General features: G+C 71.2%; 97 protein-coding genes, 4 tRNA genes and 3 pseudogenes (2 of these 104 only partly in view). 62 read left to right on the forward strand and 42 right to left on the reverse strand.

The window, feature by feature from the left end:
* The 3 genes in view from ACIPSA_RS05255 to ACIPSA_RS05265 are tightly spaced (at most 29 nt apart) and all read right to left on the reverse strand, a layout consistent with a single transcriptional unit that may run on beyond the window.
* On the reverse strand, nt 1-221 hold the beginning of the coding sequence (locus ACIPSA_RS05255) for a sugar phosphate isomerase/epimerase family protein (protein WP_402628836.1). The gene continues 580 nt to the left of window position 1, outside the view; 221 of the gene's 801 nt are visible here — the first part of the coding sequence; it begins with the start codon at nt 219-221; its stop codon lies beyond the left edge, outside the window.
* 29 nt (nt 222-250) lie between these two features.
* Complete coding sequence (locus ACIPSA_RS05260; protein WP_402628838.1) at nt 251-1402, reverse strand: dihydrodipicolinate synthase family protein; 1152 nt, start codon at nt 1400-1402, stop codon at nt 251-253.
* A complete protein-coding gene (locus tag ACIPSA_RS05265; protein ID WP_402628840.1) occupies nt 1399-2550 on the reverse strand; it encodes a Gfo/Idh/MocA family protein in 1152 nt (383 codons plus the stop codon). The genes ACIPSA_RS05260 and ACIPSA_RS05265 overlap by 4 nt, the downstream gene beginning before the upstream one ends.
* Nucleotides 2551-2857: 307 nt before the next feature.
* Here ACIPSA_RS05265 and ACIPSA_RS05270 point away from each other — a divergent pair, with 307 nt between their 5' ends.
* From ACIPSA_RS05270 to ACIPSA_RS05285, 4 genes are all read left to right on the forward strand, one after another.
* Nucleotides 2858-3904, forward strand: a complete 1047-nt coding sequence (locus ACIPSA_RS05270; protein WP_402628842.1) for a LacI family DNA-binding transcriptional regulator — start codon at nt 2858-2860, stop codon at nt 3902-3904.
* A gap of 334 nt (nt 3905-4238) precedes the next feature.
* Nucleotides 4239-5171, forward strand: a complete 933-nt coding sequence (locus ACIPSA_RS05275; protein WP_402628844.1) for a GNAT family N-acetyltransferase — start codon at nt 4239-4241, stop codon at nt 5169-5171.
* A gap of 18 nt (nt 5172-5189) precedes the next feature.
* On the forward strand, nt 5190-5990 hold the full coding sequence (locus ACIPSA_RS05280) for a sugar phosphate isomerase/epimerase family protein (RefSeq protein WP_402628846.1): 801 nt from the start codon (nt 5190-5192) through the stop codon (nt 5988-5990).
* Nucleotides 5991-6215: 225 nt separating this feature from the next.
* Entirely contained in the window at nt 6216-7457 is a 1242-nt protein-coding gene (locus ACIPSA_RS05285; protein WP_402628847.1) for an MFS transporter, read from the forward strand.
* Here the strand turns inward: ACIPSA_RS05285 and ACIPSA_RS05290 are convergent.
* Complete coding sequence (locus tag ACIPSA_RS05290; protein ID WP_402628849.1) at nt 7432-8025, reverse strand: RBBP9/YdeN family alpha/beta hydrolase; 594 nt, start codon at nt 8023-8025, stop codon at nt 7432-7434. The genes ACIPSA_RS05285 and ACIPSA_RS05290 overlap by 26 nt on opposite strands.
* Before the next feature lie 30 nt (nt 8026-8055).
* A complete protein-coding gene (locus ACIPSA_RS05295; RefSeq protein ID WP_402628851.1) occupies nt 8056-8688 on the reverse strand; it encodes a GNAT family N-acetyltransferase in 633 nt (210 codons plus the stop codon).
* A gap of 108 nt (nt 8689-8796) precedes the next feature.
* On the opposite strand from ACIPSA_RS05295, the gene ACIPSA_RS05300 reads away from it, so the two are divergent.
* From ACIPSA_RS05300 to ACIPSA_RS05310, 3 genes and pseudogenes are all read left to right on the forward strand, one after another.
* A complete protein-coding gene (locus ACIPSA_RS05300) occupies nt 8797-9270 on the forward strand; it encodes a hypothetical protein (protein WP_402628853.1) in 474 nt (157 codons plus the stop codon).
* Nucleotides 9271-9280: 10 nt separating this feature from the next.
* Nucleotides 9281-9988, forward strand: a pseudogene (locus ACIPSA_RS05305) (caspase domain-containing protein); the annotation flags it as partial.
* A gap of 177 nt (nt 9989-10165) precedes the next feature.
* A pseudogene (locus ACIPSA_RS05310) lies at nt 10166-10804 on the forward strand (DnaJ C-terminal domain-containing protein); the annotation flags it as partial.
* Nucleotides 10805-10817: 13 nt separating this feature from the next.
* Here ACIPSA_RS05310 and ACIPSA_RS05315 read toward each other — a convergent pair.
* A pseudogene (locus ACIPSA_RS05315) lies at nt 10818-11159 on the reverse strand (3-phosphoshikimate 1-carboxyvinyltransferase); the annotation flags it as partial.
* Nucleotides 11160-11168: 9 nt separating this feature from the next.
* A complete protein-coding gene (locus ACIPSA_RS05320; protein WP_402628855.1) occupies nt 11169-12083 on the reverse strand; it encodes an EamA family transporter in 915 nt (304 codons plus the stop codon).
* 108 nt (nt 12084-12191) lie between these two features.
* Here ACIPSA_RS05320 and ACIPSA_RS05325 point away from each other — a divergent pair, with 108 nt between their 5' ends.
* From ACIPSA_RS05325 to ACIPSA_RS05335, 3 genes are all read left to right on the forward strand, one after another.
* Nucleotides 12192-13196, forward strand: coding sequence for a LysR family transcriptional regulator (locus ACIPSA_RS05325; RefSeq protein ID WP_402628857.1), 1005 nt, complete (start codon nt 12192-12194; stop codon nt 13194-13196).
* 231 nt (nt 13197-13427) lie between these two features.
* Nucleotides 13428-15245 (forward strand): glycoside hydrolase family 3 protein, encoded by a 1818-nt coding sequence (locus tag ACIPSA_RS05330; RefSeq protein ID WP_402628859.1) that lies wholly within the window; start codon nt 13428-13430, stop codon nt 15243-15245.
* Nucleotides 15246-15334: 89 nt separating this feature from the next.
* A complete protein-coding gene (locus ACIPSA_RS05335; protein WP_402629509.1) occupies nt 15335-15967 on the forward strand; it encodes a hypothetical protein in 633 nt (210 codons plus the stop codon).
* A 157-nt stretch (nt 15968-16124) separates the two neighbouring features.
* On the opposite strand, the gene ACIPSA_RS05340 is transcribed toward ACIPSA_RS05335, so the two are convergent.
* The 4 genes from ACIPSA_RS05340 to ACIPSA_RS05355 form a co-directional block, all read right to left on the reverse strand.
* Nucleotides 16125-17564 carry a S28 family serine protease gene (locus ACIPSA_RS05340; protein WP_402628861.1) on the reverse strand — a complete coding sequence of 480 codons (1440 nt, stop codon included), beginning with the start codon at nt 17562-17564 and terminating at the stop codon, nt 16125-16127.
* Nucleotides 17565-17648: 84 nt separating this feature from the next.
* Nucleotides 17649-18038 carry a hypothetical protein gene (locus ACIPSA_RS05345; RefSeq protein WP_402628863.1) on the reverse strand — a complete coding sequence of 130 codons (390 nt, stop codon included), beginning with the start codon at nt 18036-18038 and terminating at the stop codon, nt 17649-17651.
* A 135-nt stretch (nt 18039-18173) separates the two neighbouring features.
* Entirely contained in the window at nt 18174-21914 is a 3741-nt protein-coding gene (locus ACIPSA_RS05350) for an ABC transporter ATP-binding protein (RefSeq protein WP_402628865.1), read from the reverse strand.
* 362 nt (nt 21915-22276) lie between these two features.
* On the reverse strand, nt 22277-23206 hold the full coding sequence (locus ACIPSA_RS05355; protein ID WP_402628867.1) for a serine hydrolase: 930 nt from the start codon (nt 23204-23206) through the stop codon (nt 22277-22279).
* Nucleotides 23207-23363: 157 nt separating this feature from the next.
* Here ACIPSA_RS05355 and ACIPSA_RS05360 point away from each other — a divergent pair, with 157 nt between their 5' ends.
* The 3 genes from ACIPSA_RS05360 (at nt 23364) to ACIPSA_RS05370 (ending at nt 27154) form a co-directional block, all read left to right on the forward strand.
* Nucleotides 23364-25646, forward strand: coding sequence for an ArnT family glycosyltransferase (locus tag ACIPSA_RS05360; protein WP_402628868.1), 2283 nt, complete (start codon nt 23364-23366; stop codon nt 25644-25646).
* 203 nt (nt 25647-25849) lie between these two features.
* A complete protein-coding gene (locus ACIPSA_RS05365; protein WP_402629512.1) occupies nt 25850-26653 on the forward strand; it encodes an endonuclease I family protein in 804 nt (267 codons plus the stop codon).
* Between the two features lie 144 nt (nt 26654-26797).
* Nucleotides 26798-27154: a peptidase inhibitor family I36 protein gene (locus ACIPSA_RS05370; protein WP_402628870.1), complete on the forward strand. Its 357-nt coding sequence runs from the start codon at nt 26798-26800 to the stop codon at nt 27152-27154.
* Nucleotides 27155-27166: 12 nt separating this feature from the next.
* Here the strand turns inward: ACIPSA_RS05370 and ACIPSA_RS05375 are convergent, their stop codons facing one another.
* On the reverse strand, nt 27167-28858 hold the full coding sequence (locus ACIPSA_RS05375; RefSeq protein ID WP_402628872.1) for a thiamine pyrophosphate-binding protein: 1692 nt from the start codon (nt 28856-28858) through the stop codon (nt 27167-27169).
* 22 nt (nt 28859-28880) lie between these two features.
* Entirely contained in the window at nt 28881-29849 is a 969-nt protein-coding gene (speB, locus tag ACIPSA_RS05380) for an agmatinase (protein WP_402628874.1), read from the reverse strand.
* A 158-nt stretch (nt 29850-30007) separates the two neighbouring features.
* On the opposite strand from speB, the gene ACIPSA_RS05385 reads away from it, so the two are divergent.
* The 3 genes from ACIPSA_RS05385 (at nt 30008) to ACIPSA_RS05395 (ending at nt 32986) form a co-directional block, all read left to right on the forward strand.
* The gene (locus ACIPSA_RS05385; protein ID WP_402628876.1) at nt 30008-31489 is read left to right on the forward strand and encodes a PucR family transcriptional regulator ligand-binding domain-containing protein; all 1482 of its coding nucleotides are present in this window, start codon (nt 30008-30010) and stop codon (nt 31487-31489) included.
* Between the two features lie 66 nt (nt 31490-31555).
* Nucleotides 31556-32353 (forward strand): phosphatase, encoded by a 798-nt coding sequence (locus ACIPSA_RS05390; protein WP_402628878.1) that lies wholly within the window; start codon nt 31556-31558, stop codon nt 32351-32353.
* A gap of 108 nt (nt 32354-32461) precedes the next feature.
* Nucleotides 32462-32986: a hypothetical protein gene (locus ACIPSA_RS05395; protein ID WP_402628880.1), complete on the forward strand. Its 525-nt coding sequence runs from the start codon at nt 32462-32464 to the stop codon at nt 32984-32986.
* Nucleotides 32987-33247: 261 nt separating this feature from the next.
* On the opposite strand, the gene tesB is transcribed toward ACIPSA_RS05395, so the two are convergent.
* The 3 genes from tesB to ACIPSA_RS05410 all read right to left on the reverse strand — a co-directional run bounded on the left by tesB (nt 33248) and on the right by ACIPSA_RS05410 (nt 36026).
* On the reverse strand, nt 33248-34120 hold the full coding sequence (gene tesB / locus ACIPSA_RS05400) for an acyl-CoA thioesterase II (RefSeq protein ID WP_402628882.1): 873 nt from the start codon (nt 34118-34120) through the stop codon (nt 33248-33250).
* A 36-nt stretch (nt 34121-34156) separates the two neighbouring features.
* Entirely contained in the window at nt 34157-35314 is a 1158-nt protein-coding gene (locus ACIPSA_RS05405) for an acyl-CoA dehydrogenase family protein (RefSeq protein ID WP_402629515.1), read from the reverse strand.
* 106 nt (nt 35315-35420) lie between these two features.
* The gene (locus ACIPSA_RS05410) at nt 35421-36026 is read right to left on the reverse strand and encodes a TetR/AcrR family transcriptional regulator (protein ID WP_402628884.1); all 606 of its coding nucleotides are present in this window, start codon (nt 36024-36026) and stop codon (nt 35421-35423) included.
* Nucleotides 36027-36121: 95 nt separating this feature from the next.
* Between ACIPSA_RS05410 and ACIPSA_RS05415 the strand changes: the two genes are divergently transcribed.
* From ACIPSA_RS05415 to ACIPSA_RS05460, 10 genes are all read left to right on the forward strand, one after another.
* Complete coding sequence (locus ACIPSA_RS05415) at nt 36122-37738, forward strand: carboxyl transferase domain-containing protein (protein ID WP_402628885.1); 1617 nt, start codon at nt 36122-36124, stop codon at nt 37736-37738.
* An 11-nt stretch (nt 37739-37749) separates the two neighbouring features.
* A complete protein-coding gene (locus ACIPSA_RS05420) occupies nt 37750-39717 on the forward strand; it encodes an acetyl/propionyl/methylcrotonyl-CoA carboxylase subunit alpha (RefSeq protein WP_402628887.1) in 1968 nt (655 codons plus the stop codon).
* Complete coding sequence (locus tag ACIPSA_RS05425) at nt 39714-40658, forward strand: hydroxymethylglutaryl-CoA lyase (RefSeq protein ID WP_402628889.1); 945 nt, start codon at nt 39714-39716, stop codon at nt 40656-40658. Before ACIPSA_RS05420 ends, ACIPSA_RS05425 begins: the two co-directional genes overlap by 4 nt.
* 5 nt (nt 40659-40663) lie before the next feature.
* Complete coding sequence (locus ACIPSA_RS05430; protein WP_402628891.1) at nt 40664-41824, forward strand: acyl-CoA dehydrogenase family protein; 1161 nt, start codon at nt 40664-40666, stop codon at nt 41822-41824.
* A gap of 138 nt (nt 41825-41962) precedes the next feature.
* Nucleotides 41963-43009: an ABC transporter substrate-binding protein gene (locus ACIPSA_RS05435; RefSeq protein WP_402628893.1), complete on the forward strand. Its 1047-nt coding sequence runs from the start codon at nt 41963-41965 to the stop codon at nt 43007-43009.
* Between the two features lie 75 nt (nt 43010-43084).
* Entirely contained in the window at nt 43085-43924 is an 840-nt protein-coding gene (locus ACIPSA_RS05440) for a siderophore-interacting protein (RefSeq protein ID WP_402628895.1), read from the forward strand.
* 136 nt (nt 43925-44060) lie between these two features.
* Nucleotides 44061-45503 carry a lysine decarboxylase DesA gene (gene desA, locus ACIPSA_RS05445; protein ID WP_402628897.1) on the forward strand — a complete coding sequence of 481 codons (1443 nt, stop codon included), beginning with the start codon at nt 44061-44063 and terminating at the stop codon, nt 45501-45503.
* The gene (locus tag ACIPSA_RS05450) at nt 45487-46773 is read left to right on the forward strand and encodes a lysine N(6)-hydroxylase/L-ornithine N(5)-oxygenase family protein (protein ID WP_402628898.1); all 1287 of its coding nucleotides are present in this window, start codon (nt 45487-45489) and stop codon (nt 46771-46773) included. The genes desA and ACIPSA_RS05450 overlap by 17 nt, the downstream gene beginning before the upstream one ends.
* The gene (locus ACIPSA_RS05455; protein ID WP_402628900.1) at nt 46770-47312 is read left to right on the forward strand and encodes a GNAT family N-acetyltransferase; all 543 of its coding nucleotides are present in this window, start codon (nt 46770-46772) and stop codon (nt 47310-47312) included. The genes ACIPSA_RS05450 and ACIPSA_RS05455 overlap by 4 nt, the downstream gene beginning before the upstream one ends.
* Nucleotides 47309-49078 carry an IucA/IucC family protein gene (locus ACIPSA_RS05460; RefSeq protein ID WP_402628902.1) on the forward strand — a complete coding sequence of 590 codons (1770 nt, stop codon included), beginning with the start codon at nt 47309-47311 and terminating at the stop codon, nt 49076-49078. The genes ACIPSA_RS05455 and ACIPSA_RS05460 overlap by 4 nt, the downstream gene beginning before the upstream one ends.
* A 56-nt stretch (nt 49079-49134) precedes the next feature.
* On the opposite strand, the gene ACIPSA_RS05465 is transcribed toward ACIPSA_RS05460, so the two are convergent.
* Nucleotides 49135-50748: a beta-N-acetylhexosaminidase gene (locus ACIPSA_RS05465; protein WP_402628904.1), complete on the reverse strand. Its 1614-nt coding sequence runs from the start codon at nt 50746-50748 to the stop codon at nt 49135-49137.
* A gap of 148 nt (nt 50749-50896) precedes the next feature.
* Entirely contained in the window at nt 50897-52462 is a 1566-nt protein-coding gene (locus tag ACIPSA_RS05470) for a fibronectin type III domain-containing protein (RefSeq protein WP_402628906.1), read from the reverse strand.
* 187 nt (nt 52463-52649) lie between these two features.
* On the opposite strand from ACIPSA_RS05470, the gene ACIPSA_RS05475 reads away from it, so the two are divergent.
* Together ACIPSA_RS05475 and glmS are read left to right on the forward strand one after the other, a co-directional pair.
* Nucleotides 52650-52907, forward strand: coding sequence for a hypothetical protein (locus ACIPSA_RS05475; protein WP_402628908.1), 258 nt, complete (start codon nt 52650-52652; stop codon nt 52905-52907).
* 59 nt (nt 52908-52966) lie between these two features.
* Nucleotides 52967-54784, forward strand: a complete 1818-nt coding sequence (gene glmS, locus ACIPSA_RS05480; RefSeq protein ID WP_402628909.1) for a glutamine--fructose-6-phosphate transaminase (isomerizing) — start codon at nt 52967-52969, stop codon at nt 54782-54784.
* Nucleotides 54785-54959: 175 nt separating this feature from the next.
* Here the strand turns inward: glmS and ACIPSA_RS05485 are convergent, their stop codons facing one another.
* Together ACIPSA_RS05485 and ACIPSA_RS05490 are read right to left on the reverse strand one after the other, a co-directional pair.
* Entirely contained in the window at nt 54960-55526 is a 567-nt protein-coding gene (locus ACIPSA_RS05485; RefSeq protein WP_402628911.1) for a GPR1/FUN34/YaaH family transporter, read from the reverse strand.
* A 127-nt stretch (nt 55527-55653) separates the two neighbouring features.
* Complete coding sequence (locus tag ACIPSA_RS05490; RefSeq protein ID WP_402628913.1) at nt 55654-56181, reverse strand: universal stress protein; 528 nt, start codon at nt 56179-56181, stop codon at nt 55654-55656.
* Nucleotides 56182-56532: 351 nt separating this feature from the next.
* On the opposite strand from ACIPSA_RS05490, the gene ACIPSA_RS05495 reads away from it, so the two are divergent.
* The 4 genes from ACIPSA_RS05495 to ACIPSA_RS05510 all read left to right on the forward strand — a co-directional run bounded on the left by ACIPSA_RS05495 (nt 56533) and on the right by ACIPSA_RS05510 (nt 59363).
* Nucleotides 56533-56790 carry a hypothetical protein gene (locus tag ACIPSA_RS05495; protein WP_402628914.1) on the forward strand — a complete coding sequence of 86 codons (258 nt, stop codon included), beginning with the start codon at nt 56533-56535 and terminating at the stop codon, nt 56788-56790.
* Nucleotides 56791-57169: 379 nt separating this feature from the next.
* Entirely contained in the window at nt 57170-58408 is a 1239-nt protein-coding gene (locus tag ACIPSA_RS05500; protein ID WP_402628915.1) for a helix-turn-helix domain-containing protein, read from the forward strand.
* 165 nt (nt 58409-58573) lie between these two features.
* Nucleotides 58574-59182: an oligoribonuclease gene (orn, locus tag ACIPSA_RS05505; protein ID WP_402628917.1), complete on the forward strand. Its 609-nt coding sequence runs from the start codon at nt 58574-58576 to the stop codon at nt 59180-59182.
* A 108-nt stretch (nt 59183-59290) separates the two neighbouring features.
* Nucleotides 59291-59363, forward strand: a tRNA-His gene (locus ACIPSA_RS05510).
* Nucleotides 59364-59461: 98 nt separating this feature from the next.
* Here ACIPSA_RS05510 and ACIPSA_RS05515 read toward each other — a convergent pair.
* Nucleotides 59462-60517 carry a LacI family DNA-binding transcriptional regulator gene (locus tag ACIPSA_RS05515; RefSeq protein ID WP_402628920.1) on the reverse strand — a complete coding sequence of 352 codons (1056 nt, stop codon included), beginning with the start codon at nt 60515-60517 and terminating at the stop codon, nt 59462-59464.
* Nucleotides 60518-60830: 313 nt separating this feature from the next.
* Here ACIPSA_RS05515 and ACIPSA_RS05520 point away from each other — a divergent pair, with 313 nt between their 5' ends.
* The 4 genes from ACIPSA_RS05520 to ACIPSA_RS05535 all read left to right on the forward strand — a co-directional run bounded on the left by ACIPSA_RS05520 (nt 60831) and on the right by ACIPSA_RS05535 (nt 65618).
* Complete coding sequence (locus tag ACIPSA_RS05520) at nt 60831-62159, forward strand: ABC transporter substrate-binding protein (RefSeq protein WP_402628921.1); 1329 nt, start codon at nt 60831-60833, stop codon at nt 62157-62159.
* Complete coding sequence (locus ACIPSA_RS05525) at nt 62156-63181, forward strand: carbohydrate ABC transporter permease (protein ID WP_402628923.1); 1026 nt, start codon at nt 62156-62158, stop codon at nt 63179-63181. Before ACIPSA_RS05520 ends, ACIPSA_RS05525 begins: the two co-directional genes overlap by 4 nt.
* Entirely contained in the window at nt 63178-64071 is an 894-nt protein-coding gene (locus ACIPSA_RS05530) for a carbohydrate ABC transporter permease (RefSeq protein ID WP_402628925.1), read from the forward strand. Before ACIPSA_RS05525 ends, ACIPSA_RS05530 begins: the two co-directional genes overlap by 4 nt.
* Nucleotides 64072-64190: 119 nt before the next feature.
* Nucleotides 64191-65618: a GH1 family beta-glucosidase gene (locus tag ACIPSA_RS05535; RefSeq protein ID WP_402628927.1), complete on the forward strand. Its 1428-nt coding sequence runs from the start codon at nt 64191-64193 to the stop codon at nt 65616-65618.
* A gap of 105 nt (nt 65619-65723) precedes the next feature.
* Here ACIPSA_RS05535 and ACIPSA_RS05540 read toward each other — a convergent pair whose 3' ends face one another.
* The 3 genes from ACIPSA_RS05540 to ACIPSA_RS05550 form a co-directional block, all read right to left on the reverse strand.
* Nucleotides 65724-67202: a cellulose binding domain-containing protein gene (locus ACIPSA_RS05540; protein WP_402628929.1), complete on the reverse strand. Its 1479-nt coding sequence runs from the start codon at nt 67200-67202 to the stop codon at nt 65724-65726.
* Nucleotides 67203-67311: 109 nt separating this feature from the next.
* Entirely contained in the window at nt 67312-68715 is a 1404-nt protein-coding gene (locus ACIPSA_RS05545; RefSeq protein WP_402628931.1) for a sensor histidine kinase, read from the reverse strand.
* Complete coding sequence (locus ACIPSA_RS05550) at nt 68712-69419, reverse strand: response regulator transcription factor (protein ID WP_402628932.1); 708 nt, start codon at nt 69417-69419, stop codon at nt 68712-68714. Before ACIPSA_RS05550 ends, ACIPSA_RS05545 begins: the two co-directional genes overlap by 4 nt.
* Nucleotides 69420-69518: 99 nt before the next feature.
* On the opposite strand from ACIPSA_RS05550, the gene ACIPSA_RS05555 reads away from it, so the two are divergent.
* The 3 genes from ACIPSA_RS05555 to ACIPSA_RS05565 all read left to right on the forward strand — a co-directional run bounded on the left by ACIPSA_RS05555 (nt 69519) and on the right by ACIPSA_RS05565 (nt 72311).
* On the forward strand, nt 69519-70031 hold the full coding sequence (locus ACIPSA_RS05555; protein WP_402628933.1) for a hypothetical protein: 513 nt from the start codon (nt 69519-69521) through the stop codon (nt 70029-70031).
* Nucleotides 70032-70146: 115 nt separating this feature from the next.
* Complete coding sequence (locus ACIPSA_RS05560) at nt 70147-71706, forward strand: MFS transporter (protein ID WP_402628935.1); 1560 nt, start codon at nt 70147-70149, stop codon at nt 71704-71706.
* On the forward strand, nt 71703-72311 hold the full coding sequence (locus ACIPSA_RS05565) for a TetR family transcriptional regulator (protein ID WP_402628936.1): 609 nt from the start codon (nt 71703-71705) through the stop codon (nt 72309-72311). The genes ACIPSA_RS05560 and ACIPSA_RS05565 overlap by 4 nt, the downstream gene beginning before the upstream one ends.
* Nucleotides 72312-72318: 7 nt before the next feature.
* Here ACIPSA_RS05565 and ACIPSA_RS05570 read toward each other — a convergent pair whose 3' ends face one another.
* Nucleotides 72319-73188 carry a spermidine synthase gene (locus ACIPSA_RS05570; RefSeq protein ID WP_402628938.1) on the reverse strand — a complete coding sequence of 290 codons (870 nt, stop codon included), beginning with the start codon at nt 73186-73188 and terminating at the stop codon, nt 72319-72321.
* Nucleotides 73189-73232: 44 nt separating this feature from the next.
* Complete coding sequence (locus ACIPSA_RS05575; RefSeq protein ID WP_402628940.1) at nt 73233-73652, reverse strand: hypothetical protein; 420 nt, start codon at nt 73650-73652, stop codon at nt 73233-73235.
* A 252-nt stretch (nt 73653-73904) separates the two neighbouring features.
* Between ACIPSA_RS05575 and ACIPSA_RS05580 the strand changes: the two genes are divergently transcribed.
* A complete protein-coding gene (locus ACIPSA_RS05580) occupies nt 73905-75344 on the forward strand; it encodes a hypothetical protein (RefSeq protein WP_402628942.1) in 1440 nt (479 codons plus the stop codon).
* A 517-nt stretch (nt 75345-75861) separates the two neighbouring features.
* Here the strand turns inward: ACIPSA_RS05580 and ACIPSA_RS05585 are convergent.
* Nucleotides 75862-76458 (reverse strand): histidine phosphatase family protein, encoded by a 597-nt coding sequence (locus tag ACIPSA_RS05585; RefSeq protein WP_402628944.1) that lies wholly within the window; start codon nt 76456-76458, stop codon nt 75862-75864.
* A 218-nt stretch (nt 76459-76676) separates the two neighbouring features.
* Here ACIPSA_RS05585 and ACIPSA_RS05590 point away from each other — a divergent pair, with 218 nt between their 5' ends.
* The 8 genes from ACIPSA_RS05590 (at nt 76677) to ACIPSA_RS05625 (ending at nt 83128) form a co-directional block, all read left to right on the forward strand.
* Complete coding sequence (locus ACIPSA_RS05590) at nt 76677-77630, forward strand: phosphatase PAP2 family protein (protein WP_402628946.1); 954 nt, start codon at nt 76677-76679, stop codon at nt 77628-77630.
* Between the two features lies 1 nt (nt 77631).
* Nucleotides 77632-78762 (forward strand): hypothetical protein, encoded by a 1131-nt coding sequence (locus ACIPSA_RS05595; RefSeq protein WP_402629517.1) that lies wholly within the window; start codon nt 77632-77634, stop codon nt 78760-78762.
* The gene (locus ACIPSA_RS05600) at nt 78753-80342 is read left to right on the forward strand and encodes a hypothetical protein (RefSeq protein ID WP_402628948.1); all 1590 of its coding nucleotides are present in this window, start codon (nt 78753-78755) and stop codon (nt 80340-80342) included. The genes ACIPSA_RS05595 and ACIPSA_RS05600 overlap by 10 nt, the downstream gene beginning before the upstream one ends.
* Nucleotides 80339-81676 carry an AAA domain-containing protein gene (locus tag ACIPSA_RS05605; protein WP_402628949.1) on the forward strand — a complete coding sequence of 446 codons (1338 nt, stop codon included), beginning with the start codon at nt 80339-80341 and terminating at the stop codon, nt 81674-81676. The genes ACIPSA_RS05600 and ACIPSA_RS05605 overlap by 4 nt, the downstream gene beginning before the upstream one ends.
* Nucleotides 81673-81819 carry a hypothetical protein gene (locus tag ACIPSA_RS05610; protein WP_402628951.1) on the forward strand — a complete coding sequence of 49 codons (147 nt, stop codon included), beginning with the start codon at nt 81673-81675 and terminating at the stop codon, nt 81817-81819. Before ACIPSA_RS05605 ends, ACIPSA_RS05610 begins: the two co-directional genes overlap by 4 nt.
* Before the next feature lie 182 nt (nt 81820-82001).
* Nucleotides 82002-82373 carry a hypothetical protein gene (locus ACIPSA_RS05615; protein ID WP_402628953.1) on the forward strand — a complete coding sequence of 124 codons (372 nt, stop codon included), beginning with the start codon at nt 82002-82004 and terminating at the stop codon, nt 82371-82373.
* 109 nt (nt 82374-82482) lie between these two features.
* Nucleotides 82483-83064 carry a bifunctional DNA primase/polymerase gene (locus ACIPSA_RS05620; RefSeq protein ID WP_402628955.1) on the forward strand — a complete coding sequence of 194 codons (582 nt, stop codon included), beginning with the start codon at nt 82483-82485 and terminating at the stop codon, nt 83062-83064.
* Nucleotides 83055-83128, forward strand: a tRNA-Lys gene (locus ACIPSA_RS05625). Before ACIPSA_RS05620 ends, ACIPSA_RS05625 begins: the two co-directional genes overlap by 10 nt.
* 150 nt (nt 83129-83278) lie before the next feature.
* On the opposite strand, the gene ACIPSA_RS05630 is transcribed toward ACIPSA_RS05625, so the two are convergent.
* Nucleotides 83279-84493 (reverse strand): M6 family metalloprotease domain-containing protein, encoded by a 1215-nt coding sequence (locus tag ACIPSA_RS05630; RefSeq protein WP_402629520.1) that lies wholly within the window; start codon nt 84491-84493, stop codon nt 83279-83281.
* Between the two features lie 361 nt (nt 84494-84854).
* Here ACIPSA_RS05630 and ACIPSA_RS05635 point away from each other — a divergent pair, with 361 nt between their 5' ends.
* Nucleotides 84855-86696, forward strand: a complete 1842-nt coding sequence (locus ACIPSA_RS05635) for a putative bifunctional diguanylate cyclase/phosphodiesterase (protein ID WP_402628956.1) — start codon at nt 84855-84857, stop codon at nt 86694-86696.
* On the opposite strand, the gene ACIPSA_RS05640 is transcribed toward ACIPSA_RS05635, so the two are convergent.
* Together ACIPSA_RS05640 and ACIPSA_RS05645 are read right to left on the reverse strand one after the other, a co-directional pair.
* Entirely contained in the window at nt 86675-87781 is a 1107-nt protein-coding gene (locus ACIPSA_RS05640) for an LLM class flavin-dependent oxidoreductase (RefSeq protein ID WP_402628958.1), read from the reverse strand. The genes ACIPSA_RS05635 and ACIPSA_RS05640 overlap by 22 nt on opposite strands.
* 477 nt (nt 87782-88258) lie before the next feature.
* Nucleotides 88259-88990, reverse strand: coding sequence for a decarboxylase (locus tag ACIPSA_RS05645; RefSeq protein ID WP_402628959.1), 732 nt, complete (start codon nt 88988-88990; stop codon nt 88259-88261).
* A 211-nt stretch (nt 88991-89201) separates the two neighbouring features.
* Here ACIPSA_RS05645 and ACIPSA_RS05650 point away from each other — a divergent pair, with 211 nt between their 5' ends.
* The 7 genes from ACIPSA_RS05650 (at nt 89202) to ACIPSA_RS05680 (ending at nt 94435) form a co-directional block, all read left to right on the forward strand.
* Nucleotides 89202-90149, forward strand: coding sequence for a D-2-hydroxyacid dehydrogenase (locus ACIPSA_RS05650; RefSeq protein WP_402628961.1), 948 nt, complete (start codon nt 89202-89204; stop codon nt 90147-90149).
* A gap of 102 nt (nt 90150-90251) precedes the next feature.
* Entirely contained in the window at nt 90252-91175 is a 924-nt protein-coding gene (ehuB, locus tag ACIPSA_RS05655; RefSeq protein ID WP_402628963.1) for an ectoine/hydroxyectoine ABC transporter substrate-binding protein EhuB, read from the forward strand.
* Complete coding sequence (ehuC, locus tag ACIPSA_RS05660; protein ID WP_402628965.1) at nt 91172-91900, forward strand: ectoine/hydroxyectoine ABC transporter permease subunit EhuC; 729 nt, start codon at nt 91172-91174, stop codon at nt 91898-91900. Before ehuB ends, ehuC begins: the two co-directional genes overlap by 4 nt.
* A complete protein-coding gene (gene ehuD / locus ACIPSA_RS05665) occupies nt 91897-92547 on the forward strand; it encodes an ectoine/hydroxyectoine ABC transporter permease subunit EhuD (protein ID WP_402628967.1) in 651 nt (216 codons plus the stop codon). The genes ehuC and ehuD overlap by 4 nt, the downstream gene beginning before the upstream one ends.
* Nucleotides 92537-93319: an ectoine/hydroxyectoine ABC transporter ATP-binding protein EhuA gene (gene ehuA / locus ACIPSA_RS05670; protein WP_402628968.1), complete on the forward strand. Its 783-nt coding sequence runs from the start codon at nt 92537-92539 to the stop codon at nt 93317-93319. The genes ehuD and ehuA overlap by 11 nt, the downstream gene beginning before the upstream one ends.
* 196 nt (nt 93320-93515) lie before the next feature.
* Nucleotides 93516-94274 carry an IclR family transcriptional regulator gene (locus ACIPSA_RS05675; protein WP_402628970.1) on the forward strand — a complete coding sequence of 253 codons (759 nt, stop codon included), beginning with the start codon at nt 93516-93518 and terminating at the stop codon, nt 94272-94274.
* Nucleotides 94275-94361: 87 nt separating this feature from the next.
* A tRNA-Lys gene (locus tag ACIPSA_RS05680) sits at nt 94362-94435 on the forward strand.
* A 42-nt stretch (nt 94436-94477) separates the two neighbouring features.
* On the opposite strand, the gene ACIPSA_RS05685 is transcribed toward ACIPSA_RS05680, so the two are convergent.
* The 6 genes from ACIPSA_RS05685 to ACIPSA_RS05710 form a co-directional block, all read right to left on the reverse strand.
* Nucleotides 94478-96118, reverse strand: a complete 1641-nt coding sequence (locus ACIPSA_RS05685; protein WP_402628972.1) for an AMP-binding protein — start codon at nt 96116-96118, stop codon at nt 94478-94480.
* 26 nt (nt 96119-96144) lie between these two features.
* Nucleotides 96145-96594: a DUF3592 domain-containing protein gene (locus tag ACIPSA_RS05690; protein ID WP_402628973.1), complete on the reverse strand. Its 450-nt coding sequence runs from the start codon at nt 96592-96594 to the stop codon at nt 96145-96147.
* Between the two features lie 118 nt (nt 96595-96712).
* A complete protein-coding gene (locus ACIPSA_RS05695; RefSeq protein WP_402629523.1) occupies nt 96713-97177 on the reverse strand; it encodes a DUF3592 domain-containing protein in 465 nt (154 codons plus the stop codon).
* Nucleotides 97178-97315: 138 nt separating this feature from the next.
* A complete protein-coding gene (locus tag ACIPSA_RS05700; RefSeq protein WP_402628974.1) occupies nt 97316-97921 on the reverse strand; it encodes a lytic polysaccharide monooxygenase in 606 nt (201 codons plus the stop codon).
* 139 nt (nt 97922-98060) lie between these two features.
* The gene (locus ACIPSA_RS05705; RefSeq protein ID WP_402628976.1) at nt 98061-99182 is read right to left on the reverse strand and encodes an SPFH domain-containing protein; all 1122 of its coding nucleotides are present in this window, start codon (nt 99180-99182) and stop codon (nt 98061-98063) included.
* Between the two features lie 51 nt (nt 99183-99233).
* Complete coding sequence (locus ACIPSA_RS05710; RefSeq protein ID WP_402628978.1) at nt 99234-100706, reverse strand: peptidoglycan-binding protein; 1473 nt, start codon at nt 100704-100706, stop codon at nt 99234-99236.
* A gap of 185 nt (nt 100707-100891) precedes the next feature.
* Between ACIPSA_RS05710 and ACIPSA_RS05715 the strand changes: the two genes are divergently transcribed.
* The 4 genes from ACIPSA_RS05715 (at nt 100892) to ACIPSA_RS05730 (ending at nt 106011) form a co-directional block, all read left to right on the forward strand.
* A tRNA-Lys gene (locus ACIPSA_RS05715) sits at nt 100892-100965 on the forward strand.
* Nucleotides 100966-101055: 90 nt separating this feature from the next.
* Nucleotides 101056-101778 (forward strand): FadR/GntR family transcriptional regulator, encoded by a 723-nt coding sequence (locus tag ACIPSA_RS05720; protein ID WP_402628980.1) that lies wholly within the window; start codon nt 101056-101058, stop codon nt 101776-101778.
* A 316-nt stretch (nt 101779-102094) separates the two neighbouring features.
* Nucleotides 102095-104077 carry a glycosyltransferase family 2 protein gene (locus ACIPSA_RS05725; protein ID WP_402628982.1) on the forward strand — a complete coding sequence of 661 codons (1983 nt, stop codon included), beginning with the start codon at nt 102095-102097 and terminating at the stop codon, nt 104075-104077.
* A complete protein-coding gene (locus ACIPSA_RS05730; protein ID WP_402628984.1) occupies nt 104074-106011 on the forward strand; it encodes a galactose oxidase-like domain-containing protein in 1938 nt (645 codons plus the stop codon). The genes ACIPSA_RS05725 and ACIPSA_RS05730 overlap by 4 nt, the downstream gene beginning before the upstream one ends.
* Nucleotides 106012-106059: 48 nt before the next feature.
* Here ACIPSA_RS05730 and ACIPSA_RS05735 read toward each other — a convergent pair whose 3' ends face one another.
* Nucleotides 106060-107067: a glycoside hydrolase family 6 protein gene (locus tag ACIPSA_RS05735; protein ID WP_402628985.1), complete on the reverse strand. Its 1008-nt coding sequence runs from the start codon at nt 107065-107067 to the stop codon at nt 106060-106062.
* A 176-nt stretch (nt 107068-107243) separates the two neighbouring features.
* On the opposite strand from ACIPSA_RS05735, the gene ACIPSA_RS05740 reads away from it, so the two are divergent.
* The gene (locus ACIPSA_RS05740; RefSeq protein WP_402628987.1) at nt 107244-108008 is read left to right on the forward strand and encodes a GAF domain-containing protein; all 765 of its coding nucleotides are present in this window, start codon (nt 107244-107246) and stop codon (nt 108006-108008) included.
* 325 nt (nt 108009-108333) lie between these two features.
* Here the strand turns inward: ACIPSA_RS05740 and ACIPSA_RS05745 are convergent, their stop codons facing one another.
* The 5 genes from ACIPSA_RS05745 to ACIPSA_RS05765 all read right to left on the reverse strand — a co-directional run bounded on the left by ACIPSA_RS05745 (nt 108334) and on the right by ACIPSA_RS05765 (nt 113289).
* Nucleotides 108334-108999, reverse strand: a complete 666-nt coding sequence (locus tag ACIPSA_RS05745) for a class F sortase (protein ID WP_402628989.1) — start codon at nt 108997-108999, stop codon at nt 108334-108336.
* 12 nt (nt 109000-109011) lie between these two features.
* Complete coding sequence (locus ACIPSA_RS05750; RefSeq protein WP_402628991.1) at nt 109012-109602, reverse strand: hypothetical protein; 591 nt, start codon at nt 109600-109602, stop codon at nt 109012-109014.
* A 108-nt stretch (nt 109603-109710) separates the two neighbouring features.
* On the reverse strand, nt 109711-110490 hold the full coding sequence (locus tag ACIPSA_RS05755; protein ID WP_402628992.1) for an HAD-IIA family hydrolase: 780 nt from the start codon (nt 110488-110490) through the stop codon (nt 109711-109713).
* Nucleotides 110491-110627: 137 nt separating this feature from the next.
* Nucleotides 110628-111608, reverse strand: a complete 981-nt coding sequence (locus ACIPSA_RS05760) for a hypothetical protein (protein WP_402629525.1) — start codon at nt 111606-111608, stop codon at nt 110628-110630.
* 496 nt (nt 111609-112104) lie between these two features.
* On the reverse strand, nt 112105-113289 hold the full coding sequence (locus ACIPSA_RS05765; RefSeq protein ID WP_402628994.1) for an ROK family protein: 1185 nt from the start codon (nt 113287-113289) through the stop codon (nt 112105-112107).
* 48 nt (nt 113290-113337) lie between these two features.
* Here ACIPSA_RS05765 and ACIPSA_RS05770 point away from each other — a divergent pair, with 48 nt between their 5' ends.
* A protein-coding gene (locus tag ACIPSA_RS05770) for a Gfo/Idh/MocA family oxidoreductase (protein WP_402628996.1) crosses the window boundary here: on the forward strand, nt 113338-113495 show its 5' end (the start). The gene runs 913 nt beyond the window's last position; 158 of the gene's 1071 nt are visible here — the first part of the coding sequence; it begins with the start codon at nt 113338-113340; its stop codon lies beyond the right edge, outside the window.

A 113495-nucleotide genomic window follows, 5' to 3' on the forward strand; every position in this document is an offset into this window, starting at 1 on the left:
CGGTTGTCGGCCAGCGCGACGGCACGCGCGTCCGGGTCGATCGCCGTGAAGAAGCCGCCCCGGCAGAGGGTGGTCACCGTCAGGCCCGCGTCACGGACCAGCTTCGCGGTCTCCTCCAGGCCGTACGTCTGTACCGGCTCGCGCCAGAGGCCGACGTTGCCGATGCCCAGCTCGCGGCAGGCGTCGACCAGTTCGGGCATCGACAGCTGCTTCACTGTCATCTGGTTGATGCTGAAACGCTCAAGACCGGTCACTGGGTCACTCCGTACAGGGCGAGCAGGTTCTTCATCCGCTCCTGGGCCAGCTTCGGGTCGGGGAACAGACCGAGGCCGTCGGCGAGTTCGTAGGCGCGGGCGAAGTGCGGCAGGGAGCGGGCCGACTGGAGGCCGCCGACCATCGTGAAGTGCGCCTGGTGGCCCGCGAGCCAGGCGAGGAAGACCACACCCGTCTTGTAGAAGCGGGTCGGGGTCTGGAAGAGGTGGCGGGACAACTCGACGGTCGGGTCGAGGAGTTCACGGAAGCCGTCCGTGTCACCCGTGTCGAGGACGCGGACCGCCTCCGCCGCCAGCGGCCCCAGCGGGTCGAAGATGCCGAGGAGCGCGTGGCTGAACCCCTTCTCGTCGCCCGCGATCAGCTCGGGGTAGTTGAAGTCGTCACCCGTGTAGCAGCGCACGCCCTGCGGGAGACGGCGGCGCAGGTCGATCTCGCGCTGGGCGTCCAGAAGGGAGATCTTCACGCCGTCGACCTTGTCGGGGTGCGCGGCGACGACCTCCAGGAAGGTGTCGGTGGCCGCGTCGAGGTCGGACGAGCCCCAGTAGCCCTCCAGCGCCGGGTCGAACATCGGGCCGAGCCAGTGCAGGATCACGGGCTCGGCGGCCTGGCGGATGAGGTGGCCGTAGACGTTCAGGTAGTCGTCGGGGTTCCGGGCGCCGGCCGCGAGGGCCCTGGACGCCATCAGGATGGCCTGCGCGCCCGACTCCTCCACGAGCGCCAGCTGCTCCTCGTAGGCCGCGCGGATCCCGTCGAGCGAGCCGCCGGTGATCTGGTCGGTGCCGACGCCGCACGCGATCCGGCCGCCGACCGCCCTCGCCTCGGCCGCGGACCGGCGGATCAGCTCGGCCGCGCCGGTCCAGTCCAGGCCCATCCCGCGCTGCGCGGTGTCCATGGCCTCGGCCACACCCAGCCCGTGCGACCACAGGTGGCGACGGAAGGCGAGCGTCGCGTCCCAGTCGACGGCGGCGGGCGAGTCCGGGGAGACGTCCGCGTACGGGTCGGCGACGACGTGCGCCGCCGAGAAGACCGTACGGGAGGTGAACGGGGTGCCGGGGGTGACGGCGAGGGGCTCGGTACGCGGCTCGTACGTCCGCAGGCCCCCGCCGCCGTCCGGGAGTCGGATGGTCACAGGGAGACCTCCGGTACGTCGAGACGGCGGCCCTCGGCCGAGGACTTCAGGCCCAGTTCGGCGAGCTGGACGCCGCGGGCGCCCGCGAGCAGGTCCCAGTGGTACGGCGCGTCGGCGTACACGTGCTTCAGGAACAGCTCCCACTGCGCCTTGAAGCCGTTGTCGAACTCGGTGTTGTCCGGCACCTCCTGCCACTGGTCGCGGAAGACCTCGGTGGCGGGGATGTCCGGGTTCCACACGGGCTTGGGGGTGGCGGAGCGGTGCTGGACGCGGCACTTGCGCAGCCCGGCGACGGCCGACCCCTCCGTCCCGTCGACCTGGAACTCGACGAGCTCGTCCCGGTTGACCCGGACCGCCCAGGAGGAGTTGATCTGGGCGATGGCGCCGCCCTCCAGTTCGAAGATGCCGTAGGCGGCGTCGTCGGCGGTGGCGTCGTAGGGCTTGCCGTTCTCGTCCCAGCGCTGCGGGATGTGGGTGGCGGTGAGGGCCTGGACGGACTTCACGCGGCCGAAGAGCTCGTGCAGCACGTACTCCCAGTGCGGGAACATGTCGACGACGATGCCGCCGCCGTCCTCGGAGCGGTAGTTCCAGGAGGGGCGCTGGGCGGGCTGCCAGTCGCCTTCGAAGACCCAGTAGCCGAACTCGCCGCGGATGGACAGGATCCGCCCGAAGAAGCCGCCGTCGATGAGCCGCTTCAGCTTCAGGAGCCCCGGCAGGAAGATCTTGTCCTGGACGACGCCGTGCCGGACGCCGGCGGCGTGCGCGAGCCGGGCGAGCTCCAGGGCGCCGTCGAGGCCGGTGGCGGTGGGCTTCTCCGTATAGATGTGCTTGCCGGCGGCGATGGCCTGCTTGATGGCCTCCTCGCGGGCGGAGGTCACCTGGGCGTCGAAGTAGATGTCGACGGTCGGATCGGCGAGGACCGCGTCCAGGTCCGTCGACCAGTGTTCCAGCCCGTGCCGTTCGGCGATCTCCCGCAGGGCGTGCTCGCGCCGGCCGACCAGGACCGGCTCCGGCCACAGCACGGTGCCGTCACCGAGGTCGAGGCCACCCTGGTCACGCAGGGCGAGGAGGGACCGGACGAGGTGCTGGCGGTAGCCCATGCGCCCGGTCACGCCGTTCATGGCGATACGCACCGTCTTGCGTGTCACGTCATTTCCCTTCGTAGGCGTCGAGCGCCTGTTTACCGGTCTTCCCTTGCCTTCCCGGTACTACTGGCAGACCGCACAGCAAGCGCTTTCTACCACAGGGAGAAGCTAGCCTCTGTGCCGTGGTCCGGACAAGGCTGTGTCCACATCGAGTTGTTCGAGGGGGCGAACAAGAGGGGTCCTGGGCCGTAAGGTCTGCTCGAACTGCACGAAACAGCGGCCGTGGAACCGAGACCTGTGCACGGCCTGTGTATGACGACGTACGCCGCAAAAGGACGTACGACGAGAAGCACGACCGGAGGACTACGAGATGACGGTGACCCTGGCGGACGTGGCGGCCCGCGCCCAGGTCTCGCCCGCGACGGTGTCGCGCGTGTTGAACGGCAACTACCCCGTGGCCGCCTCCACGCGCGAGCGGGTGCTGCGGGCGGTGGACGAGCTGGACTACGTCCTCAACGGGCCGGCGAGCGCGCTGGCCGCGGCGACGTCGGACCTGGTGGGAATCCTCGTCCACGACATCGCCGACCCCTTCTTCGGCATCATGGCGAGCGCGATCCAGGGCGAGATCGGCGGCCCCGGCGGCCGCGCGGGCGGGGAGAGGCTCGCCGTCGTCTGCAACACGGGGGGCTCGCCGGAGCGCGAGCTGACGTATCTGACTCTGCTGCAACGGCAGCGGGCCGCGGCGGTGGTCCTGACGGGCGGCGCCGTGGAGGAGGAACCGCACGCGGCCGCGGTGTCGGCCAAGCTCCGGAAGCTGGCGGAGGCGGGAACGCGGGTGGTGCTGTGCGGACGCCCGCCGGCCGCCGACACCCAGGCGATCGCCCTCACCTTCGACAACCGCGGCGGAGCCCAGCAGTTGACGGAGCATCTGATCGGGCTCGGCCACCGCCGCCTCGGCTACATCGCGGGCCCGGAGGAGCGGACCACGACCCGGCACCGGCTGGAGGGCCACCGGGCGGCGCTGGAGGCGGCGGGCATGGAAGAGGACCCTCGCTGGACGGTGCACGGCCGCTACGACCGGCGGTCGGGCTACGAGGCGACCCTCGAACTGCTGCGCAGGGACCCGTCCCTGACCGCGGTGGTGGCCGCGAACGACTCCGTCGCGCTGGGCGCGTGCGCGGCACTGCGGGATTCCGGCCTGCGCATCCCCGAGGACGTCTCGGTGGCCGGTTTCGACGACCTGCCCTTCAGCATCGACGCGGTGCCCTCCCTCACGACGGTGCGGCTGCCGCTGTCCGAGGCCGGGGCGCGGGCCGGACGCATCGCGATGGGCCGGGAGGAACCGCCGCCCGGGGGGATCGCGACGGTGCGCGGGGAGCTGATGGTGCGGAGATCCTCCGGGGTGCCGCGGGGGTGATCGCGCCGGTGCCCGTCTCCCCCGGGGTGTCGGTATGGGCGTCCACCGGGGTGTCGGTGTGAGCGTCCACCGGGGTGTCGGTGTGGGCGACCACCAGGGTGTCGGTGTGAGCGTCCACCGGGGTGTCGGTGTGGGCGACCACCGGGGGCTTCCGCCCCCGGACCCCCGCTTCGGCCTGAACGGCCGCGGCGGGGGCGCAAGGACACGGCCGCGGCGAGGGCGCAAGGGCACGGCCGCGGCGAGGGCGCAAGGGCATGGACGGACCGGGATCGGTGGCCTAGCCTCGGAGTGACGGTATCTCTGACTGAGTCAACCATCCGGGGGCCGACCGACCATGACCGTCCAGGACATCCGCGCTTTCAACCGCTTCTACACGAACGTCATCGGCGCCCTCGACTACGGCCGCCACCTCTACGCCCCCTACACCCTCACCGAGTCCCGCGTCCTGTACGAGCTGGCGCACTCCCCTCGTACGGACGCGGCGGACCTCCGCGCCCGGCTCTCGCTGGACGCCGGCTATCTCAGCCGGATCCTGAACAAGTTCGAGCAGGACGGCCTGGTCGAGCGGTCGGCTTCGGAGAAGGACCCGCGTCGGCGGCGCATCTCGCTCACCGCGCGTGGGCGGGACGCCGCCGAGCTGCTCGACGAGCGGGCGCGGGAGACCGTCGGCTCGCTGCTCGGGAGCGTGCGTCCCGGCGACCGGTCACGCCTCGCGGAGGCGATGCGGACCATCCGCGCCATCCTGGGGGACGAGCACGCCCCGGGTCCCGGGGACGTCGTGCTGCGCGAGCCGGGCCCCGGCGACCTCGGCTGGATCGTGCAGCGCAACGCCGCGCTGTACGCCGCCGAGTACGGCTGGAACGCCGACTACGAGGGGCTGGTCGCAAAAATCGTCGCCGACTTCGCGCAGGACCACGACCCGCATCTGGAGCGGGTCTGGATCGCCGAGTCGGGAGGGCGGCCGGTGGGGTGCGTGATGTGCGTACGGGACGAGGCCCCCGCCACCGCCCGGCTGCGGCTCCTGCTCGTCGAGCCCGACGCGCGCGGGCTCGGCATCGGCGACCGGCTGGTCGAGGCGGTCATCGACTTCGCCCGTGGCGTCGGCTACCGCGAGCTGGTCCTGTGGACCAACGACATCCTCGCCTCGGCCCGCCGCATCTACCGGCGCCATGGCTTCGTGCTCGTCACCGAGGAGCCCCACCGCTCCTTCGGCAAGGATCTGGTGGGCCAGGACTGGCGTCTCGATCTGCACGAAACGGGCGAGTGACGAGTAGGGTCCGTAGACATGAAGCTCGCCTTCTCCACCCTCGGTGTACCCGGCCTGCCCGTACCGGAGGTACTGGCGCTCGCGGCCGCACACGGCTATCACGGCGTCGAGCTGCGCACCCACCCGGAGGAGCCGGTGCACCCCGGCCTCGGACCGGCCGAGCGGGAGGACGTCGCCGCCGAGTTCAAGGCGGCGGGGATCGAGATCGTGGGGCTCGCCGGGTACACGCGCGTCGCGGCGCCGGGTGACGACGGCCCGGTGCTCGACGAGCTCCGCGGGCTCCTCGACCTGGCGCACGATGTCGGCGCCCCCTTCGTACGGGTCTTCCCCGGAGCCGACCCCGGCCGGCCCCGGGACGAGGCCGACGCCACGGCCGCCCGCCGGCTCGGCACCGCCGCCGAGCACGCCTCCGCGCTCGGTGTCCGCATCCTCCTCGAAACCCACGACTCGCACCGCACCGGCGCCGACGCGATCCGGGTCCTGGGCCGGGTCGGCCACCGCCAGGTCGGTGCGCTGTGGGACGTGATGCACACCTGGCTGGGCGGCGAGCAGCCCTCGGAGACCTACGCGGCGCTCTCCCCGTATCTCGGATACGTCCAGGTCAAGGACATCGCCTCGGCCGAGGACACCACCCCGCTGCCGCTCGGTTCCGGCGTGCTGCCGCTCACCGAGTGCGTGGACGTGCTCTGCCGGCACGGCTGGGAGGGCTGGCTGTGCTGGGAGTACGAGAAGCGGTGGTACGAGGCGGCGCCCCCGCTTCCGGAGCTGCTGGGCACGGGCCGCGAGCATCTCGGACGGCTGCTCAGCGATGCCGCTTGAGAGCGGCGCCTTTGTTGTCGAGTGGCCCGTTGTCGAGTGGCCCGTTGTCGAGTGGCCCGTTGTTGAGTCCCTCGTTGTCGAACGCCCCGTTGTCGAGTGGCCCTCGTTATGTCGAATGCCCCGTTGTCGAGTGGCCCGCGTTATTGAGTGGCCCAGGTGGCGGAGCCCTGGTTAGCCTCCCCCGGTGATTCACCCACCCGCCCCACCGCACCCCGTCATACCCTCATGAGCCTGACGCGATCCCTCATCGACGTCGGGCCGCTGCGCACCTCCCCCGCATTCCGGCGGTTGCTGATCGGGCGGACGGTGTCCACGCTCGGCAGCTCCATGACCCTGGTCACCGTCATGTACCAGGTCTGGGACATGACCCACAGCGCGGCCTGGAGCGGCGCGGTGGGTCTGGCGCAGGCGCTGCCGCTGGTGGCGTTCGGGCTGTTCGCCGGGGCGTGGGTGGACCGGGCCGACCGGCGCCGGATCTTCCTGACGGCGACCGTCGGCCAGGCGGCCTGCTCCGCTCTCCTCGCCGTGCAGGGCTTCACCGGACACGTCCCGGTGACCGCCGTCCTCGCCCTGGTCGCCGTGCAGTCGTTCTTCGGCGCGCTCGGCGCACCGGCGCAGGGCGTCTTCCTCCCCCGCCTGCTGCCCAAGGACCAGGTGGCCGCCGGACTGGCCCTCAACCAGATCACCGGCCAGTCGATGCTGCTGCTCGGCCCGGCGCTGGCCGGCGTCCTGCTGGGCTGGCTGGGCATCGGCGCGTGCTACCTCCTGGACGCCCTGAGCTTCGCCCTCGCCTTCTACGGCGCCTTCGGCCTGCCCGCGCTGCAGCCCGAGGGCGAGCCGTCCCGGTCGGGCCTGCACGGTGTGCTGGACGGCCTGCGGTTCCTGGCCGGGCACCGGGTGGTGCGGGGCGCTCTGCTGACCGACCTGGCCGCAACCATCCTGTCCTTCCCGGTCAGCCTCTTCCCCCTGGTCAACGCGGAGCGCTTTGGTGACAACCCGCGCACGCTGGGCCTCTTCCTGTCCGCGTTGGCGATCGGCGGCATAGGGGCGACGGCCCTGTCCGGCTGGGTCACCCGGTTCGGGCGGCCGGGCCGGGTGATGCTGTGCGGGGCCGGGACCTGGGGCGCCGCGCTCGTCCTCTTCGGCATGTCCACCGACCCGTGGACCGGCCTCGGCCTGCTGGTCGTGGCCGGAGCGGCCGACGCCCTGTCCGTCGTCTCGCGCTCCACGATCGTGCAGACTCGCACTCCCGACGCCCTCCTGGGCCGGGTCACGGCGGCGGAGATGATCGTCGGCCACGCGGGCCCCAGCCTCGGCAACGTGCGCGGCGGCCTGGTCGCCGGCTGGACCTCCGGCGCCACCGCCCTGATCAGCGGCGGCCTGCTGTGCCTGCTGGCGGTCGCGGCGGTGGGCGCTTCGACACCGGAGCTGCGCGAGGGGGCTACCCCGCCGCCGGACGAGCGGTGAGCGGCGCGGAGGCGTCCAGGCACCACTCCAGTACGGCGGGCCAGGAGCCGTAACCCGCGACGAGGTCGAGGTGGCCGACGCCCGGGATGATCTCCGTGGGAATGCCGAGGGGGTCGCCGAAGACGGCCCGCGCGCCCTCGGGGCAGTACGGGTCGTCGTCGCCGGCGACGAGCCGGGTGGGCCCGGGGAGGGTGAAGTCCAGGGCGGGCGGGGCGAACTCCGCGATCTCCGGATGCCGTACGAGCACGGAGGCCGAGGGCGGTGCGACGAGCAGCACCCGGTCCATGTCCCGCTGCTCCTTCATCCCCCGGGCGGCCGCGTGCAGCCACAGCACTGCGGAGGCACTGTGGGCGAGGACGACCCGCTCCCCGGCCGGGTCGAGTCCGCCGAGGTGGCGGGCGAGTTCGCCGAGCCAGACGTCGAGGCCGGGGTCGTCGGGGTCGGGCAGCTGCGGATAGGTGACCCGGTGTCCCAGCTCGGTGAGCCGGTCGGCCAGCCAGTGCTGCCAGTGGTCCTCGGGGCGGTGGTTCTGCCAGCCGTGGAGAATGAGGAAGGAGCGCGTGGTCATGGAACGAATGATCTCCGACCGGGGCAGGTCTCAGACCGCCCGGGTCAGGAACCCCGCCACCCGTTCCTCCAGCCGCCCCCGGCACTCCGGCCACTCCTCCGCCGTGATCGAGAACATCGCGCTGTCGCGCAACCGTCCCTCCTCACCCGGCGCCCAGGAGCGGGACCAGTTCCGCAGCACGCCCTCGAAGCGCGCGCCCGCGCGTTCCATCGCCGCGCGGGAGCGGCTGTTGCGGGCGTCCGTCTTCAGGTCCACACGGGACACGCCCCACTTCTCGAAGGCGTGCCCGAACAGCAGAAGCTTGGCCTCGGCGTTCACACCCGTGCCCTGCGCGGACGCGCCGAGCCAGGTGAAGCCCACCTCGACGGCATCGAGCTGGTCATCCGTCCGCCAGCACCGCGGGTCCCAGTACGACGTGGCCCCCACCGCACGCCCCGTCGCCACCGACACCTGCGCGTACGGCGCCAGCTGTCCCGTCGCCGCGCGGGCGAGCTGCGCGTCGATGTAGCTGCCGACCTCGTCGCCCCTCGGCACCCAGGTGAACCCGTAGGTCCCCCGGTCCTCCTCCGCCGCCACCGCCAGCTCAGCCGCGTGCCGATGCCCCAGCGGCTCCAGGCGCACCAGCGCCCCCTCCAGAACCGGCCCTGCCAAAGCGAACGTCATGCCCGGAGTCTTGCGCACCGGCCCGACGCCGTCGAACGAAATAGCAGGCGTCATCAGCCCCGGACGGGAACAACTCACCTTTCCGGCATGGGCCTTCCCCCTAGACTGATGGCTGCTCAGCTACAGGGGGACGAGATGGCCGCAGGCAGCGGTATGCGTCTGGTCGTGTCGGGTGGGGCCGACGTCGATCAGGAGGAACTCGACGAGCTCACCGCGCAGTTGAGACGGCGGCTACTCGAACTGGACGTGGACGACGTACGGGTCGGGCGGTCCGACGGGCCGGTGCCCGAGGGTGCCAAGCCGGGTGAGCTCATCGCGGTCGGCGCGCTCGCCGTGAGCCTCGCGCCCGCTGTGCTCCGGCCGGCTCTGCGCCTGGTGGAGACCTGGATGCGGAACCGCCCCGTGCGCACGGTCAAGGTCGACGTCGACGGCCGCACCCTGGAGCTCAACCACGCCACCGCGGAGCAGCAACAGCGCCTGGTGGAGGCCTTCCTGGCAAGCACGGCGAGTACGGACAGTCACAGTGACGATGACGATGGCGGTCACGGTGCCGGAGAACCGGCCGCCGCCACCCAGGAGTAGGCCGGAAAAGATGACCGACTTCCCCCTCGGCCAGGGCCGCAGGGACGCTCTCCTCATCGCGACCGGGACGTACGACGACGGGACGCTGAGCGCCCTGCGCTCCCCCGGACAGGACTGCGCGGGCCTCGCCCAGGTGCTCACCGACCCCCGCATCGGCGGTTTCCACGCCGAGCAGGTGCGGGACGCCCCCGCGCATCAGGTGATGCGCTCGGTGGAACGCTTCTTCATGAACCGCAGCAGGGACGACCTGCTCCTGCTGCACGTGTCCTGTCACGGCATCAAGGACGACGACGGCCACCTGCACTTCGCCGCGCGCGACACGGACCGCGAGCTGCCCGCCTCCACCGCGGTCCCGGCGGCCTTTCTGCGCGACCGCATGGAACGCTGCCGGGCCCGCACCATCGTCGTGTTCCTCGACTGCTGCTACAGCGGTGCCTTCCTGCACGGCGCCAAGGGCGACGACCAGATCCACCTACGCGACGAACTCGGCGGCCACGGCCGCGTCGTCCTGACCGCGACCAGCCGCACCGAGTACGCCTGGGAGGGCGAGCGCGTCGAGTCCAAGGTGCCGCAGCCCTCACGTTTCACCGGCGCGCTGATCGAGGGGCTGGTCACCGGTGCGGCGGATCTGAACCGCGACGGGCGGATCACGGTCACGGAACTGTACGACTACGTGTACGAGTCCCTGCACCGCGCGGGGGTGAAGCAGCGCCCGCGGATGTGGGCGGATCTGGAGTACCAGGTCACGATCGCGCGAGCGGTGGGCGTGCGGGAACACGCGGGGAGCCCCGGCATGCCGTCCGCGCGGACCGCCCACGTTCCGCCGCGCCCCCAGACCCCGCCCGCGCAGCCGGAGCGGCCACCGTCCCTGCCGAGCACCCGGCGGGGTGCTTGGCGGGGTCTGGACGCCTTGATCCGCGTCGAACTCACCTTGGAGGAGACCGCGTTCGGCACGACCAAGGACCTCACCGTCGACACGGCGATCCTGTGCCCGGCTTGCACCGGCTCAGGCGCGACGACCGCAACCGTTCCCATGACCTGCGATTCCTGTGGCGGGAACGGCACGGAGGCCACGATGTGGGGGCGGCCCGGCAAGGACTGCCCCAAGTGCGACGGCACCGGCGTACGCCTGCTCCATCCCTGCGTCGAATGCGGCGGCGACGGCCGGATCCGCTCCCGCCGCACGCTGACGGTCAAGATTCCGGCGGGTGTCGACAACGGCACCAGGATCCAGCTCGCCGGTGAGGGGGAGGTCGGCCGCGGTGGCGGCCCCTCGGGCGACCTCTACGTCGAGATCGTGGAACTGCCGCACTCCGTGTTCGAGCGCAGGGGCGACGACCTGCACTGCACCGTGACCATCCCCCAGATCGCGGAGAGAGCAGGGGACGTCATCACCCTGCAGTCCCTGGACGGCCCGAAGACCATCCGCATTCCCGCGGGCGTCCGCGACGGCCAGACCCTGCGGCTCGCCGGTCTGGGCGTGACCCACCTGAGGGACGGCGGCCGGGGCGACGCCTTCGCCCATATCGAGATTCGCGGCTGATCGCTCAGCCCGGCAGCCCCGTCCGCAACCGCGCGAACGCCTCGTGGAACCCGGGAAACGTCTTCCGCACGCACCCCGGGTCGTCGAACGACACACCCGGCACCCGCAGCCCGGTCACCGCGAAGGACATCACGATGCGGTGGTCGCCGTACGTCTTGATCTCCGCGCCGCCACGCGACGCGGGCACCCCTGGCTGAATCCCGATCCAGTCCGGGCCTGTCGTCACCTCCACCCCGAGCCGCCGCAGGTTCTCCGCGCACGCCTCCAGGCGGTCGCACTCCTTCACCCGCGTGTTCGCCACGTCCTCGATCCGGACCGGTCCGGAGGCGAAGGGGGCGATCGCCGCGGCATGACGTCATGATCGCCCGAGCGCCGGCTCCGGCGCCGGCCCGTCCACCGGATGGACCGCGGCACGGCGGGCGGGAGCCAGTGACGTCAGCGCCACCCCGCCCACCAGCAGCGCCGCCGCGCACCAGCGCAGCGGGCTCACCGACTCGCCCAGGAACAGCGCCGCCGACGACATCCCGAACACCGGGACGAGGAGGGAGAAGGGGGCGACGGTGGAGGCGGGGTGGCGGCGCAGCAGCCAGCCCCAGGCGCCGAAACCGAACACCGTCGTGACCCAGGCGACGTACACGACCGTGCCCGCGCCCTGCCAGTCCAGGCCGCGCAGCGCCTCGTTGTCCGCGGCAGGCCCCTCCAGCAGCAACGACAGACCGAGCAGCGGCAGCACCGGGACCGTGCTCACCCACACCATGAAGTTCAGGGCGTCCGGGGGCGCCGCCTTGCGAGTGAGGACGTTCGACGCGCCCCAGCAGGCGGCCGCAGCGACGACCAGGGCGAAGGCGCCCAGCGGACCCGAGGTCCCCTCGTCCACCGCGGCCACACCGATCCCGGCCAGGGCCACCAGCATGCCCGAGAGCCGTACGGGAGAGGGGCGTTCGCCCAGTACGACAGCGGCGATGGCCGCTGTGAACACCGCCTGGATCTGCAGGACCAGCGACGACAGACCCGCCGGCATCCCCGCGTCCATCGCGACGAAGAGCAGTCCGAACTTGGCCACCCCCAGCACCAGCCCCACCCCGACGATCCACTTCCACGCCACCTTCGGACGGCCCACGAGGAAGACCGCGGGGACCGCCGCCGCCAGGAAGCGCAGGGCCGAGAAGAGCAGGGGCGGGAAGTGGTCGAGGCCGATCTCGATGACGGTGAAGTTGACGCCCCAGACGGCGGTGACGAGCACGGCGAGGGCGAGGTGGGAGGGTCGCATGCGTCGAGCATCACTTCCCTGACCGTGAAGCACCAGCGATGATCGCTGCATTGTTGGATTAAGCAGTGCTAATGAGATGCTGACCGGACGCTCATCACGGGAGGGGTCATGCTCGATCTCCAGCGCCTCCGCGCCCTGCACGCCGTCTCCGTCCACGGCACCGTCGGCGCCGCGGCCGCCGCGCTCGGGTACACCCCGTCGGCCGTGTCGCAGCAGATCGCCAAGCTGGAGCGGGAGACCAGGACCGTGCTGCTCGAACGCGAGGGGCGGGGGGTGCGGCTGACCCCCGAGGCCCACCGGCTCGCCGCCACCGCACAGCAGTTGCTGGCGATCGTGGAGCGGGCCGAGACCGAGTTGGAGGAGCGGCGCGGGGTGCCCGCCGGGCGGCTGACCGTCGCCGCGTTCCCGTCGGCCGCGCGCGGGCTGATGCCCTCCGTACTGGCCGACCTGGCGCAGAGGCACCCCGCCCTCGACGCCCGGCTCAGCGAGGTCGACCCGCATCTCTCCGTCGACCTGGTCGCCAAGGGCGCCGTCGACCTCGCCGTCGCGCACGACTGGGACATCGCGCCGCTGCCCGCTCCGGCCGGCGTGGAGCAGGCGGTCGTCGGGGACGACCTGTGCGATCTGCTCGTGCCCGAGGGGCATCCCTTCGCCGGGCGTACGGCTGTGAAGCGGGAGGAGCTGGGCGGTGAGCGGTGGATCTGCCAGCCGCCCGGGCGGGTCTGCCACGACTGGCTGGTGCGCACGCTGCGCGCGGCCGGACATGAGCCGGACCTCGTCCACCAGGCCGAGGAGAACCCGACCCTGGTCGCGCTGGTCGGCGCCGGCCTGGGCATCGCCCTCATCCCGCGGCTCGGCCGCGGCCCGCTGCCCGAGGGGGTCGTGGAGGTGCCCCTCGACCCCATGCCCGTACGACGGCTGTACGCGCTGTGGCGCACGGGGGCCGCGCGGCGGCCGGCGATCGCGGAGACCGTGCGCACGCTGCAGGAACACTGGCCACGGGTGTCGGCCCACGCGCCCCGCAGGCCACCCCTTCACCGACTTCCGGGAATCGCCCGCGACCGGGGAACCCGGCCCCTCTCCCCTTCGTCCAACCCGCAGGCTGCCGGATGAGTCACCGCGGTGCGGTGTCGGCCCTCGCTGCTGGCTGCGATTGCTGACCACCCTCTCCGCCGTACCGCGGCCGGCAGCACACCGTCATCGGCGCGCCCCCCTCCAACAGCGCCGATGACGGTCCCTCACCGGGCTGACCCCGTGCGCGTTCCCTTGACTGGCAGAAACCTTCCGGATATTGCTGACACCACGGAAGTTTCCTTCAGTGGATCACCCCCGGAAGGAGCGCACGTGCCCTCCAGACGTACCGTCCTCGCCGCCACCGCGGGCGTCACCGCGGCCCTGGCGATCGGGACCGACGCCCATGCAGGCACCCCGGGCGACAAGAAGCTCCGCGCCATCGTCTCCCGCATGACACTCCAGGAAAAGGTCGGCCAGCTCTTCGTCATGCGGGTCTACGGCCACTCCGCCACCGCCCCCGACCAGGCCGACATCGACACCAACCTCAAGGAGATCGGGGTCCGCACGGCCGCCGAGCTCATCGCCAGGTACCGCGTCGGCGGCATCATCTACTTCACCTGGGCCCACAACACCCGGGATCCGCACCAGATCGCGGCCCTGTCCAACGGGATCCAGCACGCCTCGCTGGAGCAGCCGCGCGGCCTGCCCGTCCTCATCGCCACCGACCAGGAGCACGGCATCGTCTGCCGGGTCGGCAAGCCCGCCACCCTCTTCCCGGGCGCCATGGCCATCGGGGCGGGCGGCTCCCACGCCGACGCCCGCACCCTCGGCCGCGTCTCCGGGGCCGAGCTGCGCGCGCTCGGCATCCTGCAGGACTACTCCCCCGACGCCGATGTGAACGTGAACCCGGCCAACCCGGTCATCGGCGTGCGGTCCTTCGGCGCCGACCCGGGCGCGGTCGCCGGTCTCGTGGCGGCCGAGGTGAGTGGGTATCAGTCCGCCGGGGTAGCGGCCACCGCCAAGCACTTCCCCGGGCACGGCGACACCGCCGTCGACAGCCACACCGGCTTCCCGGTCATCACGCACAGCCGGGAGCTGTGGGAGCGGCTGGACGCGGTGCCCTTCCGGGCGGCGATCGCGGCCGGCATCGACTCGATCATGTCCGCTCACATCCAGTTCCCGGCCCTCGACGGCTCCGGCGACCCGGCCACCCTCTCCCGTCCCGTCCTCACCGGCATCCTCCGCGAGGAACTGGGCTACGACGGGGTCGTGGTGACCGACTCCCTCGGCATGGAGGGCGTACGGACGAAGTACGGGGACGACCGGGTGCCGGTGCTCGCCCTGAAGGCGGGCGTCGACCAGCTCCTCAACCCGCCGAAGCTGGACGTGGCCTGGAACGCCGTCCTGAAGGCCGTACAGGACGGCGAACTCACCGAGGCACGGCTCGACGAGTCGATCCTGCGGATCCTGCGGCTGAAGGCGCGGCTGGGCCTGCTCGACCGCCCGTACGTCGACGAGGCGGGCATCGACCGCGTGGTGGGCACGGCCGCGCACCTGAGGGCGGCCGACCGCATCGCCGAGCGGACGACGACCCTCCTGGTCAACGCGGGCGGAGTCCTTCCGCTGTCCCGTCGTACGCACGCCAGGATCCTGGTCGTGGGCGCCGATCCCGCCTCCCCGTCCGGCACCACGGGCCCGCCCACCACGGTCCTGGCCGGCGCCCTGACCGAGCTGGGCTTCACGGCCACCGCCCTGCCGACCGGCACGGCGCCCTCCGCGGCGACCATCGACAAGGCCGTCACGGCGGCGCGGGACGCGGACGCGGTGGTCGTGGGGACGTACAACGTCACGGCGGCCGACAGCCAGAAGACGCTGGTGGAGCGGCTGGTGGGGACGGGCAGGCCGGTGGTGGCGGTCGCCGTCCGCAATCCGTACGACGTGGCGCACCTGCCCTCCGTGCCGGGCTGCCTGGCCACCTACTCCTGGACCGACGTCGAGCTGCGCGCCGCCGCGCGGGTCATCGCCGGGCGGGTGAATCCGCGCGGGAGGCTGCCGGTGCCGGTGCAGCGGGCGGACGATCCGGCACAGGTGCTGTACCCCATCGGCCACGGCCTGTCGTACCAGACGTACGCCCCAGACCGGGCGTAACGCCCCCAACAGGCGGAAAGCATCCCACACCTCTGGCGTGTGCCCGCTGTCGCGGGCCACGCTGGGCCGAGGTGTCTGGGGGGATGGCGATGCGCGGGAGAGGGTCCGTGGGGGTGGTGTGCGCAGTGCCGGTGCTGGTCGTCGCCCTGCTGACGGCGGGCTGCGGGCGATCGCCGGGCACCGAAGGGACCGGCGCGAAACCGACGGCCGGCCAGGCCTCCGGGTACGGCGTCCAGTTCCTCGCGGTGGACGAGTGCAGCTCCTTCGGCACGACGAGCTTCACCGAGGTGCCGTGCACCGGTGAACGGGCGGCCGCCCGGGTCGTCGCCCGCTACGACGGCAGGATGAGCGACGGTCCCCTCTGCCCGGCGACGACCGACTTCGTGCTCCACATCAGCGAACAGCGCCCGTCGAGCGACGAGGACGGCGACGGGACGATCCCCCAGGGCTACGCCTGCATGCGCAACCTCGAGCCCCCGCACCCGGGCGACCCCGGCGGAGGGGGCGGCCCCCGCACGATCGTCGGCGACTGTGTCTACGGCTCGGGCGGCGGCCAGGTCCGCGAGACGGCCTGCGACGGCTCGGGACGACGCAAGCCCCAGTACCGGGTCACGAAGGCGGTGACCGGCCGCACCGAGTGCCCGGCCTCGACCGCGCTGTACGTGCAACTGGGGGGCGACGAACCGGTGGGGTGCGCGCGGCGGGTGACACGGCCCGGGTGAACAGGGTGGCGTTCGGCCCCGACGGCCGCGCCCTTGCCACCACCACCGCCACCGCCACCGCCGGCACCGGCACCGGCCGGCCACACCGCACGGCCCATGAGCACGACGGCGGAGTCCGGCCGTGCCGGCCCCGCCGTCGCAGCTGTCGTACCCGGCGTCACGGCCGCAGCGCGGGCTCCCTCTCCACGTCCCGTACGTCCAGCCTGGAGTCATGGCGGGCCAGCGGCTTCGCCGCGGACGGGTCCGCCCGCACCGCGGACGACGCGACCCCCGCCCACTCCAGGATCCGGGCCGTGGCGAGGGCCTTCTCGTCGGGTACCAGGCCGGCCACGTTCGCGCCGTGGTTCAGGCCTGGTGCCGTGAAGACGTACGAGTCGCGCGCGCCGGCGCCGGGCCGGAAACGCTCCGAGCCCCAGGGGTCGTTCTGGCCGTAGACGAAGAGCATGTGCCGGGCGTGGTGGCGGACCCAGGTGTCCACGTCACGCATGACGCCCGGCTGCCAGCGCATCGGGATCGAGCTCGGTACGAAGTTCCGCGGCGGCTGGTAGCCGTAGCGGATCAGGTTCTTCTCGATGCCGGGGAAGTGGATCGTCGGCGCTCCCAGCTGCGTGCCTGCCTGGTAGTAGTACGGGGTGTACGGCTCCAGGCCCTGGTCGGCGTAGGCGGAGAAGCCGGAGATCGTGTCGACCGAGTTCCAGATCTCGTCGTCCGTCGCGGTCGCCGCGTTCGCGGGGATCGTGTCGCAGTCCTTCAGCAGGCTGTACTGCCAGAAGCCCCAGACGTAGTCGAGGACCACCGCCTCGTATGCCTTGTCGAGGCTGCCGATGGTGGTGAAGGTGTAGCCATTGTCGGCGGCGTACTGCGCGTACTTCTTCTCCAGCGGCTCACGGCGCACCAGCGCCTCCCGCTGGACCGCGTTCAGCCGGTCCCGGCACTCCTTGGTGCCGACGTTGGCGAAGAAGCGGTCGTAGGCCGAGTCCTCGTCGTTCACGACGTCGTTCGGGGCGACGTACGCGACCACGCCGTTCATGTCGTGGGGGTAGAAGCGCTCGTAGTAGGTGGCGGTCATGCCGCCCTTCGAGCCGCCCGTCGCCAGCCAGTTGCCGGTGTAGACCGACTTCAGGGCCTTGAAGATGCGGTGCTGGTCGCTCGCCGCCTGCCAGATGTCGAGCTTGGTCCAGTCGGCCGGGTCGGGGCGGGACGGAGTGAAGAAGCGGTACTCCATGGAGACCTGGTTGCCGTCCACGATCTGGGTCGGCTCACGGCGGCTGGGGGTCGTGGAGACGTTGTAGCCGCTGGTGTAGAAGACCGTGGGGCGGCTGACGTCCTTGTGCAGCACGGTGATCCGCTGCTGGAACGTGCCCTTGGACGGGTGCCGGTGGTCGATGGGCTGGGTGTAGTTCAGGACGAAGTAGCGGTAGCCGGTGAAGGGCTTCTCCTGGATCAGGGTCATGCCCGGTATCGCCAGGAGACGGTCCTTTATGTCGGCTGTGTTGGCCTCCGGCCGGGCGGCGGTGGCCGCCCCCGCCGTGGCCGCCGTGCTCAGCGTGCCGATGAGCACCGTGAGCGCGAGCAGCCATCTGAGCGCCTTGCGCATGCACACTCCCCTGTGAGACAGATGTGCGCCGGAAGCTATCGGAGCAACACCTGCCGCACCAGGGGGTGTTGAGACGTCAGCGGGTCAGCACAGGATCCAGCCCGAGCTCACCGAGCCGCCGCCGACCGAACCCTTCACCCACACGCAGCGGTGACCGGCGTGGACCGTCACCGGGCCCGCGCGGAACGTGTACCGGCCCTTGTCGACGACCGGCCGGTTGCCGCGGGCCTGCACGCTCACCGACATGGTGCGCCTGGCGCCGGGGTTCTCCGGGACGGTGACCGCGCAGACGTAGCCGTTGCTTCTGAAGACCTGCACGGTACCGGTGGCGAAGGGCAGGGACTTCACCTTGCGTCCGGCGCAGGAGCCGTCCGCCGCCTGGGCGCTGCCCGGTGCCACGAGCGCCAGCGCCCCGGAAGCGGCCAGCACGGCCATACCGAGCGCCAGACGCCGGCGTATCGCACCACTGTCCACTGTCGTCCCTCCCGTACCGCAGCCATGCACGACCTATGTACGTACTGATGTACGGACGCACGACGTACGTCGGATGGTTGCACGACCGTCAGAAGGACAGTCCCCCGGGCGTCAGCGGGCCACGCCGACCGGCCGTCAGCGGGCCACGCCGACCGGCTCCTCCGGCTCGGCCCCACCGACGAAGGTCCGCCACAGTTCGGCGTACCGGCCGCCCCGCGCGAGCAGTTCCTCGTGGGTGCCGTCCTCGGCGACCCGTCCGTGATCCATGACCACGACCCGGTCCGCGCGGGCGGCGGTGGTGAGGCGGTGGGCGACCACGAGCGTGGTACGGCGGCCTGTCAGGCGGTCCGTCGCCTGGTTGACCTGTGCCTCCGTCGCCAGGTCCAGGGCCGCCGTCGCCTCGTCGAGGAGCAGTACGTCGGGGTCGACCAGCTCGGCGCGGGCGAGGGCGATCAGCTGGCGCTGGCCCGCCGAGAGGTTGCGGCCGCGCTCGGCGACCTCGTGGAGGTAGCCGCCGTCGAGCGTGGCGATCATGTCGTGGGCGCCGACCGCGCGGGCCGCCGCCTCCACCTGGGCGTCGGTGGCGTCGGGACGGCCGTAGGCGATGGCGTCGCGGACGGTGCCCTGGAAGAGGTACGCCTCCTGCGGGACGACGCCGAGACGGTGGCGGTACGACGTGAGGTCGAGCGCCCTCAGGTCCGTGCCGTCGATCGTCACCCGGCCGCCCGTCGGGTCGTAGAACCGCGCCACCAGCTTGACCAGGGTCGACTTGCCGGCCCCCGTCTCGCCGACGAAGGCGACGGTCTGTCCGGCCGGGATCGTCAGGTCGATGCCGGTGAGTGCCGCTTCGGCCCCGTCGCCGGCGCCGTACGCGAAGCGCACGTCCTCGAACGCGATGTCGCCCCTGAGCGAGAGGACGTCGAGCGGCTCCTCGGCGGACTTCGTGGACGTCGGCTCCCGGAGCAGCTCCTGGATGCGGCCGAGGGAGACGGTCGCCTGCTGGTAGCCGTCGAAGACCTGGGAGAGCTGCTGGACGGGGGCGAAGAACAGGTCGATGTAGAGGAGGTAGGCGACCAGCGCGCCCGTGGTGAGCGTCGCCGCCTCGATCCGGCTCGCGCCCGCGATCAGGACCGCGGCCGCCGCGACCGAGGAGAGCAGCTGGACGAAGGGGAAGTAGACGGATATCAGCCACTGGCCGCGGATACGGGCGCGCCGGTAGCTTTCGCTGCGCTCCGCGAACCGCCGTCCGCCGTCCTGCTCGCGCCGGAAGGCCTGCACGATCCGCAGCCCGGAGACGGACTCCTGGAGGTCCGCGTTGACCACCGACACGCGCTCACGGGCGAGCTCGTACGCCTTCACGCTCGCCCGGCGGAAGAAGTAGGTGGCCACGATCAGCGGGGGGAGCGTGGCGAAGACGACGAGCGCCAGCTGTACGTCGAGCACCAGCAGGACGCCCATGATGCCGAAGAAGGTGACGACCGAGACGAACGCCGTGACCAGTCCGGTCTGCAGGAACGTCGACAGCGCGTCGACGTCCGTCGTCATCCGGGTCATGATCCGGCCGGTCAGCTCGCGCTCGTAGTAGTCGAGGCCCAGGCGCTGGAGCTGGGCGAAGATCTTGAGGCGCAGGGAGTACAGGACGCGTTCGCCGGTGCGTCCGGTCATCCGCGTCTCGCCCGTCTGGGCCGCCCACTGGACGAGCACGGCGAGCAGGGCGAGCAGGGACGCCGCCCAGACGGCCCCGAGAGCCGACCTGGTGACGCCCTGGTCGATGCCGTGCCGGATCATGATCGGCAGGAGCAGGCCCATGCCCGCGTCCACGGCGACCAGCAGCAGGCTGGCGAGGAGGGGCAGGCCGAAGCCGCGCAGCAGGTGCCTGAGGCCGTAGGAGTCCTCCGGCCGGACCGCCCGCGCCTCGTCGATGTCGGGGGTGTCGGTCGCCGGCGGGAGCGCCTCGACCAGGGCGAGGAGTTCGGGGGTGGCCGGGGTGCCGGACAACGCCTGGTCCTTGGGCTCCCGGTCGCCGGTCCACAGGCGGGGGGTCACCCCGCGTTCGGCGTCGAACTCGGCGTCCAGCTCCTCGCGGACGGTGGTGTCCTCGCGGGGCAGGGCGGGCTCGGCGTGCCCCGGGGAGACGCCGCCCAGCTCGTCGGGGTCGGTGAGCAGACGGCGGTAGAGGGCGGAGCGCTCCTGCAGTTCCTCGTGGGTGCCGATGTCGGCCAGGCGGCCGCTGTCGAGGACGGCGATACGGTCCGCGAGGTTGAGCGTGGAGCGGCGGTGGGCGATCAGGAGGGTGGTACGGCCCTGCATGACCTGCTTCAGCGCCTCGTGGATCTCGTGCTCGACGCGGGCGTCCACGGCGGAGGTCGCGTCGTCGAGGACCAGCAGGCGCGGGTCGGTCAGGATGGCGCGGGCGAGCGCGACGCGCTGGCGCTGGCCGCCGGAGAGGGTGAGGCCGTGCTCGCCGACCTTGGTTTCGTAACCGTCGGGCAGCTCGGCGATGAAACGGTCCGCCTGGGCGGCGCGGGCGGCCTTCTCGATCTCCTCCTGGGTCGCGTCGGGGCGGCCGTACGCGATGTTGTTGCGCACGGTGTCGGAGAAGAGGAAGGAGTCCTCGGGGACCAGGCCGATCGCGGCCCTGAGGGAGTCCAGGGTCAGCTCGCGCACGTCGTGGCCGCCGACCAGGACGGCACCGTGGGTGACGTCGTAGAAGCGCGGCAGGAGGAGGGAGACCGTGGACTTGCCGGAGCCGGAGGAGCCGACGACGGCGAGGGTCTCGCCGGGGCGGATCTCGAAGCTCAGCCCCTCCAGAACCGGGCGCTCGTGGACGTACCCGAAGGACACGTCGTCGAACTCGACGGTCGCCGGCGCGTCCGCGGGGAGGGTCTTGGTGCCCTCCTTGAACGTCGGCTCGGTGTCGATCAGCTCCAGGACGCGCTCGGTGCCCGCGCGGGCCTGCTGGCCGACCGTGAGGACCACGGCGAGCATGCGGACCGGGCCGACGAGCTGGGCGAGGTAGGTGGAGAAGGCGACGAAGGTGCCGAGGGTGATGTGCCCGCGCACCGCGAGCCAGCCGCCCAGCGCCAGCATGGCCACCTGGCCGAGGGCGGGGACGGCCTGGAGGGCCGGGGTGAACTTGCTGTTCAGCGCGATGGTGCGCAGCCGCCCGGCGAAGAGCCGCCGTCCGACCTCCCTGAGCTTCCCGGTCTCCTGCTCCTCCTGCCCGAAGCCCTTCACCACTCGTACGCCGCTGACGGCGCCGTCGACGACACCCGCGACGGCGGCGGCCTGGGCCTGGGCGTACCAGGTGGCGGGGTGGAGGCGGGTGCGGCTGCGGCGGGCGATCCAGCCCAGCGCGGGGGCCACGGCGAGGGCGACCAGGGTCAGCGGGAGCGACAGCCAGGCCATGATCACCAGGGAGATCAGGAAGAGCAGCAGGTTGCCGATGGTCATCGGCAGCATGAAGAGCAGGCCCTGTATCAGCTGGAGGTCGCTGGTGGCACGGCCGACCACCTGGCCGGTGGACAGCTCGTCCTGGCGTCGGCCGTCGAGGCGGGTGATCGTGCCGTACATCTCGGTCCGCAGGTCGTGCTGGACGTCGAGGGCGAGGCGGCCGCCGTAGTAGCGGCGGATGTAGGTGAAGGCGTAGACGAGCACGGCGGCACCGATCAGGGCGCCGGCCCAGGGGCCCATGGAGCGGCTGTGGCCGCCGATCACGTCGTCGATGATCACCTTGGTGATCAGCGGCACGACCGCCATGACGGCCATGCCCGCGAGGGAGGAGCCGAGGGACAGGAGCACGTCCTTCGGGTAGCGCCAGGCATAGCCCGCGAGCCTCCGCGCCCAGCCCTGTTTGTCCCCCTGCTGCGCAGCCACGCCGTGCCCTCCGTTAGTTCCGGTCTCCCGGAAGGCACCAACGCACAACGAAGCGGATTTCATCCCTCCGCAACAATCGGATGCGGATCGGCAGCTGGATCAGACGCGTACCCGCAGGTAGTGGAGCCGCGTCGTCTGTAGTGGCACCGCGGGAGGGGCAGGCGGCGACGTCAGTGACGTCGGTGACGAGGGTCTTCCTGATCAGGCGGACGCGTCGCCCTCGATGGCACCGGCGGACCCGGCGGCGGCCGGAAAGGCGGCCGCCGCCGGGCCGGCGGTGACGGTGGCGCGTGCGGTACGCAGGCACATGGGCGTCGCCGTAGGGCGGCCCGGTGACCCGCGGGAGACCGCCTCGTGAAGCGTCAGCCCTGCGGCGGCACCGCCACGTACGCCTCGCTGGGCGCGGTGGTGGGGGTGTAGCGCGTGACGGCGGAGGTCGTCGTCGTCGGCACCAGGTCCTTGTGGATGGCCTTGGCGACGTTCTGGATGGTGGTCACGCCGTAGTCCATGGTGCTGTTGTCCTGCGTCAGCACGGAGATCATGTAGTCGTGGCCGGCCCCGTTGAACGTGCCGAGGCTGTGCACCCGCCAGCCGTGCGTGGAGCGCTGCAGCCAGCCGTTCTTGACGTGCACGGCGACGGTGGAAGGCGCCCCCGCGGGCGTGCCCCAGCGCTGCGAGGAGATGACCTGGCCCATCAACTTCAGGATGTAGGCACGGGAGCTGTCGCTCAGCACGGTGTTCTTGGCGGTGATGAGCTTGAGCAGCTTCTGCTCGTCGGTGACGTTCTCCTGGGTCAGGCCCCAGTAGCCGTCCGCGCCCGGCGTGGTCTTCGTCATACCGGCGGCGGCCAGGAAGCCCTTGATCTTCGTCAGGCCCAGCTGCTTCCACAGCTTGCTGGTCGCGGTGTTGTCCGACTGCGTGATCATGGCCTTGGCGAGCGACTGCTCGGTGCTCGTCAGGTACCGGTTGTGCTTCTTCGCGTCCCACAGCAGCGTGGCGAGAACGGTGACCTTGACCGTGCTGGCCGAGTCGTAGGCGGTGGTGGCGCGCAGGGTGCAGGTGGTTTTGGTGGAACGGTCGTACAGGCCGACCGCGACGGTTCCCTTGCGGGTCGCGAGCGCCGCCGTGATGTCCTTCTTCAACTTGTCGGCCAGGCCCGCCTTGGCGGAGGTGCAGCTGACCGTGGGCGTCGTCGCGGCGGCCTGCGTGGCGACGGCGATGCCCGATATGAGCACCGCGGCGCCGGCGGCGGCCGCCAGCACTCTGGCACGTCTGGGTCTCCGGTGAGTCATACCCGTGTTGACTCACGTGTTCGCCCGAATGGTTGTACGTACGAACCTTGTCGTTGGGCAAAGCCTTTGCGGCCGTTGCCGAGCCCTGTGCGTTTTCACAGGAATCCGCCAGCTATGGCACAGCCCTCACCCACCCCCGCTGTGCACGATGCGCCCTGTGACATCTGCCACCGATCCCCACCCCCACACGACCGTGCCCCCTGACCAGCCGTCGCCGACCCCGCCGACAGCGCCCCCGGACGCGGCACCGCGCTGGTCGCTCCCCGCGCTGATCGCAATCATGATCCTGGCGGCGGTGCTCTACTCCTGGAACCTGTCCGGCTCCAGCCTCAACACCTTCTACAGCGGCGCCATCTGGGCCGGCACCAAGAGCTGGAAGGCCTGGTTCTTCGGCTCGCTGGACCCGGGCAACTTCCTCACCGTCGACAAACCGCCGTTCGCCCTCATGGTCATGGGCCTGTCCTGCCGCGTCTTCGGCTTCGGCACCTGGCAGATGATGGCACCGATGATCGTCGTGGCGCTGGCGACGATCTGGATCCTGCACTCCTCCGTGAAGCGGGTGTGGGGTCACGGCGCGGCGGCGGTCGCCGCGCTGGTGCTGGCACTGACCCCGATCACCGTCGCCATCAACCGCGACAACAACCCGGACACCCTGCTGGTGTTCCTCATGGTGTCGGGCTCGGCCCTCGCGCTGCGCGCCACCCGGGACGACAAGCTGCTGCCGCTGCTGGGCTCGGCGGCCTGCTTCGGCCTCGCCTTCAACACCAAGCTGCTGGCGGGCTACATCGCGTTGCCGGCCGTCTTCGCCATCTACCTGTACGCGTCGAAGGCCCCCTGGGTGAGGCGGATCGTCAACCTGCTGCTCGCCGCGGTCGTCCTGGCCGTCTTCAGCTTCTGGTGGGCGGTGGCCGTGTCACTGGTACCGGCCTCCGACCGGCCGTACATCGGCGGCTCCACGGACGGCAGCGCCTGGGACCTGATCATGGGTTACGACGGTCTGGGCCGCGTCTTCGGCGGCGAGGGCAACGGCGGAGGCGGCGGGGGCGGGGGCGGCTTCTCCGGCACCGCGGGCCTCGGCCGGATGTTCAACGACATCCTCGGCGGCCAGATCTCCTGGCTGCTGCCCTTCTCGGCGATCGCGCTGATCGGCGGCCTGGTCCTGTGCGGGCGCGCCCCGCGCACCGACCTCAAGCGGATGGCGCTGGTGCTGTGGGGCAGCTGGACGCTGCTGCACTACCTGATCTTCGCCACGGCCCAGGGCACCATGCACCCGTACTACACGACCGCGCTCGCCCCGGGCATCGCGGCGCTGTGCGGGGGCGGCGGTGTGATGCTGCTGCGCGCGTTCCGCGACGACAAGCGGTGGGCTTGGGTGCTGCCGGTGGCCCTCGGTGTCACGGGCGTCTGGGCGATCGTGCTGCTGCGCCGGGCCTCGGACTGGAACACCTGGCTGTGGCCGGTGATCGGGGTGGTGATGGCCGCGGCGATCGTGGGGCTGTTCGTCTTCCGCAACGGCGCCAAGGCGCGGCTGCTGGCGGCTTCCGTGGCCGCGGCGGTGGTCGCGGCGGTGGCCGGACCGGCCGCGTACGCCTGGTCGGTGCCGTCGGAATCGGGCGGCGGCGGCATGGGCGGTACGAACCCCACCGCCGGCCCCTCGACGGGCAGCGGCTTCGGCGGCGGGCCGGGCGGCGGCACCCGGGGTGGCAACGGCGGCCCCGGCAACGGCGAGCTGCCGGGCGGCGCCCAGCAGGGCGGCCAGAACGGCCAGGCGAGCGGCGGCTTCCCGGGCGGTGGCGAGATGACGCCGGGCGGCGGGAACGGCGAACTGCCGGGCGCCCCGGGCGGCCAGAACGGCCAGGCTCCCGGCGGAACCGGCGAGATGGGCGGCACGCCCCCGGGCGGCACCGGCACCGGCACCGGCACCGGCGGACAGCCCGGCGGGAACGGCGGCGTGGGCGGCGGCCCCGGCGGCGGCATGGGCGGAGCCGACAGCGAGCTGATCTCGTACCTGAAGAAGCACCAGGACGGCGCCAAGTGGCTGCTGGCGGTGTCCAACTCGCAGAGCGCCGCCCAGATCGAGCTGAGCAGCAAGGTGCCCGTCATCTCCATGTGGGGCTTCACCGGCAGCGACAACGCGATGACCGTCGCCAAGCTCAAGGAGCTGGTGAAGAAGGGCCAACTGCACTACATCCAGCTCGGCGGCGGCATGGGCGGCGGCCCCGGCGGGGGCAGCAGCCTCAGCTCCGAGGTGACGTCGTGGGTGAAGAAGCACGGGACGGCGGTGAAGGAGAGCGCGTACAGCAAGAACACGACGTCGAACTCCTCGGCCTCGAAGTCCTCGAAGTCCTCGAAGTCCTCGTCCTCCAAGTCCTCCTCGAACTCCTCCTCGCAGAGCAACCAGTCGACCGTCTACCGCCTGGACCCGTCGGACGTCGGCTGACCGCGACGCGGCTCCACCACTGAGCGGCCCCTGACCACCTCCCCCGGTCAGGGGCCGTTCGGCGTGCCAAATCGCCTACAGACCAACCGACTTGCCGGTACTCGTCACCCAATCGAAATTCAACGTTCACCCAGTTGACTGCATGTTCATGTCACTCTCCGTCTGCCGCCTCCATTCAACCCGCGTAGAACGGACCCCACATGATGCTGGCGACACGCATGCGCCGCTGGAAGTCGGTGGCGCTGACCACCGCGGCCGTACTGGCCGGACTCACCGCCCCCACCCTGACCGCGACCCCGGCCCAGGCGACGACGACCTCGTACGACTCGACGTACTACAAGAACGCGGTCGGCAAGACGGGCACGAGTCTGAAGTCCGCCCTGCACACGATCATCAGCAGCCAGTCCAAGCTGTCCTACTCGCAGTTGTGGGACGCGCTGAAGGTCACCGACCAGGACCCGAACAACAGTAGCAACGTGATCCTGCTGTACTCGGGCATCTCGCGCAGCAAGTCCCTCAACGGCGGCAGCAGCGGCGACTGGAACCGTGAGCACGTGTGGGCGATCTCCCACGGCGACCTCACGACCTCGACCGGTCCCGGCACCGACCTGCACCACATCCGCCCCGAGGACGTGGCGGTCAACGCCAAGCGCGGCAACCTCGACTTCGACGAGGGCGGCTCCACCTTCACCAACAGCGGCGGCAGCAAGGTCGACTCGGACTCCTTCGAGCCGCGCGACGCCGTCAAGGGTGACGTGGCCCGCATGATCCTCTACATGGCCGTCCGCTACGAGGGCGACGACGGCTTCGCCGACCTGGAGCCCGACGACAAGGTCAGCAACGGCAGCAACCCCTACATCGGCAAGCTGTCGATCCTGAAGAAGTGGAACGACGAGGACCCGCCGGACTCCTTCGAGGAGAACCGCAACCAGGTCATCTACGACTCCTACCAGCACAACCGCAACCCGTTCATCGACCACCCGGAGTGGGTGGACGCGATCTGGTAGGCCGGTCGTACTGGTTCTACTACTTCGCTCACACAGGTGAAGTCGATCTTGGGCTCGGGCGTGTCCGAGTGACCACCCAGGAGCATGGGGGACACCCCGGCGGAACTGCCGGGATGTCCCCAACTCCCTTTTCCGGAGAGTCCTGTGAAGCTTCGCACCTGGTCCCTCGCCGCCGCCCTCACGCTGACCGCACTCGCCGTCCCCGCGCAGAGCGCCTCCGCACACGCGGCCGTCGCACCCGCCTGCCCCGACGGCTCGGTCTGCTTCTGGAGCGGTGAGGGCTTCGGCGGCGAATACTGGGAGTGGACGGCACGCAGCGGTTACCGCGACATGCCGCCCAATCTCCACGACAACGTCGGCTCCTTCGTCGCGAGCACCCGCGCCTGCTTCATCAACTGGTCCCCGGTCGAGAAGCGGGACGTGTTCAACGGCGACTGGCGCTCCCAGTACTACGGCGACTTCGGCGGCCGTATCGACGGAGTGGGGCCGGGCGCCTGCTGATACGGCGCCCGTTCAGCCCAGGTGTGTCGGCGCGAACATCCGCAGCAACGCCGGGAGTACGACGACCGACGGTCCCGGTGACGCCAGCGCCTTCGCCAGGTCGGTCTCCAGGGTCTCGGGGGTCGTACGGACCCCCGGGACGCCGAAGGACTCCGCGAGGGCCACATAGTCGGGGCGGGTCAGTTCCGTCGCCGCCGCCGTCGCCTCACCGAAGGCGTCGGTCATGTACTCACGCAGGATGCCGTAGCCGCCGTCGTCGACGATCAGCCAGGTGACCGGCAGGTCGTGCTGCCTCGCCGTCGCCAGCTCGGCGATCGAGTACAGCGCGCCGCCGTCGCCCGACACCGCCAGCACGGGGCGGGTCGGGTCGGCGGCGGCCGCACCCAGCGCCGCCGGGAAGCCGTAGCCGAGGCCGCCGGCGCCCTGGGCGGAGTGCATCAGATTCGTGCCCCGCGGGTCGAAGGCCGACCACGCCCAGTACGCCAGGATCGTCATGTCCCAGAAGGACGGGGAGTCGGCGGGCAGGGCCCTGCGCACCGACGCCAGCACGGCCTGCTCCAGGGTGAGTTCCTGGGACGCGATGCGGTCCGACACCCGGGAGAGCAGGTCCCGTACCCGCTCGGGAGCCGAGAGGTCCGTGCGCTCCTCCACCGTCTCCAGCAGGGCCTGGAGCGCCAGGCGGGCGTCCGCGTGGATGCCCAGGGCCGGGTGGTTGGCCTCCAGCTTGCCGAGGTCCGCCTCGATCTGCACGATCCGGCCGCGGGGCTTGAACGTGTGGTAGTTGGAGGACAGTTCGCCGAGGCCCGAGCCCACCACCAGGAGTACGTCCGCGTCCTCCAGGAAGTCCGTCGTGTGACGGTCCTCCAGCCAGGACTGCAGGGACAGGGGGTGCGTCCAGGGGAAGGCCCCCTTGCCGCCGAAGGTGGTGACGACAGGGGCGTCGAGCTTCTCGGCCAGCTGGCTCAGCTTGCCGGAGGCGTCCGCCCGTACCACTCCCCCGCCCGCGATGATCGCCGGACGGGCGGCACGCGACAGCAGGTCGGCGGCCACGGCGGTCAGTTCGGGGCGCGGGGCGAGCTCGTCCGGAGTCGCGTCGACCCCTGTCACCACCGGCAGCGAGGTCTCCGCCAGCAGCACGTCCTGCGGGATCTCCACCCACACCGGCCCGTGCGGGACCGTCAGCGCCGACTTCCAGGCCGCCGCGACGGCGGACGGGATCTGGGACTGGCTGCGGACCGTGTGGACCGACTTGACCACGCCCCGGAACGAGGCCGCCTGGTCCGGGAGTTCGTGCAGATAGCCGTGCCGGCCGCCGCCCAGCCCCGCGGCGGGTATCTGGCTGCTGATGGCCAGGACGGGGGCGCTGGCCGCCGCCGCCTCCTGGAGCGCGGCCAGGGAGGTGAGGGCTCCCGGGCCGGTCGACACCAGCAGCGGCGCCGCCTCGCCGGTGATCCGGCCGTACGCGTCCGCCGCGAAGCCCGCGTTGTTCTCCACGCGCAGGCCCACATAGCGCAGGTCCGAGCGGCGCAGGGCGTCGAACATGCCGAGGGCATGCTGGCCGGGCAGGCCGAACACGGTCGTCGTGCCCAGCCCGGCCAGGGTCTCCACGACCAGGTCTCCGCCGTTGCGGCCGGGGGGCGGGTTCAGCGCTGCCGCCTGCTGCGCGGGCGTCGGGCGGAGCACCAGGTCGTGGTCGTGGGTCACTTGGTCTCGGTCTCCTCGGGAATCAGGAGGTGCGGGCCGCCGCGATCTGACGGCTCATGATGGTGGTCAGTTCGTACGCCGTGTGGGAGGCCGCCACCGACGTGATCTCCGCGTGGTCGTACGCGGGGGCCACCTCGACGACGTCCGCCGACACCAGGTTGCACGATGCCAGCCCGCGCAGGATCTCCAGGAGCTCGCGGGAGGTCATGCCGCCGGCCTCCGGGGTGCCGGTGCCGGGCGCGTGCGCCGGGTCGAGGCAGTCGATGTCGATGGAGATGTACAGCGGGCGGTCGCCGATGCGCTGGCGCAGCTGGTCGGCGACCTCGTCGGCGCCGCGGCGGTAGATGTCCGCCGAGGTGACGATGCCGAAGCCCATCTTCTCGTCGTCGGTCAGGTCCTGCTTGCCGTACAGCGGGCCGCGGGTGCCGACGTGGGAGAGCGCCTCGGTGTCGAGGATGCCCTCCTCGACCGCGCGGCGGAACGGGGTGCCGTGCGTGTACTCGGCGCCGAAGTAGGTGTCCCAGGTGTCGAGGTGGGCGTCGAAGTGGAGCAGGGCGACCGGACCGTGCTTCTTCGCGACCGAACGCAGCAGCGGGAGGGCGATGGTGTGGTCGCCGCCGAGGGTCATCAGGCGGGCACCGGTGCCGAGCAGCTCGTCCGCCGCCGCCTCGATGGTCTCCACGGCCTCGTTGATGTTGAACGGGTTCACGGCGATGTCGCCGCCGTCCGCGACCTGGGCGAGGGCGAAGGGGGAGGCGTCCTGCGCCGGGTTGTAGGGGCGCAGCAGCCGGGACGCCTCGCGGATCGCGTTGCCGCCGAAGCGCGCACCCGGCCGGTACGAGACGCCGGAGTCGAACGGCACGCCCACGACGGCGACGTCTGCGGTGCCGACCTCGTCGAGGCGGGGCAGCCGGGCGAAGGTCGCGGGACCGGCATACCGCGGGACGCGGGAGGAGTCGACAGGGCCGCGGGGCGTCTCGTTGCTGCTCATTGCTGAATGCCTTCTTTCCTGCACTTCGTCGCGCAATGTACTGCTTTTCATACGACTCTACTGGCGGGTGACAGGCATCGACGGTAGGTGGCCGGAAGGCGGCTGCGAAGTGTACGTTTCATCCATTAGAACGGGGCAGCATAGAGGGAACGCACACCATGCCGGAAACGCCCGCGCCAGCGGTCCCGCCCACCCCACCGGTCCCACTGGCAGCGCTGCTGGCCCGCGAGGACCTGGCCCTGCGCCAGATCGCGGGACCCTCCGAACCCGCCGTCGTGATCCACTGGGCGCACGTCTCGGAGATGGCCGACCCGTACCCGTACCTGCTGGGCGGCGAGCTGCTGCTGACGGCGGGGGTCCACATCCCGGAGGCGGCGGGCTCCGGCAGATACTTCGACGACTACGTCTCCCGGATCGTGGCGGCGGGCGGCGCGGCCCTCGGCTTCGGCCTGGCCCCTGTCCACGACACGGTCCCGCCCGCCCTGGTGGCGGCGTGCGACGCCCACGGGCTCCCCCTCCTGGAGGTCCCTCCGCAGACCACCTTCTCGGGCGTGGCCCGTGCGGTCTGGCAGCTGATGGCCCAGGCCCGCCTGGCCGAACTCCGCCGCGTGACGGAGGCCCAGCAGAGCCTCGCGGCCGCCGCCTCCCGTCCCGACCCGGTCCCCTCGGTCCTGCGCCAGCTGGCTCAGCGGCTCGGCGGCTGGGCGGTGCTGTACGGGCCGGACGGAACCCGGATCGCAGCGGCGGGCCGGGGCCCCGAGGACGAGGTGCGGGAGGCACTGGCGGGGCTGGCAGGGCTGGCGGAGGTGGTACGGCCGATCCGGGCCCATGCACCCACCTCTGCGGCCGACACCGCCGCGGGCACCCACCTCGCGGCCTACGCCCTCGGCACCGGGCAGGGTTTCGTCCTCGGTGTCGCCGCCCCCCACCGCGAACCCGGTGACCACACCATCGCCTCCGTCGCCGCCGTCCTGCTCTCCCTGCTGACCGGGGAGCACCAGAGCGGGGCCGGTGCCGCACGGTCCTCGGCGCTCGTGCGGTTGCTGCTCGGGGCGCCGCCCGAGGACGTGGCCCCGCTGGTGGGGGGCGAGCGGTGGGTCGTCGTGCACGCGCGGCCGGACGCGCAGGTGCCGGACGCGGTGGCCGCCTCCGCGCTGGGCGCCGCCCTGGGGTCGGCGCTGGTCGACCTCGCGTGCGACGTCGTACGGGTCCTCGTGCCGACCGACCGCGTACCGGCCCCGCAGCCCGGCTGGACCCTCGGTGTCAGTGCCGCCGTCGCCCCGCACGAGTGGCCGTCCGCAGACACCCAGGCGGCCCGCGCCCTGGCCCGCGCCCGCGCCACCCGCACCGCACTGGTCCGGCACGGCGCCCGGCCCGGACTCGACGACCTGGTCCCGGGCGAGGAGGCTCAGGCGCACGCCCGTGCCGTGCTCGCCCCGGTCGCCGCCAACACCGCGCTCACCGACACCCTGCGCACCTGGCTTTCCCTGCACGGCAGTTGGGACCGCACCGCGGTGGCGCTGGCAGTGCACCGCAACACCGTGCGCCAGCGGATCGCCCGGTGTGCCACGCTCCTCGACGCGGACCTCGACGATCCCGATGTGCGCATGGAGCTCTGGTTCGCGCTGAAACACCTGTGAGTGACCCACGTCCCAGCGTGCGCCATGCAGGGAAATCGCACAGCCCGCTGCCTCACAATGGGAGGCATGCCGATACCCGGGACACCCAGCCGCGCCGAGCTTGTCGACCACCTCGTGAAGACCCGTATCGCGGGTGACGTCGCCACTCCCCGCGAGAACAACCTGAACCACTACCGCAGGCTGGCGAACGGCGACCGCAACTTCTGGCTGGGGCTGGAACTCGGGGACCGCTGGCGGGACGAGCAGGACGTGCTCGCGGTGATGGCGGAGCGGGTCGGGGTGAACGACGACGCCGAGTACCGGTACGGACAGGACACCATCGACCCCGAGTTGACCGTCGACGCCTTGGACCGGCTGGCCGGACGGCTGCGCAAGGCGGCCGAGGGGCAGCAGCGGGTGCTGTTCGCCACCGGCCACCCGGGCGGCCTGCTGGACGTGCACCGGGCCACGGCCGCCGCGTTGCGCGCCGCCGGCTGCGAGATCGTGGTCATCCCGGACGGGTTGCAGACGGAGGAGGGTTACGTCATGCAGTTCGCGGACGTGGCGGTCCTCGAACACGGGGCCACGCTGTGGCACACCCACTCGGGCCAGCCGATGCGGGCCATTCTCACGGGACTTGAGCGCGAAGGACGCCCGCTGCCGGACCTGGTCGTCGCCGACCACGGCTGGGCCGGGTACGCCGGTCAGGCGGGCCTCGACTCCGTCGGTTACGCCGACTGCAACGACCCGGCCCTGTTCCTCGCCGAGTCGGAGGGCACCCTGCAGGTGGCGGTGCCGCTCGACGACCATGTGACCAGCCCGCGGCACTACGACCCGCTGACGGCGTATCTGCTCTCGGAAGCGGGCCTGACACAAGGCGGTTGACGATCGTTCACGGCACGGGTGCCGTGAACCAAAGCGACGTGCGGCCCCGTTGACGGGGCCGCACGTCGTCCTTTCCGTGCGTTCGGATCTGTGGTCTCGGTGGGCTCAGTGGCCGCCGCCACCGCCGCCGCCACCGTGGCCGCCGCCACCGCCGCCGCCGTGGCCACCGCCACCGCCGCCGCCGTGGCCACCGCCACCGCCACCACCGTGGCCGCCACCGCCGTAACCGCCACCACCGTGGCCGCCACCGCCGTAACCGCCGCCGCCATGGCCGCCGTAACCGCCGCCGTAACCGCCACCACCGTGGTCGCCGCCATAGCCGCCGCCACCGTGGCCACCGCCATAACCACCGCCGCCGTGGCCACCGCCGTAACCACCGCCGCCGTGGCCACCGCCACCGCCGCCATGGCCGCCGCCGCCACCGCCACCATGGTCACCGAAGCTGCTGCTGTAGCCGCTGTGACTGTTGGACGGTGCGGCCGCTGCCGTGCCCGCCGCGCCGATCGCGACGCCACCGGCCATCAGCAGACCGGCAGCAGACGCCGCGAATACACGCTTTGCGCGTTGTGCTCGCATGAGAAGTACCTTCCGTTCCATCGCCTCGCGATTCCCACAGGGATTGCGCGAGGTTGATGGCCGCCGCCGCAAGAAGGAGATGTGCGGCGCGGTCTCAGGTGTCACCGCGTATTCAGGAGAGACACGCACTCGACCGCCGACGCCTGCAGGCCGTCCGCGCAGGCTTGCGCGAGTGGCTTGCGGCTCTGGCCCCGCGGTATCGGAACCGGGTCGGCCCGTCGTGCCGTATTGTGCGGCTTTCAACCAACTAGTCTAGTCCCGCATTCTCGAGTCGGCATCTCGGCAGCCTCACCAGACCCGGGCGAAACAGCCTCTTACCTATTTCTCACGCGGGACCCGGACGACGCCCTCCTGGATCACCGAGATGGCGAGCCGCCCGTCCTGGGTGTAGATGCGGGCCTGTCCGAGCCCTCGGCCGCCGTGCGCGGACGGGGACTCCTGGTCGTACAGCAGCCATTCGTCGGCGCGGAACGGACGGTGGAACCACATCGCGTGGTCCAGCGAGGCCCCGACGACATCGCCGACGGCCCAGCCGCCGCGACCGTGCGCGAGCAGCACCGAGTCGAGCAGCGTCATGTCGGAGACGTACGTGGCGAGTACGACGTGCAGCAGGGGGTCGTCGGCGAGCTTGCCGTTGGTGCGGAACCACACCTGGGAGTGCGGCTCGCGCGGCTCGCCGAACTTCCCGTACGGCGGCTCGTCGACATAGCGCAGGTCGACCGCCTCGCGCGCCTCGAGGAACCTCTCCACGATCGTGCGGTCGAGGTGGTCGTAGTCGCGCAGCCGCTCCTGGGAGGTGGGCAGCGTCTCCGGGTCGGGCGCGGGCGGCATGGGGGCCTGATGGTCGAGGCCGTCCTCGTCCGTCTGGAAGGACGCGGACAGGGTGAAGATCGGCCTGCCGTGCTGGATGGCGACCACCCGGCGGGTGGTGAAGGAGCGGCCGTCGCGGATGCGTTCGACGTTGTAGACGATGGGCGCGCCCGGGTCGCCGATGCGCAGGAAGTACGCGTGCAGCGAGTGGGCGGGCCGTTCGGCCGGGACCGTGCGCCCGGCCGCGACGAGCGCCTGGGCCGCGACCTGTCCGCCGAAGACGCGCGGGACGACGGCGGACCGGGACTGGCCGCGGAAGATGTTCTCCTCGATCTGCTCGAGGTCGAGCAGATCGAGGAGCTCCTGGAGTGCCTGGCTCATGGCGTTTAGTTGTACCGGCCAGTGATTGCGTGGACCTTACAGACCCATGTCCTTCGCGATGATCGTCTTCATGATCTCGCTGGTCCCGCCGTAGATGCGGTTCACGCGGTTGTCCGCGTACAGGCGGGCGATGGGGTACTCGTTCATGAAGCCGTAGCCGCCGTGCAGCTGAAGGCAGCGGTCGATCACGCGGTGGGCGACCTCGGTGGCGAACAGCTTGGCGCTGGCAGCCTCGGCAGGGGTCAGCTCACCGGCGTCGAGGGCCTCCGTGGCACGGTCGACGACGGCCTCGGCCGCGTCCACCTCGGCCTGGCAGGAGGCCAGCTCGAACTTGGTGTTCTGGAAGGCGGCGACGGGCTGGCCGAAGACGACGCGGTCCTGGACGTACTGCTTGGCGAACCGGACGGCGGCCTTGGCCTGCGCGTAGGCGCCGAAGGCGATGCCCCAGCGCTCGGAGGCCAGGTTGTGGCCGAGGTAGTAGAAGCCCTTGTTCTCCTCGCCGAGGAGGTCCTCGACCGGGACCTTGACGTCGACGAACGCCAGCTCGGCGGTGTCGGAGGTCTTCAGGCCGAGCTTGTCGAGCTTGCGGCCGACGGAGTAGCCCTCGGCCTTGGTGTCCACGACGAAGAGGGAGATGCCGTGACGGCGGTCCTCGGCGGTGGGCGCGGCGGTGCGGGCGCAGACGATCATGCGGTCGGCGTGCACGCCACCGGTGATGAAGGTCTTGGCGCCGTTGAGGACGTAGTGCGTGCCGTCCTCGGAGAGCTTGGCGGTGGTCTTCATGCCCGCGAGGTCGGAGCCGGTGCCCGGCTCCGTCATCGCGATGGCCCACATCTCCTCGCCGGAGGCGAACTTCGGCAGGTAGCGCTTCTTCTGCTCGTCGGTGGCGAGCAGCTTGATGTACGGCAGGCCGAGCAGCACGTGCACGCCGGAGCCGCCGAAGGTGATGCCGGCGCGGGCGGTCTCCTCGTACAGGACGGCCTCGAACTTGTACGAGTCGATGCCGGCGCCGCCGTACTCCTCGTCGACGCGTATGCCGAAGACGCCGAGCTCGCCGAGCTTGTAGTAGAAGTCGCGCGGCGCCTGGCCGGCCGCGAACCACTCGTCGTAGACGGGCACGACCTCGGCCTCGATGAAGGCGCGGATGGTCTCCCGGAACGCCTCGTGATCCTCGTTGAACAGCGTACGGCGCACTCCGCCACCTCCACGTACTTCGGTCATGTCTAAGCGCTTGCTCAGATGTCAAGATACCGGCGAGTACGCGCAGGCGTCCAGGGTGACCTTGCCCACCCCGTCCCGCTCAGCCCTCGGTCTCCCCCGCCGCCGCGAACGCCCCCCGTGCCATCCGGTGCAGCAGAGCCGCCGTGGCGCCGCGCCCGGGCAGCGTCCCCGCCCGCCCCAGGTGGGGCGTGGAGTTGAGCAGGCCGAAGACCGAGTGGACCGCCGAGCGCGCCATGGGCTCGGTCAGCGCCGGATACACCTCGCGGACCACCTCCACCCACAGCTCGACGTACTGCCGCTGCAGCTGCCGCACCAGCTTGCGGTCGCTGTCCCGGAGGCGGTCCAGCTCACGGTCGTGCAGGGTGATCAGAGGGCGGTCGTCCAGAGCGAAGTCGATGTGGCCCTCGATGAGCGAGTCCAGCACCTCCGAGGCACCGGTCTGCCGGTCGACCTCCGCCAGGCGCCGCTTGGCTCCCGTCAGCAGCTGACCGCTGATCCCGACCAGCAGCTCCGCGAGCATCGCGTCCTTGCCCGCGAAGTGCCGGTACAGACCGGGGCCGCTGATGCCGACCGCGGCGCCTATCTCGTCGACTCCGACGCCATGGAAGCCGCGCTCGGCGAAGAGCCGAGCGGCCTCCTTGAGGATCTGTTCGCGGCGGGTGGGGGCGTCGGTTCTGGTGACCATGAAAGCAATTCTAGACAGGGAGGTTAGCGGTCGTTAACCTGAAGGAAATGGTTAACGCTCATTAACAGTCGATCGCTGGGTGAGGGGACCGCAGGATGCAAGAGGCACCGGAGCTGACGAGCGCGGCAGATCCCGCGTCGGAGGCCTGGAGGGCCAACGAGGAAGCCCACCTCGCACTCGTCGGGGAGCTGCGCGGCAAACTGGCCGCGGCGGCGCTCGGCGGTGGCGAGAAGGCGCGTGCCCGGCACACCGCGCGCGGCAAGCTGCTGCCGCGGGACCGCGTGGACACGCTGCTGGACCCGGGCTCGCCCTTCCTGGAGCTGGCGCCGCTCGCGGCCGACGGGATGTACGACGGGCAGGCCCCCGCGGCGGGCGTCATCGCCGGGATCGGGCGCGTCAGCGGCCGGGACTGCGTGGTCGTCGCCAACGACGCCACCGTCAAGGGCGGGACGTACTACCCGATGACGGTGAAGAAGCACCTGCGCGCCCAGGAGGTGGCCCTGGAGAACCGCCTCCCGTGTGTCTACCTCGTCGACTCCGGCGGCGCCTTCCTGCCCATGCAGGACGAGGTGTTCCCGGACCGCGAGCACTTCGGGCGGATCTTCTACAACCAGGCCCGGATGTCCGGCGCGGGCATCCCCCAGATCGCCGCCGTCCTCGGGTCGTGCACCGCCGGTGGCGCGTACGTCCCGGCGATGAGCGACGAGGCCGTGATCGTCCGCAACCAGGGGACGATCTTCCTGGGCGGGCCCCCGCTGGTGAAGGCCGCCACCGGTGAGGTCGTGACCGCCGAGGAGCTGGGCGGCGGCGAGGTCCACTCCCGGATCTCCGGCGTCACCGACCACCTCGCCGAGGACGACGCGCACGCGCTGCGGATCGTGCGCAACATCGTCGCCACGCTTCCCGCGCGCGGGGCGCTCCCCTGGGAGGTCACCACGGCGGTCGAGCCCAAGGCCGACCCTTACGGGCTGTACGGCGCGGTGCCGGTCGACTCCCGCACCCCCTACGACGTACGCGAGATCATCGCGCGCGTGGTCGACGGCTCCCGTTTCGCGGAGTTCAAGTCCGAGTTCGGACAGACCCTGGTCACCGGGTTCGCCCGGATCCACGGCCACCCGGTCGGGATCGTCGCCAACAACGGCATCCTGTTCTCCGAGTCCGCCCAGAAGGGCGCCCACTTCATCGAGCTGTGCGACCAGCGCGGCATCCCGCTGGTGTTCCTGCAGAACATCTCCGGCTTCATGGTCGGCAAGGACTACGAGGCCGGCGGCATCGCCAAGCACGGCGCCAAGATGGTGACGGCCGTCGCCTGCACGCGCGTGCCGAAGCTGACGGTCGTGGTCGGCGGCTCGTACGGCGCCGGGAACTATTCGATGTGCGGCCGGGCCTACTCCCCCCGCTTCATGTGGATGTGGCCCAACGCCAAGATCTCCGTCATGGGCGGCGAGCAGGCCGCCTCCGTCCTCGCGACCGTCAAGCGGGACCAGCTGGAGGCCCGGGGCGAGCAGTGGCCCGCGCAGGACGAGGAGGCCTTCAAGGCCCCCATCCGCGCGCAGTACGAGCGCCAGGGCAGTGCCTACTACGCCACGGCCCGGCTCTGGGACGACGGCGTCATCGACCCGCTGGAGACCCGTCAGGTGCTGGGCCTCGCTCTGACCGCCTGTGCCAACGCGCCCCTGGGTGACCCCCAGTTCGGCGTCTTCCGGATGTGAGGAGGGGACCCATGTTCGACACAGTGCTCGTCGCCAACCGCGGCGAGATCGCCGTGCGCGTCATCCGCACGCTGCGCTCCCTGGGCGTGCGCTCGGTGGCCGTCTTCTCCGACGCCGACGCCGACGCACGGCACGTGCGGGAGGCCGACACGGCGGTACGGATCGGACCGGCGCCCGCGGCCGAGAGCTATCTGTCGGTGGAGCGGCTCCTGGAGGCCGCCGCCCGCACCGGTGCGCAGGCCGTCCACCCCGGGTACGGCTTCCTCGCCGAGAACGCCGCCTTCGCGCGCGCGTGCGCCGAGGCGGGGCTGGTCTTCATCGGGCCGCCGGCGGACGCGATCTCCCTGATGGGCGACAAGATCCGGGCCAAGGAGACGGTGCGGGCGGCCGGGGTGCCGGTCGTCCCCGGTTCCAGCGGGAGCGGGCTGACCGATGCCCAGCTCGCCGATGCCGCCCGCGAGATCGGCGTACCGGTGCTGCTGAAGCCGTCGGCGGGCGGTGGCGGCAAGGGCATGCGTCTGGTGCGCGAGCTGTCCGTGCTGGAGGAGGAGATCGCCGCCGCCCGCCGGGAGGCCCGCGCCTCCTTCGGCGACGACACGCTCCTCGTCGAGCGCTGGGTGGACCGCCCCCGGCACATCGAGATCCAGGTCCTGGCCGACGGCCACGGCAACGTCGTCCACCTCGCCGAGCGCGAGTGCTCTCTCCAGCGCCGCCACCAGAAGATCATCGAGGAGGCGCCGAGCGTGCTCCTCGACGAGGGGACCCGGGCGGCGATGGGCGAGGCCGCGGTGCAGGCGGCCCGGTCGTGCGGGTACCGGGGCGCGGGCACGGTGGAGTTCATCGTCCCCGGTGGGGATCCGAACTCGTACTACTTCATGGAGATGAACACCCGTCTCCAGGTGGAGCACCCGGTCACGGAACTGGTCGTGTCCATTGATCCGGCTGACGCCGGGGGTGGCCTCGACCTGGTGGAGTGGCAGCTGCGGGTGGCGGCGGGCGAACGGCTGCCGTTCGCGCAGGAGGACGTCAAGCTGACCGGGCACGCGGTCGAGGCCCGGATCTGCGCCGAGGACCCCGCGCGCGGGTTCCTGCCGTCCGGCGGCACGGTGCTGCTTCTCGACGAACCCCAGGGCGACGGCATCCGCACGGACTCCGGGCTCAGCGAGGGCACCGAGGTCGGCAGCCTGTACGACCCGATGCTGTCCAAGGTGATCGCGTACGGCCCGGACCGGGAGACCGCGCTGCGCAGGCTCCGGGCGGCGCTGGCGGAGACGGTCACGCTGGGCGTGCAGACCAACGCGGGCTTCCTGCGGCGGCTCCTCGCCCATCCGGCGGTCGTAGCGGGCGAGCTGGACACCGGGCTGGTGGAGCGGGTGGTGGACGAGCTCGTCACCACGGACGTGCCGGACGAGGTGTACGAGGCCGCGGCGGCCCTACGCCTGGAGGAACTGCGTCCGAAGGGCGACGGCTGGACCGACCCCTTCTCGGTGCCGAGCGGCTGGCGCCTCGGCGGCACCCCGAAGCCGGTCGGCTTCCACCTGCGGGTGCAGGACCCGGTGGAGTACGTCCCGCGCGGCACCCACACCGTCACCGCGGACTCGGTCGCCGTCACCCTCGATGGCATCCGCCACACCTTCCACCGCGCCGCCGACTGGATCGGCCGCGACGGCGAGGCCTGGCATGTGCGCGACCACGACCCGGTGGCCGCGTCCCTCACCCGGACCGGGCACGCGGGCGCCGACTCGCTCACCGCGCCCATGCCGGGCACGGTCACGGTCGTGAAGGTGGCCGTCGGCGACGAAGTGGCGGCCGGACAGAGCCTGTTGGTCGTCGAGGCGATGAAGATGGAGCACGTCATCTCCGCCCCGCACGCGGGCACGGTCGCCGAACTGGACGTGAAGCCCGGCACGACGGTCGCCATGGACCAGGTGCTGGCGGTCATCACACCGCACGAGGAAGAAGGAGCGGCGGAGTCATGACAGCCGACGGACTGCCCATGGTCGTACCGGCCTCGGACCTGCCCCAGCGGGTGCGGATCCACGAGGTGGGCGCCCGTGACGGCCTGCAGAACGAGAAGATGGCCGTACCGACGGAGATCAAGGCGGAGTTCATCCGCCGCCTGGCCGACGCGGGCCTGACGACCATCGAGGCGACGAGCTTCGTGCACCCCAAGTGGGTGCCCCAACTGGCCGACGCGGAGCAGCTGTTCCCGCTCGTCCAGGAGCTGAAGGGCGTGCACCTTCCGGTCCTCGTGCCCAACCAGCGCGGGCTCGACCGCGCGCTGGCCCTGGGGGCGGGCCGGGTGGCCGTCTTCGCCAGCGCGACCGAGTCCTTCGCCAAGGCCAACCTCAACCGGACGGTGGACGAGTCGCTCGGCGTCTTCGCGCCGGTGGTGGCCCACGCGAAGGAGACGGGCGCCCACGTGCGCGGCTATGTCTCGATGTGCTTCGGCGACCCCTGGGAGGGCGCGGTCCCCATCCACCAGGTGGTGCGCGTCTGCAAGGCGCTGATGGACATGGGCTGCGACGAGCTGAGCCTGGGCGACACGATCGGGGTCGCGACCCCGGGCCACGTCCTCGAACTCCTCTCCGTGCTCAACGAGGAGGGTGTGCCGACCAACGTCATCGGCGTGCACTTCCACGACACCTACGGCCAGGCACTGGCCAACACCTACGCGGCACTGGAACACGGGGTCACGACCATCGACGCCTCCGCCGGAGGCCTCGGCGGCTGCCCCTACGCCAAGTCCGCCACCGGCAACCTCGCCACCGAAGACCTCGTGTGGATGCTGCAGGGCCTCGGCATCGACACCGGGGTCGACCTCGGCCGCCTCGTCGCCACCAGCGTGTGGATGGCCGCCCACCTGGGCCGACCCAGCCCGTCCCGTACCGTCCGCGCCCTCTCCCACAAGGACCAGTGATCAGCATGGACCACCGCCTCTCCCCCGAACTGGAGGAACTCCGCCGCACGGTGGAGGAGTTCGCGCACGACGTCGTGGCGCCGAAGATCGGCGACTTCTACGAGCGGCACGAGTTCCCGTACGAGATCGTCCGCGAGATGGGCCGCATGGGCCTGTTCGGGCTGCCGTTCCCGGAGGAGCACGGCGGCATGGGCGGCGACTATCTGGCCCTCGGCATCGCCCTGGAGGAACTGGCGCGGGTCGACTCGTCCGTGGCCATCACCCTGGAGGCCGGTGTCTCCCTGGGCGCGATGCCGATCCATCTCTTCGGCACGGAGGAGCAGAAGCGCGAGTGGCTGCCCCGGCTGTGCGCCGGGGAGATCCTCGGCGCGTTCGGCCTGACGGAGCCGGACGGGGGCAGCGACGCCGGGGCCACCCGCACCACGGCCCGCCTGGACCCGGAGACGAACGAGTGGGTGATCAACGGCACGAAGTGCTTCATCACCAACTCGGGCACGGACATCACAGGTCTGGTGACGGTCACGGCGGTCACCGGCCGCAAGCCGGACGGCAAGCCGCGGATCTCCGCGATCATCGTGCCGTCGGGCACCCCCGGCTTCACGGTCGCCGCCCCCTACTCGAAGGTCGGCTGGAACGCCTCCGACACCCGCGAACTGTCCTTCCAGGACGTCCGCGTGCCCGCCGCCAACCTGCTCGGCGAGGAGGGCCGGGGCTACGCGCAGTTCCTGCGCATCCTCGACGAGGGCCGTATCGCCATCGCGGCGCTCGCGACCGGCCTGGCCCAGGGCTGTGTGGACGAGTCGGTGAAGTACGCCAAGGAACGCCAGGCGTTCGGCCGTCCCATCGGCGCCAACCAGGCCATCCAGTTCAAGATCGCGGACATGGAGATGAAGGCCCACACGGCCCGCCTCGCCTGGCGCGACGCGGCCAGCCGGCTGGTGGCGGGCGAACCCTTCAAGAAGGAGGCGGCGTTGGCGAAGCTCTATTCGTCGACCGTCGCCGTCGACAACGCCCGCGACGCCACCCAGGTGCACGGCGGCTACGGCTTCATGAACGAGTACCCGGTGGCCCGTATGTGGCGCGACTCCAAGATCCTGGAGATCGGCGAGGGCACGAGCGAGGTGCAGCGGATGCTGATCGCACGGGAGTTGGGCCTGGCGGGCTGAGGTGAGCCGGGGCGGCCCACGGGCCGCCCACAGGTTCGGGCGGGCGTGCCCCACCCTCTGGACAACGACTGAGGTTAGGCTAACCTATCTTCGAACTTGTCCGGCGGGCGCCCCGCCCTGTTCGAAAGCGGCACACTCATGTCCAACGCCAGAGTCACCCATTTCACCCGTCGCGGCATCCTCGCCGCGGGCGGCGTCCTGGGCCTCGGTGCCGCGCTCGCGGCCTGCGGCGACGACGACGCGAAAAGCACTGGTTCGGGCAAGGAGACCGAGGCCGCCAAGTCCGGCCCCTGGAGCTTCGAGGACGACCGCGGTACGACGGTGAAGCTGGACAAGGCCCCGGCGAACATCGTCGCGTTCACCGGCGTCGCCGCCGCCCTCCACGACTACGGCATCCCGGTCAAGGGCGTGTTCGGCCCGACGAAGACCAAGGACGGCAAGGCCGACGTCCAGGCCGGCGACATGGACATCAGCAAGGTGACGGTCCTCGGCAACACCTGGGGCCAGTTCAACATCGAGAAGTACGCGGCCCTCGCGCCGGACGTGCTCATCAGCACGATGTTCGACTCCAACGGCACCCTCTGGTACGTCCCCGAGGAGTCCAAGGACAAGATTGCCAAGCTCGCCCCGAGCGTCGGCGTCTCCGTCTACGACCGCCAGCTCACCGCGCCGTTGGAGCGCATGTGGAAGCTCGCCGAGTCGCTCGGCGCGGACATGAAGGCCGCCGCGGTCACCGCCGCCAAGAAGCGCTTCGAGGACGCGGCCACCCGGCTGCGCGCGGCCGCCAAGGCCAAGCCGGACATCAAGGTGATGGCCGGTTCCGCGAGCGCCGACCTCTTCTACGTCTCCGGCACCAACCTCTCCGTCGACCTGGAGTACTTCAAGGCCCTCGGCGTGAACTTCGTCGAGCCGCCGGAGAGCGCCAAGAAGGAGGGCGGCGGCTGGTACGAGAGCCTCAGCTGGGAGAACGTCGACAAGTACGCGGCCGACATCATCATGATGGACGACCGCTCCTCGACCATCCAGCCCGCCGACATCACCAAGGCGACCTGGAAGAAGCTGCCCGCCGTCAAGGCCGGCCAGGTCATCGCCCGCTCCCCCGAGCCGATCCTGTCGTACGACAAGTGCGTGCCGCTGCTCACCAACCTCGCCGAGGCGCTGGAGAAGGCCAAGAAAGTCGCCTGACCCCCGGCCTTCCGGAATCCGGCCATCCAGATCTGGCGTACCTGAATCCCGCCTTCCTGATTCTCAGGAGCCCCTATGACGACGGCCGTAGCCGCCCCGTTCCGTTTCTTCTCCCTCCAGGTCGTGCGGACGAGGCGGCTCGGTCCGTCTCTGGTCCGGGTCACCTTCACCGGGTCCGACCTGCACGCGTTCCACTCCCACGGGCGCGACCAGTCCCTGTCCCTGTTCCTGCCACACCCGGGGCAGGCCGAGCCCGTCGTGCCCCTGGACCTGGGCGACAGCTGGTGGCAGGCCTGGCGCGAACTCCCGGACGGCGTACGCGCGGTGATGCGCTCGTACACCCTGCGCGCCCTGCGCCGCGACCCCGACGAGATCGACATCGACTTCGTCCTGCACGGCGTCGAGCCGGGCCCGTCCCCGGCGGGACCCGCCTCCCGCTGGGCCTCCCGCGCCGCCGCGGGCGACCGGGTGCTGCTCCTCGGCCCGGCGATCGCGGACAACCGCGCGATCCGCTTCCGCCCGCCGGAGGACACCGACCTCGTCATCGTCTGGGGCGACGGGACCGCCCTGCCCGCCGCCTCGGCGATCCTCGAATCCCTGCCCGCCGGCACGCGCGCCCGCGCCTGGCTGGAGGTGCCGCACGCCGGCGACATCCAGGACCTGGCCACCGAGGCGGACGCGGAGATCACCTGGCTCGTGCACGACACCGGCTCCCCCATGGCCGCCGACGCCGTACGAGCCGCTCAACTCCCGGCCGCCGAAAGGCCGTACGTCTGGATCGCCGGTGAGTCCGGCCGAGTGAAGGAACTGCGCCGGCACTTCGTCGGCGAGCGCGGCTTCGACCGCCGGCGCATCACCTTCGTCGGCTACTGGCGGGAGGGCATGTCGGAGGAGCAGCTCCGGGAAGCGGAGTAACTCCCGCCGAAGTGACGGCGGTCACGGGAGGGGTGAGGTTTCGAACGCGTAACTTAGGTTAGGCTAACCTAAGTTGAAGCGGGAGCCTCGCCCCTCTCCCCATCCCGCACGGCCCGTCCCCTCGGAGGACCCCCACATGCGCTCGCACCTGCTCAATGACCTCACCGCGGAGCACTACCGCCGCTCCGTGACCGAAGGAGTCGAGCGGGTGGCGGCCAAACTCGCCACCACAGAACGGCCGTTCAGCGGCGTCACCGTCGACGCCCTCACCCCCGCCATCGAGCGGATCGACCTCGACCGTCCCCTGTACGACACCACCGCGGTGCTGGACGAACTGGAGGAGGTCTACCTCCGCGACGCCGTCTACTTCCACCACCCCCGCTACCTCGCGCACCTCAACTGCCCCGTGGTCATCCCGGCGGTGCTCGGCGAGGCGGTCCTCTCCGCGGTCAACTCCTCCCTCGACACCTGGGACCAGTCGGCCGGCGGCACCCTCATCGAGCGCAGGCTCGTCGACTGGACGGCCGCGCGCATCGGCCTCGGCCCGGCCGCCGACGGCGTGTTCACCTCCGGCGGCAGCCAGTCCAACCTCCAGGCGCTGCTGCTGGCCCGCGAGGAGGCCAAGGGCACCCCCCTCGGCGAACTGCGCGTCTTCGCCTCCGAGGTCAGCCACTTCAGCGTCAAGAAGTCCGCGAAACTCCTCGGCCTCGGTCCGGACGCGGTGGTCTCCGTCCCCGTCGACCACGACAAGCGCATGCAGACCGTCGCGCTCGCCCACGAACTGGAGCGCTGCCGGAAGAACGGCCTCGTCCCCATGGCCGTCGTCGCCACCGCCGGCACCACCGACTTCGGCTCCATCGACCCGCTGCCCGAGGTCGCCGAGTTGTGCGCGCAGTACGGCGTGTGGATGCACGTCGACGCCGCCTACGGCTGCGGACTGCTCGCCTCCCTCAAGCACCGGGACCGCATCGACGGCATCGACCGCGCCGACTCGGTCACCGTCGACTACCACAAGTCCTTCTTCCAGCCGGTGAGTTCCTCCGCCCTGCTGGTCCGCGACGCCTCCACCCTGCGCCACGCCACCTATCACGCGGAGTACCTCAACCCGCGCCGCATGGTGCAGGAGCGCATCCCCAACCAGGTCGACAAGTCCCTGCAGACAACCCGCCGCTTCGACGCGCTCAAGCTGTGGATGACCCTGCGCGTCATGGGCGCCGACGGCATCGGCGAACTCTTCGACGAGGTCTGCGATCTGGCCGCCGAAGGCTGGAAGCTGCTCGCCGCCGACCCGCGCTTCGAGGTCGTCGTACGGCCGTCGCTGTCCACCCTCGTCTTCCGCCACATCCCGGCGGCCGTCACCGACCCCGCCGAGATCGACCGCGCCAACCTGTACGCCCGCAAGGCCCTGTTCGCCTCCGGCGACGCCGTGGTCGCGGGCACCAAGGTGGGCGGCCGCCACTACCTGAAGTTCACCCTGCTCAACCCCGAGACGACGACGGCCGACATCGCGGCCGTCCTCGACCTGATCGCCGGCCACGCCGAGCAGTACCTGGGAGAGTCCCTTGACCGCGCGTCCTGAAGCCCCGAACAAGACCTACGACCTCGTGGGGATCGGGCTCGGCCCCTTCAATCTCGGCCTCGCCTGCCTCACCGAGCCGATCGCCGAACTCGACTGCGTGTTCCTCGACTCGAAGCCGGACTTCGAGTGGCACGCCGGAATGTTCCTCGACGGCGCCCACCTCCAGACCCCGTTCATGTCGGACCTGGTCACCATGGCCGACCCGACCTCGCCGTACTCCTTCCTCAACTACCTGAAGGAGAAGGGCCGACTGTACTCGTTCTACATCCGCGAGAACTTCTATCCGCTGCGGATCGAGTACGACGACTACTGCCGCTGGGCGGCCTCGAAGCTCACCGGCGTCCGCTTCAGCACGACGGTCACCGAGGTGACGTACGAGGACGAGCACTACGTCGTCCGCGCCGACACCGGCGAGACGTTCCGCGCCCGCCACCTGGTCCTCGGCACCGGCACCGTCCCCTTCTTCCCCGAGCCCTGCCGGGACCTGGGCGGCGACCTCATCCACACCGCGCAGTACATGCACCGCAAGGCCGAGCTCCAGGCGAAGAAGTCGATCACGATCGTCGGCAGCGGCCAGAGCGCGGCCGAGATCTACCACGAGCTCCTCGCCGAGATCGACGCCCACGGCTACGAGCTCAACTGGGTCACCCGCTCCCCGCGGTTCTTCCCGCTGGAGTACACCAAGCTGACCCTGGAGATGACGTCCCCGGACTACGTCGACTACTTCCGCGCGCTGCCCGAGGAGACCCGCTACCGCCTGGAGAAGCAGCAGAAGGGCCTCTTCAAGGGCATCAACTCGGACCTCATCGACTCGGTCTTCGACCTGCTCTACCAGAAGAACGTCGAGAGCGGCGACCGCCCGGTCCCCACCCGTCTGCTCACCAACTCCACGCTGACGAGCGCCTGTCACGAGGACGGCACGTACACGCTCGGCTTCCACCAGGACGAGCAGGACAAGGACCTCGAGATCCGCACCGAGGGGCTGGTGCTGGCCACCGGCTACCACTACGAGCCCCCGGCCTTCCTCGCCCCGCTCCGCGACCGCCTGCGCTTCGACGGCCACGGCCGCTTCGACGTCGCCCGCAACTACGCGATCGACGTGACGGGCCGGGGGGTGTTCCTGCAGAACGCCGGCGTCCACACGCACAGTGTCACCAGCCCCGACCTGGGCATGGGCCCGTACCGCAACAGCTACATCATCCGCGAGCTGCTCGGCACGGAGTACTACCCCGTCGAGAAGACGATCGCCTTCCAGGAGTTCGCGATATGAGCACCACCGGCATGGGCACCTTCGCCTTCCGCCCCCTCGACCCCTTCAAGGACGCCGAGCTCCTCCACTCCTGGCTCACGCATCCCAAGGCCGCCTTCTGGATGATGCAGGACGCGAAGCTGGAGGACGTCGAGCGCGCCTACATGGAGATCGCGGCCGACGAGCACCACCACGCCCTGCTCGGGCTGCTCGACGGGGAGCCCGCCTTCCTGATGGAGCGGTACGACCCGGCCCACCGCGAGCTGGTCGGCCTCTACGAGCCCGCGCCCGGGGACGTCGGCATGCACTTCCTGGTGCCGCCGACGGACACGCCCGTGCACGGCTTCACCAGGGCCGTCATCACCGCCGTGGTGGCGCACCTCTTCGAGGACCCGGCGACCGGCCGGGTCGTCGTCGAGCCGGACGTGCGCAACAAGGCGGTGCACGCCCTGAACGAGGCCGTCGGGTTCGTGCCCGAACGGGAGATCCAGAAGCCGGAGAAGAAGGCATTGCTGAGCTTCTGCACGCGGGAGCGGTTCGAGAAGGCGGTGCAGGCATGAGCCTCGCCGACACCGTGGCCCACCTGTCCCCCGACCGCTGGGCGACGGCCAACCGCCTGCTCGTCCGCAAGGCGCTCGCCGAGTTCGCGCACGAGCGGCTGATCACCCCCCGGCAGGACGGCGACGCGTACGTCGTCCGCAGCGACGACGGCCTCACCCGCTACCGGTTCACGGCCACCCTCCGTGCCCTCGACCACTGGCAGGTGGACGCCGACTCGATCACCCGCACCCGCGACGGCGCCGAACTCCCCCTCGCCGCACTCGACTTCTTCATCGAGCTGAAGCAGGGCCTGGGCCTGAGCGACGAGATCCTCCCGGTCTACCTGGAGGAGATCTCCTCCACCCTCTCCGGCACCTGCTACAAGCTCACCAAGCCGCAGATCCCGGTGGCCGAGCTGGCGCGGAGCGGCTTCCAGGCCATCGAGACCGGCATGACCGAGGGCCACCCCTGTTTCGTCGCCAACAACGGCCGGCTCGGCTTCGGCATCCACGAGTACCTGTCGTACGCCCCGGAGACCGCGAGCCCCGTCCGGCTGGTGTGGCTCGCCGCGCACCGCTCGCGGGCCGCGTTCACGGCCGGTGCCGGGATCGAGTACGAGACCTTCGTACGGCAGGAGCTGGGCGCGCGGACGGTCGAGCGGTTCGACGGAACCCTGCGCGCGCAGGGACTCGACCCCGCCGACTACCTCCTCATACCCGTCCACCCCTGGCAGTGGTGGAACAAGCTCACCGTCACCTTCGCCGCCGAGATCGCCCGCAGGTACCTCGTCTGCCTGGGCGAGGGCGACGACGAGTACCTGGCCCAGCAGTCCATCCGGACCTTCTTCAACAGGTCGAACCCCGAGAAGCACTATGTGAAGACGGCCCTGTCCGTCCTCAACATGGGCTTCATGCGCGGGCTGTCCGCCGCCTACATGGAGGCGACCCCGGCGATCAACGACTGGCTGGCCCAGCTGATCGACAACGACCCTGTGCTGAAGTCGACGGGCCTGTCGATCATCCGCGAGCGGGCGGCCGTCGGCTACCGCCACCTGGAGTACGAGCGGGCCACGGACCGCTACTCCCCCTACCGCAAGATGCTGGCCGCGCTGTGGCGCGAGAGCCCCGTACCCGCCCTCCAGGACGGCGAGTCGCTCGCCACGATGGCCTCCCTGGTCCACGTGGACCACGACGGCGCGTCCTTCGCCGGCGCGCTGATCGAGCGGTCCGGACTGACACCCACGCAGTGGCTGCGGCACTACCTGCGGGCGTACTACACGCCGCTCCTGCACAGCTTCTACGCCTACGACCTGGCGTTCATGCCGCACGGCGAGAACGTGATCCTGGTCCTGAAGGACGGTGTGGTCCGGCGCGCGGTCTACAAGGACATCGCCGAGGAGATCGTGGTCATGGACCCGGACGCGGTGCTGCCGCCCGAGGTCCGAAGGATCCGCGTCGAGGTGCCCGACGACAAGAAGCTGCTGTCGGTCTTCACGGACGTCTTCGACTGCTTCTTCCGCTTCCTCGCGGCCGATCTGGCCACCGAGGGGATCCTGGAGGAGGACGACTTCTGGCGTACGGTCGCGGAGGTCACCCGCGAGTACCAGGAGTCGGCGCCCGAGCTCGCCGAGAAGTTCCGCGAGTACGACATGTTCGCCCCCGAGTTCGCCCTGTCCTGCCTCAACCGGCTCCAGCTGCGTGACAACAGGCAGATGGTGGACCTGGCGGACCCGTCCGGCGCGCTCCAGCTCGTCGGCACCCTGCGGAACCCGATCGCCGGGTTCTGACCCGACCCGGCGGGCACCCCGGAGTACGGTCCTCCGGGGTGCCCGTCAGTCTTCTCTCAACTCGTGGGCCAGGGTACCTGGGGTGACTTGTAGTACTTGATGCCGAGTGCCTCCCAGCGCGGTCCCTGCGCCGCCAGCCGCGCCTTGTAGGCGTCCCAGCCGTGTGTGGCCGCGGGCGACCAGCCCAGCTCGGCCACGCCCGGCAGCCGGGGGAAGGCCATGTACTCGATGTCGGCGGAGTCGGTGATCGTCTCCGTCCACAATGGGGCCTCCACGCCCCGCACGGCCGAGGCGGGGGCTCCGGCGAGGTAGTCGCCCGGATCCCAGTCGTAGGACCGCCGCACCTCCACCAGGCCCGCCCAGTCCTGCCCCAGCGGGGTGTCCTCGGTGTACTTCATGTCGAGGTAGATCCGGTCGGCCGGGGACAGGATCAGCCCGGTCCCGTTCCGCGCGGCCTTCGCGACCTGGGCCTTCTCCTCGGCGCTGGTGTCGTCCAGGCCCCAGTACTGGGCCAGGGCGCCCTTGGCCGGGGTCGCTCCGGTCAGCTGGTGCCAGCCGATCACCGTCTTGCCGTACTTGGCCACGACGGGCTGCACCCTGTCCATGAAGGCCACGTAGTCGGCGTGGCTGGTGGAGTGCGCCTCGTCGCCGCCGATGTGGAGGTAGCGGCCGGGGGTGAGCGCGGCCAGCTCGCGGATGACGTCGTCCACGAAGTCGTAGGTGACCTGCTTGGGCACGCACAGCGAGCTGAAGCCGACATCGGTGCCGGTGTAGAGCGGGGGTGCCACGCCGTCGCAGTTCAGTTCGGCGTACGAGGCGAGGGCCGCGTCGGTGTGGCCGGGCATGTCTATCTCGGGGACGACCTCCAGGTAGCGGGAGGCGGCATAGCGGACGATCTCCCGGTAGTCGGCCTTGGTGTAGTGGCCGCCGGTGCCACCGCCGACCTGGGTGGAGCCGCCGTAGGTGGCGAGGCGCGGCCAGGAGTCGATCGCGATGCGCCAGCCCTGGTCGTCGCTGAGGTGCAGGTGCAGTTCGTTGATCTTGTACATCGCCAACTGGTCGATGTAGCGCTTGACCTGGGCGACGGTGAAGAAGTGCCGGGAGACGTCGAGCATCGCGCCGCGGTAGGGGTAGCGGGGGGTGTCCCGGACGGTGCCGCCCGCGACCGGCCAGGGGCCGGGCTGGACGGACTTCTTCTCGACGGCGGCGGGCAGCAGCTGACGCAGGGTCTGGACGCCGTGGAAGAGGCCGGCGGGCCGGGCGGCGGTGATGGTCACGCCCTGGTGGCCGCTGTCGAGGCGGTAGCCCTCCGTGCCGTACGGGCCCTCGGCGAGGCGGAGCCGGATGCCTCCGGTGCCGCCGTGCGTGGTGACCGGGAGGCGGTAGCCGGTGGAGGGCCGGAGGATGTCCGCGAGGTAGCCGGCCACCTGGCGTGCCTCGCGCGAGTCGTCGACGCGGATGCCGGTGTCATGGGTGATGCGGTACGGGGCTCCGCCCGGCTCGGCCGAGGCGGGGGCCGGGACCACCCGGCCGAGGGGGATGGCGGTGTCCTGCACGGGCGGTGCGGCTCCTACGGCGAAGGCTCCGGCCGCCGCCACGAGAAGCAGCGAACCGAGCAGTCGGGTGATCCGGGGAGTCGTGCTGTGGTGCCGTCCGTTGTGCCGTCTCACAAGCGCTCCCTTCGGGATTGGTAGAGACCACTCTCCCGCAGAACCGGTGAAACAGCCCCCATGGGGAAAAGGAGTTCGCCATGACCGAGCAGGCGGTCCTGGAACGCGTGAGGACCGTCTGCCCGGTGTGGCGTCAGCCGGTGTGGCGCTACTTCGCCCTGCGCGCCACCGTGAAGTGGTCGATCCGGTCACCGGTCTCGGCGATGCCCTGGACCTTCAGGGTGGCGTAGCGGCCCTTCTGCGCGGGCGTGACGTCCACGCGCAGGAAGGAGTAGTTGAGGTAGCGGACCCGGGACCAGGTGACGGTCTCGTTCTGCTTGCCGTCCTTCAGGTTGATGAAGGAGGCGACGGAGTCGACCTCGTGCTCGTGCCCCTCGTACGAGTCCGGGGCGGTGAACGCGTACAGGCTGCGGCCGGCCGCGCCCGCCGTCACGTAGACCGTGCCCTCGGTGTCGGAGTACGCCGTCTCGCCGATCGGCAGCTTCTTGACGACCTGGTTGCCCTTGATGACGTCCGTGCGCTCGTACTGGTGGTTGTGGCCGTTGATGACCAGGTCCACCTGGTACTGGTCGAACAGCGGCACCCACTCCTGGCGCACACCCCCCTCCGAGGCGTGCGCGGTGGAGGTGCAGTACGCGCAGTGGTGGAAGAACACGATGATGAAGTCGATGTCCTTCGAGGCGCGGAACTTCTTCAGCTGCGCCTCGAACCACTTCGTCTGGGTACCGCCGGAGATACCCAGGTTCGCCGGGATCTCGAAGGAGACGTCGTTGGGGTCCAGCGAGATGATCGCCGTGTTGCCGTAGACGAAGGAGTAGACGCCCGGCAGGTTCTTCGCGTCCGGACCGTTGTCCGGGAGCGTCCAGCGGGCCTCCTCGCCGCCGTAGCCGTTGGGCGAGTACCAGGCTTCCATGTCGTGGTTGCCGTAACTGACCATCCACGGGACCTGCTTGGCGACCGACTCGGTCTGGTACAGGAACTGGTCCCAGGTGCGCGAGTCGAAGCCGGTGTCGGTGGTCTTGCCCGCGCCGGACGGGTCGCCGTAGGCGATGTCGCCGGCGTGCAGGTGGAAGGCCGGGTTCTGGCCGAGGATCAGGCTGTCGTTGGCCAGGGCGTGGTAGCTGACGCCCTGGTCGCCGAAGGCCGTGAAGGTGAACGGCTCCTGGCAGCCGGGGGCGGTGGTGAAGGTGCCGAGGGTGCCCAGCAGGTGCGGCTCGGCCGGGTCGAAGCCCTCGTGGCCGACGCCGTAGTAGTAGGTCCTGCCGGGGCGCAGGTGGGTGAGCTTGGCGTGCAGGTAGTACTGCGTGTGGTCGCCGCTCGCGCCGACGCCGGCCGGGGTGTAGAGGCTGCGGACCTCGGCCTCGATCTTGCGGGAGAGGTCCCAGGGGTGGGCGCCGATGCGGATGAACGGCTTCTTCACGGCGACCGGGACCTGCCACGAGATCGTCATCTCGGTGCTCGGGTCGTTGCCGAAGGCGAGGTGGCGGCCGAAGGGGGCGACGAGGGCGCCGTCGACCGTCTCGGTGGCCGGGGCGGTGGCCTGGGTGGGGACCGCGGCCTGGGCGGTTCCGCCCTGAACGAACGCGCCACCCGTGACGGCGCCCAGCGTGACGGCGCCGCCTCTGATCATCGTGCGCCGTGAGAATCTGGCGCGCAGGTATTCGTGCTGCTCGGCCATGCTCATGCGCTCGGCCAGCTTCTCGGGTACTCCCATGCGAGGAATGTCCATGGCGTCTGAAACTCGTCCCCGGACACGACGAGACGCAAGACACAGGATGGACAGATCACGAACAGGGATCCATGAGAGATTCAATTGTTCATCCAAGGAGTTTCGACACAGCGCTGCCCGAATCCGGGCAGGATTCTTGCGGATCCGGCGCCGGTGCTCCAGGATCTACCGGGTGCACGACGAACTTGTTGATCATCTGACGCGATCCTCGCCCCTGAACCGGGGCGAGGCACTGCGCGTGATCCAGGACGTGCTCGCCTACTTCGACGAGACGACCGAGGACTACGTCCGTCGCCGCCACCGCGAGCTGCAGGCCCAGGGCCTGGTGAACGCGACGATCTTCGAACGGATCGAGGCGGACCTGAAATACCGGGCGGTGGCGCCGCCTGAGCTCACGCTCAGGCAGCTGCGCCGCATGGTCTACGGCTGAGAACCGGCCGGAACCACCGCGACTGAACGACCGAACGACAGGCTAAGGGATACCTATATATGTGCGGAATCGTCGGATACATCGGGAAGCGTGACGTCGCCCCGCTGCTCCTGGAAGGCCTGCAGCGCCTGGAGTACCGCGGCTACGACTCCGCGGGCATCGTCGTCACCTCCCCGAAGACGGCCGGCCTGAAGATGGTCAAGGCCAAGGGGCGCGTCCGCGACCTGGAGGCCAAGGTCCCGGCGCGCTTCAAGGGCACCACCGGCATCGCCCACACCCGCTGGGCCACCCACGGCGCCCCGTCCGACGTGAACGCCCACCCGCACATGTCGGCCGACCAGAAGGTCGCCGTCGTGCACAACGGCATCATCGACAACGCCTCCGACCTCCGTCGCAAGCTGGAGGCGGACGGTGTCGAGTTCCTCTCCGAGACCGACACCGAGGTCCTCGTCCACCTGATCGCCCGCTCGCAGGCCGAGAAGCTGGAGGACAAGGTCCGCGAGACCCTCCGGGTCGTCGAGGGCACCTACGGCATCGCGGTCATGCACGCCGACTTCTCGGACCGCATCGTCGTGGCGCGAAACGGCTCCCCGGTGGTCCTCGGCATCGGCGAGAAGGAGATGTTCGTCGCCTCGGACATCGCCGCGCTGGTCACCCACACCCGCCAGATAGTCACGCTCGACGACGGCGAGATGGCCACCCTCAAGGCCGACGACTTCCGCACGTACACCACCGAGGGCACCCGTACGACGGCCGAGCCGACCACCGTGGAGTGGGAGGCCGCGTCGTACGACATGGGCGGCCACGACACCTACATGCACAAGGAGATCCACGAGCAGGCCGACGCCGTGGACCGTGTGCTGCGCGGCCGCATCGACGACCGCTTCTCCACCGTGCACCTCGGCGGCCTGAACCTGGACGCCCGCGAGGCGCGCCAGATCCGCCGTGTGAAGATCCTCGGCTGCGGCACCTCGTACCACGCGGGCATGATCGGCGCGCAGATGATCGAGGAGCTGGCCCGCATCCCCGCGGACGCCGAGCCCGCGTCCGAGTTCCGCTACCGCAACGCGGTCGTGGACCCCGACACGCTGTACGTCGCGGTCTCGCAGTCCGGTGAGACGTACGACGTGCTGGCCGCCGTCCAGGAGCTGAAGCGCAAGGGCGCCCGGGTGCTGGGCGTGGTCAACGTGGTCGGCTCGGCGATCGCCCGCGAGGCGGACGGCGGCATCTACGTGCACGCCGGGCCCGAGGTCTGCGTGGTGTCCACCAAGTGCTTCACGAACACGACGGTCGCCTTCGCGCTCCTCGCCCTGCACCTCGGCCGCACCCGTGACCTCTCGGTCCGCGACGGCAAGCGGATCATCGAGGGCCTGCGGAAGCTGCCGGAGCAGATCAGCGAGATCCTCAAGCAGGAGGAAGAGGTCAAGCAGCTCGCCGAGGAGTACGCGAGCGCCCGCTCGATGCTCTTCATCGGCCGCGTCCGGGGCTACCCGGTGGCCCGTGAGGCCTCCCTGAAGCTCAAGGAGGTCTCCTACATCCACGCGGAGGCCTACCCGGCCTCCGAGCTCAAGCACGGCCCGCTGGCGCTGATCGAGCCCGCCCTGCCGACGGTCGCGATCGTCCCGGACGACGACCTCCTGGAGAAGAACCGCGCGGCCCTGGAGGAGATCAAGGCCCGCAGCGGCAAGATCCTCGCGGTGGCACACCGGGAGCAGGAGAAGGCCGACCGGACGATCGTCGTCCCGAAGAACGAGGACGAGCTCGACCCGATCCTGATGGGCATCCCGCTCCAGCTCCTCGCCTACCACACGGCGAAGGCCCTGGGCCGGGACATCGACAAGCCGAGGAACCTGGCGAAGTCAGTAACGGTGGAATAAGCGCCCCAAAAGGGGCGCGGGGCTGTGTCGATATGCGGCTCCGCCGCGGGGCGCGAGCAACCACAACGCGCCTGCACGGGCAGAACAAACCGAACGGACCCCCACGTGTGCCACCTACACGGGGGGTCCGCTCACATTCACCGGGGACGACCAACTCCCCGGCATCGGCTGCCCATTAGCCGGTGGCCGTCACTCCCCGGCCGGCAGCGCGCCTGGGAAGTACGGTCGGCCAGTGCGCGAGAGCGGCGGTGGCCGAGTACCAGGCCACCGCACCGGCGGCCACGGCGACCCAGCCGCCGACCTTGGTCAGGCTGGAACTGTCGGCGAAGCTTGCGACGGCGAGCAGGAGCATGGCCAGGAACAGCAGCCCGTGCATGCCCTGACCGAGCATGTCGCCGCCCGCGAGGGTCAACGAGAGCGCCACGAGGGCGAACAGGAGCAGGAAGAGGCCGGCGGCGTTGGCGGACATCTGGTTCCCGGCCGACACGGCCCAGGTGAACCAGAGGGCGCCGAGCGCCGAGAAGGCCGTACCGGTGGCGTTGTCGCGGTCGCGGAACGCCAGGAGACCGGCGACGAAGAGCGCGACGCCGCCTACGTAGTGGGCCAGTGACACGGTGTCGGATGCCGACACGCCGTCGATCACGTTGGTGTAGCCGAGTCCGAACGCCAACAGGGTTATTCCGAGGGCGAGTCGGCCCACGACGGTGGTCGTGGTGTTCCCCGCGGAGACGTCGTTGTCCACGGCGGGCTCCCTTCATGCATGTGCAGTTGCGCGGTGACCGATATATGCCCTTCACAAGGGCACAAACACATCTACGCGCGAGTAGATTCATGCAGCGCGCAAAGAGAGTTGACGGTGCGTGAGCAGGCTAGGGAATGACCACCACGGGCCGACGGGCGCGCTTGGCGAGCCGCCCGGCGACGGAGCCGAAGATGCGTCCGACGATGCCCTGGGTGGACCCGACGACGATCGCGTCGGCCTCGTACTCCTTGCCCACCTCTTCGAGCTCGTGGCAGATGTCACCGCCGCGCTCGACGAGGATCCACGGCACCTCGGCCAGATAGTCCGCGCAGGCCAGCTCCAGCCCCAGCACCTCGGTGCGGTGGTCCGGCACATCGACGAAGACGGGTGGCTCGCACCCCGCCCACACCGTGGTGGGCAGCCGGTTGGCGACATGGACGATGATCAGGCCCGATCCGGAGCGGTGGGCCATGCCGATCGCGTAGGCGAGGGCGCGTTCGCTGGACGTGGAGCCGTCGAAGCCGACGACCACGCCGTGCTTGAAGGCGGGGTCGCAGGAGGGGCGTGACTCTTCCGCCGCCAGGGGCTCGGCCGCCGTGGGATCGGCGACGGGCCGCTTGCGGTCCGCGTGTTCGAAGAATTCGTGACCGGCCATGAGTGTCTCGGCGTTTAGATCCTCGTGGGTGGGACGACAGTGTGCGACGGAGCTGTGTCCGGGAAACATCTTCCCAACCCCATACCCCCAAGGGTACGGCGGCACGCCTCCTTAGCCCAGATCCCGTGCACGCTCCGTAGGGGATGTCTCGAAGCCCCGTAGGGGTTCCCCGGAGCATGCACGAGCCGCGCCCGTAACGCAATGGTTGCTGCCCCGTACAGGCGGTTTGCACAGCATTCAAACAACTGCGCCACGCCCGGCGGGGGCGCACAGTGACCGACTGATCGAACACGCGTTGAACGCGGTGAGCCACCGCCCGGGGGCGCCCCGGGGAGTCACAGGGAGAGCGACATGTCCGGACCGCGATCCACCACCGAACCGCGTCCCACCCCGGGCACCGTGAGCGAGCTGGTCCGCTGGGCGGCCTTCAGCTGCGTCCTCGTCCCGGTGGTCCTCCTCTGGTACGGCACCTCGCTCGCCGGTGCCGCCGGCACCGCGCTCGGCCTCGCCGCCGTCACCGGCGCCTGCCGCCTCCTGCTGCGCCGCTCCGAGCGCTGTGCGGCTCAAAGAGGCGGACGTCACACCAAGGCCAATACACCGGTCGACTGACCGGTTTCCGCGCACACGGACGTATCTTTTCAGCCAACTTCCAGGCGCCGTGCAGGACATACCCCAACCACCCCCCAACCCCCGTTCCACCTGCACGGAAAGGCCCCAGGAGGCCCTGCGCACCCTACGCGGTTTGGCCACTACGACGAGGCGCACTTCCCCGCACGGCCCACGAGTGCAACGCTTCGTGATCGAATGCTTCACGCCAAGTTGTCATGTCGACAATGTGCAGAGTGTCTATCCGGTCACCGCGACTCCGCGGTACCCAGTAGATTCGATCTTGACTTTCTTTACGGCGGGGGACTCGTGCAGGACCGAGGGGAAACGTGCAGGAGCGACACAACCGAGGAGCCGCGACCACCGAGGGGGGCTTAGCAGGATGAGCCACGACTCCACTGCCGCGCCGGAAGCCGCGGCCCGGAAACTCTCCGGGCGACGCCGCAAGGAGATCGTCGCGGTGCTGCTGTTCAGCGGCGGCCCCATTTTCGAGAGTTCCATACCACTGTCGGTGTTCGGTATCGACCGCCAGGACGCCGGGGTGCCGCGCTACCGACTGCTGGTGTGCGGCGGCGAGGAAGGCCCACTGCGGACCACAGGGGGCCTCGAACTCACCGCGCCGCATGGCCTGGAGGCGATCTCACGGGCGGGCACCGTCGTCGTGCCGGCCTGGCGCTCGATCACCTCTCCTCCGCCGGAGGAGGCGCTGGACGCGCTGCGCCGGGCGCACGAGGAGGGGGCCCGCATCGTCGGGCTGTGCACGGGCGCCTTCGTGCTGGCCGCGGCCGGACTGCTGGACAGCCGCCCGGCGACCACGCACTGGATGTACGCACCGACGCTGGCGAAGCGCTACCCGTCGGTGCACGTGGATCCGCGCGAGCTGTTCGTCGACGACGGGGACGTACTGACGTCGGCGGGCACCGCGGCCGGGATCGACCTGTGTCTGCACATCGTGCGGACGGACCACGGCAACGAGGCGGCCGGTGCGCTGGCCCGCCGGCTGGTGGTCCCGCCGCGCCGGAGCGGCGGTCAGGAGCGCTACCTCGATCGGTCTTTACCAGAGGAGATCGGCGCCGACCCGCTCGCGGAGGTCGTCGCCTGGGCGCTGGAACACCTGCACGAGCAGTTCGACGTGGAGACGCTGGCCGCGCGCGCGTACATGAGCCGGCGGACCTTCGACCGCCGCTTCCGCTCGCTGACCGGCAGCGCCCCGCTCCAGTGGCTGATCACCCAGCGGGTGCTGCAGGCCCAGCGCCTGCTGGAGACGTCGGACTACTCGGTGGACGAGGTCGCGGGCCGCTGCGGCTTCCGCTCGCCGGTGGCCCTGCGCGGCCACTTCCGCCGCCAGCTGGGCTCGTCCCCCGCGGCCTACCGCGCCGCGTACCGGGCGCGCCGGCCGCAGGGCGAGAAGCCGGGCGACGCGGAGGCCGCGATGGCTCCGGCCGGACCGGCGGGCGGGCTGTCCGGGCCGGTGGGACAGGTGCCGGCCCTGCTGCACCCGGAGGGTGCGGTGCCGATGCAGACCCGGCGTACGGCCACGGTGGGCCTTTCCGCGGACCATGCCCGGGAGGCGTACGCGACCAGCCGCGCGAGCCTGCCGGGACCGCGGAGCGGTAGCTAGCCGAGAGGAGGAGGGGTGGGGGGGGGGGGCCCCCCCCCCCCCCCCCCGGGGGGGGCGCGGGGGCCCCCCCCCCCCCCCCCACCCCTCCTCCTCTTGTCCGTCTCTTCTCACAAGGTCACGGCACGATCGGTCCAGCAGACGGCGGCGCGCCGTAAGGTTAGACACATGAACGATCGCATGGTGTGGATCGACTGCGAGATGACCGGTCTCTCGCTGTCCGACGACGCGCTCATCGAGGTGGCCGCGCTGGTCACCGACTCCGAGCTGAACGTACTCGGCGAAGGGGTGGACATCGTGATCCGCCCGCCCGCCAAGGCCCTGGAGACCATGCCGGACGTGGTGCGCCAGATGCACACTGCCTCCGGCCTGCTCGACGAACTGGCCGGCGGCACGACGCTGGTCGAGGCCGAGGAGCAGGTCCTGGCCTATGTACGCGAGCATGTCAAGGAACCCGGCAAGGCTCCGCTGTGCGGCAACTCCGTCGGCACGGACCGCGGCTTCCTGCTGCGGGACATGCCCACGCTGGAGGACTACCTCCACTACCGGATCGTCGACGTGTCCAGCATCAAGGAGCTCGCCCGCCGCTGGTACCCGCGCGCCTACTTCAACAGTCCCGAGAAGAACGGCAACCACCGCGCGCTCGCCGACATCCGCGAGTCCATCGCGGAGCTCAGGTACTACCGGGAGGCCATCTTCGTGCCGCAGCCCGGCCCGGACTCGGACACCGCGAAGGCGATCGCCAGCAAGCACGTCCTGCCTGCTCAGCAGGCGTAACGGCGGCCCGCGCGGGGCCACTGAGAAAGCCGTGCGCGAGCACCCCTTCGGACCCTGTACACTTTTTCTCGGCCGGTAGGGGAAACCACCAAGTCACCACCGGTCGTGGTGGGTGTAGCTCAGCTGGTAGAGCACCTGGTTGTGGTCCAGGATGTCGCGGGTTCGAGTCCCGTCACTCACCCTGAACGATCAAGGGCTGGCCTGTGAGAGCAGGCCAGCCCTTAGTCGTTCCCGATCCCACGGGAACAGCACGGGAGCAGTACGGGAACCCCGGCCCGCTCAGGACGACGTACGCGCCACCAGCTCCGCCGACAGCACCAGGTGCCGGCGCTCCAGCCCCCGGGACGCGGCCGGGCGGCGGTCGGCGATCTCCGCCAGAAGCAGGTCGAGCATCGCGCGGCCCATCTCCTCGATGGGCTGGCGGACGCTGGTCAGGGGCGGGTCCATGTGGCGGGCGATGGCCGAGTCGTCGTAGCCGACCAGGGCCACGTCGTCGGGGATGCGGCGGCCCGTCTCGCGCAGCACCTGGCGGGCACCGGCGGCCATCACGTCCGAGCCGGCGAAGACCGCGTCCAGGCCGGGGCGGCGTTCGAGCAGCGTCGCCATCGCCTGCCGGCCGCCCTCCTCGGTGAAGTCGCCGGGCTCGATGAGCAGTTCGTCGACCTCGTGGCCCGCGTCGCGCAGGGCGTCGCGGTAGCCGTCGACGCGCCGCTGGGCGCCGTACACGTCGAGGCGGCCGGTGATGTGGGCGATCGTGCGGCGACCGCGGGTGAGCAGGTGCTCGACGGCCGCGCGGCCGCCGCCGTAGTTGTCCGAGTCGACCGACGTCAGCGTCTCCTCGGCCGAGCGGGGGCCGCTGATCACCGCCGGGATCTCCAGCTGCGACAGCAGGTCGGGAAGCGGGTCGTCCGCGTGGACCGAGACCAGCAGGACACCGTCCACCCGGTGCGCGGCCAGGTACTGCGCGAGCCGCTGCCGCTCCCGGTCGCTCCCGGCGAAGATCAGCAGCAACTGCATCTCGGTGTCGGACAGTTCGGCGCCGACACCACGGAGCATGTCCGAGAAGTACGGCTCCGCGAAGAACCGGGTCTCCGGCTCGGGGACCACCAGGGCGATCGCGTCCGTGCGGTTGGCGGCCAGGGCGCGGGCCGCGGTGTTCGGGACGTAACCGAGCTCCGCGACCGCCGCCTCTACGGCCGCGCGGGTCGCGTCGCTGACCCGGGGAGAGCCGTTGATCACCCGGGAGACCGTGCCGCGGCCGACACCGGCGCGGGCGGCGACCTCTTCGAGGGTGGGCCGACCACCGCTGCGCCCCCGCGTTCCGTGGCTTGCCATGGGCTCCGCCTCCCTCGACCGTTCATGTGGCTGGCCTGGAATCTAACAGTCCCACCCGGACAGTGATCGCCGCTCGGTCACCACCTCCGCGTCAGCTAACAGGCCGATAACCGAACGCATCTCGCCGCGCTCCCTCCCTTGACACCCCCGCTGGAACCGACGACCCTTCAACACATCACCCGTGGGAGCGCTCCCACGGTACCTGACACATACACATCCCGCACGTTCCCCGCCCGAGCCGCAGCGAGTACGAACGGGCCCAACCAGTGCAGTTGGCCGGGGGGTCGGCACGTCAGGCAACAGGAGGACGCACATGCGCACGAGCATTGGACGGTCCCGCAGGCTGGTGGCCTTCGCGGCCGTCGCCGCGCTGGCCACGGGGCTGCTGGCCGGCTGCTCCAAGGACTCGGACGACGGGTCGTCGAACTCGGACGGCGGCAACGGCAGCGGCAAGGGCAAGACCACGCTGACCATCGGGACCTTCGGCGTCTTCGGCTACAAGCAGGCCGGCCTCTACGACGAGTACATGAAGCTCCACCCGGACATCAACATCAAGGAGAACGTCACCACGCGCACCGACGTCTACTGGCCCAAGGTGCTCACCCGGCTGCAGGCCGGCTCCGGCGCCGACGACATCCAGGCCATCGAGGTCGGCAACGTCACCGAGGCCGTGCAGACGCAGGCCGACAAGTTCGTGGACCTCGGCAAGGAGGTCGACAAGTCCCAGTGGCTGGACTGGAAGCTCGCCCAGGCCACCACCAAGGACGGCAAGACGATCGGGCTGGGCACGGACATCGGCCCGATGGCGATCTGCTACCGCAAGGACCTGTTCAAGAAGGCCGGACTGGAGACGGACCGGACCAAGCTCGCCGCGCAGTGGAAGGGCGACTGGGCCAAGTACGTCGATCTCGGCAAGCAGTACATGAAGAAGGCGCCGAGCGGCACCAAGTTCGTGGACTCCGCCGCCTCGGTCTACAACGCGGCCCTCGGCGGCGCGGACGAGCGCAACTACGACAAGGACGGCAATGTCGTCTGGGACAAGTCGCCGGGCGTGAAGTCGTCCTGGGACGTCGCGATGACCGTGGCGACCAGCAACATGTCGGCGAAGCTGAAGCAGTTCGACAAGCCGTGGGACCAGGGCTTCGCCAACGGGACCTTCGCGACGGTGGCCTGCCCGGCGTGGATGATCGGCTACATCGAGCAGAAGTCCGGCGACTCCGGCAAGGGCAAGTGGGACGTGGCGGCCGCGCCGACCGCGGCCAACTGGGGCGGTTCCTTCCTCGGCGTGCCGACCGCGGGCAAGCACCAGAAGGAGGCCATCGCCCTGGCGAAGTGGCTGACCGCGCCCGAGCAGCAGGCGAAGGTCTTCGCCAAGCAGGCCAGCTTCCCCTCGACCCCGTCGGCGTACGCGAACCTGAAGCCGGCGGCGGACACCACGGCGTACTTCTCCGGCGCGCCGATCACCCAGATCTTCTCCGACTCGGCGAAGACCATCCCGAGCCAGCCCCTCGGCCCGAAGGACAAGCCGATCGACACCGCGATCACCGACATCGGCATCCTCCAGGTCGAGCAGAAGGGCAAGTCCCCGGCGCAGGGCTGGGACGCGGCCGGCAAGGAGATCAAGGACGTGCTCGGCCAGTGACCAGCTCCAAGCAGGCTCTCGCGCAGCCCGCGTCGAGCGCCGACGCCGCGCCCGGCTCCCAGCCGGGCGCGGCCCGGGGCGCTCACGGTCGCGGCACACCGGCGGGCGCCGACTCCTGGCGCAGCCGGCTGTACCGCTGGGACATGAAGGCGTCCCCCTACGCGTTCGTCGCCCCCTTCTTCGTCCTCTTCGGGGCCTTCTCACTGGTACCGCTGCTGTACACGGCCTGGTACTCGCTGCACCACGTGCAGCTGACGTCGCTGGACCACCAGACCTGGGCGGGCCTGGACAACTACAAGAACCTGTTGTCCTCGGACTTCTTCTGGAACGCCCTGAAGAACACCTTCACCATCGGGCTGATCTCGACGGTGCCGCAGCTGCTGGCGGCGCTCGGACTCGCCCATCTGCTCAACTACAAGTTGCGTGGCTCCACGGTGTGGCGCGTGGTGATGCTCACCCCGTACGCCACCTCGGTGGCGGCGGCGACGCTGGTGTTCACGCTGCTGTACTCGTGGGACGGCGGCATGGTCAACTGGATCCTGCACTTCGTCGGGGTGGATCCGGTCAACTGGCGGGAAGCGGACTGGGGTTCCCAGTTCGCGGTCTCCACGATCGTGATCTGGCGGTGGACCGGCTACAACGCGCTGATCTACCTGGCGGCGATGCAGGCGATCCCGGCCGACCTGTACGAATCGGCGGCGCTGGACGGCGCCAACCGCTGGCAGCAGTTCCGGCACGTGACGATTCCGCAGCTCAGGCCGACGATCCTGTTCACCGTGGTGGTCTCCACCATCGGCGCCACCCAGCTGTTCGGCGAGGTGCTGCTGTTCGGCGGTGTCAGCGGTTCCAAGGGCGGTTCCGAGCACCAGTACCAGACCCTCGGCCTGTACATGTACGACCAGGGCTGGATCATCGGCAACCTCGGCAAGGCGTCCGCGATCGCCTGGTCGATGTTCCTGATCCTTCTGATCGTCGCCGCGGTCAACCTGCTGCTCACCCGATGGCTGAGGAAGTCCCAATGACGACCAGTGAACTGACGCTGCCCCAGGCCCCGAAGGCCCGGGCCGGCCGCCGCCGGGTGATGGGTGCGGGCAGGCAGATGCACGCGGGCCCGGTCACCTACGTCGTTCTGACCGTCTTCGCGCTGGTCTCGCTGGCCCCACTGGTGTGGACGGCCGTGGCGGCCTCCCGCACGGACCGCAGGCTGGCGCAGACCCCGCCGCCGCTGTGGTTCGGCGGGAACCTGTTCAAGAACATGGAGGCCGCCTGGGACCAGGCGGGGCTCGGCACCGCGATGCTCAACTCCACGTTCGTCGCGGGCGCGATCACCGTCAGCACGGTCCTGTTCGCCACCCTGGCCGGGTTCGCCTTCGCCAAGCTGCGGTTCCGGTTCTCGAACATCCTGCTGCTGCTGACCATCGGCACGATGATGATCCCGCCGCAGCTGGCCGTCGTACCGCTGTACCTGTGGATGGCGGACCTCGGTTGGTCGAACCAGTTGCAGACGGTCATCCTGCCCAGCCTGGTGACCGCGTTCGGCACCTTCTTCATGCGGCAGTACCTGGTGCAGGCGCTGCCGTCCGAACTGATCGAGGCCGCCCGGGTGGACGGGGCGAGCAGTCTGCGGATCGTGTGGCATGTGGTGTTCCCGGCGGCCCGGCCCGCGATGGCCGTGCTCGGCCTGCTGACCTTCGTGTTCGCCTGGAACGACTTCCTGTGGCCGATCATCGCCCTGAACCAGCAGAACCCGACCGTGCAGGTCGCGCTCAACTCGCTCGGCACCGGCTATGTCCCGGACCAAGCGGTGATCATGGCCGGCGCGCTGCTCGGCACGCTGCCGCTGCTCATAGCCTTCCTCCTGTTCGGCAAGCAGATCGTGGGCGGAATCATGCAGGGCGCGATCAAGGGCTGATCCCCGTCAGCGCCGCACACAAGGCCCTCGGGGCCGGGCCACCGCCGCCCCGGCCCCGGTCCCTTCCCCCGCTCGCCACTCACCCGTCGGTCCACACGACCCTTCATGGGAGCGCTTCCATGCCTGAACCCGTTACCTCCGTGATCTTTCCCCCCTCCTTCCTCTGGGGCGCCGCCACCTCCGCCTACCAGATCGAGGGGGCCGTCCGGGAGGGCGGCCGCACCCCTTCGATCTGGGACACCTTCAGCCATACGCCGGGCAGGACGGCCGGTGGCGAGACCGGTGACATCGCTGTCGACCACTACCACCGCTACCGCGACGACGTGGCGCTGATGGCGGAGCTGGGCCTGAACGCGTACCGGTTCTCGGTCTCCTGGTCGCGGGTGCAGCCCACGGGCCGGGGCCCGGCGGTCCAGGTGGGCCTGGACTTCTACCGGCGCCTGGTGGACGAGCTCCTCGCCCACGGCATCCGGCCCGCGATCACCCTCTACCACTGGGACCTGCCGCAGGAGCTGGAGGAGGCGGGCGGCTGGCCGGAGCGGGACACCGCGTTCCGCTTCGCCGAGTACGCGCACATCGTCGGCGAGGCGCTCGGCGACCGGGTGGAGCAGTGGATCACGCTCAACGAGCCGTGGTGCAGCGCCTTCCTGGGCTACGGCTCGGGTGTGCACGCCCCCGGCCGTACCGACCCGGTGGCCTCGCTGCGGGCCGCCCACCACCTCAACCTGGCGCACGGGCTGGGCGCTTCGGCGCTGCGCACGGCCATGCCGGCCCGCAACTCGGTCGCGATCAGCCTCAACTCCTCGGTGGTGCGCCCGTATTCGCAGGACCCGGCGGACCTGGCGGCCGCCCGCAGGATCGACGACCTCGCCAACGGTGTCTTCCACGGCCCGCTGTTGCACGGCGCGTACCCGGAGTCGCTCTTCGAGGCGACGGCCTCGCTCACCGACTGGTCGTACGTGCGCGACGGCGACCTGCAGACGATCAACCAGCCGCTGGACGCGCTGGGCCTGAACTACTACACGCCGACGCTGGTCTCGTCGGCCGAGTCGGCGGTCTCCGGCCCGCGCGCGGACGGCCACGGGGCGAGCGACCACTCCCCCTGGCCGGGCGCGGACGACGTGGCCTTCCTGCAGACGCCCGGCGAGCGCACGGAGATGGGCTGGACGATCGACCCGACGGGCCTGCACGACCTGATCATGCGGTACACGAGGGAGGCACCCGGCCTCCCGCTGTACGTGACGGAGAACGGCGCGGCGTACGACGACAAGCCCGACCCGGACGGCCGCGTCCACGACCCGGAGCGCATCGCCTACCTGCACGGCCACCTGTCGGCGGTCCGGCGGGCCATCACGGACGGCGCGGACGTGCGCGGCTACTACCTGTGGTCCCTGATGGACAACTTCGAGTGGGCGTACGGCTACGGCAAGCGCTTCGGCGCGGTGTACGTGGACTACGCGACCTTGGCACGGACGCCGAAGTCGAGCGCGCGGTGGTACGCACGGGCGGCGCGGACGGGCTCGCTGCCGCCGGTGGAAACCCCCTGACCTTCCGATCGGGGGACGGGGCGCGGCACGAGGAGGGGATGTGCCGCGCCCCGCACGCTTCGGCGACATGGAAGTTCCGGCCGGAGCGTGCGGGCGCCGGCCGGGTCAGCCGATCGCGTCGAACGCCTTCGAGAAGGCGAACCTGTCCTGGGTGATCGAGCTGCATGTGGCGTCGGCGGTGGGCTTGGTGCCGCCGTCGCACTGCTTGTCGCGGGTCGCCGACCACATCGACAGCCCGCCGATGCCCTTGGACTTGGCGAAGTTCACCAGTTGGGTGGCGTCGTCGACCTTGAAGACCTCGGCGGAGACGTCGTTGACGCCGATCATCGGGGTGACGGCGACCGCCTTCCAGGCCGCGCTGTCGGACAGGCCCAGCACGCTCTTGACCTGGGCCTGGGTGGCGGTGGCGGCCTGTTCGGCGTAGGTGCCCATGTCACCGTTGTAGGCGGGGCCGTAGTCCATCGCCATGATGTTGACCGTGCTGGTCTTCACGCCGTTGGACTTGGCGTCGGAAAGGAGGTTCACGCCGTCCTGGGTGAGGCCCTCGGGCATCACGGGGAGGGTGAAGGAGACGTCCAGGTTCGGGTGCTGGGCCTGGAGCTTCGCTATCGCCTTGGCGCGCAGGGTGTTCGCCGCCGTGTTGGGCAGCGCGCCGCCCTCCACGTCGAAGTCGACCTTGGTGAGCTTGAACTGGTCCACGGCCTTGCCGTACGCCGTCGCCAGCGCGTCCGCCGAGGAGCAGGTCGTGGCCAGTTCGGAGCCGGACGCGCCGCCGAAGGAGACGCGGACGTCACCGCCCTTGGCGCGCAGGGCGCCGATCTGGGAGGCCACGCCGTCGCTCGCCAGGTCCGTCACCCCGCCCCACTTGGGTGTGCAGCCGCCGCCGTCCGTGACGAAGGCGAGGTTGTAGTCCTTCACGCCGGTCGCGTTCGCGCTCGCGACCAGGTCGAAGGCCGGGTAGAGGGAGGTGTCGACGTAGGGGGCGAAGCCGGCGGAGGCGGGCGTGCCGGTGCCGGTGCTCTGGGACGGGGAGGCGGTGGCCGTCGGGGTCTGGGTCGGCGTCGGCTTCTGGGTGGGGGTCGGGGTCGCGCTGAGGGTCGGGGTCGGGGTGGGAGTCGCCGACTGTGTCGGGCGGCCGCTCGGCTCGGGCGTCGCGGTGTCGTCGGCGGAACACTTCGCGTTGTCGATACGGCAACCGGTCGGGTCGCCCGTGCCGTTCACCACGAAGCCGACGGTGACCGACTTGCCGGGCGCCAGTCCGTCCTTGTCCCACTTGGCGGGCTTCACGGTGACGTGCCGTCCGCTCACGCTCGACTCGGCGTTCCAGAGGGAGCTGAGCTTCCCGCCGGCCGGCAGGTCGAACTCCAGCGTCCAGTCCTTCTCGGTCTGGCCGCTGTTGTTGGTCACGACGTACTGCGCGGTGTAACCCGTCGCCCAGTCGCTGGTCTTGGTGTACGCGGCGTCGACACCGGCGGCCTGCGCGATGCCGCTGAACATGATCGCTCCACCGCCGACCACGGCCGCGGCGACGAGGCCGCCGATCACCTTGTTCCTGCCACTGATCCTGCGCCGGTGCGTGCTCATCGCTGGTGCCTGCCTTCGCTGTCAACGGGGTGGGGTGCGCAGCACGCTAGCGACAGGGATTCAGACAAACGGCTTGATAAGGACGGTCGTTGAAGATCTTAGGGTGCGCTTAAGGAAGGGATCGGGAGCGGTTAAAGGTAGAGACCAATCTGCCGACCCTGCGGCGGCGCACGGCCCCCCGGTGCCCCCTGCGTACCGGTTCCCGCCCGTCCAGCTGGATCCAGATCCGCACCTCGGTGCCGCCGAGGACCGACGAGCCGATCCGCACGTCCCCGCCCGTGGATTCGGCGAGCCGGCGCACGATGTCCAGGCCGAGCCCGGTCGAGCCGTCGTTGCCCGAGCCGCGGCCGCGGGCCATCGCCGCCACGGGGTCGGATATGCCGGGGCCCGCGTCCGAGACCAGCACGATCACCGCGTCCTCCCCGTTGTGCACGTCCACCGCGAAGGCCGTGCCCTCGGCGGTGTGCCGGAAGACGTTGCCGAGCAGCGCGTCGAGCGCGGCGGCCAGGTCGGCGCGGGCCACGGGTATGCGCACCGGCCGCTCCACTCCGGCCAGCCGCCACTTGCGGCCCTCGTCCTCGGCGAGCGCGGACCAGAAGCCCATCCGCTCCCGGACCACTTCGGCGGCATCGCACCCGGCGCCCGGCCCGGCCGCGGCCGTCTGCGGCTTGGCCTCCCGCGCGGTACGGATGATGGTGTCCACCTCGCGCTCCAGCTGGGCGACGGCGGCCCGGGTCTGCTCGGCGGCCGTTCCGTCGCCGAGCGAGGCCGCGTTCAGACGCAGGACGGTGAGCGGGGTGCGCAGCCGGTGGGACAGGTCCGCCGCCAGCTCACGCTCGTTCGCCAGGAGCTGTACGACCTGGTCGGCCATGGAGTTGAACGCCACCGCCGCCAGCCGCAGTTCGTTGGGCCCCTCCTCCGGCACCCTCGCCCCCAGCTTCCCCTCCCCCAGTTCGTGCGCGCCCTCGACCAGCCGCTGCGCGGGCTGCACCATCCGTACGCCCAGCCGGTCGGCGACCGCGACGGAGCCGACGACCAGCGCGGCGCCGACGGCGGCGAGGACCGCCCAGGCCATGCCGACGCCGTTGCTGACCGCGGCCTCGGGGACGTACACCTCGACGACGGCGATCGCTCCGGAGCTGAGCGCGACCGGCTGGAGCAGCGTGGAGCCGCCGGGCACCTCGGTGGTGGAGGCGCGGCCCAGTCTGCGCACGGTCGCGATGTCCCGGTCCGCGGCCCGCTGCCGGCCGATGTCCACGGCCGCCGCCGCGTCCACGGCCGGTATGTGCACGGCCATCCCGGAGTCCACGCCGGCCGAGGCGACCACCCGCTCCAGCTTGTCGCGGTCGGTGGTGATGGACAGCGCGGGGGCGACCGCGGCCGCCTCCCGCTCGGCGTTGGAGAAGGCACGGTCCCGGGCCATCTCCTTGATGACGAGCCCGAGCGGGACGGCGAAGGCGACCACGACCATCGTGGTGACCGCCAGACAGACCTTGACCAGTGCCCATCTCATCGCGCCGGCTCCGCTTCCCCCGGCGGCTCCAGCTTCACGCCGACGCCCCGCAGGGTGTGCAGATAGCGCGGCCGCGCCGCCGTCTCGCCCAACTTCCGGCGCAGCCAGGACAGATGGACGTCGATGGTCTGGTCGTCTCCGTACGACTGCTGCCAGACCTCGGCGAGCAGTTCCTTGCGCGGTACGACGACACCGGGACGGCCGGCCAGGAAGGCGAGGAGGTCGAACTCGCGGCGGGTCAGGTCCAGCCGGATGCCGTCCAGTTCGGCCTGGCGGCGCAGCGGGTCGACGGTCAGACCGCCGACCCGGATGACGGTCGACGGGGGGCTGTCGCCGACGACCGCGCGGGAGCGGCGCAGGACGGCGGCGATGCGGGCCGACAGGTGCTCCACCGAGAACGGCTTGGTGAGGTAGTCGTCCGCCCCGGCGTTCAGCAGCCGGACGACCTCCGTCTCGTCGTCGCGCGCGGTGGCGATGATGACCGGCACGTCCGTGATGCCACGCAGCATCTTCAGGGCCTCGGACCCGTCCAGATCGGGCAGTCCGAGGTCCAGGATGACCACGTCGAAACGGAAATGGGCGACCTCGCGCAGCGCCTCCAGCGCCGTGCCGACGCTGCGCACGGTGTGCGAGGCGTCGGTGAGATGCCGGATGAGCGCCGAGCGTACGAACTGGTCGTCCTCGACGACGAGCACACTTGCCATGCGCCGCACCGTACGCCATGCGGGCGATACCGGTCCGGCGCCTGTGGATAACTCCGACCACGTGCGGCCCGTGGGACGGGTGAGGCAGTATGGCCCGCGATGCTCAGAGGACTTGTACACGTACTGGCTTGGTCGCTCGCCACGGGTGCGGCGGTCACGCTGTCGTGGTGGGGTGTCCATACGGTGATGGCGGGGACGGCGTACGACCCGCCGCGTGCCCTGCCCATCACGGCGGCCGACTCGACGACGCAGGCTTCCAAACCGCTGGCGTCGGCGACGCCCCGGCCGTCGGCCCCTTCGAAGGCTCCGTCCGGCAAGGCGTCCGCGCCCCGCACGCCGGCCCCCTCGCGGACCCCTGCGTCGAGCCCCGCCTCCTCCCCGCCCCCGGCCGTCTCCGGTCAGGTCAAGGGCTACGACACCGTCGGCGGGCGGGTGGTCTTCGACCTGGGGAGCACCAGCGCGACGCTCGTCTCGGCGACCCCGGGCACCGGCTGGTCGATGCAGGTGTGGAAGACGGAGACCTGGATCCGGGTGGAGTTCGGCAGGGGCGCGGACCGGGTGACGGTGTTCTGCACGTGGCACGACGGCCCACCGCATGTGGAGGTGTACTGACAGCGTCCGTCCGGCGGCCACCGGCAGCGGTCAAGTGAAAGACAACTAGATATTGACAGTCGACTCTCATTTGGCGGTAGCCTCTCATTAGGCTGCTTCCACTTGGGAGGTTCACATGTCCGTGCACGACCTGTCCCACTCCCCCCGCCGCTGGCTCGCCCTCGCCGCGCTCACCCTGAGCGTGCTGATCGTCGGCCTCGACGGAACCGTCATCAACGTCGCGCTGCCCACCATCGCGGGCGAACTCCACGCCGACAGCGCGCAGTTGCAGTGGATCGGCGGCGGTTATCTGCTGGCCCTGTCGGTGGCGATGCTCCCGGTCGGCCTGCTCGGCGACCGCTTCGGCCACAAGAAGCTGCTGCTCTTCGGCATCTCGCTGTTCGGTCTCGCCTCGCTGGCCGGCTCCCTGGCCGACTCACCGTCGGCGGTCGTCGCGGCCCGGACCGTCCTCGGCCTCGGAGCCGCCGCGATCATGCCGCTGTCCATGGCGATCCTGCCCCGCGTCTTCGCCAAGGAGGAGCTGCCCAAGGCCATCGCCGTGTGGACCGCGGCCACCGCGCTCGGCATGCCCGTCGGCCCCGTGGTCGGCGGCTGGCTGCTCGACCACTTCTGGTGGGGCTCGGTGTTCCTGTTCAACGTGCCCGTCGCCGCCCTCGCCCTGGTCGCCGGCCTGTGGCTGCTGCCCAAGGACGCCGACCGCGCGAAGGCCACACCCTTCGACACGCTCGGCACCGTCCTGGGCGGCCTCGGCATCACCGCGCTGGTCTACGGCACCATCCTGATCCCCGAGGACGGCTGGAACGGTCCGTCCGTGCTCGCCCCGCTGACCGTCGCGGCCGTCCTGCTCACCTGGTTCGTGCTGCGCGAGCGCCGTCACCCGCACCCCGTCGTCGACCTGTTGCTGTTCACCGACCGCCGCTTCCTGTGGGGCACGCTGATCGCCGTCTTCGTCAACTTCGCGGTGATGGGCATCCTGTTCGTCGTCCCGCAGTACCTGCAGGCCGTCCTCGGTAACGACGCCTTCGGCACCGGGCTGCGCGTCCTGCCCCTGATCGGCGGCCTGATGGCGGCGGCAGCGGCGAGCGAGCCCCTGGTCCTGCGGCTCGGCGCCCGGACAGTCGTACCGGTGGGCCTGCTCGTGCTCGGCGCGGGCGCGCTGCTCGGCGCGACCACCGGCGTCGCGGACGGCTACGGCTTCACGGCACTGTGGCTCGGCCTGACCGGCCTCGGCTTCGGACTCGCGGTCGTGCCCGCCACCAGCCTGGTCATGTCCGCGCTGCCCGAGGACAACACCGGCTCGGGCACCAGCCTCCTGGAGACCGTCCAGCAGCTCGGCGGCGTTCTGGGCGTCGCCAGTCTCGGCAGCCTGCTCAGCTACGGCTACCTGGCCCGCCTGCACACCGGCCGGCTGCCCGCGCCGGCGGCGGACGCGGCCCGCGACTCGGTGTCCGGCGCCGACGCCGTCGCCGCCCGGCTGCACGACACGGGACTGGCCGTCTCCGCGCACGAGTCCTTCGTCCACGGCATGAACCTGGTCCTCACGGCCTGCGGGACGATCGCCCTGCTCGGGGCCGTACTGGCCGCCGTCTTCCTCCCCGGCCGCGCCGCCTGCTCCCGCAGGTGCTCCCGCACGGTGGCCCGGTCGACCGCCCAGCCCGCAGAATCGGTCGCATGACGACGCACGAGACCCCCGCCGCACCCCTCGGCCTGCGCGAGCGCAAGAAGCGGCAGACCCGCGAGCGCATCCGCCGGGAGGCCTACCGCCTCTTCGCCGAGCACGGGTACGAGGCCACCACGGTCGACCAGATCGCGGACGCGGCGGAGGTCTCGCCCAGTACGTTCTTCCGGTACTTCCCCACCAAGGAGGACGTGGTCCTCCAGGACGAGTACGACCCCGCCCTCGCCGCCGCCCTGCGCGACCGCCCGGCCGACGAACCCATCGTCGACGCGGTGCTCAACTCCCTGAAGGGCCCCATGGGAGAGATGCTCCAGCGGGACCGGGACGACCTCCTGCTGCGCACCCGGATCTCCTTCACCGACCCGGCCATCCGCGCCCGCAACGTCGCCGAACAGGAGCGCAGCGAGCGCGCCATCGCCGAGATCATCGCCGAGCGCACCGGCCGGGACGCCTCCGACCTGGAGATCAAGTGCGCGGCCGCCGCGATCGTCGCGGTCTTCACCACGCTGGTACGGCACTGGGTCGAGGGGGACGGGAAGGAGGACCTGGCGGAGCTGTACGAACGTCATCTGCCGCTGCTGTCGCGCGGGTTGAGCTTCTAGAGCCGGGTCAGCGGAACACCGAGGGCGGCGGGGCCGGGGAGGCCACCGCCGCCTCGTCCGTCACGGGTACGGCCCCGCCGGTGAAGTCGGTGAGCGGGCGGCCGTGTTCGAGCCGGCCGGGGTGCGGGTCGGAGGCGGCCCGGCGGGTCAGTTCGGCGACCGGCAGTGGGCGGTCGGAGGCGACGAGGACCGCGTTGCCGAACCGCTTGCCGCGCAGCACGGCCGGGTCGGCGACAAGGGCGAGCTCGGCGAACCGCGCGGCCGCGGTGGCTATCTGGCCGCGCAGGTGGGCGAGCGGCGGCCCGTCGGCGAGGTTGGCGGCGTAGACGCCGGCCGGGTTCAGGGCCCGGCGGACCTCGTCGAGAAACTCGGTCGAGGTGAGGTGGGCGGGCGTGCGGGCCCCGCTGAACACGTCGCAGAGGACCAGGTCCGCCCAGCCGTCCGGCACCTTGGCAAGGCCCTCGCGCGCATCCACCGACCGCACCCGGATCCGGGCGCCCGGGTCCAGCGGCAGCTCCCGGCGCACCAGTTGGACGAGACGCGCATCGCGCTCGACGACCTGCTGGGTGGAGCGGGGGCGGGTGGCGGCGACGTACCGGGCGAGGGTGAACGCGCCACCGCCGAGGTGCACGGCGTGGACGGGTCTGCCGGGCGGGGCGACCAGGTCGATGACATGCCCGAGCCGCCGCTGGTACTCGAAGGAGAGATACGACGGATCGTCGAGGTCGACATGCGACTGCGGGGCGCCGTCGATCAGCAGCGTCCAGGCCCGGCTGCGGTCGGGGTCGGGTATGAGCTGCGCGAGCCCGCCGTCGACGGCCTCCGTGACGGCTTCGACGGCGGCCGGCCTGCGCCGCTGGTTCCTGGACTTCCCCACTCCCCCATTTTCGCAGGCTGCGAAGGGTCCTGCCGCACGGAGCCTCAGCGGCGGCTGTCCGCGGCCTCGATCAGCCGCGCCGCCTCGCCCAGGGCTCTTCGCAGCACCACCGGATCCGTCGCAGGGTCGGCCTCCCCGGGGGGCAGGAGCCAGTCCGACCCCTTCACCGGCGGCTCCGGATTCAGGCTCAGCCCGCGCCCGTTGGTCTCCGTGCACGTGCTCCCGGGGACGTCCCACGCGGCGGCGGTCCCCCGCGGCACAAGGAAGCCGAGTGTGTCGCACCCGTCGTCGTGCAGTACGGGCCCCACCGCGTCCCCGGCCCCCCGCCGCAGGATGTCGACCGCCTCCAGCCCCTGCCGGGCCGGCACCGTCACGAGGTCGCACGCCGTCGCCGGCGGCGCGCAAGGATCGCCGTGCGTACAAGGATCGTTGCTCTGGCTGGTCTGCATCCCGGCCTCCACCACGCAGCCCTCTTGCCGTCCATGACCTCCAACGCGCCACGGCCGTCAACGGCTACGGCACAAGTCAGCCGTAAAGGATGGCAGTTCATGGCAGATCGTGCATGAGATATCCGTTTTGTAGCTAAACACTGCGTGGCGGGTCGGACACAGCAGGTACTTTCTTGCCCGCCGGAACCAGGGTGGCACACGGGCGACTCGCCCCGGTTTCACACTGAATCCGGCACGGTTCGACGGTTCGCACGAGAGGACCCGGCCATGGAGTCGTCAACCGCGACCTCGTCACAGTCCGAACGGCCACCACGGCCGAACCTCGCCTTCCGGCGCCTGCGCGGCCGGCGGTCACCCGCCGAGTTCGCGGCGCTGGTGCGGCGGGCCGCCCGCGAGATCGGCGAGCGGGTCAGCTGTGACGCGCGCTACATCGGCCGGGTCGAGGCGGGCGAGATCCGCTGCCCGAACTATGCGTACGAACGGGTGTTCCTGCACATGTTCCCCGGCCGCACGCTCGCCGACCTCGGCTTCGCGCCGCGCTCGTCCGTCCGCGGACGAGGGGCGCGCCCGGCCGGGGAAGCGCCCCCCTCGTGCATCACGAGTCCGGCGTCCACCACGAGTGAGACGCGGGGGGCCCACGAGCCGTATGACACGCAGGACCCGTACGACACGCACGAGAACCACGAGGAGAGCGACGTGCTACGTCGCGCATTCATGACCGGCGGGGGCGCCACGGTGGCCGCCGCGCTGGGCCCGTTCGGGCTCACCATCGACGCCGCGGCCGCCGACCGGCCGAGCCGCCGCGCCGGGTCCGGGGAGGCGTCCGCGCTCGAAGAGGCCGTCCGCAGAATCCGGCTGCTCGACGACCGGCACGGCGCGGACGGTCTCTACCGGCGCGCGGCCGCTCCGCTGCGCGCCGCGTACGCGCTGCTGGACGCCGGCGCGACTCGGCAGACGACCGCCGACAGACTGCATTCGGGCGCCGGTGAACTCGCCATCTCGGTGGGCTGGCTGGCACACGACTCCGGGCGCTTCGACGACGCCCGCTCGCACTACGCGGAGGCGCTCGCGACCGCCCGGATGACCGGGGACGACGCCCTGGAGGCCCACGCCTTCTGCAACACGGCGTTCCTCGCCCGGGACGCGGGCCGGCCCCGGGAGGCGGTGCGGGCGGCGCAGGCCGCGCAGCGGGCGGGGCGCTCGCTGGGCTCCGCGCGCCTGATGTCGCTGCTCGCGCTGCGCGAGGCGGGCGGCTGGGCGGGGCTCGCCGACCGCACCGGGTGCGAACAGGCGCTGGCCCGCGCGCAGGCCCTCTACGAGCGAGGCCACTCGGACGCCGATCCCGAGTGGATGAGCTTCTACGGAGAGGCCGAACTGGAGGGGCTGGAGGCGCAGTGCTGGTCGACACTGGGCGACTGGCCGCGGGCGGCCCGGCACGCACGCCGGGCCGCCCAGCTCCAGGACCCCCACTTCACCCGGAACATCGCCCTGTACACCGCCGAGCTCACCGACGACCTCGCGCGCGGGGGGCGGCCCGACGAGGCGGCGTCGGCCGGGATGCGCGTCCTCGACCTGCTGGACCAGGTCCAGTCCTCCCGCATCCAGACGATGCTCGCGGGCACAGCACGGGTGCTGCTGCCGCACCGGCGGGCGTCGGGGGTGTCGGAGTTTCTGGAGAGACACGCCTCGCTGCCGCGCCCGGTGTGAAGCCGGGTCGTCGGGCGACCGCCGGGTGCGGGGCAAGGGGTTACGGCGGTGCGGCCGGTTGCCGCGTACGCCGTGCGGCTGGGGCGGGAGGGCCGCACGGCAGTCGCCCGACCGCGTGTCCGCACACCGGCCGACGTCTGCGCACGGCATACGGCATCTCACGAACAGCACTGCCAGCCATCCCCGATGCACGACCGGCCAACGCGCACAGCACCCGCCGGACCGACTACCGCATAAACCCTGCGACCGACCGGGAACGGGCCCGCAAAACCGCACACCGGCCGACGTACACGGATGTCATACGGCAAACCGCCACCAGCACCGCAATCCCACGACAGCCAACCGACCAAGGCGCACGGCACCCGCACGGGAGCGCGTCAGCGGTGGGTCGGTCGGGGACGGGGGTCCGCAGAGGGCGGTCGGCGCGGCGGCCGGTCGGCGCGTGCGGTGTGCGGTCGGCCGGGCAGGTTCGCGGGGCAGGCAGGCAGTCGGCCGGGGCGGGCTGCGGTCGCGTGGGCTACGCGGCCAGGTGTCCCAGGTCGTTCCAGCTCTCGATCGCCGGTTCGCCGTAGGCCCAGCCCAGGACCGACAGGGACGTGGGGTTGAGCCGGATCCGGGCGGCGAAGTCGAGCGGCAGACCCAGCCATCTCGCCCCTATGGAGCGCAGGATGTGCCCGTGGGCGAAGACCAGGACGTCGCGGTCCGCGGACCGGGCCCAGGCCACCACCTCGTCCGCCCTCGCCGTCACCTCGGCGAGGGTCTCGCCCTCGGGCACACCGTCGCGCCAGATCAGCCAGCCGGGCCGGACGGCCTGGATGTCGGCGGGGGTCATGCCCTCGTAGGCGCCGTAGTCCCACTCCAGAAGCGTGTCCCAGACCTGCGCGCGCCCACCGAACCCGGCGAGTTCGCACGTCTCACGCGCGCGTGCCAGCGGACTCGTGCGCACCTCGACACCGGGCAGCCCGTCGAACGGCCCCCGGTGCAGCCGCTCGCCCAGCAGCTTGGCACCCCGCCGCCCCTCGTCGAGGAGCGGAACGTCGGTCCTGCCGGTGTGCTTGCCGGACAGCGACCACTCCGTCTGTCCGTGCCGGGCCAGCAGGATGCGCGGTGCCATGGGTGACCTTTCCGGGAGGAGATGTGGGAGGAAGTGACAGAAGCCGAGAAATCGGAGGCGGAACCCCTCCATCATGGCGCACCCTGTCCGCGGGCAACCCGGCGGGAGATCTCTGCGTCTTTGAGGGCTGAGCACCCGGCGAGGGACTGACGCGTACACCGTAAAGTGTCCCGGTCGGCCCACCGGGCGCCGAGGAACAGAAGGGGGAGGGCGATCGGATGCCGCAGACCGAGACACCGGGCACCGAGGTGTCCCCGCGAACCCGGCTGCGCTGGTGGACCGAGCTGCCCCTGATCCTCCTGGTGTACGGCTGCTACTCGGCCGGCCGCCTCCTTGCCCGGACCGACGTCGGCGGCGCCGTCGACCACGGCCTCGCGATCCTGCGCATCGAGAAGGCCCTGCACATCAACGCCGAGCACCCGCTCAACCGGCTGTTCACCCGCGAGGCGTGGCTCGGCGTGCCGGCCGACTTCTGGTACGCGTCGCTGCACTACCTGGTCACGCCCGCGATCCTGGTGTGGCTGTTCCGGCACCGCACCGAGTTCTACCGCGCGGCCCGCACCTGGCTGATGACGTCCACGTTCATCGGCCTGATCGGCTTCACGCTGCTGCCGACCTGCCCGCCCCGGCTCCTCTCGGCGGGCCACGGCTTCGTCGACACGATGGCCCAGTACCACTCGTACGGCTGGTGGGGCGGCGAGGCCAGCGCCCCGCGGGGCATGGGCGGCATGACGAACCAGTACGCGGCCATGCCGAGCCTGCATGTGGGCTGGGCACTGTGGTGCGGAGTGATGCTGTGGCGCTACGGCGGCACGCGCATCACGAAGGCCCTCGGCGTCACCTACCCGCTGCTGACCGCGATCGTGGTCATGGGCACCGCGAACCACTACTCGCTCGACGCGGTCGCGGGCGTCGCCGTGATGGGCGTCGGACTGCTGCTCGCGCCGTACGTGATGCGCACCGTGGACCGGGTCAGGGCCCGCCTGGCCCCGAGCGCCTCGGTCGTCGCGGCGCGCTCCGACGGCGCAGGTTCCTCGATTGTCAGTGGCGGATGCCAGACTTCCGCGGGTGAACGAATTCCACGGCAGCGCGAGGAGCGGCTCAGGTCCGCGGCCGAGCCCGACGCCTCTCCCACCGACGCGGGGGACGGCGCTCCGGCAGCGGCTCGCTGAGCTGCGCGGACCGGAGGTACCGGCCAAGGCACTGGACGCGCGCGCCCTCGCGGCGCTCGCCGCCAACCCCGGGTGCCGACGGCGCGCGATCCTCGACGGCGCCGGAGTGGACAAGGTGGCGCTGGCGAGCGCGCTGGGCGCGCCGTCCGCCTTCGGGCAGTCGCAGTTCGCCCTCACCCGGGGCAACGCGTTCGAGGCCCGGGTGAAGGCCGACGGCGGCGCCGAACTGCTGCGGCTGGCGCACACCAGACTGGACCCGGGCGCCGAACCCCCGCACGAGGCCGCTGTGCCGGACCTCTCCGCGATCGGCCCCGAGGGGCGCACGGCGCGTACGGCGCTGGCGCTGCGCGAGGCCGCCGAGGCGCGCGGCACCTGGACGCTGCTCGACCATCCCATGCTCGCCCTCGACGTCGCGGGCTCGCCCGCCTTCCTGGAGCCGGACGCCGTGGTCGTGCACCCGGACGGCAGCTGGACGGTCGTGGAGATCAAGTCGTTCCCGCTGCTGGACGGTTCGGCGGACCCGGCGAAGGTGGGCGCGGCCGCGCGGCAGGCGGCGGTGTACGTGCTGGCGCTGGAGGAGCTCGCGGGCCGCATCGACCCCGCCCCGCGCGTGCGCCACCAGGTCCTGCTCGTCTGCCCGAAGGACTTCTCCAACCTCGCCACCGCGTCCGCCGTCGACGTCCGCAAGCAGCGTGCGGTCACCGCGCGCCAGCTGGCCCGGCTGACCGGCATCCAGGACATCGCCGACGCGCTGCCCGAGGGCACCTGCTTCGCCCCGGAGCTGCCGGCCGAGGAGCTCACGGCCGCGGTCGACGCGGTCCCGGCGGCCTACGCGCCCGAGTGCCTGGCCGCCTGCGAACTGGCCTTCCACTGCCGGGAACGCTCCCGCGCGGCCGGCGCGGTGACCACCCTCGGCCGGCCGGTCCGCGCTGAACTGGGCGGCCTGACCACGGTCGACGACGTGCTGTCGGCGGCCCGCGGCGAGACCGGCGACCCGGACGACCCGGCGGTGGCCGCACTGCGCAGGGCCGCGGTCCTGCGGGCGGAGGCACTGGCGGTCGCCGGTGGGGCGGGCCTTCCCACGGGCGTGCCCGGGGCCCGGCCCGGCCGGGAGGTGGCCCCTTGTCGCTGATCGCCACGCTCGCCCGGCTGGAAGCCATCAGCACCGGCCGCGCCCTTCCCGCCGCCACCGTCCGGCACCGGCATCTGTCCGACCACCCCCTGGTGTTCGTGCCGCTCACCACCGCCGGTGAGGCCGGTGCCCCGCTCGGGGCGCTGGTCGGCACCGACCGGGATGCGCCGCGCCTGCTCGTCGTGCCGCAGCCGCGCGACCGCGACCTGCGCTTCGCGTTCCTCGCCGAGCTGGCCGACGTCGTCCTGCCGTACATCGACTCCTACGCCGACGCCGTCGAGGCCGCCGAGCGTGCGGAGACCGATCCGGAGACCGGCAAGCGGGTCAAGGTCGAGGTCGAACTGTGCGCGGACGCTCCGCAGTTGATCGTTCCGGGCCGCGCGGGTGTGGACTTCGTACGGCTGCTGGGCCGCTCCATGCGGTTCCGCCGCACGGCCGAACAGGAGCCCGAGGCCCCGTACCCCGCGCCGCCCCGGGTGCCGCTGCTCGGTCGGTGGCTGACCCACTTCGGGGAGCGGGCCCGGGTGCCCGGCTCCTCGCTGCTGCTGGCCGCGACCGACGTACTGGCCCGGCACTGGGCGACCGGGCAGTCCGGACTGGAGGACCAGCACCTGGGCGCGCTGCTCGCCTGGATCGACCCGCCCAAGGGCGAGAGCGGCGCCGAGGCGGCTCTGCGCGCGGGGCACGCGCGCGACGCCGACGACCAGCTGCTGTGCCCGCCCGCGGGCCCGGCCACGGACCCGGCGTTCGACAACAAGCTGCTCGCCCCCGCCTTCGAGCGCTACGACCGCGCCCGGGTCGCCCTCGCCGCCGCCGAGGACGGCCTGGAGGCCGACGACCGGCTCGGTGCGCTCACCGCCGCCGAGCGGGAGATCCGTGCCCTGGTGGAGAGCCGTACGCGGCCCACCTGGGACGCGGTGTGGCGCGGGATCGACCTGTTGCGGGCGCTTCCGGAGGGCGCGCACGCCGAGGAGCGGTGGACCCGCGACCGCTGGTCGTTCACCGGCCACCGCGACCGTGTCCTCGCCGGGGAGCCCCCGCAGCCGCGCCGCGACGACGCGGTCACCGCCGCCAACAAACTCGCCACACGCGAACGCGAACAGGCCCGCCTGGAGGCCCAGGAGGCGCTGGACGATCCGCTGGTGATGGCCGGGCGGCGGCTGTCCGGGGAGGCGTTCGCGGGCGAGGTCGTCGCCGTCGTCATGGCGTACAGCGAGGGCAAGCGGCCCAGCCCGCGCCCGCTGGTCACCGTCCGCACGGACGACCGGCCGCATCTCGGGGAGCGGGCGAAGGTGTACCGCTCGCTGGGCGGAAAGCCGCAGGCGGCCGAGTTCGTCGGTCACGAGGACGAGGGGCTGGTCGTGCTGCGGATCGTCGACAAGATGGGCCGTGGCAAGGAGCCGGAGGAGGGATCCGTGCCGGAGAAGGGCGACCGGCTCTGCTTCACGCTGTTCGAGCACGAGCAGCGGGGCGGGGCCAAGCTGCCCGACCCGGAACAGACACCGTGGACCCACGGCGGACCGCCGGGCGAGGCCGTCGCCGAGGCCGCCGACGCCGTGACCGAGGAGGACGTGCTGTGACGGCGCCGCCCTTCGACCCCGGTACGGCGGCCGCCCGCGCCACCGACGCGATCCTCCGCGACACCCTGCACGGCACCGACCGGGGTGTGGTCGTGGACTCGCCGCCCGGCGCCGGCAAGTCCACGCTCGTCGTCCGCGCGGCGCTCGAACTCGCCGACGCCGGGCGTCCGCTCATGGTGGTCGCGCAGACCAACGCCCAGGTCGACGACCTGGTCGTCCGGCTCGCCGAGAAGAACCCGGACCTGCCCGTCGGCCGCCTGCACAGCAGCGACGCCGAGCCGTACGACAAGGTGCTGGACGACCTGGCGAACGTACGGAAGTCGGCGAAGGCGGCGGACCTGACGGGCATCCCGGTCGTCCTGTCCACCGCCGCGAAGTGGGCGCACGTCAAGGTGGACGAGCCGTGGCGGCACGCGATCGTCGACGAGGCGTACCAGATGCGCTCGGACGCGCTGCTCGCCGTGGCCGGGCTGTTCGAGCGGGCGCTGTTCGTGGGCGACCCGGGGCAGCTGGACCCGTTCGCGATCGTGGGCAGCGAGCAGTGGGCCGGGCTGTCGTACGACCCCTCGGCCTCGGCGGTGTCGACGCTGCTCGCGCACAACCCGGAGCTGCCGCAGCACCGCCTCCCGGTGTCCTGGCGGCTCCCCGCCTCGGCGGCCCCCTTGGTCTCGGACGCCTTCTACCCCTACACGCCGTTCCGCAGCGGCACGGACCACGGCGACCGCCGTCTCACCTTCGCGGTCCGGTCGGACGGCTCCGGCCCGGACCGGGTGATCGACGAGGCGGCGGAGTCGGGCTGGGGCCTGCTGGAGCTGCCCGCCCGGCACACTCCCCGCACCGACCCGGAGGCGGTGCGGGCGGTGGCGACGGTCGTACGACGGCTGCTGGACCGCGGCGGCGCGGCCACGTCGGAACGCTCGCCCGAGCCCGCTCCCCTGACCGCGGACCGGATCGCGGTCGGCACGGCACACCGGGACCAGGCGGCGGCGGTGCGGGCGGCGCTGGCGGAGCTGGGTGCGGCGGACGTCACCGTCGACACCGCGAACCGTCTGCAGGGCCGGGAGTTCGACGTCACGGTGGTCCTCCACCCGCTCTCCGGCCGCCCCGACGCCACCGCCTTCCACCTGGAGACGGGCCGCCTGTGCGTCCTCGCCTCCCGGCACCGCCATGCCTGCATCGTGGTCTGCCGGGCAGGCGTGACCGACCTCCTGGACGACTACCCGTCGACAGAACCGGTCCAGTTGGGGACGGTGGTGAAGTTTCCGGACGGCTGGGAGGCGAACCATGCGGTGCTGGCACACCTCGGCGAACACAAGGTCGCCTGGCGGCCATGACCACCACACCCCACGCCCCAACCCCCCGGCCGGAGGACGGCACGCCGCCGGAGGCGGCCGATGAACACAGCCCGGACGGCTGGGAGGCGAACCATGCGGTGCTGGCACACCTCGGCGAACACAAGGTCGCCTGGCGGCCATGACCACCACACCCCACGCCCCAACCCCCCGGCCGGAGGACGGCACGCCGCCGGAGGCGGCCGTTGAACACAGCCCGGACGGCGGCCCATGAGTGCCTCCGTGGGCCCCTTGCGCGGGCGCGGGACAATGGACGGTGGCCCACCCAGTAGGCGGCGCCCATCGAACCGTATGAGGAGGAGAAGACATGGCGGAGCCCACGCCGCGTCGGAACGAACCGCGGCTACGCCCCGCGCCCCTGCTCTTCGAACCCGTGGAGGCGGTCTCCGACCCTGAGCACTTCTTCGCCCTGGAGTCGATCGATGATCCGCGTGCCCTGCTGGCGCGGGCGACAGAGCTGATGCAGGCGTTCAGTGCGGCCGCCGACCGGGCGATGGAGTTCCAGGCCCTCGCCGCGGCGCAGCTGGCCGATCCCCGGCGGTTCGACCGTCTGACCCCGGCGGACATCGCGGAGCGGGCGGAGTGGACCGAGGACTACGCCAAGAGGATGGTCGAGTTCGGGCGGGACCTGATGCGGGGCGCCGATGCCGAGGGCAGGGGTACCGCCGATCCCGTGTGAGCCCCGCACGGCATATGCCAGGCGGGCAAGATACCCCTCCCCGTCCCCTCCCGTCCCCGTTTTTCGCAACCCTCCGGAAGGGCTCGCTCACCGGCGGTAGATATGCCCCATGAGCAGCACACGGAATGTCACCTCCGACGGCGCCGCCTGGCTCGCCTCTGCCGGAACGTATCCGCGCGGCACACTCGCGTTCTGGGCGGAGCGGCCGGACGCACCGGTGGTCCTGCCCTGCGGTGCCGCCTTCGACGTGGTGAACGTGCCGGCGATCTTCGGACGCCGGATGCTGGACCGGCTGTGGGACGAGGGGCCGGGATCAGGACCGGTCGCGGTGTTCCGGGGCCGGATGCTCCTGTTCGCCGCGCCGGGCACGGCACAGCGGCTGCCCTCGCTGCTGGACTGGGAGGAGTGGGGGACGCCGGAGGGCGAGGGCGGCCGTACGGGAGACGTTCCGCCGCTGCTCTGCCACGGCACCGGGGACGCCGTGACCGTCCCGGCCCTCGCGGGCGACGGCTCACCCGCCCCGGGCGGCTCCCGGTGGCTGGTCGCCCCCGACACCCGGCACCCGTGGCTGCCCGGCCCCGAGGTCCTGCTCTGGGCGGCCGTACGGGCGGCCCGCGCAGTCGTGCGGATATCGATTTTTCCTCCCGCCGATCAGGGTGCTAAGGTCTACGACGTCAGCAGGCGCCGCTAGCTCAGTTGGTTAGAGCAGCTGACTCTTAATCAGCGGGTCCGGGGTTCGAGTCCCTGGCGGCGCACGCATCGACGATGGCGGGTCGAGTTCGAAAGAACTTGATCCGCCATCGTTGTTTCTCTCAACCTTTCACAGGCCGATCTTTCACAGGCCAACCTTTCGCAAGCTCCGCCTGCCCAAGGCCAACGTTTCGCACGGCGTCGCATGCGGACGCTCAGCCGACAACCCCCGGTGTGATCTTCACCGTCCACGCCCCCGAGGCCGTGCGCCCCTCCACCTCCACCTTCACGCCCTCCCCGGGCACCGTGAAGCTCTCCCCGAGGGCGACCGGCGCATCGGCCAGCGGCGGGTACACGGAGCCCTCCCAGCAGGCCTCGGTGTGCGGGTGGGCGTCCACGACCTCGACCGGCCCGCCCCCGGACTCGGCCCCGCCCCGCACCCGGTACACCAGCACGCCCTGCCGGCAGGACGCCCGGTCGTTCCCGGCCGAGCCCCGCGCCTCGAAGGCCAGCGCGCTGTCGGCGCCGGTGCGCACGACGGCCAGCTTCGTGCCGTCGCCCAGCCCGAACGCCGGAGCGCCGGACAGACCCCGGACGAGGGTCCCCGGTCCGGCGGCGAGGGGTTCGAGGGTGAGCCGCGTGGGCCCGGCCCCCCGTACGCACGTCACCTGCCGGGAGTCGAGCCACCCCAGTTTCCACTTGTGCCAGGCGAAGAGGTCCGGGGACAGCCCGAACTGGCTTCCCATCAGGTCCCAGTCCCCGACGTACGTGTCCCAGTCGCCCTTCCCGTCCGCCGGCCGGTGGTACAGGTCCGGCAGGTCGAACACGTGCCCGGTCTCGTGCGCGAGGACCAGCCGGTCCGGCGGATGGCGTTCGAAGACCGTGACGACCCGCCGTACGTCCTTGCCGTCGACGTGCACCGGAGTGTCCAGGTTGACGACCTTCGTCGCGTCGGAGTCCACGCCGGGCGCGTCCGGGTCGGCCACGAAGTAGACGACGTCGTACCGCGAGAAGTCGACCTCCCCGTCGGCCACGGCGAACGCGTCGCGCAGATAGGCGGCCCGCAGCGCCGGGTTCCAGTCGCGCCGTATGGCGTACGACGTCGCCGGATGCGGCATGCGGAGCCAGTGCGTCAGCGGCTGCGGGCGCAGCGTGAACCTCCCGTAGGAAGCCTGTTCGAAGAAGCGGCTGGTGGCCGGGAAGTGGTCGGCGGTCAGCTGCGCGGGAGTGGTGTGCGGGGTGGAGCCCGGGAAGGCGAGGAACACCAGCACGGCCGAGAGCGAGCCGGTCGGCCGGGTGTAGTCGGGGTTCCAGGTGTCCACGCCCTCCGAGTGGTGGGCGTCGGTCCGGTGCAGTGCGCACGGTGCCGTGGAGAATGGCTCGGCGACCGAGGGACCACTGAGGATCGAGGTCGCGGCGAGCGCCGACATCGCGGTGAACACTGCGGCGGTGCTGCGCAGCTGGGGACGCGGCACGAAAGGACCTCCGGTTGCGGTTCACGGGACACCGCACCCAGCGTGTGTGACTTTGTCGCCCTACGCCCTGTTTGCGTGCACCAGAAGAGTGGGTGACGGTGCATAGGGCCAAGTGGGCGACACCCCGGAGCACTCACGGAACGTCACAAGTGGTCGGGGGCCTGAAGAACCCGTCCAGGTGCGGGCAGAAACGATCTGTCAGAACCGCCGGTTCGTCGGGGACACTGGAGAGTGGCTGGAACGCCCCCGAGCCAGCCCCTATGATCGGCACACTTTCCTGCACGGACAGACATCGAGTGCACGGCGGGAGCGAGCGGTGAGCGGAACGTCCGAAGGGCCGGCACCCGCGGCAGACCTCGACCGGTCGGCCGTCACAGAGAGTGACATCAGTACGTCTCCTCGTGCCGAGTCCCGCCCCGATCCTCCGGCGCACACGTATCGCCCGGTCTTCGCGGCCGCGCCGCTCGCCATGGCCGTCGTCGACCGCGAGGGCCTGGTCGCCGACGCCAACGACGCGTGCGGCGCGCTGCTCGGCACCGACCCCGCCGAGCTCACCGGACGCCTCGCCGCCGACCTGGTGGACCTGGCCTCCGACGCCCGCACCTGGCACGCCTACCGCGAGGTGCTGCGCGGCCGGCAGGCGAAGCTGCGCTGCACCCGGCGGCTGAAGCATCCCGACGGCCACTCGGTGTGGGTGCAGGTCACGGTCGCGCCCCTGGCCGGACCGGAACCCGGTGTCCTGCTGTCCGTCACCGACATCAGCGACCGCCGTGAACTCCAGGCCAGGCTCCGGCACTTGCAGATGCACGACCCGGTGACCCGGCTGCCCAACCGCACGCTGTTCTTCGAGCGCCTGTCGGCCGCGCTGGAGGCGGAGTCGTACGAGCAGAGCGGAACGGGCCGGATCGGCCTGTGCTATCTGGACCTCGACGGCTTCAAGGCGGTCAACGACACCCTCGGCCACCGCGTCGGCGACCGCCTGCTGGCCGCCGTCGCCGAACGCCTGACCAGGGTCGCCGACGAGGCCGGATACGCGAGAACCGGTGTGCCCCTGGTCGCCAGACTCGGCGGCGACGAATTCGCGCTGCTGGTCGAGGACTCGACGGGCACCGAGCAGCTGGCCGACCTCGCCGAGGCGGCCCTGGAGGCCCTCCAGGCCCCCTTCGACCTGGCGGGCCAGCGCCTGTCACTCTCGGCGTCGATCGGCGTCGTGGAACGGCATGCGGCCGGGACGACGGCCACCGGGCTGATGCAGGCCGCCAACACGACCCTGTACTGGGCGAAGGCCGACGGCAAGGCCCGCTGGACCCTGTTCGACCCGGAGCGCAACGCGCACCGGATGACCCGCCAGGCGCTCTCCTCGACGCTCCGCCCCGCCATCGACCGGGGCGAGTTCGCCCTGGAGTACCAGCCGTTGGTCGGCATGGAGGACGGCCGCCTGCGCGGGGTGGAGGCGTTGGTCCGCTGGCATCATCCTCAGTTCGGCACACTGACGCCGAATCGGTTCATCGGATTGGCCGAGGAGGACGGCTCCATCGTCCCGCTCGGCCGCTGGGCCCTGGCGACCGCCTGCCGCCAGGCCCGCCGCTGGCAGCTGGACCACCCCGGCGAGCCCCCGATCTTCGTGAGCGTCAACGTGGCGGTCCGTCAGGTGTGGGACTCGGACCTGGTGGCGGACGTGGCGGAGATCCTCACGGAGACGGGCCTGGCCCCGCACCTGTTGCAGCTGGAGCTGACCGAGTCCGCGGTGATGGGTTCGGCGGGCCGCCCGCTACAGGCCCTCCAGGCCCTCAGCGACATGGGGGTGGGCATCGCCATCGACGACTTCGGCACCGGCTACTCGAACCTGGCGTACCTGAGCCGTCTGCCGGTGTCGGTCCTCAAGCTGGACGGCTCGTTCGTGCGGGGCTTCCAGTACGACGAACCGGGCGACCGCCCGAACCCGGCCGACGAGGTCGTCGTGGAGGCGATGATCCAGCTGGCCCACCGCCTCGGGCTCACGGTCACCGCCGAGTGCGTCGAGACGTCCGCCCAGGCCACCCGGCTCCGGCACATCGGCTGCGACACCGGTCAGGGCTGGCTGTACTCCCGCCCGGTGCCGCCGGATCGTATCTCCGAGCTGCTGGAGACGCAGTCCTACGCGGCCGGCAAGCCGTAGGCGTCCGCGATCAGTTCGTACGAGCGCAGCCGCAGCTCGCCGCGGTGGGCGTGCGAGGTGAGCATCAACTCGTCGGCGCCCGTGCGCTTCTGGAGCGCGTCCAGTCCGGAGCGGACCTCGTCCACGGTGCCGTGCACGATGTTGCCCGTCCAGGACCGGGCGAACTCCTCCTCGTACGGGCTGAATTCGTGCTTCGCGGCCTCGTCCGGGTCGGGGAAGAGCCCCGGGCGGCCGGTGCGCAGCCGGATCATGTTCAGCGCGGTGGCCCGCACCTGCCGGCGCGCTTCCTCCTCCTCGTCGGTGGCGAGGGCGGAGACGCCGATGAGGGCGTAGGGCGCGTCGAGGACGTCGGACGGGCGGAAGGACTCCCGGTACAGGTCGAGGGCCGGGACGGTGTTCTGCGCGGAGAAGTGGTGGGCGAAGGCGAACGGGAGACCCAGCAGGCCGGCCAGCCGGGCGCTGAAGCCGGAGGAACCGAGCAGCCAGATCGGCGGGCGGTGCGGCGACTGGATCCCGCCGGGGGTGGTCCCCTGCACCGGCCCGGGAATCGCGTGGATCCGCGCGTAGGGGTGGCCGTCCGGGAAGTCGTCGTCCAGGAACCGGGTGAGCTCGGCGAGCTGCTCCGGGAAGTCATCGGCGCCTTCGTCGAGGGTGTCGGCACGGCGCAGGGCGGCGGCGGTGGCCCCGTCCGTGCCCGGGGCACGCCCGAGGCCCAGGTCGATCCGGCCCGGGGCCATGGCCTCCAGCGTGCCGAACTGCTCCGCGATGACCAGGGGCGCGTGATTGGGCAGCATGACCCCGCCCGAGCCGAGCCGGATCCGCTCGGTGTGGGCGGCCAGGTGCGCCAGGATCACCGCGGGCGAGGAGGAGGCCACCCCGGGCATGGAGTGGTGCTCCGCGACCCAGTACCGGTGGAATCCCCGCGCCTCCGCGAACCGGGACAGCTCGACGCTGGTACGCAGCGCGTCGGTGGCGGTACGCCCCGCGCCGACGGTCACCAGATCCAGTACGGAGAGGGGGACGGGGGCGGTGCCGTGCGCCGTTCCCCTGATCTCATCTGCCGACACGGTGTGTGCCTCCTGCATTCTCGGCCATGCGCTGTCCTTCGGGGCCTAACAGGAGGCAGACTCCGCTTTATTCCCGACGGGGCGTCTCCCTTCCCGGCAGGGCGTCTCCCTTTCCGGCGAGGCGTCTCCCTTCCCGACGGGGCGTCTCCCTTTCCGGCGAGGCGTCTCCCTTTCCGGCTGGGGCCATCGGATTCCCGGCGCGGGGGCGTCTCCCTTCCCGGCAGGGCGTCTCCCTTCCCGGCGGGGGCCATCGGATTCCCGGCGCGGGGGCGTCTCCCTTCCCGACGGGGTGTCTCCCTTTCCGGCGGGGGGCCACCGCATTCTCTGCGCGGGGGCGTCTCCCTTTCCGGCAGGGCGTCCCCCTTCCCGGCGCAGGGCCACCGCATTCCCGGCGCAGGGACGTGTCCCTTCCCGGCGCGGTGGCGCCCCCCTTCCCGAGGCGAAGGCAGCCCCCTTCCCGAGGCGAAGGCAGCCCCCTTCCCGGGACAGTGGCCGTCACACCTGGATGATGGGCTCCCGGGTGAACAGGGAGCCCAGTTCCGGTGCGTTCACGCGGCGGTCCGTGAGGCGCAGGGCCTCCCAGACCGTGACCTGGTTCGCCGTGAGGACGGGCTTGGAGAGGGCCTTCTCCAGGAGGGGGACGTACGCGGCCGTGTGGAGTGCCGTGTCCGGGAGGAGGACCGCCTCCGCGTCCGGCCCGTCCGCCGCCCGCGCGAGCGTGAGCACGTCCTCCTCGCCCCATGTGCCGACCTCCGCCGCCGACACGGTCCCGGCCGCCCGCACCCCGGTCACCTCCACACCCCCGGCCCGCAGGAAGTCCGTGAACAGGGACGCCACGTCCGCCGGATAGGTCGCCCCGACCGCCACCCGGCCCGCCCCGATCTCCCGGGCCGCGTGCACGAAGGCGAAGGACGTCGAGGAGGCCGGCATACCCGCCTGCCGGGCCAGGGCGCGCACCTGGTCCCGGGCGCCCTCCCAGCCGTACACGAAGCTGCCGCCGGTGGATGCCCACACCACCGTCTCCGCCCCCGCCAGCCGCAGCTCCTCCACGCCCGCCGCCAGCCGCTCCGGCGCGCCGGAGCGCCGCAGCGCCTCCACCCCGTACACGCCCTCGCCGGCGTCGGTGTGGACCGTGTCCACCCGGATGCCGCCGGCCAGAAGCTGCTCGATGCGCGGGTAGTCGTCCTCTGCGAAGTGGCCCGGGTAGAGGAATCCGAGTGCGGTCATGTCCAGCCCTCCTGCGTTCTTCCAGCCTGATACGGCCCCACGGCTCGGGTACCCCGTCATCACGCCGTCGCCCCCAGCGTGACCTGGTTGGCGGACAGCGGAGGGCAACGACTCGTGGGCACGCGTGTGTTGACGAAGGTGGGTCCGGGTGCGAGCGTGGTCAATCCGCGCATGTCAGACACCCGGTCACCCTCGGAGGAACGGCTTGCCGATGCCCGTCCCGACCCTCCTCGTGCTCGACGCCGACCCCCTCCCCCGTCTCGGCCGCCTCACCGGCCGCGCCCGCGTCGTGCACACGGACGCGGCCGGCCTCGCCGAGCGTCTCCCCTCGGCCGACGTCCTGCTGGTCTGGGACTTCACCTCGCACGCGGTGCGCGAGGCCTGGCCGGGCGAGGGCCCGCGTCCGCGCTGGGTGCACACGGCGAGCGCGGGCGTCGACCACCTGATGTGCCCGGAGCTCGCGGCCTGCGACACCGTGGTGACCAACGCGCGCGGGATCTTCGACCAGCCCGTCGCCGAGTACGTCGTCGCCCTCGTCCTCGCGATCGCCAAGGACCTGCCGCGGACCCTGGACCTCCAGCGGGAGCGGACCTGGCGGCACCGCGAGACCCGGCGGCTGGCGGGCACGCGCGCGTGCGTGGTCGGCTCCGGGCCCATCGGCCGCACGATCGCCCGGACGCTGAAGGCCCTCGATGTCACCACCGCTCTCGTCGGGCGCGTCCCGCGCACCGGGATCCACGGACCCGGCGACCTGGACCGGCTGATGTCCCGCGCGGACTGGGTGATCGCGGCGGCGCCGCTGACCGAGCAGACGTACGGCATGTTCGACACCCGCCGCTTCGGCGTGATGCAGCCCTCGGCGTACTTCGTCAACGTCGGCCGCGGCGGCCTGGTCGTCGAGGACGCGCTCGCCGAGGCGCTGTCCAAGCGGTGGATCGCGGGCGCGGCCCTGGACGTGTTCGCCGACGAACCCCTCACTCCCGAGAGTCCGATGTGGCGGATCCCCGGGCTGATCGTGTCCCCGCACATGAGCGGGGACACGGTCGGCTGGCGGGACGAACTCGGCGCGCAGTTCGTGGAGCTGTTCGAGCGGTGGGCCGCGGGCAGACCCTTGGTGAACGTGGTCGACAAGCAGCGCGGGTACGTGCCGGGCCACTAGACCCTGCCGGCCTCCCCGGCAGTCTCCCCGGCGGCCTGCGCGGTTTGTGATGCCCGAGGTTTGCGATGCATAACGTGCGTACTCCCGGGTAGCCGCGCCGCCATGGCTCCACGACTTGGCAGACGGCAACGCACAGCCGGGCCTCCGCCCGGGTCCGGACACTCCCGGCGGTCGGTGCTCGCCGCGCTCGGCGGGCTCGGCGCGCTGGGTGCCGCGGGCTGCACGCGCGTGGCCGACGCGGCCGGCGCGAACGGCGGCGACCTGCTCGACCGGCTCCGGGCGCAGGGTGTCGTACGGCTCGGGATCGCGGGCGAGATCCCCTTCGGGTACATCGACAAGGACGGCCGGCTGACCGGTGAGGCACCGGAGCTGGCGAAGGCCGTCTTCAAGCGGCTCGGGGTCGGGAGGGTCCAGCCGGTGCCGACCGAGTTCGGGTCGCTCATCCCCGGGCTGAACTCCCAGCAGTTCGACGTCGTGGCCGCCGGGATGTATGTCAATCCCGACCGCTGCGAGCAGGTGATCTTCGCCGATCCCGACTACCGGATGCTCGACTCCTTCATCGTGCGCAAGGGCAATCCGAAGGGCCTGCACGACTACAAGGACGTCGTGGCGAAGAAGGCGAGGTTCGCCACCGGGACCGGATACGCGGAGATCCAGTACGCCGTCGAGGCGGGATACAAGGAGAGCGACATCCTGATCGTCCCCGACCAGGTCGCCGGGCTGAACGCCGTGGAGGCCGGACGCGTCGACGTCTTCGCCGGTACGGCGCTCACCACCCGCGAGGTCGTGAAGAAGTCGTCCAAGGCCGAGGCCACCAAGGCCTTCGCCCCGCTCATCGGCGGCCGGCCCCATGTGGACGGGGGCGCGTTCGCGTTCCGGCCGGCCGAGACGCGGCTGCGGGACGCCTTCAACGCGGAGCTGCACCAGCTGAGGAAGAGCGGCGAACTCTTCCGGATCCTGCGGCCGTTCGGCTTCACCAAGGCGGAGATGACCGACCTCACCGCGAAGGAGCTGTGCGGCGGATGACCCCAGGCCTGTGGAAACTCGTACTCGAAGGAGTCTGGACCACCCTCCAGCTGCTGGTGCTCAGCGCGCTGCTGGCCACGACGGTCTCCTTCACCGTGGGCGTCGCCCGCACCCACCGGCTGCGGACCGTCCGCTTCCTCGCCGGCTTCTACACCGAGGTGTTCCGCGGCACCTCGGCCCTCGTGATGATCTTCTGGGTGTTCTTCGTGCTGCCGGTCGCCTTCGGCTGGCAGCTGGTGCCGCTGTGGGCGGGCACACTGGCGCTCGGACTGACGTACGGGGCGTACGGCACGGAGATCGTGCGGGGCGCGCTGAACGCGGTCGACCCGGCCCAGCGGGAGGGCGGTGTCGCGCTGAGCTTCACGCCCTGGCAGCGGCTGCGGCTGATCATGTTGCCGCAGGCGGTGCCGGAGATGATCCCGTCCTTCTGCAACCTGCTGGTCGAGCTGCTCAAGGGCACCGCCCTGGTGTCCATCACCGGCATGGGCGACCTGGCGTTCAGCGGCAACCTGGTGCGGCTGGCGCTGCAGGAGAGCGCGCACATCTACACCTATCTGCTGCTGATCTACTTCGCGATCGCGTTCGTGATCACCCGGCTGATGCGCGGGCTGGAGAAGCGGCTGAAGGCCGGGGTCGGCAAGGATCCCGGGACGGAGGCCTCGGCGCGTGAGCTGAAGCGCGCGCGGACGACCGGGGTCGGGGCCGCGGGCGGTGGTGTCGCGTGAAGTGGGACTGGAGTGCCGTACGCGAGTTCATGCCGCATTTGTGGGACGGTCTGCTGGTCACCCTGGAGGCGCTGGCCCTCGGCTCACTGCTCTCGTTCACCCTGGGGCTGGTCTGGGCGCTGCTGATGCGGACGCCGAGCCGGATCGTGCGCTGGCCGGTGGGGGCAGTGACGGAGTTCGTCCGCAACACCCCGCTGCTGGTGCAGCTGTTCTTCCTGTTCTACGTGCTGCCCGAGTGGGGCCTGACCTTCTCGGCGCCGGCCACCGGTGTCCTCGCGATCGGGCTGCACTACTCGACGTACACGATGCAGGTCTACCGGGCCGGCATCGAGGCGGTGCCCGCCGGGCAGTGGGAGGCGGCGACGGCGCTGAGTCTGCCGGTGCGGCGGACCTGGGCGGTGGTGATCCTGCCGCAGGCCCTGCGCCGGGTCGTGCCGCCGCTCGGCAACTACGTCATCGCGATGCTCAAGGACACGCCGATCCTGATGTCGATCACCGTGCTGGAGATGCTGGGCCAGGCGCGGCTCTTCTCCCAGCAGCACTTCCAGTTCACCGAGCCGGTGACGGTGATCGGCGTGGCCTTCATCGTCGTCTCCTGCCTCGCCTCCCTCCTTCTGCGCACCCTGGAGCGTCGCCTTGTCCGTTGAGACCAGTAAGCAGCCCGTCGCCACCGACATCCGTCCGACCGAGCTGATCCGGCTGGAGGGGGTGACCAAGCGGTTCGGGGACAACACCGTCCTGGACCGGCTGGACCTGTCCGTGCAGGCGGGCCGGCACGTCACCCTGATCGGCCCCTCCGGCTCCGGCAAGACCACGATCCTGCGGCTCCTGATGACCCTCACCGAGCCGGACGAGGGCACGATCACCGTCGACGGACAGCCGCTCTTCCCGGCGCCCGAGAAGCAGGTCCGGGAGGTCCGCAAGAAGATCGGGATGGTGTTCCAGCAGTTCAACCTGTTCCCGAACATGAGCGTGCTGCGGAACGTCACCGAGGCCCCGGTCACCGTCCTCGGCCTGTCGAGGGACGAGGCGGAGGCGCGCGCCCGCGAGCTGCTGGACCTGGTCGGCCTGGCCGACAAGTACGACGCCCGGCCGACCCGGCTGTCCGGCGGCCAGCAGCAGCGGGTGGCGATCGCCCGCGCCCTGGCGATGCGGCCCAAGGTGCTGCTCCTGGACGAGGTGACCTCCGCGCTCGACCCCGAGCTGGTCGCGGGCGTCCTCGACCTGCTCCGGGACATCGCCCGCACCACCGACATCACGATGCTCTGCGTGACCCACGAGATGAATTTCGCCCGGGACATCTCCGACCAGGTCCTTATGTTCGATTCCGGTCGCATCGTCGAGGCGGGCCCGCCGGAACGGATCTTCAGCGATCCGGAGCAGGAGCGGACCCGGGAATTTCTCAGCGCGGTGCTCTGACTACAGGACGTGAACACACGAACACCCGAGGTCTCGACGCCGGGTCATGACTTTGGCATATGCCAGTGTGCCTGCACCGCAGTTGGGAGGGCCACAATCTCGCCAACGCCCCCTCCACATATGGCTCTTGACCGTTATCGTGGAGGGGATTCACCGACCGGATCGCGGCCAAACAGCGAGCGCAGGGGGACCCACCGTGGCGCTGAAGCACGAGCCGACCGCCCCGTACCACTCCACCCAGGACGCCCTGCGCGTCCTGGAGACCGTGGCACAACACTCCGCCGGCGCCACCGACACCGAGCTGGCCCGCCAGACCGGCCTGGCCCCCGAGCGCCTGGCCACGCTGCTGCGCATGCTGCGCCGCGAGGGGTACGTGGAGCAGGCCGCCGACGGCGCCTACGTCACCGGGGAGGCCCTCAGGCGCCTCGGCTCCGCCCACGACCGCGAGCGGGCGCTCGGCGAGAAGCTCCAGCAGACCCTCGACCGGCTGCGCGACTCGCTCGGCGCCGCCGTCTATCTCAGCCGGTATGTCGACGGCGAGGTCAGGATCGGCCAGTACGCCGACGGCCCGGCCACGCCCGCGGTCAACGAGTGGGTCGACTTCCGCTACTCCGCCCACGCCACCGCGATCGGCAAGAGCCTGCTCACCCAGCTCGACCACAACGCCCGCCGCGACCACCTCTCCCGCCACAAGATGGCCCGCCTCACCTCGCGCACCATCACCAGCGACAAGCTCCTGCTCTCCTGCCTGGAGTCCCAGCCGCCGACGGTGCCCGTCCTGGACCTCCAGGAGTACGCGATCGGCACGGTGTGCGCGGCGGTCCCGATCACGGCGGGTTCCTCGGTGGGCTGCCTGGCGCTGTCCCTGCCGCTGGAACACGCACACCGCCTGAAACAGGCGGCCGACGCCCTCAACCGCGGCGCGGCCCCGGTGCTCCTGTCGCTCGCGATCTAGCCCGGGACAAGCTGGTCACGAGCACCCCTCCGGACCAGGTAGTATTTTCTTCGTCGCCAGCCGCGAGGAGCGGATGGCGGGAGTCATGCGCCGCTAGCTCAGTTGGTTAGAGCAGCTGACTCTTAATCAGCGGGTCCGGGGTTCGAGTCCCTGGCGGCGCACGAGAGAGAAGCTCCCCACCACGGTGGGGAGCTTCTCCGTTTTCACCGGCCGAGCAGCTCCTCCCGCCCCCGAGCCCGGTACTCGGCGACCAGCCCGGCCGTGTCGGCGGCCGTCAGCCTCGCGTACACGTGCTCCCCGGGCGGCCTCCACCACACCGGATCGACGCACCGGAAGCCCTCTCGCCGCAGCCCCGCCCGGTGGATCTTGTTGGTGGCGGTCACCGGCATCCGCTCCACCACCCGGACGAACCTCGGCGCCATCTTCGTCCCCAGGTCCGGCTGGGCCAGCAGGAACTCGGCGAAGTCCAGGGGGTCGAAATCCCCGGCGAGCGTCGCCATCACCTGGTCCCCGGCCACCGGATCCGGCACCGCGTACACCGCGACGGCCGCGGCACCCTCGTACCGGGCGAGGATGTTCTCGATCACCGCGGCGGCCAGGTTCTCGCTGTCGACGCGCAGGCGGTCGTCGGTACGGCCGGCGAAGTAGAGGTAGCCGTCGGTGTCCCGGTAGAACAGGTCCCCGGTCCAGTACCCGCCGTCCCTGTTCCGCTGGGCCTCCGCCGTCGGGTTGCGCCAGTAGCCCTCGAAGGGGTTCGGACCCCGGTTGACCAGCTCGCCTATGGCCTCGTCGCCGTTGAGCAGCCGTCCGGCGGAGTCGAAGCGGGCCGGTGGGCACTCCTCGCGTGTCGCGGGGTCGAGGACGGCCAGCCCGGGACCCGCGCGCCCCACCGCACCGGCGGGCGTGCCCGGTGACCACTGGATGGCCGCCCCGCCCTCCGAGGAGCCGTACCCCTCCACCAGCCGCACGCCGAACCGCCGCTCGAAGGCCGCCGCGTCCACCGCCCCCGCCTCCGTGCCGAAGCCCAGCCGCAGCGGGTTGTCCCGGTCGTCCGGACGCGGCTCGGTGGCCAGGATGTACTGGACCGCCCGGCCGACATAGGTGAAGTACGTCGCCCGGTAGCGGCGTACGTCCGCCAGGAACCCGGACGCCGAGAACCGCCGCCGCAGTGCCACCCCCGCCCCGGCCGCCAGCGCGGGCGCCCAGTCCGCGATCACCGCGTTGCCGTGGAACATCGGCATGCAGATGTAGTGCACGTCGTCCGCGCCGACGCCGAACTGGTCGACGAGGGAGCCGCCGGCGACGGCAAGGCGGCCCTGGGAGCAGATCGCGGCCTTGGGGGCGCCGGTGGAGCCGGAGGTGAAGTAGAGCAGGACGCGGTCGGCCGGGGTGGCGCGGGAAGGGTCGGGTTCGGCACCGGCGTACGGGGCGAGGAGGGCGGTGTACGCCTCGGTGTCGGTGACCAGGAGCCGTGTTCCGGGCAGGTCGAGGCCGTCGAGGAGCGGCAGGTGGGACTTCTCGGTGACGAGGAGCGAGCACTCGGTGTGCAGGATGTCGCGGGCCAGTTCGGGACCCCGGCGCGTGGGGTTGATGCCGGCGACCGCCGCGCCGGCGAGGGCGGCCGCGCCCAGCCACAGCGGGAACTCCGGGGTGTTGTCGAGCAGCACCCCTATGTGCGGTGGGGCGGCGGGCGGCAGCAGGTCCGCCAGGAGCGCCGCCCGGGCCGCCGCGCCGGCGGCCACCTCGTGGTGGGTCAGCACCTGCTCCTCGCACCACAGCCCCGGCCGGTGGTCGCCCCACCGTGCAGCCACCAGCTCCGCGACCGTGCGCCTCCTGGAGTCCATGGGGGCGCACCTTAGATGACGTACCGTCAGATGTGGAGGCTCGCGCTGTGGTACGACACCATGAAGCCGACGCAGAACACGACGATCACACCGAGGAACACCAGGACGCCCAGCACGCCGGCCGCGTTCTGGACCGGGCTCGGCCTGCGGGCGGTGGCGGCGATCTCCCGGCCGTCGGCGTAGTACACGGTCACGAAGTCGCCCTCGACGACCGTCGCCGGGCCGTCCTCCTCCTCGAAACGAACGGAACGGCCGTCGCGTGCCGTGAACTCGTACACGTGGTGCAGTGTGGTGTGCACGGAGGTGTCGTTCGCGCCCCCGTGGGTCGTGGTGAACATCCTCAGACACCGGGCCTTCGCCGTCAGACCACTGTTCCAGGCGCTTCTGAGCTGCAGGGACCGGCGCACCATCCGGTACGCCGCGACCAGCGCCACGGTCATGATGATGACGGGAATCCCGTAGAACATCGCATCCATCGTTCCCCCAAGGTCGTCACGCCGTCGGTTCGGCCGGCGTGTGGGGAACGTACCCGTGGGTAGCGCGGGATTCGCTCAAGTAAGGCTCAGAACTGCTCGGAACAGATGCGGAGTCCCGCTACGGCAGCAAACCGTCCGTCTCGGCGAAGATCACATGGGCCATGACCATGAAAATGATGGAGAAGGCGATGAACACGCCGAAGAAGACCAGCATGCAGCCCGTGCCCGCCGCGAGCTTCCCACGGGCCGGGCGGTGGGCCGTGGCCCGCTCCGGGCGGTCCGGCAGGTAGTACACGGTCACGAAGTCGCCCTCGACCACGGTCGACGGCCCGTTCGGCTCGTCGAAGCGGACAGCGCGCCCCTCGGCCGTAGTGAACTCGTACACATGGTGCAGCGTGGTCGTCACGGACGTATCCCCACCGCCGCCGCTGGTCGTCGTGTACGACCGCAGACAGCGGGCCTCGGCAGTACGGCCGTGACGCCACGCCCGGCTGATCTCGCTCGACCGCCTCAGCGTCCTGACCACCCCGAAGATCCCGACGACGACGAAGATGCCGGGAAGGATGTAGAAGAGCGCTTCCACAAGGCCCATGAGAGTCCCCCGATTCCGAACACCGGTCCGACTGACCGGTGTGGCGGGAACGTACCCCTCCGACCCGTGGCAGGTCCTCAAGCAAAGCTCAGATCAGCCCAGTGTTACCCAGTCGTCGAACGGCGCCGGTCAGAACGTGACGTCCGAGCAGGCGTAGAACGCGTTGCCCGTGTCGGCGATCGTCCAGACCGCGAGGATGACGTGATGTCCGCTCAGTCCGGACGGCAGGGTGCCGCTGTGGCTGAGCGTGGCCGGTGGGCGCTGGCCGTTGTAGGGGACCGTGAGGAACGGGGTCGTGTTGAGGTCGGATCGGGCCAGGGCGTGGTTCTGGTTCCAGCCCTGCCTGGTGACGTAGTACTTGAAGTCGGTCGTGGCGTGCATGGCGGTGAACTGCCAGCGGAAGGTGTAACTCTGACCGCCCGTCACCTTCGTCGTCGGCCAGGCCGCGCCGGAGGGTGTCTTCGGCGAGCTGAGCTGGGCGAAGCGGCTCAGGCCGCCGTTGCATATCTGGCCGTCGGCGGGGCCGGCCGCCGGGAAGCCCTTGGGGCCCTCGACACTCTGCGGCTCCCACTGGATGTCGCCGCAGTTGGTCACGGTGCCGTTCTGGCAGAGCTTCTGCCTGCTGATGGGGAGGTCGGTGTAGCCGTGGCCGCTGGCACCGCCGGTGGAGAGCACAAAGGCTCCGGCGGTCGCCACGCCGAGCACGGCTGCGGACAACTTGGTCTTCGTTCGCATGCTGCCGCTCCTGGAGAACGTGGGGGAAGTTCACTGAGCTGTGCAGGTCTAGACCAAGTCTCAGATTATTGCCGTTAGTTGACCGTGTCTATAAAAAAGACGCGTCCATACCAGCCGTGAGCACTGAATTCACGTCGCTTCAAGGCGTCGACTCCCGCCCCGAGCAGAAAGCCACCGTCAGGTCCCGCACCAGCACCTTGCGCTCGTAGTCGTCGAGTTCGACCAGCCCGCGCATGGTCAGCCGGGTCACCGTGTCCTCCACCGAGTCGACCACCGAGGTGAGCATGCTGGCCCGCTGCTCGGCGTCGAGCGCGGCGATCCGGCGCCGGTGCATGGCGGCGGCGACCTCGGGGGCGTACTCCACCCGGACCGGCTGCACCGAGAACACCTCGAGACCGACGGGCGCCGCATCCGCCACGACCATCCGGGTCAGCGCGTCCGCGGCCACGTCCACGGCCCCCTTCGACGCGCCCGGCGTCTCCACCGGCACCCGGGCCAGCGCCGCCTCGACGCACTCGCGCAGATACGTCTCGTGGTCCTCCACCCCGAGGACGGCCCGCGCGGTGTCCCGCACCCGCCACACCACGAGGACCACCACCCGCAGCGCGACGCCCTTGCCGTCGGCCGCGGGCATCGGCTCGCTGCGCCAGTGCCGCAGCCGCACGTCGACCCGGCGGCGCAGCAGCATCGGGTTGACCCAGAGCAGGCCGGTGCGCCGGACCGTCCCCCGGTAGCGGCCGAACAGGCCGAGCACCCAGGCCCGTCCGGTGGCACCCCGGCCCAGCCCGCCGAAGCCGGCCAGGCCGAGCGCGCCGGCCCCGGTGTACGCCGCCCACTGGGCCGGGCCGAGGCCCGCGCCCGCCACCGCCGCCGGCAGCCGCAGCGCCTCCAGCACGGCCGGCGGCAGCACCCCGGCCCACCACGAGGCGGCCACGCACCCGGCCAGCCCGCCCGCCCCGGCGAGCACCCCGGCCGCCCCGGGCAGCACCCGTGCCGGGCGCTCCGCCAGGTCGGGGTCGACCTCGGGCACCGGCCGGGCCTTCACGGGGGCCGGGCGCCTGAGGCGCGGCTGCTCCCCCGTGCCCCGCCTGCGGCTCACCACGGCGGGCCGCACGGGCACCGGCGCCGGGTCGGGGTCGTCGCGGAACAGCAGATGGACGGGGATCTCGGTGGTCGCCTCGTTCTGGATCAGCCGGGCGGGGCGGGACGGCCCCTCGGGTGGCCCCTCCGGCTCGGGTGTGTGGGAAGTGGTCGTACTCATGCGTGCCTCCAGCCTCCGCGCCAGATGCGTCATAACGTCATAACAGGGTCGTTATGAGAAGAGCCGTCGCCAGGTCTCCGGCCCCGGGTAGCCGTCCGCCGCGCCGCCCCGCCAGCCCTGGGCACGCTGGAAGGCCTCGACCGCCCTGCGGTCCGACTCGTCCCAGCGCGCGTCCGGCCCGTCGGGGTAGAACGCGCCGAACCCCTTCTTCACCAGCTGCCTCCCCAGCTGGGCGACGTACGCGTTGTCCGCGCCCAGGCGGAACAGGTTCCGGCCGGGATAGCCGGGGACGCCGTGCGAGGCGGGTGAACCGGCGGCGGCGGAAGCCTCGGGCGTCGCTTTCGCCGAGGACGGGATGTCCTTGCCCTTCCCGGTCGTCAGCAGGTCCCAGGTGTGCGGTCCGGGCAGGCCGTCCGCGGCCGAGCCGGTCCAGCCCTGGGCCTTCTGGAACGCCTGGGTCGCCTTTCGGTCCGCGTCCGACCAGCGGGGGCCGGGCCCCTTGGTGTAGTAGTGCCCGGCACCGCGGGTGACCAGCATCTTGCCGAGCTGGGTGACGTACTCGTTGTCGGCTCCGGGGCCGAAATACGACGCTCCCGGGAACGGCTGCGCCTTGGTGCCCGTGGCCGGCTTGGTGTCAGTGGCCGGCTTGGTGCCCGTGGCCGGTTTGGTGCCAGTGGCCGGCTTGGTGTCACTGGCCGGCTTGGTGTCACTGGCCGGCTTGGTGTCACTGGCCGGTTTCGCGCTCGACGTGGTCTCCGTCACCCCCTTGTACCGGTAGGGGAGGTACTTGTCGGAGTTGGTCCAGTAGGCGTACGGGGTCGACTGGCGGCGGGCGTGCGGGGGCGTCTCTTCGTAGGCGGTGTAGTAGGTGTGCGTGTAGTCCGTCCAGCCGCCGAAGATCACGACGTGCGAGCCCCGCTCGGGGTTGTCGGGATTGTGGAACAGCAGCATGTCGCCGGGCTGGAGTTCATCCTTGGCGATCTTGACCCCGTAATCGCCGAGGCTGCCGGTCCATTCGTTCCCCGGCAGCCCCCAGGCCATCGACACATAGCCCGAGCAGTCCTGCCGGTAACCGTCGGACCAGTAGTCGTCCATGCTGTACGGCACCTGCGCGGCGACCCAGGTCTTGGCCCGGTTGATGATCTCCGTGCGGGTGGTCTTGGGTGCGTCCCCCGGGGTGAGGGGCTTGGCCGGCTTCTCCTTGGGGCCGTGCAGCGGCCCCCTGCTGCCCTGCGGGGTGTCGGGCTCGCGCCGCGGCCCCCTGCTGCCCTGCGGGGTGTCGGGCTCGCCGTCCGCGGGAACGCCGGGCCGGTGCGGGGCGTGGGAGGCGGTGAGGGCGACGGCCGGCTGACCCGCGCCGAGGGCGGCGGCCGCGGCGGCCGCCACGACCAGGGCCCGCCGGGCGGCCGGGTGGCCGCCGAAACGGCCGGCCGGGGACCGCGGGCCCACCCGCCGCCAGTGGACGCATCCGGGGCACTCGCAGTCGCTCACCGGATCGAATTCCTCGAATACCGGAGTCTCCATGCGATTCCCCTCACATTTTTGGTCGATATGTCCGCGTCTGTGCACGTTGATCAGTTTCCCAACTGTCCCCCCGGCACGCATGCTGACGGTCCGAATGATGTACGGCCACCTGGCGGACCGGTCCGGGGTGTCCCCGTTGGTCGGGTGCACCCCTGGAGGTCGGGTAGAGTTCTCTTTGTCAGCAGGCGCCGCTAGCTCAGTTGGTTAGAGCAGCTGACTCTTAATCAGCGGGTCCGGGGTTCGAGTCCCTGGCGGCGCACCGACCGAAAGGCCCCCTCGCCAGCGCGAGGGGGCCTTTCGTATGGCCGGAACCCGGACCTCCCCCCGATTGGCCGGATACCCTCTCGCCATGGCAGCGCGAGACCTGCAGGAGCGGATCAAGAAGCTCATCGTCGACCGGCGGCTGCCCTCGGGGGCCCCGCTGCCGACCGAGCCCGAGCTGATGGTGTTCCTCGGCGCGAGCCGGAACTCGGTCCGGGAGGCACTGAAGGCGCTCCAGGCGATGGGCATCGTCGAGATCCGGCACGGCTTCGGCACGTACGTCGGCCCCATGTCCCTCGCACCCATGGTCGAGGGCCTCGCCTTCCGCACGGTCGCCGGGCACTACCGGGGCGAGGACTCCCTGCTCCAGCTGCTCGAACTGCGCGAGGCGGTGGAGACGGGACTGGTCTCCCGGCTGGCCGGGCGGCTGCCGGAGGCCGACCTGACCGAACTGGAGAGGCTCGTCGTCCGCATGGAACGAGAGGCCGCGCAGGGAACCGGCCTCGCCGAGACCGACCGAGCGTTTCACGCCACCCTCTACCGAGGGCTGGACAACGTACTGCTCAGCGAGGTGCTGGAGGCGTTCTGGGACGCCTTCCACCGCGTACAGCGGGACCTGGTGGACGTACCGCAGGATGCACGGGTCACCTGCCGCCAGCACCGGGAGATCCTGGACGCGGTCCGGTCCGGTGATTCCATACGGGCGGAAGAGGCCATAAGAGACCACTTCGGCAACGTCCGTGCCCGTCTGTCAACAACCGACACGACGGATCCACAGGATCCCCACACGCTCCACAATGAACGCGTATGACCGGTAAACCCGGTAAACACAGTGTTTCGTGTCTTGCGATCATGCCGAACACCGTAGAAACCTGGTTGTTCATGCTGCGGCGTATACGCGGCAGTTGGGGGGCAAGTAAGCGGTTGCCGGTTTTGTGGGGGAGAGGGGCCCCACTCATGAACGGATGCCGAGGGGGGCATCATGCAACCGGAAGGTCGCAGTCCCATGTCTATGAGGTGTGGGCTGCCTGTGACCCACCAATGACACGACTGTGCGGGTCTAGGGGGACCTGAGCAGGCGACAGAACCGACAGACACGCGATGACCTGCGTGTGGGGGGATGACTCATGACGTCGACGCCGACCGGCGCCCGGCGGGACTTCGACCCGTCACAGACCACACAACTAAGGGTTCCTTCCCACCGGACGGGCCAGCTCCGCCGGATAAAGAAGACTCTGCCGAGATACGACTACGAGCACTACAGCCGGCTGGCCGGCCCCCTCACCCAGCCAGACCCGACCAAGCCGTACAAGGTGCAGTACCGCTCGCTGCTCTCGCAGGAGCCGCACCGCATCCGAGCCGCGCTGATGCTGGGCGCGGCGCCACTGCTCTCGCTGGTCCTGCTCGGCTGGCTGCTCCAGCCCGAACACTGGACCCAACGCGACTACCCGGCCTACGACTTCCTGCCCGCGCTCGACATCGTGATGCTGGTCTCGATCGGTCTGATCGAGTTCTTCCGCTGCATGAACGTGCTGTCGAACGCGCACGCCACGCTGGTCGCCCGGGACCCGGTCCCGGTCGTGCCCGAGACCGGCACCCGCGTCGCCTTCCTCACCTCCTTCGTGCCCGGCAAGGAACCGCTGGAGATGGTGACCAAGACCCTGGAGGCAGCGGTGAAGCTGCGTCACCGGGGCCTGCTGCACGTCTGGCTGCTCGACGAGGGCGACGACCCGGCGGTCAAGGAGGTCTGCGCACGCCTCGGTGTGCACCACTTCTCCCGCAAGGGCGTCGAGAAGTGGAACCAGCCCAAGGGCCCGCACCGCGCCAGGACCAAGCACGGCAACTACAACGCCTGGCTGGAGGCGCACGGCGGCGAGTACGACTTCTTCGCCTCCGTCGACACCGACCACGTGCCGCTGCCCAACTACCTGGAGCGGATGCTCGGTTACTTCCGCGACCCGGACGTCGGATTCGTCATCGGCCCGCAGGTGTACGGCAACTACGACACGTTCGTCACCAAGGCCGCCGAGTCGCAGCAGTTCCTCTTCCACGCGCTGATCCAGCGGGCCGGCAACCGCTACGGCGCCCCGATGTTCGTCGGCACGTCGAATGCCGTGCGCATCACGGCGATCCAGCAGATCGGCGGGCTGTACGACTCGATCACCGAGGACATGGCCACCGGCTTCGAGATGCACCGCGCCAAGAACCCGGCGACGGGGCGCAAGTGGCGGTCCGTGTACACGCCGGACGTGCTCGCCGTCGGCGAGGGACCGAACGCCTGGACGGACTTCTTCACCCAGCAGATGCGCTGGTCGCGCGGGACGTACGAGACGATCCTCAAGCAGTACTGGAAGGGCTTCTTCTCGCTGCCGCCCGGCAAGCTCTTCAACTACACGATGATGATCATCTTCTACCCGATGTCCGCCCTCAACTGGATCCTGGCCGCGCTGAGCTGCGCGCTCTTCCTGGGCCTGGGCGCCTCGGGCGTGAACATCGACCCGACCGTGTGGCTGATGCTCTACGGCAACGCGTCCGCGCTGCAGATCGGCCTGTACGTCTGGAACCGCCGCCACAACGTGTCCCCGCACGAGCCGGAGGGCTCCGGCGGTGTCGCGGGCATGGTGATGTCGGCGCTGTCCGCGCCGATCTACGCCCGGTCGCTGATGGACGCGGTGCTGCGGCGCAAGAGCAAGTTCGTGGTGACGCCCAAGGGCGACTCGGCCAGCCCCGACACGCTGTTCGGGACCTTCCGGATCCACTGGTTCTTCATCCTGGTCTTCGGCGGTTCACTCACCGCCGGCTTCGTGTACGGGCACTCCCACCCCGCGATGATCACGTGGGCGGTCTTCGCCATGCTGATCACCGCCTCGCCGATCTTCGCCTGGCGGTACTCGCTGCGGCAGGAGAGGAAGAACCCCGCCGAGCCCGCGTTCGCCGAGCCGCAGGATTCGGTGCCGGCCCAGGCCGTGGCGGCTCCGACGCCGTCCGCGCCACACGCCCCGCACGGCCCGCACGCACCGCAGCAGCGGCCGAGCTGGGCCGCCACGAACGGGGGCGACGACCAGAACATGCAGACCGCGCTCGGTGGACTTGGGGGACGTAAGGAATGAACGACAGTGCAGGTCGCCGCCGCGCCCGTCGACTCGCGATAGGCACGGCGGTGGTACTCGCGCTGGCCGGGATGAACGGTCCGTGGCTGTACCGCTTCGGAACCGAGAAATACCACCAGTACAAGATCAACAGGCCCGAGTACAAGGCCGAGAACGGCCACTGGGACATCATCGAGTTCCCCAAGGAGTACCGCCAGGACACCATCCACGCGGCGCTCCTGCACACGGGCAAGGTGCTGTTGATCGCGGGGTCGGGCAACAACCAGGACAACTTCAACGCGAAGAAGTTCGACACCCGCATCTGGGACCCGGTCAAGGGCACCATCAAGAAGGTGCCGACACCCGCCGACCTGTTCTGCACCGGCCACACCCAGCTGGCCAACGGCAACCTGCTGATCGCGGGCGGGACGAAGCGGTACGAGAAGCTCAAGGGCGACGTCACCAAGGCCGGCGGCCTGATGGTCGTGCACAACGAGAACCCGGACAAGCCGATCACGCTGCCCGCGGGCACCTCGTTCACCGGCAAGGAGAACGGCAAGACCTTCGTGTCGAAGGACCCGGTGCTCGTGCCGCGCGCGAAGAAGGTCTTCGACCCGAAGACCGGCGCGTTCCTGCGCAACGACCCGGGGCTCGGCCGTATCTACGTCGAGGCGAAGCGGAGCGGTTCCAAGTACGAGACCGGCACCCAGGACAACTACCGGGTGCAGGGCCTGACCGGTGCCGACGCGCGCAACACGTACGGCATCGCGCAGAAGCTCGCCCTCGACAAGAAGGACTTCCAGGGAATCCGGGACGCCTTCGAGTTCGACCCGGTCGCCGAGAGGTACATCAAGGTCGATCCGATGAACGAGGCCCGCTGGTACCCGACGCTCACCACCCTGAGCGACGGCAAGATCCTCAGCGTCTCCGGCCTCGACGACATCGGCCAGCTGGTCCCGGGCAAGAACGAGATCTTCGACCCGAAGACCAGGAAGTGGACGTACACACCGAAGATCCGGCAGTTCCCGACCTACCCCGCGCTGTTCCTGATGGAGAACGGGAAGATCTTCTACTCGGGCTCGAACGCGGGCTACGGCCCGGACAACGTGGGCCGCGTCCCGGGCATCTGGGACGTGACCACCAACAAGTTCAGCAAGCTGCCGGGGCTCAGCGACCCCAACAAGATGGAGACGTCCGGGACCGTGCTGCTGCCGCCGGCGCAGAGCGAGAAGTACATGGTCGTCGGCGGGGGCGGCGTCGGCGAGTCCAAGCTGTCCAGCAACAAGACCCGGCTGATCGACCTGAAGTCCCCGAACCCCAAGTTCGTGGACGGGCCCACGCTGGAGAAGGGCACCCGCTACCCGCAGTCCTCGGTCCTGCCCGACGACACCGTGCTGGTGTCGGGCGGCTCGGAGGACTACCGGGGCCGCGGCGACTCCAACATCCTCCAGGCACGGCTCTACCACCCGGACAGCAACAGCTTCACCCAGGTCGCCGATCCGCTGGTGGGCCGGAACTACCACTCCGGGTCGATCCTGCTGCCCGACGGGCGGGTCATGTTCTTCGGGTCCGACTCGCTGTACGAGGACAAAGCCAACACCCAGCCGGGCAAGTTCGAGCAGCGGATCGAGATCTACACGCCGCCGTACCTGTACCGGGACTCGCGTCCCTCGCTGTCCGGGGGGCCGCAGACGATCGCCCGCGGCGCTTCGGGGACGTTCACGTCCCAGCACGCCTCGACGGTCAAGAAGGTGCGGCTGATCCGGCCGAGTGCCTCGACGCATGTCACGGACGTGGACCAGCGCTCCGTCGCGCTGGACTTCAAGACGTCCGGGGACAAGATCACGGTGACCGTGCCGAAGAGCCGGAACCTGGTTCCGTCCGGGTGGTACATGCTGTTCGCGGACGACGACCAGGGAACGCCGAGCAAGGCACAGTGGGTCAAGGTGCCGTAAGCGCGGTGCACTTGGGGGCGCCCTCCGGTCCGGAGGGCGCCCCCGCTGCTATTGACCGGCCTTCACGAGCTTCAGCGCGTACGACGGCCACCAGTCGCCCGCCTGCGGCCCGCCCTTGCACTGGCCGTCCGACTCCCCCGGCCGCTTGACCCACAGGTACGCGTCCACCAGCGGGTCCGCCGTCTTCGTCGTCGGCGGCTCGCCCAGCGCCCGGCCCGGCGGGTTGCACCACCGCTCGTCCGCGTCGCCGCCCGTATAGGGGCCGTTGCCGTTGCGGCTGGTGTCGATGACGAAGTGCTTGTTGCCGACCTTCGCCGAGAGCTGCTTGCCGTAGGCGATGGAGTCCTGGGTGGAGTAGAAGTTGGAGACGTTGACGGCGAAGCCGTCGGCCTGGTCGATGCCCGCCCGCTGGAGGGGCTGGGAGATCTGGTCCGGGTGGCCCCAGCCCGCGTTCCCCGCGTCCAGGTACACCTTCGTGTTCTTCAGGGACTTCAGCTTGGTGACGGCTCCCTCGAGGAGGTTGTAGCGCTCCTCGTGGAACTCCTCGGGAGTGCAGCCGTCCACCATGTGCAGTACGGCGTCGGGCTCCAGGACGACCATCGCCGGGCGGTCGCCGATGCCCCGGGCCACGCCGTCGATCCAGGCGCGGTAGGCGTCGCCGTCGGCCGCGCCGCCCTGCGAGTACTGGCCGCAGTCGCGGTGCGGGATGTCGTAGAGCACGAGCAGCGCCGTACGGTCGGACTTCTCCGCGGCCTCGGTGAAGCCCCGGGCCTCCTGCTCGGGGTTCTCCGGGCCGATCCACTCCCCGGTCGGCTGCTCGGCGATCTTTCTGATCTGCTCGGCGTCGTCCTTCTTGCCGTCCTTCGCGTAGGCGGCGACCTGCCGGGCCGCGTTCCCGTCCGGGTTCACCCAGAACGGGTCGGCGCCCTTGGGCTGTTGGGTGATCTTCGCGCCCTGACCGCCGTCCTTGCCCCCTCCGTCCCCGGAGGAGGAGCATCCCGCGATCAGCAGCGCCGTCCCCAGAACCGCCGCCGCGGCCCCCCTGCTGCCGTACATCCAACTCCCCCTTGGGTGCACCGTTCCAGGGGTCAATCGTGACATACCCGCCCTGCCGGACACGAGATCGCACGGGTCTTGTCGGAGACCTGTTACAGCCCGGCGGGCCTGGGTAGGTGCGCCTGGGCAGGTGCGGCTGACGGAGGCTCGGCGGACGCGAAGGGGAGTGCGCGGTCATGCACCACACCACCCGGGAGTTCCGGCTGGCGGCGGCGCTGATGGAGGCCGCCGACACCCTCACCGACGGCTTCGACACCGTGGACTACCTGCAACGTCTCTCCGACCACTGCGTCGAGCTGCTGTCCGCGCGGGCAGCCGGGGTGATGCTGATCGCGGGCGGCCGGGCGGTGTCGCTGGCCGGCAGCAGCCGCCGGCAGGACGTCGCGCTCGACCTGCTCCTGGCCCAGAGCGGCGGCGGCCCCTGCCTGGACAGCTACGGCTCCGGCAGACCGGTCCCGCCGGTGTCGATCCGGGCGGCCCACGCCGACGCCCGCTGGCCGGACTTCACCGAGCGGGCGCTGGCCCACGACATCGCGACGACATACGCGGTCCCGCTGCGCCGCCGCGAGACGCTGCTCGGGGCGCTCAACGTGTTCGTGCCTCCGGGCTGCGGGGAGGCCGACGCGGGGCTGCCGCTGGCCCAGGCGCTGGCGGACGCGGCCGCCCTCGGCCTGCAGAACCACCGGGCGTACACCCAGTACCGCACCCTGGCGGGGCAGTTGCAGGAGGCGCTGTCCAGCAGGGTGCGCCTCGAACAGGCCAAGGGCATGCTCGCCGAGCGCTGGGACGTCGCCGCCGACGACGCCTTCGCCGCGCTGCGCCGGTTCGCGCGACGGCGCCGGCTGCCCCTGGACCGGGTCGCGCGGGAGGTCCTGGAAGGGACCGCGGACGACGCGGAGTTGCGCCGTCAGGTCGCCGGTCCGCCCGGCGGATCCGCGTAGAGTCCCGGGTCACCTGCGGGGATGACGGAGAGCCACCAGGTTGGGACTTCCCGTCAACTACCTCTAGGCCGGGGCGGCCATCCCGTTCTAGAGTCGTCCCAGACGGCCCCAGCCCCCGGCCGGTTGTGCACCCACCGTGGTTTCCAGGCCTCCCGCGCCGGTCACCGGGCTACTCCCGCAGCCCGGACGAGCGCGGTCGAGGACCAGCCCGGTCGGCGGCTTCGGGGGGAGCGGGTCGTCGACCGGGCCAGGTGCGCCCGGTCCAGGAGCGCCCGGGACAGGTGCGCCCGGGACAGCTGCGCCCGGGCCGCCTGCCGGGCCCGTTTCATGGTCCCGTGCCGGTGAGATAGGCCGACACGACCACATTGGCCGTGTAGCTGCGGCTGACCCGGTCGAAGGTGCCGCCGCAGGTGATCAGCCGCAGCTCGGCCCGGCCCGGCAGGCGTGGCCCGTAGGCCTTGTGGGCGTCGAAGTGGTCGCGGGGCAGGACCTGTACGTCGTCGACGGTGAAGTCGGCGACCCTGCCGTCGTCACGGACCACCCGGACCGTCTCGCCGGGCTGCATCGTGCTGATCTTGTAGAAGACGGCGGGCCGGGTCTCGGTGTCCACATGCCCCACCATCACCGCGGCCCCGGCCGCCCCGGGCTTGACCCCGGCCGCGTACCACCCGACCACGCCCGGCTGGTCGAAGGGCGGCGGATCGACCGCCCCCTGCCGGTCCAGGCCGCGGCCGACGACCGGCGCCTGCACACCCAGCTCGGGAATGTCGATGCGCTGCGGCAGCGCGTCGCCCAACGGTCGTGCCGCGGGCGGCAGTTCGGCCGCGCCGAATCGTCCCGCGGCGAACACGTCACCCGTCGTGGCGCCGGACGAGCCCGGCCGCACGTCCGTCAGTTCGCGACCCCACAGCCACAGCCCGAGCAGCAGCACCGCCCAGGCCGCGCAGGTCGTCAGCCGTCCGGACCGGGAGGAGTCCGTACCGTCGGACATGACGCGGGGCCCTCAGTCCGTCCCGCGGCTCCGGCGGGCACTGCGCAGCCCGACGGCGACCGCGGCGAGTCCGGCGAGGACGAGACCGATGACTTCATGAGCGGTGCCCGGTCCCTCCGCGTGCACATCCACGGAGGCGAAGTGCGCGGTGCCGCCGTCCGCGGTGCCGCCGCCGCCCGCGGTGCCGCCGCCGCCCGCGGGGACGGGGGCGACCGGGGAGGCGAGGGCGGCCGGGGAGGCGAGGGCGGCCGACGGGTCCGCCGCCCCGGAACCGGCCGCGGCGACCGTGACCGTGCCCTTGACCTGCGTGGCGCCGCAGGAGATCCGCATGTCGTACCTGCCCGGCGCGGCCGAGGAGCGGATCCGGCTCTCGCCGGCGAGGGTGCCTCCCGTGCCGGCGAGCGTGGCGTCCGAGACGAACGCGTCGGAGACCGCCGTACCCGTGCGCCCGTCGCAGCCGCTGACCCGCAGTGCGACATCACCGCCGGGGGCGGGGGACGACGGGGTCACCGAGACGCCGCCTCCGTCCGCCGCGTACGCCGTCGGGAGGAACGAGACGGCGGCCAGGATTCCTGTACAGAGAGTGAGGCGTGCTGAGCCCATCGTGAAACCTCCAGATATCTGGAGACTCCCCCGCAAGCCGGGGCACCGCATCCTCGGCGGGGCCCCGGTTGCTCCGAACGGGTCAGAAAGGGTTTTGGAGGGCGGTTCTCAGACCAGGTCGACGAGGTCCGCGATCGAGTCCACGATCTCGGAGGGCCGGTACGGGAAGTCCTCCACCTGCTCGGGCCGGGTCAGGCCGGTGAGCACCAGGAACGTCCGCATCCCGGCCTCCATGCCGGCCAGCACGTCGGTGTCCATGCGGTCGCCGATCATCGCGCTGCTCTCGGAGTGGGCGCCGATGGCGTTCAGCCCCGTCCGCATCATCAGGGGGTTCGGCTTGCCCGCGAAGTACGGCTTCTTGCCGGTGGCCTTGGTGATCAGCGCGGCGACGGAGCCGGTGGCGGGCAGCGGACCCTCGGTGGAGGGACCGGTCTCGTCGGGGTTGGTGCAGATGAAGCGGGCACCGCCGAGGATCAGCCGTACGGCCTTGGTCATGGCCTCGAAGGAGTAGGTACGGGTCTCGCCCAGCACCACGTAGTCCGGCTCGTGGTCGGTGAGGATGTACCCGATGTCGTGCAGGGCGGTGGTCAGGCCCGCCTCGCCGATGACGTAGGCCGTGCCGCCCGGCCGCTGGTCGTCCAGGAACTTGGCGGTGGCCAGCGCCGAGGTCCAGATGTTGTCGACCGGCACGTCCAGGCCCATGCGGCGCAGGCGGGCGTGCAGATCTCGCGGGGTGTAGATGGAATTGTTGGTCAGGACCAGGAAGGGGCGGCCGGACTCGCGCAGCTTCTTGATGAAGGCGTCCGCGCCGGGGATCGGAACCCCCTCGTGGATGAGCACGCCGTCCATGTCGGTGAGCCACGACTCGATGGGCTTGCGGTCTGGCATGTGCTTCGGTCTCCTGGCATGCGTACGGTCTGAGCGGGGGCGCCGGAACCACGGCGTACCGACGCACCCCAGACTAGTCAGGACCGCGTCATCCGTACCCTGTCGATCGTCGTCGATCGTCGTCGATCGTCCTCGGCTCAGCGGCGCCCGCGCGCCAGCAGGCGGACTCCCCCGCCGACGGCCGCCAGCGCCACGACGGCCGCGAGGACACCGGGCGCGACACCGGAACCGGTGGCGGCGAGTTCGTGGGCGCGCGGCCCGGATGCCAGGTCTTCGTGATCTCCCCGAGCTCCCCCGCCGCCACGGCCACCTTCCGCTTCACCTGCCTCACCTCCCTCACCTCCCTCACCGGCTTCACCTGCTCGACCTGCTTCGACGGCCTCGCCCGTGTCGTCGGCCGAACCGGTTTCGCCGGTCTCGCCGGCCGAGGGGAGTCCGGCGTCCGAGGAGGCGGAGCCGGAGGGGGAGGGGGAAGCGGAGGTGGAGCCGACGGCGGTGACGCTGGCGGTGACGGTGGCCTCGGGTTCGTCGGTCGGAAGTGGCACGGAATCCGCGCCGTCCCCGATCCCGAAGCGGTAGTCGTTCGACTGGCCGATCCAGTCACCGTCCTTGTCATGCCGCTGTACGACGGCCGCGTTGGCGGTGACCATGTTCGATACGGCGTCGGAGGTCAGCGAGAGCCTGACCTTGACGGTGACGGTCTTGCCCGGGGCCACGCTGAACCCGGCGAAACCGCTCCCGTCGAAGACCCCGACGAGCTCCTTCTCATCGGTGCTCTCGAAGTGAACGGGCAGGGCGCGCGTACCGTCGTAGAACTCCAGCTGGGGCTGCGACGGCTTGAGGGCCCGCTTGTCGTCGACGAGCACGATCACCGGGTGCACGTCGGCGCAGGTGGTGCGGGTGGTGTTGGTGAGGTCGATGTACCAGGTGCCGAAGCCGCCCCCGATCTCATAGGACGCGGGCCCGCCGTGGATCCGGGTGGTGACCGGGAAGACCGGGTCGTCCCCACCCCCACAGCTGGGGTCGGCACCCGCGCGGGCGTCCGCCGACGGCACCGGGCCGAGAACGGCGGCCGCGGCGAGGCAGAGGGACAGGGGCAGGGACGCGCACAGTCGCATAAGCACATGACCATCCCGGACGGTGCGGGATACGGACGGCGCCATCCCGACCGGTGACCTCGAACGGCGTCGCGAATCCGCTCGATCGGCGCAGGGGGCGGGGGCGGCCGTGGCGGCCGGGCCCTAAGCCGCCGTGGCCGCCGCGACTCCCCCGAGGCCCCTGAGGCCCCCGAGGCCCCCGAGGCCGCCGAGACCGCGGGCAATCGTGAGGCCTGGAGCACGCCACCGGGCAGGCGCCGCTACGGGTGACCACACACCCACGCGGCCACAGGCATCGGCGCCTGCCCACTCCGCCCTTCGGAATCACCGCCTGCGGGGAGCGCACCCACCCCGACCCCAGCCGAGCCGCGGGTCACCGAGGCGGCAGGCGTGAGCCGGGGGTGCCCCGCACAACACGTGGGCCGGGGGGAACGCACCCAGCACGACCCGAGCCAGGCCGCAGCCCGTCGGCACGGCAGCCGTCAGCCGTCAGCCGTCAGCCGTCCGCCGTCCGCCGTCAGCCGTCCGCCCGCCCGAACACCGGCGCCAGCATCAACTGGGCCGCCCCCTCCGCGACCCCGCCGGCGGCGACCCGTACGGGAACCGTCCCGCCGAAGACACCCGCCCGCCGGGCACGCTCCGCCAGTACCTCGGCCACCCCTCGCACGAAGGTCTGCGGCGCCGCGGCGACCGTACGACCGCCGAGCAGCACGAGGTCGATGTCGAGCAGCCCGACGAGATTCGCGGCCCCCGCCCCCAGCACCCGGGCCGCCTCTCCCGTCTCACCCCGCGCCACGGCCGTCAGACACAACGCCTCGATGCACCCCCGCCCCCCGCACTCGCACACCGGTCCGTCGAGCTGGATGACCTGGTGCCCGAACTCCCCCGCCCCGGTGTGCGCCCCCCGGTGCACGCTCCCGCCGATCACCAGGCCGGCCCCGAGCCCGGTACCGAGATGCAGATACGCGAACGACCCGCCCTCACCTCCGACGGCCAGCCCGAGCGCGGCCGCGTTGGTGTCCTTGTCGACCACGACGGGAACCCCGAGCCGCCGGGCGAGGGCGTCCCGCAACGGGAAGCCGTCCCACTCCGGGAACCCGGTGACGCGGTGCAGCACACCGTGCGCGTGGTCCAGCGGACCGGGCAGGGCGACCCCGACGCCGAGGACGGCCCCCCGCGCCCCGACGGAGACCGACCCGCCGGAGGCCAACCCGGCAGAGACCGACCCGCCGGAAGCCGAGCAGACGGAGCCCGACCCAGCGGACACCAGCTCCTCCACCTGCCGGGCCGTAGCCTCGACGACCGCCTCCGCCCCGGCGCCCAGGTCGAGGGCCACCCGCGTCTCTGCCACCACCTCCCCGGTGAGATCGCAGAGCACCGCCCGCAGTTCGTCCCGGTCCAGGTGCACGCCCACCGCATGCCCCGCCTCCGGCACCAGCCGCAGCACGGTCCGCGGCTTGCCGCCGGTGGACGCCCGCCGTCCCGCCTCCGCCGCGAAGCCCTCCTCCCGCAGCCGCGCGGTGATCTTGCTGACGGCCTGCGGGGTGAGCCCGGTCCGCTCGGCGAGTTCCAGCCGGCTGATGCCCTCCGCACCGGCGGTACGCAGCAGATCCAGCACCAGCGCGGTGTTGTGACTGCGCACGGCGAGCAGATTCGCTCCCGTCGGGCCGCTGCCGCTCTTCGTCCTGTTCACGCCACCCATTCTCCCCTCCACTTGCACTTTGGCAACAGCGTTGCGAAAGTGGGACGCATGACTGCTGGTACTCCCCTCCGCGTGGGCCTGGTCGGCTACGGCCTCGCGGGTTCCGTCTTCCACGCCCCGCTGATCGCGGCCACCGAGGGCCTCGCCCTCGACACGGTTGTCACCTCGAACCCCGAGCGGCAGGAGCAGGCCCGCGCCGACTTCCC

It is taken from the genome of Streptomyces sp. NPDC086549 (assembly GCF_044746205.1).
GTDB lineage: Bacteria > Actinomycetota > Actinomycetes > Streptomycetales > Streptomycetaceae > Streptomyces.

Coding starts and splice junctions, on each gene's coding strand:
- ACIPSA_RS05270 (WP_402628842.1), top strand. CDS start 2,858: ATGACGGTGACCCTGGCGGACGTGGCGGCCCGCGCCCAGGTCTCGCCC.
- ACIPSA_RS05275 (WP_402628844.1), top strand. CDS start 4,239: ATGACCGTCCAGGACATCCGCGCTTTCAACCGCTTCTACACGAACGTC.
- ACIPSA_RS05280 (WP_402628846.1), top strand. CDS start 5,190: ATGAAGCTCGCCTTCTCCACCCTCGGTGTACCCGGCCTGCCCGTACCG.
- ACIPSA_RS05285 (WP_402628847.1), top strand. CDS start 6,216: ATGAGCCTGACGCGATCCCTCATCGACGTCGGGCCGCTGCGCACCTCC.
- ACIPSA_RS05290 (WP_402628849.1), bottom strand. CDS start 8,025: ATGACCACGCGCTCCTTCCTCATTCTCCACGGCTGGCAGAACCACCGC.
- ACIPSA_RS05295 (WP_402628851.1), bottom strand. CDS start 8,688: ATGACGTTCGCTTTGGCAGGGCCGGTTCTGGAGGGGGCGCTGGTGCGC.
- ACIPSA_RS05300 (WP_402628853.1), top strand. CDS start 8,797: ATGGCTGCTCAGCTACAGGGGGACGAGATGGCCGCAGGCAGCGGTATG.
- ACIPSA_RS05320 (WP_402628855.1), bottom strand. CDS start 12,083: ATGCGACCCTCCCACCTCGCCCTCGCCGTGCTCGTCACCGCCGTCTGG.
- ACIPSA_RS05325 (WP_402628857.1), top strand. CDS start 12,192: ATGCTCGATCTCCAGCGCCTCCGCGCCCTGCACGCCGTCTCCGTCCAC.
- ACIPSA_RS05335 (WP_402629509.1), top strand. CDS start 15,335: ATGCGCGGGAGAGGGTCCGTGGGGGTGGTGTGCGCAGTGCCGGTGCTG.
- ACIPSA_RS05340 (WP_402628861.1), bottom strand. CDS start 17,564: ATGCGCAAGGCGCTCAGATGGCTGCTCGCGCTCACGGTGCTCATCGGC.
- ACIPSA_RS05355 (WP_402628867.1), bottom strand. CDS start 23,206: ATGACTCACCGGAGACCCAGACGTGCCAGAGTGCTGGCGGCCGCCGCC.
- ACIPSA_RS05365 (WP_402629512.1), top strand. CDS start 25,850: ATGCTGGCGACACGCATGCGCCGCTGGAAGTCGGTGGCGCTGACCACC.
- speB (WP_402628874.1), bottom strand. CDS start 29,849: ATGAGCAGCAACGAGACGCCCCGCGGCCCTGTCGACTCCTCCCGCGTC.
- ACIPSA_RS05385 (WP_402628876.1), top strand. CDS start 30,008: ATGCCGGAAACGCCCGCGCCAGCGGTCCCGCCCACCCCACCGGTCCCA.
- ACIPSA_RS05390 (WP_402628878.1), top strand. CDS start 31,556: ATGCCGATACCCGGGACACCCAGCCGCGCCGAGCTTGTCGACCACCTC.
- tesB (WP_402628882.1), bottom strand. CDS start 34,120: ATGAGCCAGGCACTCCAGGAGCTCCTCGATCTGCTCGACCTCGAGCAG.
- ACIPSA_RS05410 (WP_402628884.1), bottom strand. CDS start 36,026: ATGGTCACCAGAACCGACGCCCCCACCCGCCGCGAACAGATCCTCAAG.
- ACIPSA_RS05415 (WP_402628885.1), top strand. CDS start 36,122: ATGCAAGAGGCACCGGAGCTGACGAGCGCGGCAGATCCCGCGTCGGAG.
- ACIPSA_RS05420 (WP_402628887.1), top strand. CDS start 37,750: ATGTTCGACACAGTGCTCGTCGCCAACCGCGGCGAGATCGCCGTGCGC.
- ACIPSA_RS05425 (WP_402628889.1), top strand. CDS start 39,714: ATGACAGCCGACGGACTGCCCATGGTCGTACCGGCCTCGGACCTGCCC.
- ACIPSA_RS05430 (WP_402628891.1), top strand. CDS start 40,664: ATGGACCACCGCCTCTCCCCCGAACTGGAGGAACTCCGCCGCACGGTG.
- ACIPSA_RS05435 (WP_402628893.1), top strand. CDS start 41,963: ATGTCCAACGCCAGAGTCACCCATTTCACCCGTCGCGGCATCCTCGCC.
- ACIPSA_RS05440 (WP_402628895.1), top strand. CDS start 43,085: ATGACGACGGCCGTAGCCGCCCCGTTCCGTTTCTTCTCCCTCCAGGTC.
- desA (WP_402628897.1), top strand. CDS start 44,061: ATGCGCTCGCACCTGCTCAATGACCTCACCGCGGAGCACTACCGCCGC.
- ACIPSA_RS05455 (WP_402628900.1), top strand. CDS start 46,770: ATGAGCACCACCGGCATGGGCACCTTCGCCTTCCGCCCCCTCGACCCC.
- ACIPSA_RS05460 (WP_402628902.1), top strand. CDS start 47,309: ATGAGCCTCGCCGACACCGTGGCCCACCTGTCCCCCGACCGCTGGGCG.
- ACIPSA_RS05470 (WP_402628906.1), bottom strand. CDS start 52,462: ATGGGAGTACCCGAGAAGCTGGCCGAGCGCATGAGCATGGCCGAGCAG.
- glmS (WP_402628909.1), top strand. CDS start 52,967: ATGTGCGGAATCGTCGGATACATCGGGAAGCGTGACGTCGCCCCGCTG.
- ACIPSA_RS05490 (WP_402628913.1), bottom strand. CDS start 56,181: ATGGCCGGTCACGAATTCTTCGAACACGCGGACCGCAAGCGGCCCGTC.
- ACIPSA_RS05495 (WP_402628914.1), top strand. CDS start 56,533: ATGTCCGGACCGCGATCCACCACCGAACCGCGTCCCACCCCGGGCACC.
- ACIPSA_RS05500 (WP_402628915.1), top strand. CDS start 57,170: ATGAGCCACGACTCCACTGCCGCGCCGGAAGCCGCGGCCCGGAAACTC.
- orn (WP_402628917.1), top strand. CDS start 58,574: ATGAACGATCGCATGGTGTGGATCGACTGCGAGATGACCGGTCTCTCG.
- ACIPSA_RS05515 (WP_402628920.1), bottom strand. CDS start 60,517: ATGGCAAGCCACGGAACGCGGGGGCGCAGCGGTGGTCGGCCCACCCTC.
- ACIPSA_RS05520 (WP_402628921.1), top strand. CDS start 60,831: ATGCGCACGAGCATTGGACGGTCCCGCAGGCTGGTGGCCTTCGCGGCC.
- ACIPSA_RS05530 (WP_402628925.1), top strand. CDS start 63,178: ATGACGACCAGTGAACTGACGCTGCCCCAGGCCCCGAAGGCCCGGGCC.
- ACIPSA_RS05535 (WP_402628927.1), top strand. CDS start 64,191: ATGCCTGAACCCGTTACCTCCGTGATCTTTCCCCCCTCCTTCCTCTGG.
- ACIPSA_RS05540 (WP_402628929.1), bottom strand. CDS start 67,202: ATGAGCACGCACCGGCGCAGGATCAGTGGCAGGAACAAGGTGATCGGC.
- ACIPSA_RS05545 (WP_402628931.1), bottom strand. CDS start 68,715: ATGAGATGGGCACTGGTCAAGGTCTGTCTGGCGGTCACCACGATGGTC.
- ACIPSA_RS05550 (WP_402628932.1), bottom strand. CDS start 69,419: ATGGCAAGTGTGCTCGTCGTCGAGGACGACCAGTTCGTACGCTCGGCG.
- ACIPSA_RS05555 (WP_402628933.1), top strand. CDS start 69,519: ATGCTCAGAGGACTTGTACACGTACTGGCTTGGTCGCTCGCCACGGGT.
- ACIPSA_RS05560 (WP_402628935.1), top strand. CDS start 70,147: ATGTCCGTGCACGACCTGTCCCACTCCCCCCGCCGCTGGCTCGCCCTC.
- ACIPSA_RS05565 (WP_402628936.1), top strand. CDS start 71,703: ATGACGACGCACGAGACCCCCGCCGCACCCCTCGGCCTGCGCGAGCGC.
- ACIPSA_RS05580 (WP_402628942.1), top strand. CDS start 73,905: ATGGAGTCGTCAACCGCGACCTCGTCACAGTCCGAACGGCCACCACGG.
- ACIPSA_RS05585 (WP_402628944.1), bottom strand. CDS start 76,458: ATGGCACCGCGCATCCTGCTGGCCCGGCACGGACAGACGGAGTGGTCG.
- ACIPSA_RS05590 (WP_402628946.1), top strand. CDS start 76,677: ATGCCGCAGACCGAGACACCGGGCACCGAGGTGTCCCCGCGAACCCGG.
- ACIPSA_RS05610 (WP_402628951.1), top strand. CDS start 81,673: ATGACCACCACACCCCACGCCCCAACCCCCCGGCCGGAGGACGGCACG.
- ACIPSA_RS05615 (WP_402628953.1), top strand. CDS start 82,002: ATGGCGGAGCCCACGCCGCGTCGGAACGAACCGCGGCTACGCCCCGCG.
- ACIPSA_RS05620 (WP_402628955.1), top strand. CDS start 82,483: ATGAGCAGCACACGGAATGTCACCTCCGACGGCGCCGCCTGGCTCGCC.
- ACIPSA_RS05630 (WP_402629520.1), bottom strand. CDS start 84,493: ATGTCGGCGCTCGCCGCGACCTCGATCCTCAGTGGTCCCTCGGTCGCC.
- ACIPSA_RS05640 (WP_402628958.1), bottom strand. CDS start 87,781: ATGCAGGAGGCACACACCGTGTCGGCAGATGAGATCAGGGGAACGGCG.
- ACIPSA_RS05645 (WP_402628959.1), bottom strand. CDS start 88,990: ATGACCGCACTCGGATTCCTCTACCCGGGCCACTTCGCAGAGGACGAC.
- ACIPSA_RS05650 (WP_402628961.1), top strand. CDS start 89,202: ATGCCCGTCCCGACCCTCCTCGTGCTCGACGCCGACCCCCTCCCCCGT.
- ehuB (WP_402628963.1), top strand. CDS start 90,252: ATGGCTCCACGACTTGGCAGACGGCAACGCACAGCCGGGCCTCCGCCC.
- ehuC (WP_402628965.1), top strand. CDS start 91,172: ATGACCCCAGGCCTGTGGAAACTCGTACTCGAAGGAGTCTGGACCACC.
- ACIPSA_RS05685 (WP_402628972.1), bottom strand. CDS start 96,118: ATGGACTCCAGGAGGCGCACGGTCGCGGAGCTGGTGGCTGCACGGTGG.
- ACIPSA_RS05690 (WP_402628973.1), bottom strand. CDS start 96,594: ATGGATGCGATGTTCTACGGGATTCCCGTCATCATCATGACCGTGGCG.
- ACIPSA_RS05700 (WP_402628974.1), bottom strand. CDS start 97,921: ATGCGAACGAAGACCAAGTTGTCCGCAGCCGTGCTCGGCGTGGCGACC.
- ACIPSA_RS05705 (WP_402628976.1), bottom strand. CDS start 99,182: ATGAGTACGACCACTTCCCACACACCCGAGCCGGAGGGGCCACCCGAG.
- ACIPSA_RS05710 (WP_402628978.1), bottom strand. CDS start 100,706: ATGGAGACTCCGGTATTCGAGGAATTCGATCCGGTGAGCGACTGCGAG.
- ACIPSA_RS05720 (WP_402628980.1), top strand. CDS start 101,056: ATGGCAGCGCGAGACCTGCAGGAGCGGATCAAGAAGCTCATCGTCGAC.
- ACIPSA_RS05725 (WP_402628982.1), top strand. CDS start 102,095: ATGACGTCGACGCCGACCGGCGCCCGGCGGGACTTCGACCCGTCACAG.
- ACIPSA_RS05730 (WP_402628984.1), top strand. CDS start 104,074: ATGAACGACAGTGCAGGTCGCCGCCGCGCCCGTCGACTCGCGATAGGC.
- ACIPSA_RS05735 (WP_402628985.1), bottom strand. CDS start 107,067: ATGTACGGCAGCAGGGGGGCCGCGGCGGCGGTTCTGGGGACGGCGCTG.
- ACIPSA_RS05740 (WP_402628987.1), top strand. CDS start 107,244: ATGCACCACACCACCCGGGAGTTCCGGCTGGCGGCGGCGCTGATGGAG.
- ACIPSA_RS05745 (WP_402628989.1), bottom strand. CDS start 108,999: ATGTCCGACGGTACGGACTCCTCCCGGTCCGGACGGCTGACGACCTGC.
- ACIPSA_RS05750 (WP_402628991.1), bottom strand. CDS start 109,602: ATGGGCTCAGCACGCCTCACTCTCTGTACAGGAATCCTGGCCGCCGTC.
- ACIPSA_RS05755 (WP_402628992.1), bottom strand. CDS start 110,490: ATGCCAGACCGCAAGCCCATCGAGTCGTGGCTCACCGACATGGACGGC.
- ACIPSA_RS05760 (WP_402629525.1), bottom strand. CDS start 111,608: ATGCGACTGTGCGCGTCCCTGCCCCTGTCCCTCTGCCTCGCCGCGGCC.
- ACIPSA_RS05765 (WP_402628994.1), bottom strand. CDS start 113,289: ATGGGTGGCGTGAACAGGACGAAGAGCGGCAGCGGCCCGACGGGAGCG.